At 57.9% G+C, this 114,315-nt stretch carries 104 protein-coding genes, 3 tRNA genes and 2 rRNA genes; 67 read left to right on the forward strand and 42 right to left on the reverse strand.

The features are described from left to right. Both BLV11_RS04825 and rrf read left to right on the forward strand, forming a co-directional pair. Positions 1 to 134: ribosomal RNA gene (locus BLV11_RS04825) — 23S ribosomal RNA — on the forward strand; the annotation flags it as partial. A gap of 78 nt (positions 135 to 212) precedes the next feature. Then, a 5S ribosomal RNA gene (gene rrf / locus BLV11_RS04830) occupies positions 213 to 327 on the forward strand. Positions 328 to 437: 110 nt separating this feature from the next. Here rrf and BLV11_RS04835 read toward each other — a convergent pair. From BLV11_RS04835 to BLV11_RS04875, 9 genes are all read right to left on the reverse strand, one after another. Then, positions 438 to 1,187, reverse strand: a complete 750-nt coding sequence (locus BLV11_RS04835) for a response regulator (RefSeq protein ID WP_091811850.1) — start codon at positions 1,185 to 1,187, stop codon at positions 438 to 440. Between the two features lie 180 nt (positions 1,188 to 1,367). Then, positions 1,368 to 2,051: a sensor histidine kinase gene (locus BLV11_RS04840; RefSeq protein WP_091811851.1), complete on the reverse strand. Its 684-nt coding sequence runs from the start codon at positions 2,049 to 2,051 to the stop codon at positions 1,368 to 1,370. Continuing rightward, positions 2,048 to 3,691, reverse strand: a complete 1,644-nt coding sequence (locus BLV11_RS04845; protein ID WP_091811852.1) for a tetratricopeptide repeat protein — start codon at positions 3,689 to 3,691, stop codon at positions 2,048 to 2,050. Before BLV11_RS04845 ends, BLV11_RS04840 begins: the two co-directional genes overlap by 4 nt. Further along, a complete protein-coding gene (locus BLV11_RS04850; protein WP_091811853.1) occupies positions 3,688 to 7,206 on the reverse strand; it encodes a hybrid sensor histidine kinase/response regulator in 3,519 nt (1,172 codons plus the stop codon). The genes BLV11_RS04845 and BLV11_RS04850 overlap by 4 nt, the downstream gene beginning before the upstream one ends. Positions 7,207 to 7,266: 60 nt before the next feature. Further along, positions 7,267 to 7,770, reverse strand: a complete 504-nt coding sequence (locus tag BLV11_RS04855; protein ID WP_091811854.1) for a hypothetical protein — start codon at positions 7,768 to 7,770, stop codon at positions 7,267 to 7,269. Between the two features lie 98 nt (positions 7,771 to 7,868). After that, positions 7,869 to 9,635, reverse strand: coding sequence for a sodium:solute symporter family protein (locus BLV11_RS04860; RefSeq protein WP_091811855.1), 1,767 nt, complete (start codon positions 9,633 to 9,635; stop codon positions 7,869 to 7,871). A 6-nt stretch (positions 9,636 to 9,641) separates the two neighbouring features. After that, on the reverse strand, positions 9,642 to 9,905 hold the full coding sequence (locus BLV11_RS04865; protein WP_091811856.1) for a DUF4212 domain-containing protein: 264 nt from the start codon (positions 9,903 to 9,905) through the stop codon (positions 9,642 to 9,644). A 183-nt stretch (positions 9,906 to 10,088) separates the two neighbouring features. Then, positions 10,089 to 10,787: a 3'-5' exonuclease gene (locus BLV11_RS04870; RefSeq protein ID WP_091811857.1), complete on the reverse strand. Its 699-nt coding sequence runs from the start codon at positions 10,785 to 10,787 to the stop codon at positions 10,089 to 10,091. Between the two features lie 9 nt (positions 10,788 to 10,796). Then, positions 10,797 to 12,710, reverse strand: coding sequence for a putative nucleotidyltransferase substrate binding domain-containing protein (locus BLV11_RS04875; protein WP_091811858.1), 1,914 nt, complete (start codon positions 12,708 to 12,710; stop codon positions 10,797 to 10,799). A gap of 173 nt (positions 12,711 to 12,883) precedes the next feature. Between BLV11_RS04875 and smrA the strand changes: the two genes are divergently transcribed. From smrA to BLV11_RS04920, 9 genes are all read left to right on the forward strand, one after another. Beyond that, a complete protein-coding gene (gene smrA, locus BLV11_RS04880; protein ID WP_091811859.1) occupies positions 12,884 to 13,465 on the forward strand; it encodes a DNA endonuclease SmrA in 582 nt (193 codons plus the stop codon). Positions 13,466 to 13,521: 56 nt separating this feature from the next. Continuing rightward, positions 13,522 to 13,713 carry a membrane lipoprotein lipid attachment site-containing protein gene (locus BLV11_RS04885; RefSeq protein WP_139173210.1) on the forward strand — a complete coding sequence of 64 codons (192 nt, stop codon included), beginning with the start codon at positions 13,522 to 13,524 and terminating at the stop codon, positions 13,711 to 13,713. A gap of 72 nt (positions 13,714 to 13,785) precedes the next feature. Then, positions 13,786 to 14,253: a (2Fe-2S)-binding protein gene (locus BLV11_RS04890; protein WP_091811861.1), complete on the forward strand. Its 468-nt coding sequence runs from the start codon at positions 13,786 to 13,788 to the stop codon at positions 14,251 to 14,253. A gap of 1 nt (position 14,254) precedes the next feature. Then, positions 14,255 to 16,453, forward strand: a complete 2,199-nt coding sequence (locus tag BLV11_RS04895) for a xanthine dehydrogenase family protein molybdopterin-binding subunit (protein ID WP_091811862.1) — start codon at positions 14,255 to 14,257, stop codon at positions 16,451 to 16,453. 4 nt (positions 16,454 to 16,457) lie between these two features. Continuing rightward, positions 16,458 to 17,432, forward strand: coding sequence for an XdhC family protein (locus BLV11_RS04900; protein ID WP_091811863.1), 975 nt, complete (start codon positions 16,458 to 16,460; stop codon positions 17,430 to 17,432). 52 nt (positions 17,433 to 17,484) lie between these two features. Further along, entirely contained in the window at positions 17,485 to 18,114 is a 630-nt protein-coding gene (locus BLV11_RS04905; RefSeq protein ID WP_091811864.1) for a methylthioribulose 1-phosphate dehydratase, read from the forward strand. Continuing rightward, positions 18,111 to 18,668 (forward strand): 1,2-dihydroxy-3-keto-5-methylthiopentene dioxygenase, encoded by a 558-nt coding sequence (locus BLV11_RS04910; RefSeq protein WP_091811865.1) that lies wholly within the window; start codon positions 18,111 to 18,113, stop codon positions 18,666 to 18,668. The genes BLV11_RS04905 and BLV11_RS04910 overlap by 4 nt, the downstream gene beginning before the upstream one ends. After that, a complete protein-coding gene (mtnC, locus tag BLV11_RS04915; RefSeq protein ID WP_091811866.1) occupies positions 18,668 to 19,369 on the forward strand; it encodes an acireductone synthase in 702 nt (233 codons plus the stop codon). The genes BLV11_RS04910 and mtnC overlap by 1 nt, the downstream gene beginning before the upstream one ends. Positions 19,370 to 19,390: 21 nt before the next feature. Further along, positions 19,391 to 20,452: a DUF3080 family protein gene (locus BLV11_RS04920; protein ID WP_091811867.1), complete on the forward strand. Its 1,062-nt coding sequence runs from the start codon at positions 19,391 to 19,393 to the stop codon at positions 20,450 to 20,452. Between the two features lie 6 nt (positions 20,453 to 20,458). Here BLV11_RS04920 and tfpB read toward each other — a convergent pair whose 3' ends face one another. The 4 genes from tfpB to arsC are packed head-to-tail and all read right to left on the reverse strand — an operon-like array spanning position 20,459 to position 23,612. After that, positions 20,459 to 22,237, reverse strand: a complete 1,779-nt coding sequence (tfpB, locus tag BLV11_RS04925) for a type IV pilus assembly ATPase TfpB (protein WP_091811868.1) — start codon at positions 22,235 to 22,237, stop codon at positions 20,459 to 20,461. A gap of 12 nt (positions 22,238 to 22,249) precedes the next feature. Next, complete coding sequence (locus BLV11_RS04930) at positions 22,250 to 22,627, reverse strand: DUF2069 domain-containing protein (protein ID WP_091811869.1); 378 nt, start codon at positions 22,625 to 22,627, stop codon at positions 22,250 to 22,252. 12 nt (positions 22,628 to 22,639) lie between these two features. Further along, a complete protein-coding gene (gene wrbA, locus BLV11_RS04935) occupies positions 22,640 to 23,242 on the reverse strand; it encodes an NAD(P)H:quinone oxidoreductase (protein WP_091811870.1) in 603 nt (200 codons plus the stop codon). 16 nt (positions 23,243 to 23,258) lie between these two features. Next, complete coding sequence (gene arsC, locus BLV11_RS04940) at positions 23,259 to 23,612, reverse strand: arsenate reductase (glutaredoxin) (RefSeq protein WP_091811871.1); 354 nt, start codon at positions 23,610 to 23,612, stop codon at positions 23,259 to 23,261. A gap of 131 nt (positions 23,613 to 23,743) precedes the next feature. Between arsC and BLV11_RS04945 the strand changes: the two genes are divergently transcribed. From BLV11_RS04945 to BLV11_RS05025, 17 genes are all read left to right on the forward strand, one after another. Then, on the forward strand, positions 23,744 to 24,211 hold the full coding sequence (locus BLV11_RS04945) for a TlpA family protein disulfide reductase (RefSeq protein WP_245725921.1): 468 nt from the start codon (positions 23,744 to 23,746) through the stop codon (positions 24,209 to 24,211). A 48-nt stretch (positions 24,212 to 24,259) separates the two neighbouring features. Beyond that, the gene (gene dnaE, locus BLV11_RS04950) at positions 24,260 to 27,742 is read left to right on the forward strand and encodes a DNA polymerase III subunit alpha (protein ID WP_091811873.1); all 3,483 of its coding nucleotides are present in this window, start codon (positions 24,260 to 24,262) and stop codon (positions 27,740 to 27,742) included. Positions 27,743 to 27,891: 149 nt separating this feature from the next. After that, complete coding sequence (gene accA / locus BLV11_RS04955; RefSeq protein WP_091811874.1) at positions 27,892 to 28,845, forward strand: acetyl-CoA carboxylase carboxyl transferase subunit alpha; 954 nt, start codon at positions 27,892 to 27,894, stop codon at positions 28,843 to 28,845. After that, positions 28,829 to 30,181: a tRNA lysidine(34) synthetase TilS gene (tilS, locus tag BLV11_RS04960; RefSeq protein WP_091811875.1), complete on the forward strand. Its 1,353-nt coding sequence runs from the start codon at positions 28,829 to 28,831 to the stop codon at positions 30,179 to 30,181. Before accA ends, tilS begins: the two co-directional genes overlap by 17 nt. Positions 30,182 to 30,271: 90 nt before the next feature. Beyond that, positions 30,272 to 31,897: a CTP synthase gene (locus BLV11_RS04965; protein ID WP_091811876.1), complete on the forward strand. Its 1,626-nt coding sequence runs from the start codon at positions 30,272 to 30,274 to the stop codon at positions 31,895 to 31,897. A gap of 85 nt (positions 31,898 to 31,982) precedes the next feature. Beyond that, positions 31,983 to 32,828: a 3-deoxy-8-phosphooctulonate synthase gene (kdsA, locus tag BLV11_RS04970; protein ID WP_091811877.1), complete on the forward strand. Its 846-nt coding sequence runs from the start codon at positions 31,983 to 31,985 to the stop codon at positions 32,826 to 32,828. A 67-nt stretch (positions 32,829 to 32,895) separates the two neighbouring features. Beyond that, complete coding sequence (eno, locus tag BLV11_RS04975; protein WP_091811878.1) at positions 32,896 to 34,191, forward strand: phosphopyruvate hydratase; 1,296 nt, start codon at positions 32,896 to 32,898, stop codon at positions 34,189 to 34,191. A 163-nt stretch (positions 34,192 to 34,354) separates the two neighbouring features. Next, positions 34,355 to 34,627, forward strand: a complete 273-nt coding sequence (locus BLV11_RS04980; RefSeq protein ID WP_091811879.1) for a septum formation initiator family protein — start codon at positions 34,355 to 34,357, stop codon at positions 34,625 to 34,627. 47 nt (positions 34,628 to 34,674) lie between these two features. Further along, entirely contained in the window at positions 34,675 to 35,415 is a 741-nt protein-coding gene (gene ispD, locus BLV11_RS04985) for a 2-C-methyl-D-erythritol 4-phosphate cytidylyltransferase (protein WP_091811880.1), read from the forward strand. A gap of 3 nt (positions 35,416 to 35,418) precedes the next feature. Next, positions 35,419 to 35,895, forward strand: a complete 477-nt coding sequence (ispF, locus tag BLV11_RS04990) for a 2-C-methyl-D-erythritol 2,4-cyclodiphosphate synthase (protein ID WP_091811881.1) — start codon at positions 35,419 to 35,421, stop codon at positions 35,893 to 35,895. Then, complete coding sequence (gene truD, locus BLV11_RS04995; protein WP_091811882.1) at positions 35,895 to 36,956, forward strand: tRNA pseudouridine(13) synthase TruD; 1,062 nt, start codon at positions 35,895 to 35,897, stop codon at positions 36,954 to 36,956. Before ispF ends, truD begins: the two co-directional genes overlap by 1 nt. Before the next feature lie 134 nt (positions 36,957 to 37,090). Next, positions 37,091 to 37,840: a 5'/3'-nucleotidase SurE gene (surE, locus tag BLV11_RS05000; RefSeq protein WP_091811883.1), complete on the forward strand. Its 750-nt coding sequence runs from the start codon at positions 37,091 to 37,093 to the stop codon at positions 37,838 to 37,840. Next, positions 37,840 to 38,496, forward strand: coding sequence for a protein-L-isoaspartate(D-aspartate) O-methyltransferase (locus BLV11_RS05005; RefSeq protein ID WP_091812235.1), 657 nt, complete (start codon positions 37,840 to 37,842; stop codon positions 38,494 to 38,496). Before surE ends, BLV11_RS05005 begins: the two co-directional genes overlap by 1 nt. Further along, positions 38,493 to 39,455 (forward strand): polyprenyl-phosphate transporter, encoded by a 963-nt coding sequence (locus BLV11_RS05010; RefSeq protein WP_245725922.1) that lies wholly within the window; start codon positions 38,493 to 38,495, stop codon positions 39,453 to 39,455. The genes BLV11_RS05005 and BLV11_RS05010 overlap by 4 nt, the downstream gene beginning before the upstream one ends. A 321-nt stretch (positions 39,456 to 39,776) precedes the next feature. Beyond that, positions 39,777 to 40,562, forward strand: coding sequence for a peptidoglycan DD-metalloendopeptidase family protein (locus BLV11_RS05015; protein ID WP_217634544.1), 786 nt, complete (start codon positions 39,777 to 39,779; stop codon positions 40,560 to 40,562). Between the two features lie 186 nt (positions 40,563 to 40,748). After that, positions 40,749 to 41,747, forward strand: coding sequence for an RNA polymerase sigma factor RpoS (gene rpoS / locus BLV11_RS05020; protein ID WP_091811884.1), 999 nt, complete (start codon positions 40,749 to 40,751; stop codon positions 41,745 to 41,747). A 221-nt stretch (positions 41,748 to 41,968) separates the two neighbouring features. Beyond that, on the forward strand, positions 41,969 to 42,544 hold the full coding sequence (locus BLV11_RS05025; RefSeq protein ID WP_091811885.1) for a chalcone isomerase family protein: 576 nt from the start codon (positions 41,969 to 41,971) through the stop codon (positions 42,542 to 42,544). A gap of 40 nt (positions 42,545 to 42,584) precedes the next feature. Here BLV11_RS05025 and nth read toward each other — a convergent pair whose 3' ends face one another. From nth to metG, 8 genes are read right to left on the reverse strand one after another with little or no spacing between them, the layout of a single operon-like run. Then, positions 42,585 to 43,226: an endonuclease III gene (gene nth, locus BLV11_RS05030; protein WP_091811886.1), complete on the reverse strand. Its 642-nt coding sequence runs from the start codon at positions 43,224 to 43,226 to the stop codon at positions 42,585 to 42,587. A 13-nt stretch (positions 43,227 to 43,239) separates the two neighbouring features. After that, positions 43,240 to 43,956 carry an electron transport complex subunit E gene (locus BLV11_RS05035; RefSeq protein ID WP_091811887.1) on the reverse strand — a complete coding sequence of 239 codons (717 nt, stop codon included), beginning with the start codon at positions 43,954 to 43,956 and terminating at the stop codon, positions 43,240 to 43,242. A gap of 2 nt (positions 43,957 to 43,958) precedes the next feature. Then, on the reverse strand, positions 43,959 to 44,609 hold the full coding sequence (rsxG, locus tag BLV11_RS05040; protein WP_091811888.1) for an electron transport complex subunit RsxG: 651 nt from the start codon (positions 44,607 to 44,609) through the stop codon (positions 43,959 to 43,961). Positions 44,610 to 44,612: 3 nt separating this feature from the next. Further along, positions 44,613 to 45,665 (reverse strand): electron transport complex subunit RsxD, encoded by a 1,053-nt coding sequence (rsxD, locus tag BLV11_RS05045; RefSeq protein WP_091811889.1) that lies wholly within the window; start codon positions 45,663 to 45,665, stop codon positions 44,613 to 44,615. A 34-nt stretch (positions 45,666 to 45,699) separates the two neighbouring features. Then, a complete protein-coding gene (rsxC, locus tag BLV11_RS05050) occupies positions 45,700 to 47,751 on the reverse strand; it encodes an electron transport complex subunit RsxC (protein WP_091811890.1) in 2,052 nt (683 codons plus the stop codon). Beyond that, positions 47,751 to 48,329, reverse strand: coding sequence for an electron transport complex subunit RsxB (rsxB, locus tag BLV11_RS05055; RefSeq protein WP_091811891.1), 579 nt, complete (start codon positions 48,327 to 48,329; stop codon positions 47,751 to 47,753). Before rsxB ends, rsxC begins: the two co-directional genes overlap by 1 nt. A 17-nt stretch (positions 48,330 to 48,346) precedes the next feature. Continuing rightward, complete coding sequence (gene rsxA, locus BLV11_RS05060) at positions 48,347 to 48,928, reverse strand: electron transport complex subunit RsxA (RefSeq protein ID WP_091811892.1); 582 nt, start codon at positions 48,926 to 48,928, stop codon at positions 48,347 to 48,349. Positions 48,929 to 48,949: 21 nt separating this feature from the next. Beyond that, on the reverse strand, positions 48,950 to 50,983 hold the full coding sequence (metG, locus tag BLV11_RS05065; protein WP_091811893.1) for a methionine--tRNA ligase: 2,034 nt from the start codon (positions 50,981 to 50,983) through the stop codon (positions 48,950 to 48,952). Between the two features lie 185 nt (positions 50,984 to 51,168). Between metG and apbC the strand changes: the two genes are divergently transcribed. From apbC to BLV11_RS05085, 4 genes are all read left to right on the forward strand, one after another. Further along, positions 51,169 to 52,269, forward strand: coding sequence for an iron-sulfur cluster carrier protein ApbC (gene apbC / locus BLV11_RS05070; protein WP_091812238.1), 1,101 nt, complete (start codon positions 51,169 to 51,171; stop codon positions 52,267 to 52,269). Between the two features lie 93 nt (positions 52,270 to 52,362). Then, the gene (gene dcd / locus BLV11_RS05075) at positions 52,363 to 52,929 is read left to right on the forward strand and encodes a dCTP deaminase (protein ID WP_091811894.1); all 567 of its coding nucleotides are present in this window, start codon (positions 52,363 to 52,365) and stop codon (positions 52,927 to 52,929) included. Between the two features lie 34 nt (positions 52,930 to 52,963). Beyond that, positions 52,964 to 53,563 carry a DUF416 family protein gene (locus BLV11_RS05080; RefSeq protein WP_091811895.1) on the forward strand — a complete coding sequence of 200 codons (600 nt, stop codon included), beginning with the start codon at positions 52,964 to 52,966 and terminating at the stop codon, positions 53,561 to 53,563. A 75-nt stretch (positions 53,564 to 53,638) separates the two neighbouring features. Further along, positions 53,639 to 54,907, forward strand: a complete 1,269-nt coding sequence (locus BLV11_RS05085; RefSeq protein ID WP_091811896.1) for a valine--pyruvate transaminase — start codon at positions 53,639 to 53,641, stop codon at positions 54,905 to 54,907. Between the two features lie 28 nt (positions 54,908 to 54,935). Here the strand turns inward: BLV11_RS05085 and BLV11_RS05090 are convergent, their stop codons facing one another. The 3 genes from BLV11_RS05090 to purM form a co-directional block, all read right to left on the reverse strand. Further along, positions 54,936 to 55,709, reverse strand: a complete 774-nt coding sequence (locus tag BLV11_RS05090) for a DUF3108 domain-containing protein (protein WP_091811897.1) — start codon at positions 55,707 to 55,709, stop codon at positions 54,936 to 54,938. Positions 55,710 to 55,872: 163 nt separating this feature from the next. Further along, positions 55,873 to 56,535, reverse strand: a complete 663-nt coding sequence (gene purN / locus BLV11_RS05095) for a phosphoribosylglycinamide formyltransferase (protein WP_091811898.1) — start codon at positions 56,533 to 56,535, stop codon at positions 55,873 to 55,875. Further along, complete coding sequence (gene purM, locus BLV11_RS05100) at positions 56,535 to 57,596, reverse strand: phosphoribosylformylglycinamidine cyclo-ligase (RefSeq protein WP_091811899.1); 1,062 nt, start codon at positions 57,594 to 57,596, stop codon at positions 56,535 to 56,537. The genes purN and purM overlap by 1 nt, the downstream gene beginning before the upstream one ends. A gap of 223 nt (positions 57,597 to 57,819) precedes the next feature. On the opposite strand from purM, the gene BLV11_RS05105 reads away from it, so the two are divergent. From BLV11_RS05105 to BLV11_RS05125, 5 genes are all read left to right on the forward strand, one after another. After that, the gene (locus BLV11_RS05105) at positions 57,820 to 59,100 is read left to right on the forward strand and encodes a DUF2066 domain-containing protein (RefSeq protein ID WP_245725923.1); all 1,281 of its coding nucleotides are present in this window, start codon (positions 57,820 to 57,822) and stop codon (positions 59,098 to 59,100) included. 32 nt (positions 59,101 to 59,132) lie between these two features. Then, a complete protein-coding gene (locus tag BLV11_RS05110; protein ID WP_091811901.1) occupies positions 59,133 to 59,690 on the forward strand; it encodes a CDP-alcohol phosphatidyltransferase family protein in 558 nt (185 codons plus the stop codon). Continuing rightward, positions 59,687 to 60,385 (forward strand): DnaA regulatory inactivator Hda, encoded by a 699-nt coding sequence (hda, locus tag BLV11_RS05115; protein ID WP_091811902.1) that lies wholly within the window; start codon positions 59,687 to 59,689, stop codon positions 60,383 to 60,385. Before BLV11_RS05110 ends, hda begins: the two co-directional genes overlap by 4 nt. A 110-nt stretch (positions 60,386 to 60,495) precedes the next feature. Further along, positions 60,496 to 61,293, forward strand: a complete 798-nt coding sequence (locus BLV11_RS05120) for a ParA family protein (RefSeq protein WP_091811903.1) — start codon at positions 60,496 to 60,498, stop codon at positions 61,291 to 61,293. 12 nt (positions 61,294 to 61,305) lie between these two features. Beyond that, on the forward strand, positions 61,306 to 61,644 hold the full coding sequence (locus tag BLV11_RS05125) for a YqcC family protein (protein WP_091811904.1): 339 nt from the start codon (positions 61,306 to 61,308) through the stop codon (positions 61,642 to 61,644). A 2-nt stretch (positions 61,645 to 61,646) separates the two neighbouring features. Here BLV11_RS05125 and BLV11_RS05130 read toward each other — a convergent pair whose 3' ends face one another. Both BLV11_RS05130 and nadC read right to left on the reverse strand, forming a co-directional pair. Further along, on the reverse strand, positions 61,647 to 64,445 hold the full coding sequence (locus tag BLV11_RS05130) for an EAL domain-containing protein (protein ID WP_091811905.1): 2,799 nt from the start codon (positions 64,443 to 64,445) through the stop codon (positions 61,647 to 61,649). A gap of 189 nt (positions 64,446 to 64,634) precedes the next feature. Continuing rightward, a complete protein-coding gene (nadC, locus tag BLV11_RS05135) occupies positions 64,635 to 65,483 on the reverse strand; it encodes a carboxylating nicotinate-nucleotide diphosphorylase (RefSeq protein ID WP_091811906.1) in 849 nt (282 codons plus the stop codon). Between the two features lie 310 nt (positions 65,484 to 65,793). Between nadC and BLV11_RS05140 the strand changes: the two genes are divergently transcribed. From BLV11_RS05140 to BLV11_RS05155, 4 genes are all read left to right on the forward strand, one after another. After that, on the forward strand, positions 65,794 to 68,073 hold the full coding sequence (locus tag BLV11_RS05140) for a DUF1631 domain-containing protein (protein ID WP_091811907.1): 2,280 nt from the start codon (positions 65,794 to 65,796) through the stop codon (positions 68,071 to 68,073). 164 nt (positions 68,074 to 68,237) lie between these two features. After that, the gene (ampD, locus tag BLV11_RS05145) at positions 68,238 to 68,783 is read left to right on the forward strand and encodes a 1,6-anhydro-N-acetylmuramyl-L-alanine amidase AmpD (protein ID WP_245725945.1); all 546 of its coding nucleotides are present in this window, start codon (positions 68,238 to 68,240) and stop codon (positions 68,781 to 68,783) included. An 18-nt stretch (positions 68,784 to 68,801) separates the two neighbouring features. After that, positions 68,802 to 69,683, forward strand: a complete 882-nt coding sequence (locus tag BLV11_RS05150) for a CobD/CbiB family protein (RefSeq protein ID WP_091811909.1) — start codon at positions 68,802 to 68,804, stop codon at positions 69,681 to 69,683. A gap of 221 nt (positions 69,684 to 69,904) precedes the next feature. Next, positions 69,905 to 71,926 (forward strand): methyl-accepting chemotaxis protein, encoded by a 2,022-nt coding sequence (locus BLV11_RS05155; protein WP_425433819.1) that lies wholly within the window; start codon positions 69,905 to 69,907, stop codon positions 71,924 to 71,926. Between the two features lie 46 nt (positions 71,927 to 71,972). On the opposite strand, the gene BLV11_RS05160 is transcribed toward BLV11_RS05155, so the two are convergent. The 6 genes from BLV11_RS05160 to BLV11_RS05185 all read right to left on the reverse strand — a co-directional run bounded on the left by BLV11_RS05160 (position 71,973) and on the right by BLV11_RS05185 (position 79,358). Next, complete coding sequence (locus tag BLV11_RS05160) at positions 71,973 to 72,539, reverse strand: cob(I)yrinic acid a,c-diamide adenosyltransferase (RefSeq protein WP_091811910.1); 567 nt, start codon at positions 72,537 to 72,539, stop codon at positions 71,973 to 71,975. A gap of 51 nt (positions 72,540 to 72,590) precedes the next feature. Beyond that, positions 72,591 to 73,538 carry a ketopantoate reductase family protein gene (locus BLV11_RS05165; RefSeq protein ID WP_091811911.1) on the reverse strand — a complete coding sequence of 316 codons (948 nt, stop codon included), beginning with the start codon at positions 73,536 to 73,538 and terminating at the stop codon, positions 72,591 to 72,593. A 3-nt stretch (positions 73,539 to 73,541) separates the two neighbouring features. Then, positions 73,542 to 76,394, reverse strand: a complete 2,853-nt coding sequence (locus BLV11_RS05170; protein WP_091811912.1) for a valine--tRNA ligase — start codon at positions 76,392 to 76,394, stop codon at positions 73,542 to 73,544. Between the two features lie 142 nt (positions 76,395 to 76,536). Beyond that, on the reverse strand, positions 76,537 to 77,268 hold the full coding sequence (locus tag BLV11_RS05175; RefSeq protein WP_091811913.1) for a polyamine aminopropyltransferase: 732 nt from the start codon (positions 77,266 to 77,268) through the stop codon (positions 76,537 to 76,539). A 130-nt stretch (positions 77,269 to 77,398) separates the two neighbouring features. Next, positions 77,399 to 77,878, reverse strand: coding sequence for a DNA polymerase III subunit chi (locus BLV11_RS05180; protein ID WP_091811914.1), 480 nt, complete (start codon positions 77,876 to 77,878; stop codon positions 77,399 to 77,401). Beyond that, positions 77,865 to 79,358 carry a leucyl aminopeptidase gene (locus tag BLV11_RS05185; RefSeq protein ID WP_091811915.1) on the reverse strand — a complete coding sequence of 498 codons (1,494 nt, stop codon included), beginning with the start codon at positions 79,356 to 79,358 and terminating at the stop codon, positions 77,865 to 77,867. The genes BLV11_RS05180 and BLV11_RS05185 overlap by 14 nt, the downstream gene beginning before the upstream one ends. Positions 79,359 to 79,555: 197 nt before the next feature. Here BLV11_RS05185 and lptF point away from each other — a divergent pair, with 197 nt between their 5' ends. Further along, positions 79,556 to 80,659: an LPS export ABC transporter permease LptF gene (lptF, locus tag BLV11_RS05190; RefSeq protein ID WP_091811916.1), complete on the forward strand. Its 1,104-nt coding sequence runs from the start codon at positions 79,556 to 79,558 to the stop codon at positions 80,657 to 80,659. Further along, the gene (lptG, locus tag BLV11_RS05195; RefSeq protein ID WP_091811917.1) at positions 80,652 to 81,713 is read left to right on the forward strand and encodes an LPS export ABC transporter permease LptG; all 1,062 of its coding nucleotides are present in this window, start codon (positions 80,652 to 80,654) and stop codon (positions 81,711 to 81,713) included. Before lptF ends, lptG begins: the two co-directional genes overlap by 8 nt. Before the next feature lie 8 nt (positions 81,714 to 81,721). Here the strand turns inward: lptG and BLV11_RS05200 are convergent, their stop codons facing one another. Then, positions 81,722 to 82,264 carry an RDD family protein gene (locus tag BLV11_RS05200; RefSeq protein WP_091811918.1) on the reverse strand — a complete coding sequence of 181 codons (543 nt, stop codon included), beginning with the start codon at positions 82,262 to 82,264 and terminating at the stop codon, positions 81,722 to 81,724. Positions 82,265 to 82,532: 268 nt separating this feature from the next. Here BLV11_RS05200 and alaS point away from each other — a divergent pair, with 268 nt between their 5' ends. From alaS to BLV11_RS05230, 6 genes are all read left to right on the forward strand, one after another. Beyond that, on the forward strand, positions 82,533 to 85,160 hold the full coding sequence (gene alaS / locus BLV11_RS05205) for an alanine--tRNA ligase (RefSeq protein ID WP_091811919.1): 2,628 nt from the start codon (positions 82,533 to 82,535) through the stop codon (positions 85,158 to 85,160). Between the two features lie 115 nt (positions 85,161 to 85,275). Next, positions 85,276 to 86,508: an aspartate kinase gene (locus tag BLV11_RS05210; RefSeq protein WP_091811920.1), complete on the forward strand. Its 1,233-nt coding sequence runs from the start codon at positions 85,276 to 85,278 to the stop codon at positions 86,506 to 86,508. Positions 86,509 to 86,687: 179 nt separating this feature from the next. Continuing rightward, the gene (gene csrA, locus BLV11_RS05215) at positions 86,688 to 86,885 is read left to right on the forward strand and encodes a carbon storage regulator CsrA (protein WP_091811921.1); all 198 of its coding nucleotides are present in this window, start codon (positions 86,688 to 86,690) and stop codon (positions 86,883 to 86,885) included. Between the two features lie 129 nt (positions 86,886 to 87,014). Beyond that, positions 87,015 to 87,104 (forward strand) — tRNA-Ser (locus tag BLV11_RS05220). A 57-nt stretch (positions 87,105 to 87,161) separates the two neighbouring features. Beyond that, positions 87,162 to 87,238 (forward strand) — tRNA-Arg (locus tag BLV11_RS05225). 21 nt (positions 87,239 to 87,259) lie between these two features. Then, a tRNA-Arg gene (locus tag BLV11_RS05230) sits at positions 87,260 to 87,336 on the forward strand. Positions 87,337 to 87,588: 252 nt separating this feature from the next. Here the strand turns inward: BLV11_RS05230 and BLV11_RS05235 are convergent. Then, positions 87,589 to 88,083, reverse strand: a complete 495-nt coding sequence (locus BLV11_RS05235; protein WP_091811922.1) for a CHRD domain-containing protein — start codon at positions 88,081 to 88,083, stop codon at positions 87,589 to 87,591. A 140-nt stretch (positions 88,084 to 88,223) separates the two neighbouring features. Here BLV11_RS05235 and BLV11_RS05240 point away from each other — a divergent pair, with 140 nt between their 5' ends. Beyond that, positions 88,224 to 88,649: a hypothetical protein gene (locus tag BLV11_RS05240; protein WP_091811923.1), complete on the forward strand. Its 426-nt coding sequence runs from the start codon at positions 88,224 to 88,226 to the stop codon at positions 88,647 to 88,649. Then, positions 88,650 to 89,297 (forward strand): hypothetical protein, encoded by a 648-nt coding sequence (locus BLV11_RS05245; RefSeq protein WP_091811924.1) that lies wholly within the window; start codon positions 88,650 to 88,652, stop codon positions 89,295 to 89,297. 1 nt (position 89,298) lies between these two features. On the opposite strand, the gene BLV11_RS05250 is transcribed toward BLV11_RS05245, so the two are convergent. Then, positions 89,299 to 89,838 carry a DUF2058 domain-containing protein gene (locus BLV11_RS05250; protein ID WP_091811925.1) on the reverse strand — a complete coding sequence of 180 codons (540 nt, stop codon included), beginning with the start codon at positions 89,836 to 89,838 and terminating at the stop codon, positions 89,299 to 89,301. A gap of 129 nt (positions 89,839 to 89,967) precedes the next feature. Between BLV11_RS05250 and dbpA the strand changes: the two genes are divergently transcribed. From dbpA to BLV11_RS05275, 5 genes are all read left to right on the forward strand, one after another. Beyond that, complete coding sequence (gene dbpA / locus BLV11_RS05255; RefSeq protein WP_091811926.1) at positions 89,968 to 91,341, forward strand: ATP-dependent RNA helicase DbpA; 1,374 nt, start codon at positions 89,968 to 89,970, stop codon at positions 91,339 to 91,341. Between the two features lie 194 nt (positions 91,342 to 91,535). Then, complete coding sequence (locus BLV11_RS05260) at positions 91,536 to 91,787, forward strand: OadG family protein (protein ID WP_091811927.1); 252 nt, start codon at positions 91,536 to 91,538, stop codon at positions 91,785 to 91,787. Between the two features lie 42 nt (positions 91,788 to 91,829). Continuing rightward, the gene (oadA, locus tag BLV11_RS05265; RefSeq protein WP_091811928.1) at positions 91,830 to 93,614 is read left to right on the forward strand and encodes a sodium-extruding oxaloacetate decarboxylase subunit alpha; all 1,785 of its coding nucleotides are present in this window, start codon (positions 91,830 to 91,832) and stop codon (positions 93,612 to 93,614) included. 13 nt (positions 93,615 to 93,627) lie between these two features. After that, positions 93,628 to 94,950 carry a sodium ion-translocating decarboxylase subunit beta gene (locus BLV11_RS05270; RefSeq protein WP_091811929.1) on the forward strand — a complete coding sequence of 441 codons (1,323 nt, stop codon included), beginning with the start codon at positions 93,628 to 93,630 and terminating at the stop codon, positions 94,948 to 94,950. A gap of 213 nt (positions 94,951 to 95,163) precedes the next feature. Further along, positions 95,164 to 95,367, forward strand: coding sequence for a hypothetical protein (locus tag BLV11_RS05275; protein WP_091811930.1), 204 nt, complete (start codon positions 95,164 to 95,166; stop codon positions 95,365 to 95,367). 19 nt (positions 95,368 to 95,386) lie between these two features. Here BLV11_RS05275 and BLV11_RS05280 read toward each other — a convergent pair whose 3' ends face one another. The 3 genes from BLV11_RS05280 to imuA are packed head-to-tail and all read right to left on the reverse strand — an operon-like array spanning position 95,387 to position 100,649. After that, positions 95,387 to 98,512 (reverse strand): error-prone DNA polymerase, encoded by a 3,126-nt coding sequence (locus tag BLV11_RS05280; RefSeq protein ID WP_245725925.1) that lies wholly within the window; start codon positions 98,510 to 98,512, stop codon positions 95,387 to 95,389. A 9-nt stretch (positions 98,513 to 98,521) separates the two neighbouring features. Then, on the reverse strand, positions 98,522 to 99,943 hold the full coding sequence (locus BLV11_RS05285) for a Y-family DNA polymerase (protein WP_091811932.1): 1,422 nt from the start codon (positions 99,941 to 99,943) through the stop codon (positions 98,522 to 98,524). A 16-nt stretch (positions 99,944 to 99,959) separates the two neighbouring features. Beyond that, complete coding sequence (gene imuA, locus BLV11_RS05290) at positions 99,960 to 100,649, reverse strand: translesion DNA synthesis-associated protein ImuA (protein WP_091811933.1); 690 nt, start codon at positions 100,647 to 100,649, stop codon at positions 99,960 to 99,962. Between the two features lie 194 nt (positions 100,650 to 100,843). Between imuA and BLV11_RS05295 the strand changes: the two genes are divergently transcribed. The 3 genes from BLV11_RS05295 (at position 100,844) to BLV11_RS05305 (ending at position 102,246) form a co-directional block, all read left to right on the forward strand. Further along, positions 100,844 to 101,197: a 4a-hydroxytetrahydrobiopterin dehydratase gene (locus BLV11_RS05295; protein WP_091812240.1), complete on the forward strand. Its 354-nt coding sequence runs from the start codon at positions 100,844 to 100,846 to the stop codon at positions 101,195 to 101,197. Positions 101,198 to 101,391: 194 nt separating this feature from the next. Continuing rightward, positions 101,392 to 101,820: a hypothetical protein gene (locus BLV11_RS05300; RefSeq protein WP_091811934.1), complete on the forward strand. Its 429-nt coding sequence runs from the start codon at positions 101,392 to 101,394 to the stop codon at positions 101,818 to 101,820. A 21-nt stretch (positions 101,821 to 101,841) separates the two neighbouring features. Further along, complete coding sequence (locus tag BLV11_RS05305) at positions 101,842 to 102,246, forward strand: hypothetical protein (RefSeq protein WP_091811935.1); 405 nt, start codon at positions 101,842 to 101,844, stop codon at positions 102,244 to 102,246. Positions 102,247 to 102,257: 11 nt separating this feature from the next. On the opposite strand, the gene BLV11_RS05310 is transcribed toward BLV11_RS05305, so the two are convergent. Further along, positions 102,258 to 103,148: an alpha/beta fold hydrolase gene (locus tag BLV11_RS05310; protein ID WP_091811936.1), complete on the reverse strand. Its 891-nt coding sequence runs from the start codon at positions 103,146 to 103,148 to the stop codon at positions 102,258 to 102,260. A gap of 130 nt (positions 103,149 to 103,278) precedes the next feature. On the opposite strand from BLV11_RS05310, the gene BLV11_RS05315 reads away from it, so the two are divergent. Continuing rightward, positions 103,279 to 103,875 carry a uracil-DNA glycosylase family protein gene (locus BLV11_RS05315; RefSeq protein WP_091811937.1) on the forward strand — a complete coding sequence of 199 codons (597 nt, stop codon included), beginning with the start codon at positions 103,279 to 103,281 and terminating at the stop codon, positions 103,873 to 103,875. Here BLV11_RS05315 and BLV11_RS05320 read toward each other — a convergent pair. Then, positions 103,859 to 104,734 (reverse strand): LysR family transcriptional regulator, encoded by an 876-nt coding sequence (locus tag BLV11_RS05320; RefSeq protein WP_091811938.1) that lies wholly within the window; start codon positions 104,732 to 104,734, stop codon positions 103,859 to 103,861. The two genes, BLV11_RS05315 and BLV11_RS05320, sit on opposite strands and share 17 nt — an antisense overlap. A 161-nt stretch (positions 104,735 to 104,895) precedes the next feature. Here BLV11_RS05320 and BLV11_RS05325 point away from each other — a divergent pair, with 161 nt between their 5' ends. Further along, the gene (locus tag BLV11_RS05325) at positions 104,896 to 106,026 is read left to right on the forward strand and encodes an S-(hydroxymethyl)glutathione dehydrogenase/class III alcohol dehydrogenase (RefSeq protein WP_091811939.1); all 1,131 of its coding nucleotides are present in this window, start codon (positions 104,896 to 104,898) and stop codon (positions 106,024 to 106,026) included. Between the two features lie 24 nt (positions 106,027 to 106,050). Beyond that, positions 106,051 to 106,911 carry an S-formylglutathione hydrolase gene (gene fghA / locus BLV11_RS05330; protein WP_091811940.1) on the forward strand — a complete coding sequence of 287 codons (861 nt, stop codon included), beginning with the start codon at positions 106,051 to 106,053 and terminating at the stop codon, positions 106,909 to 106,911. A 15-nt stretch (positions 106,912 to 106,926) separates the two neighbouring features. Here the strand turns inward: fghA and BLV11_RS05335 are convergent, their stop codons facing one another. After that, positions 106,927 to 108,300 carry a sodium:solute symporter family transporter gene (locus BLV11_RS05335; RefSeq protein WP_091811941.1) on the reverse strand — a complete coding sequence of 458 codons (1,374 nt, stop codon included), beginning with the start codon at positions 108,298 to 108,300 and terminating at the stop codon, positions 106,927 to 106,929. A gap of 99 nt (positions 108,301 to 108,399) precedes the next feature. Then, entirely contained in the window at positions 108,400 to 108,729 is a 330-nt protein-coding gene (locus BLV11_RS05340) for a phasin family protein (RefSeq protein ID WP_091811942.1), read from the reverse strand. A gap of 143 nt (positions 108,730 to 108,872) precedes the next feature. Between BLV11_RS05340 and BLV11_RS05345 the strand changes: the two genes are divergently transcribed. From BLV11_RS05345 to BLV11_RS05365, 5 genes are read left to right on the forward strand one after another with little or no spacing between them, the layout of a single operon-like run. Next, entirely contained in the window at positions 108,873 to 109,196 is a 324-nt protein-coding gene (locus tag BLV11_RS05345; protein WP_091811943.1) for a TraR/DksA family transcriptional regulator, read from the forward strand. A gap of 37 nt (positions 109,197 to 109,233) precedes the next feature. Further along, entirely contained in the window at positions 109,234 to 109,947 is a 714-nt protein-coding gene (locus BLV11_RS05350) for an ABC transporter ATP-binding protein (protein WP_091811944.1), read from the forward strand. 16 nt (positions 109,948 to 109,963) lie between these two features. Beyond that, positions 109,964 to 112,327 (forward strand): ABC transporter permease, encoded by a 2,364-nt coding sequence (locus BLV11_RS05355; protein WP_091811945.1) that lies wholly within the window; start codon positions 109,964 to 109,966, stop codon positions 112,325 to 112,327. Positions 112,328 to 112,336: 9 nt separating this feature from the next. After that, complete coding sequence (locus BLV11_RS05360) at positions 112,337 to 113,533, forward strand: efflux RND transporter periplasmic adaptor subunit (RefSeq protein ID WP_091811946.1); 1,197 nt, start codon at positions 112,337 to 112,339, stop codon at positions 113,531 to 113,533. 22 nt (positions 113,534 to 113,555) lie between these two features. Next, a complete protein-coding gene (locus BLV11_RS05365) occupies positions 113,556 to 114,167 on the forward strand; it encodes a DUF2238 domain-containing protein (RefSeq protein WP_091811947.1) in 612 nt (203 codons plus the stop codon). The last annotated feature ends 148 nt before the right edge of the window (positions 114,168 to 114,315 follow it).

Here is a 114,315-nt window from a genome sequence, read left to right on the forward strand (position 1 = left end):
TTCCAAGATGAGATCTCCCTAAGGCCTCGAGCCTTCTTAAGAGCCGTTCAAGACCAGGACGTTGATAGGCTGGGTGTGTAAGCGCTGTGAGGCGTTGAGCTAACCAGTACTAATTGCTCGTGCGGCTTGACTATATAACACCCAAGACAATTGCGGATAACGACGAAATCGCTTATTTCTTTCTCATCCTTTCCCAGTGATCATCAGTTTTGCCTGACGACCATAGCGGTCTGGAACCACCTGATCCCATCCCGAACTCAGAAGTGAAACAGTCCTGCGCCGATGGTAGTGTGGCGTTGCCCATGTGAGAGTAGGTCATCGTCAGGCTCCTAATACAAAACCCCAGTACCAAACGGTACTGGGGTTTTTTTATGTCGGATTCGAACACCTGCCGTGCGCTACCTCAGCCTTCCCCGATCACAGCACACGAATAGACGTTACTCGCCCTCCATCAGCTCAATAACCCCGCCCACCACTCGTTGTAACTGCGATATCTGTTCATTAATCTGGACTTTCATTTGTTCGATATGGCCAGACTGGGATAGAAACAGAGCGAGTAATAGGACAAAGCCTGCCAAAGAAGAGGCAGCGACGACTCGAAACCTGGTTCTCTGCTTTCCGGTATCCTCATGCAGTTGCTGTTGCAAACGGGTTACTGCCTGCCTCAGGTTTGACAGCTCGTCATCGATCTCCTCATAAGCGACCTCCAGGGTGGACATGCGCCCGGACAGGCTGCGGCTGCTCTGCTGGGAATCGTCGGTAGAAGGTTGAGGAGGCGGTAATGGGCTGGCCTCTGCGGGTGGCTCGGTTATTGGATTTGAATCGAGAATGCCGTCAAGGGTGCGAAGTAACCGGGCACGGTCAATCTGCTTGCCAACCACGCCTGAGGCGCCAAGGGTCTTGGCTTCCTGACGATAACGTTCGGCGTTCTGTGAGGTATACATGAACACCGGAATGTTTTTGGTGTCGGCCTGGCTCTTCAGCTTTCTGAGAGCATCGAAGCCGTTCATTCCGGGGAGGAGATGGTCCAGAAAAATGATGTCGAAAGGTTCTGACTGCAGAACTGGAAACGCTTCTTCGGCTGAGCCGACACTTCGCGTGGTCACATCAGCCCGCTCCAGCAGGCGGGATAACATGATACGAGCTGTGGATGAGTCGTCAATAATCAGGGCGTGACCGCGTGGCACGGCATGTCTCCTTCCGCAATACACGACGACCCCTGAACATCCGTGCTTGCATTGAGTTGATAGGCTGTTAACTCCCGCCCGTTAGATTGCGGAAACAGGCGGCGTTATTTGTGTCAGTCAGGCTATCACCCATCTGGGCTCTTGGCACCTGCTATTGAGTGATAGCATGTGCTTAGCACCCTAAGGCAGCCATATTTCAAAGATCCCGCCGGCCAATTCCCCACCATTGTGCACCCGGATGAAGCCTTCCCGGTCATCATTCCGGTGAAGACTTGCAACCGACGACGCAAAGAACAGCCCCAGGCTGGTACTACCGCTATTGAAGTCCAGTGATTTGAAGCTGACAGGGCCATCCTTTTGCATGTGTTCGGGGTAACCCTGCCCGTTATCTTCCACTCCGATCACCAGATAGCCATCCCGTTCGATGGCCGTCAGCCGGATCCGATCACGGGTGTATCGAATGGCGTTGTTAATGGTGTTGTTGAGTACGCCGGTCAGAAGGTCATCATCAAAGTAGCCGTTGATGTCGTCTGCAACGATATCGTAGGTAATGTTATGGCCACTGAGCAAGGGCTGATGACGGGCGAGATGACTGGCAAGAAAATCCGGAACGAAGTGTTCCTCGATATGGGCTGACAGGGTCTGCTCACCAAGCCGGTAAATACCCAGCAGTTGTACCAGGTCGCTATGGAGACGCTCCGCTTCGTACTGCAATGTATTGAAGCGGGAGCTGTCGGTGAGGCCATCGGGTGGCTCCTGCCGCAGTTCATCCAGCGAATTGAGCAGCATGCCCAGTGAATTCTTCATATCGTGAACGGCGGAGGCGATAACCATGGAAAAATCGATCGGCGAATGGTCACTCATGATCTAAGGGCCTCCAGTTTCTTGTGCAGGGCCTGGTACCGCGCATATTGGCGATGTTGCTGGGGTAGCGTGGACAATGTCGCCAGGAGGTTCTGACAGTCGGTGAGCAGAGCCTTGCGTTGGCGGTCTCCGCTATATTGTTTCATCAGCACCTGAACCAGGTTGAGATTAAGGGCGGTATGGGAAGGAACAATGGCCAGTGCCTCCCGGAATGCCGTAGCAGCGCCATCGAGGTTACCCGCCTCAAAGGCTTTGATTCCATCCTTGTTAAGGTCTCGTGCCTGCATACGCTGACGAAAACCTACGGGCTCATCCAGCAGGTTCTCGATCTTCTGGATTATGTCGCCATCGTTCTCAAAGCGCTGCGCCAGCTTACCCAGCAATGATTTTGCATCCGTGTCTTTGCCCACACGAAACAGGGTGCGGGCATACTCCAGCCCGGTATCGGCAGACAGTGAGTCAACATCTGCCAGCGCGTCGGACAGTGAGTCCAGACAGCTTTGGGCTGCTCCGAGGTCGCCTTGGCCTGCATGCAAACGGGTTTGAAGCAAACGGCTTCTTGTCGTAACGTCGGGTGTATCTGCAAAGCGTTTTTCCATTCTTGCCAGGGTGCTTCTCGCATCTTCTGCGTAGGCTTTTCCGACATCGCTGGTATCGCCGTCGCTGAGCTCACACAGCGTGGTTCCTAGCGACAGGTAGTGATCGGCGTTGTCATGAATGGAATGGGCGCCCAGCTGCACAGTCTTGCGCCAGGCCGAGGAGGCTGTCTCCATATCCTGGTTAGCTTGGGCAACCGTGGCGAGTTGTTTTTGCCGTAGCAGAGCGTTGGGGGACAACTCTGTGGCTTTTTGCAGGGTTTTTTGAGCCGGAATCAGCCGCCCCTGTTGGGCCAGGGCCTCGGCGAGCAGGTCATAACCTTCCATATAGTCCGGGTGATCCGCAACCAGTGCCTTCAATACCGCGACGGCTTCGTCATATCGCTGGTCGGCCAGCAAGACCTTGCCTTTGCCCAGTCGCGCCCAGGAAAGATCCCGTTGTGCCAGAACGTCGGCGTAGATCTTTCCGGCGTGGCTGAGATCGCCAACCCGTTGGTAAAGATCGGCCAGGGTCTTCATCAGCCAGGTTCGGTATCTTGGGAACTTGCCGATGGACTGAAGGCACAGGGTAATGGCCTCCGGATAGTTTTCCAGATCAATGGCCCGGTTGATCGGGAGCAGAGTACGACGCTGTTCGACCAGGCTGCCCAGACGTTTTTCTAGCATCGCCCGGTTAATTGGCTTGGTGAGATAGGCATCTGGCTGGTATTCCCGGGCCCCCATGACCATTTCCTTGGACGTCTCTGCGGTTACCATCAGGAAAAGCGAGGCCCGTTTCAGCAATTTCTTATGCCGCAACTCCTCGAGAATGTGCTGGCCATTCTTGCCTTCGCCAAGATTGTAATCACACAGCACCACATCAAAGTGCTCGTAAGTACACCGCTGGATAGCTGCAGCGCCATTATTGGCTACCTCGATGTGTTCGGCCCCGAACGTACGGAGCATCTGACGCATTGACAGGCGAAAACTCTCGAAGTCATCAATGATCAGGTAACGAAGCTTCCGGAACGGATTGTCGTGGACGTTACTTGAAGGTTCAGTCATGGTCTTCGCTGTTTCAGTAGTTTGTTCACCAAGGCCCGAAGTGCGGCAGGTTTAACCGGCTTATAGAGTATCTGGTAACCACGTGCCAGCGCATCCTCTTTCACTTCAGCTCCGAGGTAGCCAGTGATCAGGATGCCGGGGATATCCGGGTTCAGGGACGAGCGTATGGTATCCATGGCATCCAGACCATTCTTGTCGTTGTCCAGCTGGTAATCGGCAAGAATGATATCGGGTGCGATGCCGTCCAGTTTCACCTGGGCATCTTCGAGACTTTCTGCAGCCGTTACCCGACATTCCCAGTTGTTCAGCAGCGCCTGCATTCCCTGAAGTATCTTGGCATCGTTATCGATACACAGCACATGCAAACCGCGCAGGGTGGAGACACCCCGTGGGCCGGGTTTCGGAACGGGCTCGCTGGATTTTGGACTTCCGCTGGGCGTAAGAGGTACGGTTATAGTGAACACACTTCCCCGGCCCTGGATGGAGTGCACATTGACGGGGTGGTCGAGCATTCCACAGATACGGTCAACAATGGCGAGCCCCAGGCCCAGGCCCTTGCTGTCCTGGCCATGCTGCAGACGTTTGAATTCTTCAAAGATATGCGCCAGCTGGTCTTCCGGAATACCTGGTCCGGTATCCCAGACCTCAATTCGCAGGAAGCCTTTCAGACGCCGGCATCCCAGCAGTATCCGCCCCTTCGGGGTGTAACGAATGGCGTTAGAGAGCAGGTTCTGGATCACCCGTCGAAGTAACTTGGCATCGGAACGAACCCAGGCTCCGCTGTTCACCAGAGTTAGCTCCAGGCCACGGTCGGCCGCAATGGCTGAGAAGTCTGTCGCCAGATTACGCAGCATGTCATTGATCGGAAAGCGGGTGATGTCCGGTTCGAGGGCTCCGGCATCAAGCTTCGAGATATCCAACAGGGTACTGATGATTTCCTCGGCAGCGCCCAGTGAGCTGTCGATATGCTCTACCAGTTCGGTGGTTGCGGGATCATGGGATTTGCCGGATAGCGCCGAGGTAAACAGCCGTGCGGCGTTCAGGGGTTGCAGCAGGTCATGGCTCGCCGACGCCAGGAACCGGGTTTTGCTCTGGTTGGCCTGCTCGGCCACAGATTTGGCTTTCAGCATCTGTTCGTTGATCACCTGCAGTTCCTGGGTGCGTTCCTTGACCCGCTGTTCCAGATAGATATTCGTTTCCTTCAGCGCCAGTTCCGTGCGACGCATGGCGGTGATGTCCTGGAATGTGGTGACGTAGCCGCCGCCGGGAATCGGGCTGCCCTCAATCTTGATGACGGTACCGTCCGGACGCTCGCGTTCGTAAGAGACGCGCTCTCCTTTACGCATGCTTTCACAGCGGTTATCGATGATTTCATCGATTTTCCGTGCCGGCAGGTTGGAGCTGGTGAGGTTGTATCGCATCAGCTCTTCAATCGGGCGTCCTACCCGGACAAAGCCCCGGGGATAGGCAAAGAGCTGCAGATAGCGCTGGTTCCACACCACCACCTGCTGCTGGTGGTTAATAACCGCCACGCCAATACTGATGTTTTCAATGGCAGACTGGAGCAGCTCACGACTGAACGTCATGGCCTGGGAGGCTTCATCGACGATGCTGACCACATCCTCAATCTGCATGTCCCTGCCGGTGAGGGTGGATTCCAGCACCACCCGTGCGGTTGAGGCGCCGATGACGGACGCCAGCTGACGTTCGATGTACTTCATCAGGTGGGTTGAGGCCGGCCGCTGTGGTGACAATCGAATGGCGTTACGGCGTTCATAGTTCCTGAACAGTGAATCCGCTTTTTCCTCCCCCATGAAGCGGTCCGCCAGGGCCTGCAGGTCTGAGGTCAGGATCTCACCTTCCCAGGCCTGGTGATGCGGGGTTTCTGCCCGTGGCTGGGGGTCATGAAAGAAGGAGGCGATCTGGATTTTTTCGCGAACCCGCTGCCGGGTAACCATGGACAACAGCACATAGACGACCGTATTCAGGCCCAGGCTCCAGATGATGCCATGGCTGATCCGGTCCATTTCCAGGCCCATCAGGGCCGTGGGGCGGGTCCACTCAAGCCCCAGGATTCCATGTTCGATGAGATTGACGTTGAGCCAGCCGGTTGATTCAAGTGCAGGAATCAGCATGGTGTAGCACCACATCAGGAAGCCGACGACGAGCCCCCAGAAAGCACCGGTATGATTTCCCTGGCGCCAGGCAATGCCTCCAACCAGGGATGGCCCAAACTGAGCGGCCGCTGCGAACGACAGCAGGCCGAAAGCCGTCAGGCTGTATTCGGCACTTGCCAGGCGATAGAAGCCATAGGCGGTCAGCAGCACTGCAACAATGGCAATGCGGCGGATACTCAGTAACAGATGGCTTAAGTCTTCCCGCTGATTCATCCGCGGCCGGAAAAATTTCAGCAGGGCCGGCATGACAATCTCGTTGCTGACCATGGTCGCAGTGGCTATGGAACAGACGATAACCATGGCGGCCGCTGCAGAAACGCCACCGAGGAAGACCAGGATGGCAAGCCAATGCTCACCCGCGATGACGGGGAGGGTGAGGATCAGGGTGTCGGGGTTGCTGCTGGAAGCGGCTGGGGACAGTAACCCCGCAGCAGCAATGGGAATCACGAACGCACTGGCGATCACCAGATACGCCGGCATCGCCCATCGAGCGACGTTGAAGTCGCGGTGGTCGGCGTTCTCCACGACCATGACATGGAATTGCCGCGGCAGGCAGATAATGGCCAGGCTGGCTACCACGGTCTGAGTAATGAAAGCGGTGGGATCGAACGCGTCAGTGGTTAGTTGACCGGTAAGACCGGCCTGGGCCACTTTCTGGAAAAGATCACCAAAGCCATCGTAAAGACTGAAGCCAACAAACAGGCCGACGGCGATGAAGGCGAGAATCTTGATGAACGATTCAAAGGCAATGGCCTGGATCATGCCCCGGTGATGCTCGGTGGACTCCAGGTGCCGGGTGCCAAAGAGGATGGTAAACGCGCCAAGTACCAGCGTGACGTACCAGGCAGAATCCGCCCAGGGTTGCTGATTCACCGTGACACCGGTGAGATCGGGGCTGGAAAGCACATTGAAGCCCATGGAAATGGCTTTCAGCTGGAGTGATATGTACGGCACGCTGCCAATCAGCGCAACGATGGCGATCAGTGCCGCCAGCGATTGCGACTTGCCGTAGCGGGAGGCGATAAAGTCCGCGATGGAGGTGCTGTTGTTTCGTTTGCTGATGTAGATGATCCGCCGGATCAGCGGCGCACCGAACACGAACACCAGCAACGGGCCCAGGTAAATGGGAAGGAAACCAATGCCTTCCTGAGTGGCCCGTCCTACGGCGCCGTAGAATGTCCACGAGGTGAAATACACCGCCAGGGACAGGGCGTAGATATTGGTTCGTGCCAGGCGTTTGCGATAGAGGCCGGGATGACGGTCACCAGCCCAGGCAATGGCAAACAGCAGAGAGATGTATGTGATCGAAATAAGGCCTAACAGCCAGCCGCTGAGCATATCGGAGCGATCTCGTTACCCTTTCTGAATACGGAAAAGCCGGCCTGGGCCGGCGGTTAGTCAAATGCAGGCTGCGAGGAACAACCTGTCGTCATCTGCGAGCGTGCGAAGCCGTTCTACCTGGGGGGCCCCGCTATCATCCAGCGGAACCAACTCTTTGCTTGCACAGTTCAGCAGATGGATCTGTTTGCTGACGGCATCAGTATAGGACTGTTCAAAGCGATACAGGTAAAACATGTGAATATCGCGATTGTTAGGTGATGATTCGAGGCTGTTGGTGTCCAGCACCGTAAAGCTGGTCACCTGAGGAACCAGATAGGTCCAAGGGCGGAGAGGGTTCTTGAGTTGTTCCTGTCCGACCACCACCGCTTCTGGCGGGAGCTGGGATTTTTTGTGTTCAAACCAGGTGTACTCCCCCTGGATCAGGTAAGCCAGCATGCCGAGCCCGGCAAACACCGGAATGATCCATTTCGGGGCCCGTTTGGCGGTGATGGCGCGAATACCCAGAGCAATACCCGCTGCGCCGAGGCCGGAAAACACCGTTGCCACAAACGTCCAGAACATAATTATGACTTCCTTAAAAAAATGGGCCTCCTCACTGAGGAAGCCCATTTGGGGTCAGCAGCTTACAGAGCGAGCTCTGCATGACACTGCATTATTACTTAGTGGTCGGATGCAGCACCAGCCCCACGTGGGTAACGGACGCTTTCGACCAGATCCTGGATTTCCTGAGGCGGCTCTTTGGTCACTGCGGAGACACCGAAGGCAACCGCGAAGTTGATCATTGCACCAACCGCACCGATGGACAGGGGAGAGATCCCCAGAACCCAGTTGTCTGGAGTATCCGCCAGGTTGTTGGTGCCCGGAATGAACAGCCAGCCCTTGTAGACAAAGATGTAGACCAGGGTGAAGCCCAGACCGGTAAGCATGCCGCTGATGGCGCCAACGTTGTTAACCCGCTTGGAGAAAATACCCATCATCAGGACCGGGAACAGCGAGGCTGCGGCAATACCAAAGGCCAGAGCAACAACCTGAGCGGCGAAGCCTGGAGGGTTGGCACCGAGATAGGTCGCCACCACAATCGCCACCGCCATGGATATCCGGGCAGCCAACAGCTCCTTCTTATCCGAAATGCCTGGATTGATACGGCCCTTGATCAGGTCGTGACTGACCGCCGACGAGATTGCCAGCAGCAAGCCTGCAGCGGTAGACAAGGCGGCTGCCAGACCACCGGCGGCAATCAAACCGATTACCCAGCCAGGCAGGTTGGCAATTTCCGGGTTGGCCAGTACCAGGATGTCGCGGTTTACGTTCAGCTCGTTGCCGGCCCAGCCGCGTGACTCTGCTTCAGACTTGAACGCGTCGGTATCGTTGTACAGCTGGATACGACCGTCGTTGTTCTTGTCCTCGTACTTGATCAGACCGGTGACTTCCCACTCACGAACCCAGTTCGGACGCTCGTCGTACTCGATTGGAGCCGCTGCGGTACCGTCAGGGTAGATGGTTGTCATCAGGTTCAGTCGGGCCATGGACGCAACAGCAGGCGCTGTCAGGTACAGCAGCGCGATGAAGACCAGCGCCCAACCACCGGACCAGCGAGCATCTGATACCTTGGGAACAGTGAAGAAGCGCATGATAACGTGGGGAAGACCTGCAGTACCGATCATCAGCGACAGGGTGAACAGAACCATGTTCAGCTTATTGTCCACATCGGCGGTGTAGGAGTTGAAGCCAAGATCGGTGATGATCAGGTTCAGTTTTTCCAGCAGTGGTACGCCCGAGTCGACATGGGTGGAGAAAAGACCCAGCGGCGGAATCGGGTTGCCGGTCAGTTGCAGGGAGATGAAGACGGCAGGAATGGTGTAGGCAACGATCAGCACGCAGTACTGGGCGACCTGGGTGTAGGTGATGCCCTTCATGCCGCCCAATACGGCGTACATGAATACGACCACTGCTGCGATCATCAGGCCCATGGTGGACTCGACTTCCAGGAAGCGGGAGAAGGCAACACCGGCACCGGCCATCTGGCCGATTACGTAGGTGACCGAAGCCACGATCAGGCAGATAACGGCAACCAGACGCGCGTTGCTGCTGTAGTAACGGTCACCGATAAACTCTGGAACCGTGAACTTGCCGAACTTACGCAGGTAAGGCGCGAGCAGCATCGCCAGCAGAACATAGCCGCCGGTCCAGCCCATCAGGAAGGTTGAGTTGGCATAACCGCCAGCGGCGATCAGGCCGGCCATGGAGATGAAGGATGCAGCGGACATCCAGTCGGCACCGATGGCCATACCGTTGGTGACGGGGTGAACGCCACCACCAGCGACATAGAAGTCCTTGGTGCTGCCGGCCTTCGCCCAGATGGCGATACCGATATAGAGGAGGAACGAGCCCCCGACAAACATGAGATTAATTGCAAATTGGCTCATTCGATCTTACTCCTCGTGCACGCCGAATTTTTCGTCGATCTTGTTCATACGCCAGGCGTAATGGAAGATCAGCACGATGAAGGCAAGAATGGATCCCTGTTGCGCGAACCAGAATCCCAGATCGGTACCACCGATATGAATGCCAGCGAGCATGGGGCGAAGAAGAATGGCAAATCCATAGGATACGAGGGCCCAGATCACCAGACTTCCCACAATGAGGCGAAGATTGGATTTCCAGTATTGTTCGGAATCGTAGCTATGACCAGACATAACAGTACTCCTCTCTTGTTGTTGTAAATACCGTTCTTTTTTTAACGTTGGGCTACAGAGGCTCAGCGGTTTTTGTGTATTGACTTTTTTACCGTTGATACTTTCCGACTTTACCGGTCAACCGCCAGATAGGTATTGGCAAAAGGTCTAAATCTTGCGTTGAGGCAGGTGGATAGGGGCTTTTTAGTACTGCTTCATGTTGTTCAGTTTTCGCCAGTGACGCAGTTTTTCATCAAGCTGGGCGAGGGTGGTAACCCCCTCTTTCAGAGCCTTGTTGATCACGATGAGGGTAAGCTCGGCGGTCACCATGGCATCGGCTGCGGCATGGTGGCGGGTGCTGGCTTGCAGGCCAAAGTACTCAGACCAGTGATCGAGGCCCCGGCCACCGGTTTCCGCCTTGGGGAAGAATAGAGGTAGCAATTCCGCCACATCGAGCCAACTGTGGCCCATGGCGTAACCAAGCTGCTGACGGACGGTTTTTTCGAGAAACTTCTTATCGAAGGCCGAGTGGTAGGCGAGTATCGGGTCACCATCGAGCCATTCCAGCAGGTGTACCAGTGCGTCTTCGGTTTCGTGGCCCTCTGTCAGGGCCTCGGGGCCGATGCCGTGGATCAGCACAGTTTCACTGATATCCAGTTCCGGCCGTCGCAGAATCAGATCGAATTGGTCCCGTAAATCGATGGCATTGCCATGGATCACGACAGCGCCGATCGCGATGACCTGATCCCTGGCTGGATTAAGCCCGGTGGTTTCGAGATCCAGGACCACGAGTCTTGTCTGATCCAGAGGTTGGTCCCGAAGTGGTTTAGGGTGGGGTAATTCGCCTTCCCCTGGATGGGTGTAACGGTGGCGATTGAGCCAGGCTTTGACAGAGTTGAGCATCGGTCCACCCTAGAGTTGGTAGGTAACCTCCAGCTTTTGCTGGAGTCGCTGGGCCTGGCGGAATGATTCTCGCAATATCCGCCGATCCAGGGGGTTCAGGTGGTCGGGGTTGATGAAATTGGAAAGCGGTAGCTGTTTATCGAGCAGGTCCTGGTGGGCACGCATGCGGATCGCCTGGATCAGGCTGTAGGCTTCCTTCCATGCGTTTGCATCCTTCTTGTCGAAGACGCCCTTGTCGGCCAGGCGGTCGATGCGTTCAAGGGTGTTGGCTTCTTCTACGCTATTGGCCAGGGCGAATACACGTACCGACTCGACGAACGGGGCCAGCCCCTGACGCTTCAGGTCCAGGGTGTGGGGGGCGCCATCAGGAGCGTAGCGGAATCCGCGGAACATGGTCAGCGGCGGGCGTCGATTGAGCGCATTTTCCGCCAGCATTTTCTGAAACAGTGCATTCTTCTGGATGCGGGTCAGCACCTTGCTGAGCAGGTCTTCGAGCGGGCCACTGGGGCCGAACACCGCTCGCATGTCGAGGAAGATCGAGGAGTACACGAGGTTCTGCGGCGTGGAGGCATCAATAAAGCGTATGAACCATTCATCCCATTCGCGCCCGCTCAGGCACAGCTTGGGATTGCTGGCCATAATATTGCCCTTGCACAGGGTAAACCCGCACTCGGCCAGATCCCGGTTGACCGACTCGGCAAACGGCAGCAGTTTTTCGCGCACCTGATCTTCGGTCATGCCCTCCGGCACCGAGAACAGGATGCCATTGTCCTGATCGGTCAGCAGTGTCTGCTCCTGACGACCCTCGCTGCCAAAGGTCAGCCAGGTGAAGGAAATTTCAGGGTCATTGCGCTGGCGGTTCAGTTCGAGTACCCGTCGTACGGTCACATCATTCAGCGTGGTAATGATCTTGACGACCTGTCCGGAATCGGCGCCGTGGGCGAGCATGGTGTCGACCAGTCGGGATACATCGGAACGGAGACTCACCAGAGTACGAAGGTGTGTTGCAGTGCCAATGGTTCGCGCGAGGTGAACGAGGTCAACCCGTTGCAGTGAAAACAGGTCCCTTTCCGACACGACGCCAATCAACCGGTGTTCATCGTCCTTGATGCAGACGTGGGCGAAATGGTGCTCCGCCATCTGCATGGCAGCCTCGAACGCATCGGCGTGGGCAGGTAGACACATAGGGTTCCCGGTCATGACCTGAGCAATGGGGATCTCCAGAGAGGCGTCGCCTTCTGCCACGATGGTACGCAGGTCTCGCAAGGTGAAAATACCAACCGCCCGGCGCGCTTCGTCGGTAATCACGATGCTGCCGACATTGTTCTCGTGCATACGGGCAACGGCTTTTCTAACCGGCGTATCGGGGGAGCAGACAATCGGGTTGCGCAGCGCAAAACGTTCGAGGGGGGTATCCAGCGAGTGGCTGGTGCCGATGGATTCCATGGCGCCGCTGCGGATGTGCTGGTTGACCCGGTCCAGCAGGCTGCTGACCCCGCGCAAACAGAAATCCCGGAAGGGATCGCTTTCGGAAAACAGGATGACAAAACTGTCATGGTCCAGGCTTAGACAGAAGGTGTCCCCGCTGGCACGGTGTAGGGTGCGTGTCGGACGCTCACCAATCAGTGCCGCCAGCGGAAAGCACTCGCCCTGACTGATTTCAAATGTGGTTTCGGGCTCACCGGTTTTCTGATTGGTGCGCTCGCCCCGGACCCGACCCTGTTTGACAATCTGGAATTCGGTGACGGCGCCATCGTCCGGAGACAGGACAACGTCGTTGTCGGCGTAAAACCTCAGCACTGCGTGTTCCGCAAAGTGTGCCAGGTGCGCTTCGTCCATGAAGGAGAAAGGGGCATGTTCTCGCAGGAAGCCCATAATGGCGCGGGTATTCTGGGGGGGCTGAGGGTCTGGTGAGCGGGTCATGGTCGGATGGGTTCTTATTATGTTTGAGGAGCCAGGAATCCTCAGTTTAGACCAACGTTTACATCGTCGGTGTTGGCCTTTGGTCGTATTGGTCGGCGCTCGCTCCGACCGCTTTATAGCCCGGCTGGCCGGTGGTAAAGTGCTTGGGATGTAGCGTTTGAGCGGTTATCGTGATGACTACCAAAGAAGAGCGGATGACGTTCCTCCAGGAAATGGAAGGCGTTCGCAAGATCCGCAAGCCGAATCGTGCGGATATCAAAAAGCCAACGGAGTTAACGCCGGGTCACCTCGAACGTCAGCGCGCGGCCCAGGCCCAGCCTCTGGTCGACCGGAATCCCCTGACTGCCGATGTGGTTGAGCCTCTGACCAGCCACGACGTGTTGAGTTGGCAGCGCCCCGGTGTACAGCATGGGGTATTCCGCAAACTCCGTCTTGGCCAGTACCCGATTGAGGCCCGTCTTGACCTGCACCGGCTGACGGTGGAAGAGGCGCGGCGTGAGGTGTACCGGTTTGTTCGGGACTGCGTGCATTATGGCGTGCGTTCGATGCTGATCCTGCATGGCAAGGGTGAACGAAACCCGGATGGTATCGCCCAGCTCAAGAGTTATCTGGCGAAATGGCTGCCAGAGCTCGATGACGTTCTGGCCTTCCATTCGGCTCAGAAACATCATGGTGGTACCGGAGCGGTGTATGTGATGGTTCGCAAAAGCGACCGTCAGAAGACTGAAAATCGAGAGAAAAACCGCAACCGCTAGGCGGGCGTACAGGGAAATATCTGTAATTGACTGAACTGACAGAGATGGAGATACATGTGAAGAAGTTGTTGATTGTTACTGTAGCGTTGATTGCCTTGGCCGGTTGTAAGGATCGGGTATTGTGGAACAGTAACGGAGCCTATGACGGTGTCGGTAATCAGGAAGTCTGGAATTCCAATGGTCAGATCAACAACGGCGAAGGCCGGGTTATCTGGCGTGATACCAGCGGTAAGGATGTGATTCAGTAATCACCCGAACCGTATTGCCGAAACCCGGGTTCGGCAGAGACAACAACAAAGAACAAGCTGAGGGAGATACCCATGGCCATAAGCCTGACGGTAAATGGACAGAAACGATCGGTCGATATTGAAAGTGACACCCCGTTACTCTGGGTGATTCGCGACGAGCTCGGGCTCAAGGGAACCAAGTTCGGTTGTGGGGCTGCACTGTGTGGCGCCTGTACGGTTCACCTGAATGGTACACCCATTCGCTCCTGTTCCACCCCCGTCAGCGCTGTGGATGGTCAGGAAATTACCACCATCGAAGGAATCAGTGGCTCAACCACGCTGCATAAGCTTCAGCAGGCATGGGTTGATCATGGTGTCCCCCAGTGTGGCTACTGCCAGTCCGGCCAGTTGATGACGGCCGCCCACCTGCTGTCTTACAACGCTGCGCCGACGGAAGATGAAATCAAGACCGCGATGAGCGGCAATATCTGCCGTTGCGGTACCTACTCAAACATCGTTGCGGCCATTCAGTCCGTAGCCGGTAGCGAAGGGGAAGCATGACATGAGCATGAATCGACGTGACTTCCTGAAAGTAGCCGCTGGTACCTCCGGTGGTTTGATGCTGTCTCTGAATCTGACAGCCTGTGCTGGCACCCCCACCGGTTACAGCGAGGAGACCGGCAGCTGGACGGCGGACGCCTGGCTGGAGCTGACACCGGATAACCAGGTGTTTTTTACCCTGGCCCGGGTCGAAATGGGGCAGGGAACCTACACCGGGCTCACCACGCTGATTGGCGAGGAGCTGGGTGTGGCGCCGGAGCGGATTCAGGTTCGCTTTGCTCCGGTAGGCAAGGAATACATTAATCCGGCGATCAAGCTGCAGATGACAGGGGGGAGCACCAGTGTGGCGACCAGCTGGCAGCCGCTGCGAGTCGCTGGTGCCAGCGCACGGGAAATGTTGGTTGGAGCAGCGGCCCGGATTTGGGCGGTGTCTGCTGCTGACTGTAAGGTTGATGACGGCCAGGTTCGGCATCCAAATGGTTCCGATGCCCTGAAGTTTGGGCAGTTGGTCGAACTGGCGGCCAAGGAGTCGGTTCCTGATGATCCTGCGCTTACGCCCCGTGATCAGTGGAAGTACATTGGCAAGAGCCGGGGGCGCCTGGATGCGTTGGCGAAGTCTACCGGTACGGCCGAGTACGGAATCGACGTCGAATTGCCGGGAATGGTGTACGCCGTGGTGACCCGCCCGCCAAGATACGGTGCGACAGTGGCGTCGTTTGACGCGAGCGAGGCGCTGGGCATGCCCGGTGTGCTGGATGTGTTCGAGATTGACCGGGGCGTCGCTTTGGTGGCCGACAAGTACTGGCGTGCGCGCAAGGCGCAACGGGCTTTGAAAGTCGAATGGAATACCGAGGACGCGCTGTCTGCATCCAACGCCTCTGTCATGGCGTTCTACCGCAAGTCGGCGGATGAGGATCCGGGCGTCAATGAGCGGGAAGAAGGCGATATCGGTGAGGCCTTTGAGTCCGCCAGCCGAGTGGTGGAAGCGAGCTATGAACAGCCGTACCTGGCGCATGCGACCATGGAGCCGATGAATGCCACCGCGTTGTACCACGGTGATCGTATGGAAATCTGGGCACCGACTCAGGCGCCTGATCTGGGGCGAATTGCGGTTGCCCGAGTCACGGACCTGTCACCGGATGAGGTCGATATTCACACGACGTTCCTTGGCGGTGGCTTTGGTCGTCGGCTGACGCAGGACTTTATTGGAGAAGCGGCGGAGGTCGCTTACAAGGTGAATAAGCCGGTCAAGCTGATCTGGTCGCGGGAAGAAGACACCCGCCACGATTTGTACCGGCCAGCGATGTTGCACCGGATGAAAGCGAGTATCAGCGGTGACCAGGTGACGGGTTGGCATCATCAGATCGTCGGCCCGCAGATCCTGGACTGGTATGTGCGTAATGCGGCACCGGCGCAGTACCCATGGGCGCCCAAGTTCCTCTACGACACCCTGGGTAAAGCTGGCCTCATGGGTGAGGGGTTGATGACACCCAAGGACACCTCGGCCATCGAGGGGGCGGTCGAATACCCCTACCAGGTTGCAAACCTTGAAGTGCGGCATACCCATTGTGACCCCGGTGTGCCCATCACCTGGTGGCGCTCGGTGGGCTATTCCCACAACGCGTTTGCGGTTGAAACCTTTATGGATGAACTGGCCCATGAAACCGGCCAGGACCCCTTCGAGTTCCGTCGCAATCTGCTGCAGCACGAGCCCCGCCATCTGGCGGTTCTGGAGCGCGCCGCAGAACTGGGCGGCTGGGGAACGCCGCTGGCTGAGGGGCGTGCCCGTGGCATCGCTGTCCATCGCAGTTTTGGTACTTATGTGGCCCAGGTGGTCGAGGCCAGTATCGAAAATGGAGCCATTCGTATCCACCGGGTTGCCTGTGCCGTGGACTGTGGTCCGGTAGTCAACCCTGACATCGTAAGGGACCAGATCGAGAGCGGTGTGATCTTTGGTCTGACCGCGGCGCTTTACGGCAACATCACACTGGAGAATGGTGAAGTTAAGGAAAGCAACTTCCACGATTACCAGATGCTGCGTAACCACCAGCGGCCAGATGTTGAAGTGGCCATTATTGACAGTAATGAAGCGCCGACAGGCGTCGGTGAGCCGGGTGTTCCTCCGGTGATCCCGGCCTTGGGCAACGCCTTGTTTGCCCTGACCGGTAAGCGCCAGCGTACGCTTCCGCTGACGGCCTGAACCGATGGTTGCAAGCCTTGGCCAGGCAGTGCTGAAGTCAGTTCGTGAATGGCTCACGGAAGGGCAGCGAGCCTGGTTGTGCACCATTGTCCAGACCTGGGGGTCTTCGCCACGACCCGCAGGTTCCTGGCTGGCCGTCAGTGAATCCGGCGAGTGGAGTGGGTCGGTGTCCGGTGGTTGTCTGGAGGAGCATCTGCTGAGTCAGTGTGTTCAGAACCGGCCGGAATCCCCGCAGTTGCTCGACTACGGGGTGACGGATACCGACAGGGGAACGTTTCAGTTGCCCTGCGGTGGCCGTATCCAGCTGTATGTCGAACCCCTGTTTCCGGATAAGAGCCGGGCGCATATCGAGGCGTTGCTGGCGGCACTTGATGCCCGTCAGCCGGTTGCCCGGCGGATCGACATGGCGTCTGCGAACGCTGAGCTTGTGGTCGGGGAGCGTTGCCAGGCGCCCGCCAGATTGGTGGTATCCGAGGGCGTGTTGGAGCATTGCCTGACTCCTGCCTGCCGCTTGTTGCTGGTTGGTGCCGGGGAAGTGGCCCGTTACGTGGCAGCGTTTGCCGAAGCTGCCGGTTTTGATGTCAGCCTGTGCGAACCGCGGGAGGCGTTTTCTGCTGGCTGGACCGGTGAACGACCGCTGATCAGTGCCTTGCCTGATGATCTGGTGGTTCAGCAATTCAGTGACCGCTGGAGCGGGGTGCTGGCGCTGGCGCACGATCCAAGGGTGGATGACATGGCGCTGTTGGCCGCACTGCGAAGTGAGGCGTTCTATGTTGGCGCCATGGGGTCGGTCAAGACCTCGAGTGCGCGTCGTGAACGGCTCGCCAGTCTGGGGCTCACTGACTCGGAACTTGATCGTCTGCATGCTCCGATCGGCGTTAATATTCCAAGTAAGACGCCAGCGGAAATCGCGATTGCCATCGTTGCCGACCTGATCAAGGCACGTTGGGATATGCTGGCGTCCCTGCCCGATTTATAATGTTCGGACATGTTCCGAATTATCTCCCAGGGGACTCCCATTGCCAGATTTCATGCCATTTGATGTCACCCGTTATGCCCGGGCTGCACAGTCCATTGTCGATGCAGGGCGGTTCCTGTTTGCTCAGGGTTGGTCACCAGCCACCAGCAGTAACTATTCTGAACGGATAGATCCGCAGCATATTGCCATCACCGTGTCCGGTCGTCACAAGGGACAGCTGGAAGCCGGCGATGTGATGGTGGTGGACCTGCAGGGGCAGCCGGTGCAGAGCCAGTGTCGGTCGTCTGCTGAGACACTGTTGCATACCGTGGTCTATGATCTGCTGCCAGATACGGGCGCGGTGCTTCATACTCACTCGGTCAAGGCGACGGTGCTAAGCCGGCTGCTTCCGTTGGGTGAACCGTTGGTGTTGTCCGGTTATGAGCTGCAGAAGGCGTTTCCCGGCTTCGATACCCATGAATCCGAGCTTATCGTGCCGGTCTTCGATAATACCCAGGATATGGATGCGCTGTCGCAGCAGGTGCGGCAATGGCTGAGCGCGAATCCCGGGCAGCCCGGCTACCTCATTCGCGGGCATGGCCTGTATACCTGGGGTGACACCATGGCGGATTGCCTGCGCCATGTGGAAGCCTTTGAGTTTCTTTTTGAATGTGAACTTGAAACCATGAGAATTCGCCGATGACTACCTTGAGTATCTTTAGCCAGAACGAACCTACCACGGCCCATACCGTGACCAGTGATGCGGCCGAAATCCAGCGTCTGCTGGCGGAGCAGGGCATCCGTTTTGAACAATGGCCAACCCGTGCTTTTGCGGCGAACGCTTCAGCGGAAGAGATCCTGGAAGCTTATGCGGACGACGTCGCCCGGCTGAAAGCTGAATGCGGGTTTCAGACGGCGGATGTGGTCAGCCTGACGCCGGATCACCCGGACAAGTTGGCGTTCCGCCAGAAGTTTCTGGACGAACATACCCATGCTGAGGATGAGGTACGCTTCTTTGTCCGTGGTCAGGGGTTGTTCTATCTGCATCTCGGTGAATCAGTCTATGCCGTTCTTTGCCAGCAGAATGACCTGATCAGCGTCCCTGATGGCACCCGTCACTGGTTTGATATGGGGCCAGAGCCTGAATTTACCTGTATCCGACTGTTCTCGAACCCGGAAGGCTGGGTTGCCCAGTTTACTGGTGAGGCCATCGCCAGTGAGTTACCCGGTTACGAGACCCTGACAGGAGCGGTCTGATGATCCGGGTGATTCTTACCGACATTGAAGGCACGACCAGTTCCATCGATTTTGTCCATGACGTGCTGTTTCCCTATTCCTCCGAGCACCTCGCGGACTTTATCCGCGAGCATCATGGCGATGACGTGGACGTTCGCGAGCAGCTGCAGGCGGTGGCGGAGCAAACCGGGCTGGCTGTCGACGATATTGATGGCCTGATCGAGGAGCTGCAGCGGTGGATCCGGGAAGATCGCAAGGAAACCCCGCTCAAGGCTCTGCAGGGGATGTTGTGGGAGCAGGGTTACCAACATGGTCATTTCAAAGGGCATGTTTATCCGGATGCCGCTCACTACCTGAAGGTCTGGAGTGAGCGGGGGCTGCGGCTCTTTGTCTACTCGTCCGGTTCGGTGAAGGCCCAGAAACTGATCTATGGCTTCAGTGAAGAAGGGGATCTGACGCCGTTCTTCAGTGGCTATTTTGACACCAGGATTGGTGCCAAACGGGAGCCCGCATCCTATCAGGCAATTCTGCAAGAGTTGGGGGTAGAGCCGGACACGGTGCTGTTCCTGTCGGATGTGGAAGCGGAACTGGAAGCCGCGGAAACTGCGGGTATGAAAACGGCCTGGCTGGTGCGCGACGGTGACGTGCCCGACGAAGGCCGTCCGGCCATGCGTGATTTTGATGATGTGGACAAACTGCTGAGGGAACATTTCCCGTTGTAGAGCTGTCCGACGGAGGCTTCCATGGGGGCATTCAGGCTGCCGGGGATATGTGTTCTGGTTGTCGGTCTGACCATCCTGACCAGTGGCTGCAACCCGTTTTCCGAGCCCCGTTCAATGCTGGACGAATACGTTGAACGGCTTGCCCGGGTGCTTGAGCTGGAGCCCTCGCTCAGCCCGATTGATCCGGGCGAACGGATACCGCGACGACGCGACCGTCAACTGGCGTTGCCGGAGCTGGACATCAACATGCTGGACTTCCTGTCGCTCTACGGTTGTGAGTTACAGTATGTGGTGGGTGAGCGCAATTCGGTCATGGGGCGGGTGATGCAGCCACTGAACCGCTTGCGTTATGAGCAGCGGTTTATTGTGGAGGCGCGAAACTGTCTGCCTGAGATCCATACTGACGATGCGCTTTATCAGCAGGTCGGGCAGGCCATTGAGAGCAAGATTGCCTCCTTGCCCATCGCCTTCTGGAATGCCACCTGGGGTACCGAGGAGATGGAGTCACTGGCCACCCTGGCCAAAGGTGCCCTGCCGATAACACCTGACCGTGGACGGGTGATTCAGGTAGCGGCCGATCTGGCGTTACTGAACACAACGCTTGAAGTCATGCTGGTGGGAAACTATCACCAACCCCTCGACGATGTCGCCGCCCTTCAGCAACGCTGGCTGAACACTCACACCCTCGGTCAGTTGTTTGTCAGTGCCCATCTGCTAACGGCTCGCCTTGATGATGCCACCCGGTTAATGCAACAACGGCTTGAGGGGCGTCCCTTGTGTTTGCAGGGTAAGCCCGGTCAGCAGGCCCGGCTTGCAGAGGCTGTGCTGTTCAACGTCTACAGCACGAACGTCCAGCCCTACCTGACGCTGGTTCAGCGAACCCGTGATGATATGGTGCCGGTTGCCGCAACGTTGGTGCAGAGGCAGTTGGCGGTCATGCCGGCGGAGTTTGAGCCCTGGTATCGTCGTTACCTGACCGTCACTGACCCGGGCAGCGTCTGGTACCAACTGGATCAGGCGATGGACCGGCATACCCGGAGCTGGCAGGCCTTGATGAAGCAGTGCGGACTGATGCCGGGCTGAACCGGTTCAGCGCTGGCTTTCGGGTGTGACCCGGAGAATTTCCTCAATGGTGGTCTGGCCTGAGGCGACCTTCTGGGCGCCACTCAGGCGCAGGGACTTCATGCCCTCCCGATAGGCGTCGACCCGCAGCTGTTCGAGTTCGCACTGTTCCGTGATCCGGCCAGCCAGCTTGTTATTCAATGGCAGGATTTCATAGACCCCGATCCGTCCCATATACCCGGTGTTGCGACATTCCAGACAGCCCACGGGATGATAGACCTGCTTCGGTGCTGGTGCTTTCCAGGGGCGGGTCAGGGTGTTCCAGGCTTGTTCGTCGAGTGGTCCCGGCTGCTTGCAGTGAGGGCACAGGCTGCGTACCAGGCGCTGGGCCATCACCCCCAGAACAGTGGCGCGGATCAGGTAGGGCGGAATGCCAAGCTCCAGTAACCGGGTAATCGCACTGGGAGCGTCATTGGTGTGCAGCGATGACACTACAAGGTGACCGGTCAGGGCGGCTTGCACGGCCATTTCAGCGGTTTCCAGGTCGCGGATCTCGCCGATCATGATGATGTCCGGATCCTGTCGCAGCAGCGCACGAACGCCTGAAGCGAAGGAAAGCTCGATGTTATGCTGAACCTGCATCTGGTTGAACATGGGCTCAACCATTTCGATGGGGTCTTCAATTGTGCAGATGTTGATTTCCGGCGAGGCCAGCTGCTTCAACGTGGAGTAGAGGGTGGTGGTTTTGCCCGAGCCTGTGGGGCCGGTCACCAGCACAATGCCGTGGGGATGGCTGGTAATGTTCTGCCAGCGATCCTGATCTTCTCTGGAGAAGCCAAGCTGCTCAAAGGATTGCAGCAACACCTCGGGATCAAAAATTCGCAGCACCATCTTCTCGCCAAAGGCCGTAGGCATAGTGGCGAGCCGCAATTCGATCTCGCTGTTATCCGGCTTACGGGTCTTGATGCGGCCATCCTGGGGACGTCGTTTCTCAGCGACATTGAGGCGTCCCAGGATTTTCAGCCGGCTGGTGACAGCAACGCCGACCTGATCGGGAAATTCATAGACGTTATGCAGTACACCGTCGATCCGGAAACGGATCTGGGTAATGCCGCGGCGGGGCTCGATGTGGATATCGCTGGCCCGCTGCTCAAAGGCGTACTGGAGCAGCCAGTCGACAATTTTAACCACATGCTGGTCGTTGGCGTCCGGATTTTCGTTACCGCCGAGATCCAGGAGCTGCTCGAAATTCTGGCTGCCACTGGCTGCCCCCTGTCCTCCACTGGCCTTACTGACCGAGCTGGCCAACTGATAGAACTCAACGGTAAATCGGCGCAGATCTTCCGGGTTGGCGACGACTCGCCGGATGTCCTTCTGCAGAACGTGGCGAAGGTTGCTTTCCCAGTCCTCTTTGAACGGCTCTGCGCTGGCTATCAGCACTTCGGTGGCTCGGATCTCGACCGCCAGGATTTTGTGGCGCTGGGCGAAAGCGTAAGACATGACGCGTGCGATCGACGGTGTGTCGATCTTCAGTGGGTCTATGTGATAGTAAGGCTGCTTAGCCCATTGGGCGAGCCATTCCGTCAGCCGGTCCAGAGTCAGCGATTGGTCGGTTTTCAGACTGGTCAGCCCGGCTATCGCCACCACTTCCAGTGGATGCCGCTCTGAGTGCTCGCCGCTCAAATTGGCTGCCAGAACCCGTTCCACATCATCCTGGCTGACTTCTCCGCTGCTGACCAGGGCGGTACAAACGTCGCGCAGATTCAGCTCGGAGCTGGGCGGTGTGGGCGGGAAGTGATCGGCCATGGTGTCGTCCTGTTACTCGGTAGCGGTCTGGGGCGGGCGGTTCACTTTCAGGTGGTACATGGCGAACGTAAACAGCAGGAATGACTCGATGGTCAGCACGACCGACACCCAGTCACCTTCAGACAGCCAGGCGCTGACCACAAAACGGGTGAAATAGAACAACACCACAAACCCCAGCCAGATGTAACCCCGGTTATTGCCGTTAAACACTGCCACTGAGAGCAGCAGCAATGGCAGCAACTTGACGGTAAGGATCAGCAGGACGGAAACCCCTTCGACCGGGGCCGGGTAGAAGGTAGTGATGGCCAGGGTAATGACCAGTGCCAGGTAACTGGCAATTGTCAGTCCGGCAGTGGTTCGGGCCTTTGGGTTGTTCAACGCTTGCAACATGGTAAGTCCTGTTTAACGGAGTTTCAGTGCCAGTTCGGCGAGACGGTTGCCGAAGCTCTGGCAGATGGTTTTTTCGTGGTCGCTCAGTGGCTGTTGCTCATCATTGCCCGCCCAGTGAGAAGGACCATAGGGGGTTCCCCCGGAGCGGGTTTCGTTCAGCGCGGTCTCGGAATAGGGCACGCCGCAGAGCACCATGCCGTGGTGCAGTAGCGGTATCATCATGGTCAGCAGGGTCGCTTCCTGGCCTCCGTGAAGGCTGCCGGTGGAGGTAAAGGCTCCGGCAGGCTTGCCACTGAGTGCGCCGCTGAGCCAGAGATCACCGGTACCGTCGAGAAAGTATTTCAGCGGTGCGGCCATATTACCGAAACGGGTTGGGCTGCCCAGCGCCAGTCCGGCGCAGTTTTTCAGGTCGTCCCGGGTGGCGTACGGCGCGCCCTGATCCGGAATGGCCGGCAGTGACGACCCTGTGTCCGGCGATACCGGGGGGACGGTGCGAACCCGGGCTTCAATGCCGCTCTGACGGGCGACGCCGCGGGCTACGTGGTTGGCCATCTCGGCAGTCTGGCCGTTACGGCTGTAATAGAGCACCAGGATATACGGTGACGCTTCGGGCATGATTGGGAGCTACCTGTCAGAGGATCTGAAGAACGTTTTCCGGAGGGCGGCCCAGAACAGCCTTGTCGCCACGGATCACAATCGGACGCTCGATCAGCTTTGGGTTGGCAACCATGGCGTGGATCAGCGCTTCATCGCTGAGTTCCGGGTTCGCCAGGTTGAGCTCCTTGTACAGGTCTTCCTTGGTTCGCATCAGTTGCCGCGGCTGCAAACCGAGCAGGTGTAGAATGCCGGTGAGTTCGGCTGCTGTTGGCGGCGTCTCGAGGTAACGGACGACCTCTGGCTGGATGCCCTTTTCTTCCAGTAATGCCAGGGTTTGTCTGGATTTTGAACAACGAGGATTGTGGAAAATTCGGGTCGGTTCTGTCATGGTTCTCTGTCTTTCCTAAGCCGCTTGATTCCCGTCAGCGGGAAGGTCTGTGCGTCATGGTGTCATGACGTGGCTGGATCCTTCCGGGCGGGATGGTATTCAGGGCAGGTAGTCTAACAGGAGGCCCCGTTGTGCAATACCCCGAACCCCGACATCTGACCCGATCGCATGTGTCAGGACTGCTGCTCGCCAGCACGCTGTTGCTGGCCGGTTGCGGCGGCACCCAACTTTCCACGGCTGATGGCGGTACGATTGACTGGGACAGCCTGCGAGGGCAGTGGGTGATGGTGAACTACTGGGCGGAGTGGTGTAAGCCCTGCCGCGAAGAAATTCCAGAGCTGAATGCGCTTGATGGTGACAGCGGCATCACCGTGCTGGCAGTGAACTTCGACGACATCCAGGGCCAGGCACTGACAGAATTGGGGCAGGCCATGGACATCCGTTATGCCATGCTGACCCGTGACCCCGGCCCGGACTTTGGCTGGCAAACGCCGGTTGGGCTGCCGGCGACCTTTATTGTCGATCCGCAGGGGGAATTGCTGGAAGCCCGATTTGGTCCCCAGACCGAAGAACAACTCAAGGCGCTTATTGGCCGTTAAAACGGTAGAATGCAGCCCCGATCAGATTAGCAGGAACATCCCGACGTTATGTCCCAGACTTTTGTACATCTCCGCGTTCACTCTGAATATTCCATGGTCGACGGGCTGGTGCGTGTAAAGCCGCTGATCGGGCGGGTGGCTGAGCTGGGCATGCCGGCGGTCGGGCTGACGGAACAGTCCAACATGTGTTCACTGGTCCGTTTCTACAAGGCGGCCCTGGGAGCAGGGGTCAAACCGATCATCGGGGCGGACCTGTGGCTGGACAACGCGGACGATCCCGAGAGTCCGTTCCGGATTACCTTACTGGCGCGAAACCCGCAGGGCTATCTGCACCTGACCGAAATCATCTCCCGTGGCTTCACTGAAGGGCAGCGCTACGGTAAGCCGATCGTCCAGAAAGAATGGCTGCAGGAAAAAGCAGCAGGGCTGATCGCCCTGTCCGGCGCTAAAATGGGTGACGTCGGCAAGGCGTTGCTGGCAGGCAAACCCGAACTGGCGCGGGAGCGGGCCGAGTTCTGGATGGCGTTGTACCCGGATTCCTACTATCTGGAGCTGCAGCGGACCGGCCGGGCCGGGGACGAAGACTGTCTTCATCTGAGCGTTGAGCTTGCCCAGGCGCTGGGCTGCCCGGTGGTAGCCACCAACGATGTCCACTTCCTCAATGCTGACGATTTCGAGGCCCATGAGGCCCGGGTGTGCATTGGTGAAAGTCGCACCCTGGATGATCCACGACGAGATCGCCGCTTCAGTGAGCAGCAGTATCTGCGCAGTGCGGAGGAAATGATCGAGCTGTTCGCCGATATCCCCGAAGCCATCGAAAACACAGTAGAGATAGCCCGGCGCTGCTCCGTCAAGGTGCGGATGGGCGAATACTTCCTGCCGAACTATCCCGTCCCGGAAGGGATGACCATGGATGAGTATTTCCGCAAGGCGTCCGAAGATGGTCTCGAAGCGCGGCTGGAGACGATTCTCAGCAAGGACGACCCGGAGTATGACAGCAAACGTCAGGCCTATTACGACCGCCTGAACTTTGAGCTGGACATCATTATCCAGATGGGATTCCCGGGTTACTTCCTCATCGTTATGGACTTTATCCAGTGGGCCAAGAATAACGGCGTTCCGGTCGGCCCGGGGCGTGGCTCCGGTGCCGGCTCCCTGGTGGCGTACGTCTTGTTGATCACCGACCTGGATCCGCTGGCATATGACCTGCTGTTCGAGCGATTCCTCAACCCTGAGCGGGTATCGATGCCCGACTTTGACGTCGACTTCTGTATGGAAGGCCGGGACCGGGTTATCGCCTATACGGCCGAAAAGTATGGTCGTGAAGCGGTCTCCCAGATTATTACCTTCGGAACCATGGCCGCGAAGGCGGTTGTGCGGGATGTCGCGCGGGTGCAAGGCAAGTCGTACGGGCTGGCGGACAAACTCTCGAAGCTGATTCCTTTTGAAGTGGGTATGACCCTGAATAGGGCCATTGAGGAAGAGCCCCAGCTCAAGGACTTCCTGGCGCAGGATGAGGAAGCCCAGGAAATCTGGGAGATGGCACTCAAGCTGGAGGGGGTGTGCCGGAATGCGGGTAAGCACGCCGGGGGCGTGGTGATCGCACCCACCAAGATCACCGATTTCTCACCGCTGTATTGCGATGACGAGGGCGGCAGTCTGGTGACCCAGTTCGATAAGGGGGATGTGGAAGAAGCGGGGCTGGTAAAGTTCGACTTCCTGGGATTGCGGACCCTGACCATCATCAAATGGGCGCTGGGAATGATCAACCCGCGGCGGGAGAAACTGGGCAAAGCTCCGCTGGATATCAGTGCGATTCCGCTCGATGATCCTGCTTCCTTTGAAATGTTGAAAAAGGCCGAGACCACGGCGGTGTTCCAGCTGGAATCCCGGGGCATGAAGGACCTGATCCGGCGTCTGCAACCGGACTGCCTGGAAGACATGATTGCACTGGTGGCGCTGTTCCGACCGGGGCCACTGCAGTCAGGGATGGTGGATGACTTTATCGACCGTAAGCACGGTAAGGCACCTCTGTCCTACCCGCACCCCGATTACCAGTACGATGGCCTGCAGCCGGTACTGGAGCCTACCTACGGGGTTATCCTGTATCAGGAACAGGTCATGCAGATCGCCCAGGTGATGGCAGGCTATACCCTCGGTGGGGCTGACATGCTGCGGCGCGCCATGGGTAAGAAAAAACCTGAAGAAATGGCCAAGCAGAAGGCTGGCTTTATTGAGGGCTGTGTCCAGAACAACATCAGTGAGTCGCTGGCGGAAAATATCTTTGACCTGGTGGAGAAGTTTGCTGGCTACGGTTTCAACAAATCTCACTCTGCGGCCTACGCCCTGGTGTCTTACCAGACTCTTTGGCTCAAGGCGCACTACACGGCAGAATTCATGGCGGCGGTACTCACCGCCGATATGCAGAACACCGACAAGGTCGTTACCCTGGTGGAGGAGTGTCGTAACCTGAAGCTGGATCTGGTGTTGCCAGATGTCAGTACTTCAGAATTTACGTTCACGGTTAACGATGACGGCCAGATTGTCTACGGGCTTGGGGCTATCAAGGGATTGGGGGAAGGCCCGATCCAGAGTGTGGTGGAAGGGCGTGCCGAAGGCGGTCCTTACAAGGACCTGTTTGATTTCTGCAACCGTGTTGATTTGAAGAAGGTGAATAAGCGGGCCATCGAGGCGATGATCCGGGCGGGAGCCATGGATAAGCTGGGGCCGGGTCGGGCACAGCTGATGGCCAGCATAGACAAGGCACTGCAACAGGCAAACCAGCAATCCCGTAATGAGTCGGCCGGCATCATCGATATGTTCGGGGAGATGCTGACCGGCGGTGAAGGCGAAGACCTCTACGCTGATGTGGCTAACGTCCGTGAATGGCCAGAAAAGGCGCGCCTCAAAGGGGAAAAGGACACATTGGGGCTTTACCTGACCGGGCACCCCTTTGACGAATATGAACGCGAAGTACGGCGCTTTGTTCGCTGCTCGATTGCTGATCTGAAACCGAACAAGTCGCCGCAGCGGGTGGCTGGCCTGGTCGTGGCCCAGCGGACCATGAAAACCAAGTCCGGGTCTACCATGTGCTTTATCACCCTGGATGACCGCAGTGGCCGTATCGAAGCGACGCTGTTTTCCGAGGCCTTTATTGAGCACCGTGAGCTGCTGGGCTCTGACCAGGTCATCGTGGTCGAGGGGCAGGTCAGTCACGACGATTATTCCGGGCAGATGAAAATGCGCGTCAGCTCGGTGATGGATGTGGCCAGTGCCAGGCAAAAGTTCAGTCGGGGTCTCAAGCTGGCACTGGCGTCCAGTCAGTTGCAAAATGGCATGCTCGACAAACTGGATGGCATTCTGCGTCCCTATCGCTGTGAAGGCAGTCCGGTATGGATCGAATATCGCAGTGATCAGGCGCAAACACGCATTGAACTGGGCGAATCATGGCGAATTCAGCCAAATGATGAGCTGTTACTCGAGCTAAAATACCTGGTAGGCGACCGCGCGGTTGAACTGGTCTATGATTGATGGCGCATTTCATTACGTTTTCATTAAGAAATGCCGGAAATGGGCCGACTTATACCAATGTCCGCTTTAGGGGTGCCGAAGGCGCTGCTATCGTTATCGTAACTTCTGGATTGGGGCGCTTTCCCTCAGCAACATATTGATGGAACATCATGAATCCTAACTACCTGGACTTTGAACAGCCAATTGCCGACCTTGAAGCCAAGATTGAAGAGCTTCGTATGGTTGGTAACGATACCGATATCAACATCAGTGACGAAATCAACCGCTTGAAGAGCAAGAGCGTCAGTCTGACCGAAAATATTTTTTCGGACCTTCAGCCTTGGGACGTCGCTCGTCTGGCTCGCCATCCCCGGCGGCCCTACACGCTCGATTACATTGAGCTGATGTTTGAAGACTTTGATGAACTGCACGGTGACCGCAAATACGCTGACGATCTTTCGATCGTGGGTGGTACTGCCCGCCTTGGCGGTAAGCCGGTAATGGTGATCGGTCATCAGAAAGGCCGCGAAGTGCGGGACAAGGTCAAACGCAACTTTGGTATGCCCCGTCCCGAGGGCTACCGCAAGGCCCTGCGTCTGATGGAAATGGCTGAGCGCTTCAAGTTGCCGATCCTGACCTTCATCGATACGCCAGGAGCCTATCCGGGCATCGGTGCGGAAGAACGGGGCCAGAGTGAGGCGATTGCCTATAACCTGGCGGTGATGTCCCGTCTGAAGACGCCGGTTATTTCGACGGTGATTGGTGAAGGCGGCTCCGGTGGCGCACTGGCCATTGGTGTGTGTGACCATCTGTATATGCTGCAATACTCCACCTATGCGGTCATTTCGCCGGAGGGCTGTGCGTCCATCCTGTGGAAAAGCGCAGAATTTGCCTCCCAGGCCGCGGAAGCTATGGGCGTGACTGCTGATCGGCTGAAGGATCTCGGTCTTGCCGACAAGATTGTTTCGGAGCCTCTGGGTGGGGCCCACCGTAATCCGGAAGAGATGGCAAAATCTCTCAAGGAATCGCTGGCCGCCGGTCTGGACGAGCTGCAGCGGTTGCCGCTTGATGAGCTGGTGGCACGCCGTTACGAGCGTCTGACGCGTTATGACACGGGGCGGTGAACACCGTCCCCGAGACCTGTCCTGGCCTGATGCGCTGACCCGACCGGTTCAGGCGCTTCAGGCCGAAGCTTCTCTTCTTGTGGCGCTCAGCGGTGGCCTCGATTCCACGGTTCTCCTGCATACCGTTGTTCATTGCCTGTCTGGATCATCCGTCCGCCTTCGTGCTGTCCACATCAATCATCAGCTCCAGTCCAACGCTCGTGAAACCGAAGACTTCTGTCGCCAGTTATGCCAACAGCTGGGGGTGGACCTCGTTGTAGAGCGGGTGTCGGTGGCCGCCACCACCGGACCGGCAGCGGGTCTTGAAGCGGGAGCCCGCAATGCTCGCTATGACGTGTTTGAGCGGCTGATGGTGGGTGGCGACACGTTGCTGATGGCCCATCATCAGGATGATCAGGCCGAAACCATGCTGTTTCGTATGATTCGGGGGACCGGGCTGGCCGGGCTGGCCGGGATTCCTGCACGCCGCCGTTTGGGGCGGGGCTGGCTGGTGCGGCCGTTTCTGGCGGTGTCCCGTGAGCAGCTTCATGGCTGGGCCCGTGAACTGGGGCTCGCGTGGCAGGATGATCCGAGCAATGACGATGAGCGTTTTGACCGTAATTTCCTTCGCAAAAGCATCATTCCCTTACTCAAGGAGCGCTGGCCGAACCTGCTGGTGCGGATGGATCGCAGTTCCCAGGCCTGTCGGGAAGGTGCCGAGCTGGCGCAGGCTCTGGCGCAACTTCGTTTGCAAAGCCTGTCTGGCCCCGAGGGCGAGCTGAGTATTGATGGCGTTCGTGCGCTTTCCCTGACGGAGCAGAAAAACCTGCTACGCTGGTGGATAACGCAATCGGGCTTCAGCGTTCCCGAGCGGCGTGACTGGGCCCAGGTGCTCGCAGATTTGCTTGAGGCGGGTGCAGATCGCGAGCCTGAGCTGCCGGGCGACGGTTTTGCCGTCCGGCGCTTTCAGGCTGCGCTTTATCTGGTGCGCGACCCCAAAATGCCGCTGGGCGATACCCGATTGTTGGAGCCTGATCATCCGCTGCTGTGGGGTGACTATCGTATTGTTCTGCAGAAGGCACAGCAGAAGGTTGGGGCAGGTACGCAAATACCGAGAATCCGGGTTGCCGGCAGGCAGGGGGGGGAGCGGATCCGGCCCTGTCCTCAGGGGCCCTCAAAGCCTCTGAAAAAATGGCTTCAGGATAAGGCGGTTCCGCCTTGGGAGCGGGCGCGGTTGCCGCTTTTGTCCATGGACGGTGAACTGATCGGCGTGGGTCAGATCTGGTTGTCGCCCGGGTTTCAGGGGGCTGCACCGGAGAGCGGCTGGCGGATAGTTGTGGAGCGGGAATTTGATTGAGAACGTGAGGCGGTTCTGGTAGTCTGGCGTCCCATCTTGAGATGACAATCTCCCTCCTTCACCGAACCAGATAAATCACACGGAATCTGCATGACGCGTTATATTTTCGTCACCGGCGGTGTTGTGTCCTCCTTGGGGAAAGGTATCGCTTCTGCCTCGCTGGCAGCGATCCTGGAGGCACGCGGCCTAAAGGTCACTATCCTCAAGCTGGACCCGTACATCAACGTCGATCCAGGCACCATGAGTCCTTTCCAGCACGGTGAGGTTTACGTCACCGAAGACGGCGCGGAAACCGACCTGGACCTGGGCCACTACGAGCGTTTTATTCGCACCCCGATGACCCGTCGCAATAACTTCACCAGCGGCCGTGTCTACGAAGAGGTGATCCGCAAGGAGCGTCGTGGTGATTACCTGGGCGGTACGGTTCAGGTGATCCCTCACATTACCGACGAAATCAAGCGTCGGGTTGTCGAAGGCGCAGCAGGTGTGGACGTCGCCCTGGTTGAAATCGGTGGTACCGTGGGTGATATCGAATCCCTGCCGTTCCTCGAGGCCACCCGTCAGCTCAAGGTTGAAGTAGGTTCCCAGCGGGCGCTGTTCATGCACCTTACCCTGGTGCCTTACATCGCCACCGCGGGCGAGATCAAGACCAAGCCGACCCAGCATTCAGTGAAGGAAATGCGTTCGATCGGTCTGCAGCCGGATATTCTGCTGTGCCGTTCCGAGCACGAGGTTGACGCCAGCTCCCGTCGTAAGATTGCTCTGTTCACCAATGTGGAAGAGCGGGCGGTCATCCCGCTGCAGGATGCCAAAACCATTTATGAAATTCCGCGCATGCTTCACCAGCATGGCCTGGATCAGCTCATCATCGAGCGCTTCAATCTGGAAGCCGGTGAAGCCGACCTGAGCGAGTGGGACGCTGTCGTCGAGTCCCAGCTGAATCCTGAACACGAAGTCACCATTGCGATGGTGGGTAAGTACATGGAGCTGCTGGAAGCCTACAAGTCCCTGATTGAATCCCTGCTCCACGCCGGCATCAAGACCCGCACCAAGGTCAAGATCAACTACATCGATTCCGAAGACATCGAACGCGATGGCGTCGGTGTGCTGGAGTCCGCCGATGCGATTCTGGTACCTGGAGGCTTCGGCGAGCGTGGCGTGGAAGGTAAAATCCGTACCGTCCAGTATGCTCGTGAAAACAAGGTGCCTTACCTGGGTATCTGCCTGGGCATGCAGGTTGCGGTTATCGAATACGCTCGTCACGTGGCTGGTCTGGAAGATGCCCACAGCACCGAATTCCGTGAGCACACACCAACCCCGGTCGTTGGTCTGATTACCGAGTGGCTTGATGCCAGCGGCGAGAAGGAAGAGCGTACCAGTGAGTCTGACCTCGGCGGCACCATGCGTCTGGGGGCTCAGGATTGCGTTCTGACTGAAGGCTCGACCATTGCCCAGTGCTATGACAAGAAGGTCATTCGCGAACGTCATCGTCACCGCTACGAGGTCAATAACCACTTCCTGCCCCAACTGGAAGAAGCTGGCCTGCGGATCTCCGGCCGCTCAACGGATGGCGCTCTGGTCGAGGTTGTGGAAGTGCCGGACCATCCCTGGTTCGTGGCCTGCCAGTTCCATCCTGAATTCACCTCAACGCCACGGGACGGCCATCCGCTGTTCCAGGGTTTTGTGGAAGCCGCACTGGCTCGCCGCAAGGGCTGAGTTCTGACAGCGCCGGCACGGGTAACCGTGCCGGCGTTTTGATTAACCGGCTGCTGGCCGGCATCAGACAGGAAAATTGACATCCATGGCGCAGAACCAAGTTACCGTTGCAGATCTCACCATTGCCAACGACAGGCCGTTTGTGCTGTTTGGCGGAATGAACGTACTTGAATCCCGGGAACTCGCTTTCGAGGTTGCCGAGTCCTACGCCGAGGCGACCCGTAAGCTCGGTATTCCGTACGTTTTCAAGGCGTCCTTTGACAAGGCTAATCGCTCGTCCGTTACCTCGTTTCGGGGCCCGGGACTCGATGAAGGTCTGAAGATCCTCGCTGATATCAAAAGCCGCTTTGGTGTACCGATCATCACCGACGTCCATGAGCCTGAGCAGGCAGCGCCTGCGGCGGAAGTCTGCGACATCATCCAGTTACCCGCGTTCCTCAGTCGCCAGACTGACCTGGTCGTGGCGATGGCGAGGACGGGTGCCGTCATCAACATCAAAAAGGCGCAGTTCCTGGCTCCCCAGGAAATGAAGCACATCATCCGCAAGTGTGAGGAAGCCGGTAATGACCGGGTAATCCTCTGTGAGCGTGGCTCCAGTTTTGGCTACAACAACCTGGTGGTGGACATGCTGGGCTTCGGCATCATGAAGCAGATGAACGTGCCGGTGTTTTTTGACGTTACCCATGCCCTGCAAATGCCAGGCGGTCGTGCGGACTCTGCTGGCGGACGCCGGGCCCAGGTTACCGACCTGGCCAGGGCGGGTATGTCTCAGGGGCTGGCAGGACTGTTCCTTGAGGCTCACCCCAACCCTGATCAGGCCATGTGTGACGGCCCATGCGCGCTGCGCTTGAGTCAGCTTGAGCCGTTCCTGGCACAGGTCAAGGCCATTGATGATCTGGTGAAAAGTTTTCCGGCAATTGATACCGCCTGAGGGGTGGGTCAGTTTCCAGGTTTTGAACGTTTTTGACTTGAATAGATAGCGTTGGAGAGTAAACAGCATGACAACGATTGCCAACATTAAAGCCCGTGAAGTCCTGGATTCCCGTGGGAACCCGACGGTCGAGGCGGATGTGATCCTGGAAAATGGCACCCTGGGCCGCGCTTGTGCACCGTCCGGAGCATCGACCGGTTCCCGTGAAGCCCTTGAGCTGCGCGACCAGGACGCCAGCCGTTACCTGGGCAAAGGCGTGACCAAGGCCGTGGCTGCAGTCAACGGGCCGATCCGTGAGGCTCTGTTAGGCAAGGACGCTGCCGATCAGCGTGCCCTGGACAACATCATGCTCGAGCTGGATGGCACTGAAAACAAGGCCAACCTGGGCGCCAATGCGATCCTGGCGGTTTCTCTTGCCGCCGCCAAGGCAGCGGCTATTGCACTGGGCAAGCCGTTGTATGCCCACATCGCTGACATCAACGGTACCTCCGGCAAATACAGCATGCCGGTTCCGATGATGAACATCCTCAACGGCGGTGAGCACGCAGACAACAACGTCGATATTCAGGAGTTTATGGTTCAGCCGGTAGCGGCCACTTCCTTTGCTGAAGCTCTGCGCATTGGTGCCGAAATCTTCCACAGCCTGAAGAAAGTTCTGCAGGCTGATGGTCTGAATACCGCCGTTGGCGACGAAGGCGGTTTCGCACCGAACCTGCCGTCCAACGAAGCGGCATTGGCCGCGATCAAGGTTGCCGTTGAAAAGGCCGGTTACGAGCTGGGTAAGGACGTTACCCTGGCGCTGGATTGTGCCTCTTCTGAATTCTACAAGGACGGCCAGTACCAGCTCTCCGGTGAAGGCAAGTCGTTTGATTCGGCTGGTTTTGCTGATTACCTGGCGGGTCTGTGCGAGCGTTACCCCATCGTCTCCATCGAAGATGGCATGGATGAGAGCGATTGGGATGGCTGGAAAGTGCTGACTGAGAAGTTGGGCGACAAGGTGCAGCTGGTGGGTGACGACCTGTTCGTAACCAACACCAAGATTCTCAAGCAGGGCATCGATACTGGCGTTGCAAACTCTATCCTGATCAAGTTCAACCAGATCGGCAGCCTGAGCGAAACCCTGGACGCCATCAAAATGGCCCAGGATGCCGGCTATACGGCGGTGATCTCCCACCGTTCTGGTGAGACAGAGGACACCACCATTGCTGATCTGGCCGTGGCGACCTGTGCTGGTCAGATCAAGACCGGTTCCCTGTGCCGTTCAGACCGGGTGGCCAAGTACAACCAGCTGCTGCGGATCGAGGGTGAACTGGAAGGCGGAGCGCCTTATCGTGGCTTGAGTGAGATCAAAGGCCAAGGCTAAACATCGCCAAACGTCTTAGTCTACGCTAGACTCTTAGGGCTGCTGATATCCCGGTGGGCGCGACTTGCCGGGATCAGCAGCTTTTTGTTGTTTCTGACTGGTAATACAGACAGGGAAAACGGGTAACAGGGAAGTAAGTAGAAAAGGCACGAAGAGAAACGGGATGAAAGTTCTTTGGTCCGTCATGGTGGTGGTTATCCTCCTCCTGCAGGTGCGTCTGTGGGTGGGTGAGGGTAGCTATGCCCAGGTTTGGGGGCTGCAGGACGCCATTGCCGAGCAACGGGCTGAGAACGCAACTCTGGCCGCCCGTAATGAACGTCTCTATGCCGAGGTCCGAAACCTTCAGAGCGAGCAGGGAGCGATTGAAGAGCGTGCCCGCATGAATCTTGGCCTGATCCGACAGGATGAAACCTTCTACCTGGTGGTGGAGCATTAACCCCCTGATCCAGGCCCCTGGCTGAATCCAACACCTGACAAATCTCTATGAATGACCCGCGCTTCTGGCTGGTGGTGCCCGCCGCTGGCATCGGTCAGCGAATGCAGGCTGACTGCCCCAAGCAATACCTTCGCATCCATAATCGATTTCTTCTCGATATCACCTTGTCCCGAATGCTTGAGCATGACCTGTTTGCAGGTTGTATGGTGCCTCTGCACTCTGAAGATCGCTGGTGGCCAGAGACTGAGGCCAGTACCGATCGCCGGGTGGCGACCTGTGAAGGAGGGCGCGAACGTGCGGACTCCGTGTTGCTGGCGCTCAAAGCCTTGGCTGGACAGGCACGACCCGATGACTGGGTGCTGGTCCATGACGTTGCCAGGCCCTGCTTAAGCTCTGCTGACCTGCTTCGGCTGGCGGAGCAGCTCAAGGATGATCCGGTGGGTGGTCTGCTTGCCGCACCGGTAACGGACACCCTGAAAATTGCCGGCGTCGGCCGAGAGGGTATTGAGGTCCGTGGCACCCAGGATCGAAGCCAGCTGTGGCGGGCGTTGACACCGCAGATGTTTCGTTTCGAACTGCTGCGTAAAGCACTCGAACGGGCAGAGCGGGCGGGACGGGTTGTGACCGATGAGGCGTCGGCGATCGAAATGGCTGGACACACCCCGCGGATTGTTGAGGGGCGGCCTGACAATATTAAAGTGACATTACCTGCAGATCTGAGCATGGCCGCGTTCATTCTTGGGCAGCTTGAGGCAGAGCGTCAGGTGGTAACAAAGGAACGGGAGTGACGGATGCGAATTGGTCAGGGCTTTGATGTTCATGCGTTTTGTGAGGGGAGCGACGTGATCCTGGGTGGGGTCCGAATTCCCCACAGTCAGGCGCTCAAGGCGCACTCTGATGGTGATGTGCTGCTCCACGCCCTTGCCGATGCACTGTTGGGCGCAGTGGCATTGGGGGATATCGGGCATCTGTTTCCGGATACCAGCGCTGAATGGGCGGGGGCCGACAGTCGTGATCTGTTGCGCCGGGTTATGGCTCGTATAACCGAGGCGGGCTATCGGGTAGTTAATGTGGATTCCACCATTATCGCCCAGGCGCCCAGGATGGCGCCCCACGTGGACGCCATGCGGGCCAATATTGCCGCGGATCTCGGGATCGACATTGGCCGGGTCAGCGTCAAGGCGACCACCACCGAGCGTCTGGGTTTTACCGGCCGGGGAGAGGGCATTGCCTGTCAGAGTGTGTGTTTGCTGGAGTCTGAATCCTGATGTCTGATCAAAACCGTTGGCGTCTGGACTGGCCTGTACCTGCACCGGGACGTATTGCCAGGGCGGTATTGAAAGTCTCACCCGCGACCTTCTTTGTCGATGAGGATCTGGGCCTGCCTGGTTTTCCGGGCGACATTGCCACTCTGGATGCAATCCCGCTTGGTGGGGACGGGGAGCACCTGTGCCTGCGGCTCGAAAAGCGTGGCGATAACACCGATTATGTTGCCCGTGAACTGGCTGCGCTGGCCGGCTGTCGCCATCACGATGTCGGCTACTGCGGTCTCAAGGACCGCCATGCCGTCACCCGCCAGTGGTTCAGTCTGTACCGCCCCGGACAGGAGGAGGGCGACCGCGAGCTGATCGAGCGGATCAGTCAGCGTTGGACCGTGCTGGCGGGTCATCGCCATGCCCGCAAACTGCGGCGGGGTGATCATCAGGGCAATGCGTTTGTGATAACCCTGACGGGGATTGAGGGTGACCAGGGCGCCATCGACTCGGCGTTGGCGCAGGTCAGGGCGCTCGGTTGCCCCAATTACTTCGGCCCTCAACGCTTTGGCCATGAGGGCGGCAATCTTGACCGGGCGATAGCCATGGATCCGAGGCGGTCCCGGTCCCGTGGGCGGCGTGGTCAATCTGCTCAAAACCGGGACGGCTTGTATTTCTCTGCGGCCCGCTCCTGGTTGTTTAACGAAGTACTGGCGGCTCGGGTAGAGCAGGGGAGTTGGCTTGACGTTATGGCAGGAGAGCCGGATCCTGATATGGCCACCGGCCCTCTCTGGGGTGACGGTGGTACGGTTGCGACAGAGGCCCAGGAAATACTGGAACGGGAGGTTGTGGCCGGTCATCCGGAGATGGAAAAAGTGTTTGCCAGCACGCGGATGAAACCCGAACGGCGCCCCCTCAAGCTGATGCCGAAGGAACTGAGCTGGCAGTGGAATGATGATGACTCGCTGACGTTACGGTTTGCACTGTTGCCTGGCCAGTTTGCCACGGCGGTTATCGGCAGTGTCTTTCGACTTTATGGTGCCGGTGGGGATTCCGGGGTCGCGGAAGACCGGTAAACAGGGCATATTAGGCAGCTGCAAACAGCTGCCATTGAGTAGCATTCCGACCGCCAGGCAATGACCTGGCGGCGATAATAAAGAACTATAGACCTGAACGGGGTCCTGCCCGTTCGTGGCTAGCGGAGAAAACTGTGCGTATTCTGTTGTCCAATGATGACGGTGTTCATTCACCCGGGCTGCTTGCCCTTTATGACGGGCTGAAAGACCTCGGGGTGCTGGAAGTGGTTGCCCCGGACCGTGACCACAGCGGTGCCAGCAATGCGCTGACACTGAACCGGCCGTTGACGGTTGAGCAGCATCCTAACGGCTTCCGGTCCGTTGATGGCACGCCGACAGACTGTGTTCACCTGGCCGTTAACGGCCTCTTTGAACTGCCGTTCGATCGGGTGATTTCTGGCATCAACACCCACGCAAACCTTGGTGATGATGTTATTTATTCCGGAACGGTCGCCGCTGCGATGGAAGGTCGTCACCTGGGGTTGCCGGCCATTGCGGTATCACTGGTCAATAACGGCCACTATCATTACGAAACGGCTGCCCGGGTCGTTAAGTTGCTGTTGCAGCAGGAGCAGCCGCTGGTTCTGGGGCCCCGGAGTATCCTCAATGTGAACGTTCCCGACGTGCCGTGGAACGAGTTGAAGGGGTTCCGGGTCACACGATTGGGGCATCGGGGAAAAGCCGAAGGCGCGGTTCCGGTCACGTGTCCGCGGGGTAAGGCCCGTTACTGGATCGGGGCAGCCGGCGTTGGAGGTGATGCCGGCGAAGGAACCGATTTTGAAGCGGTTCTGGAGGGCTATGTGTCAATCACCCCGGTTCATGTGGATATGACTCGTCATGAGGCCTTGGGCACTCTGGAAGAATGGTTGGAGGGGGTGCGCTGATGGTTGCAGAACTTCAGGGGATTGGCATGACCTCCCGCCGCACCCGCATGCGACTGATCCAGCGCTTGCGTGACAATGGTATTGCGAATGAACGGGTGCTGGAAGTCATGGCCAACCTGCCGCGTCATATCTTCCTTGATGAGGCTCTGGCTCACCGCGCGTATGAAGATACAGCCTTGCCGATTGGCCACGGGCAGACCCTGTCCCAGCCCTACATTGTGGCAAAAATGACAGAGGAACTGATCCGTACCCAACCGTCCAGGGTTCTCGAGCTGGGTACCGGCTCCGGTTATCAGACGGCGGTGTTGGCTAATCTGGTGGATGAAGTCTACAGCGTTGAGAGAATCAAGCCGTTGCAGGATCGTGCTCGGGAGCGTCTGCGGACCCTGTCGTTGCGCAATGTGTTTCTGCGCCACGCTGATGGCGGTATCGGTTGGCCAGAAAAGGGCCCGTTTGATGCGATCATCGTGACTGCTGCGCCGAAGGTGCTCCCGGATGAGCTCAAGGAACAGCTGGCCGATGGTGGTGTGATCATCGCCCCGATTGGCGAGGAATCGCAGATGCTGATGCGCATAGAACGCAAGGGCGATGAGTTTGTCACAGAAGAAATTGAGCCGGTCAGATTCGTGCCATTGCTTGGGGGCGTGGTGCGATGAACGAATCGGATGAAACCGGGCGGCACCAACGTCTGCCCGGTATCTTTGTGCGCGGTATGGCCATGGGCGCAGCGGATGTTGTGCCTGGGGTGTCCGGCGGGACCATCGCGTTCATCACGGGTATCTACTTTCGCCTGTTGGCTGCGGTGAATGCCGTCCCGGTGGCGATTGTTACAGAGCTGTTCAGAGGGCGACTGAGGGAATTCTGGGATCGCTGTGACGGCACTTTCCTGGTGTGCCTGCTCGCAGGAATCCTGACCAGCGTAGTGACCCTGGCATCGGTTATTACCTACGTGCTGGCGGAATTCCCGGTGCTGATCTGGAGTTTTTTCTTTGGCCTGATCGTTGCGTCGGTCTGGCATGTATTTCGTCAGGTGCGCCAACGTGAATGGTCACTGCTGCTACCTGTGGCAGCGGGCGCGGCATTCGCTTGGTGGATTACCGCTTTGCCGGCGGGCGAGGTGTCCCCGTCGGCACTGGTATTCCTTGCGTCCGGTGCACTTGCGATCTGTGCGATGATCCTGCCGGGTATCTCTGGCAGTTTCATCCTTCTGATCATCGGGATGTATGCGCCGGTGCTGGCGGCGATCAAGGGCGGAGAGATCGGCATGCTGGCCCTGTTCGCTGCAGGCTGTGTCATTGGGTTGCTGTCTATTGCGCGGGTCCTGACCTGGGCTATCCATCACCACCACGACCGGGTTTTGGCGGTCCTGACAGGGTTTATGGTCGGTGCGTTGAACAAGGTGTGGCCATGGAAGGAAACCCTGAGCTGGCGAGTGAACAGTCACGGAGAACAGGTTCCTCTCGTCCAGAACAGCGTTTCTCCGATGCACTACGCTGACCTTACGGGCGTGCCATCACAGCTCATGCTCGCCATTCTCTGTGCTTTTGCGGGCTTTGCCCTGGTGCTGCTGATTGAGTGGCTTGGCCAGCGGGGAAACGCACCCGTAAAGGTCTGAGCGAGGTACCGTGGGGCGAGGTGCCGGTCGCGATCCTGGCGATAAGTGCAAAAGCTAAGTGTTACCGAAAGGCCGTTTGGCTGTTTCCTGAAGTAACAGGAAGGCAAACGGCGTAACTTGGTTTCGCACAAGAAATGTGCAATAAATTAGCAGGTTAGTGCAGAGACTTTAGAAAAGACCGTATTTTTTATACTGATTGGCAATAAACAGGGTGTTTTTATATTTGTGTTGTTGGAGCACCGGTGGGTCCAAGTGGTAATAAACAGGCTGCATGCTCCCTGGCGTAGCGGCGGCGGTTTTTGTTGGTCTTTTGTTCACCGGATATTCCGCCTGTCACGGGCTCTCCCACTGCTGGCATCCCTGATCCTGCTGTCAGCCTGTAATACCTCTGCGATCTATCAGGACAACTCCTACAATCCTCCAGTTTACTGGGGGCAGCACCTGGTCAAACGAGGCGAGACTCTCTACAGCATTGCCTGGCGTTATGGGCGTGATTACCGGGAGCTGGGCAATGCCAATGGCATAGCGCCGCCGTATCATATCCGTGAAGGTCAGGTGTTGAGACTGGATCGTCGCGGAACTGTCACATCCTCCCCCCAAACTGGGTCAGTCGCCAGCCGTCGTGGAACTGCAGGCAGTTCGGCAACCAGACCGGCCACTACTCGTCCGACTCCGCCAGTGACGCGGCCGCCCCAGACGAATTCGTCCCGAGGCAACCAGACCCAGGTGGTATCGAACATCGAATGGCGCTGGCCACACTCTGGCACCGTAATTGCAGGATTCTCAACTGCTGGCAAAGTCAATAAAGGTCTTGATATTGCGGGTAATACCGGTGATCAAATCAGGGCCGCTGCATCCGGTAACGTTGTCTATGCAGGAAGTGGCTTGCTTGGCTACGGTAATCTGATTATCGTGAACCATAATGAGCATTATTTGAGCGCTTATGCGCATAATCGAAATATTCTGGTGCAGGAGGGGCAAAACGTCCAGGCAGGACAGGTCATAGCTGAGTTGGGAAGCAGTGGAGCGGACAGACCCAAGTTGCACTTTGAAATTCGCAAGGATGGCAACCCGGTTGACCCCGCCCGATATCTGCCCCCCCGCTGAGAATGGCTGCCAGGCCTGTTAGAAATACCGCATAAATAAGGATGCTGTTGGCCACAGGGAAGGCATTGTGGCCATCAATGAAAAATGTTCCTGAATCTAACAAAAACGATTACACAGCAGGCGCCTACGATAAAAAATTACACAGGTAGGCGAAAAATACAGGGTCATTGAAAGGCGGGGCTAGTTATGTCAGCAGAACATGAAGAGTTGATTATCGACCGTGAGTCAGAAGTGGAGGACGCCGAAGAGGAAGTGATTGAAGCGTCTGTCGATGAAAAAGACGATAGCAATTCACGCAGCGTCAAGGGGAAGGGGGATTTTCCCACCCAGGGGCGTTATCTCAGCAGCCAGAAACAACTGGATGCCACCCAGCTTTACCTCAATGAAATAGGCTTTTCACCGTTACTCACACCAGAAGAAGAAGTGTATTTTGCACGCCTTGCCCGCAAAGGTGAGGAGTCTGGTCGCAAGCGGATGATTGAAAGCAACCTTCGCCTGGTGGTTAAAATTGCCCGCCGCTATGTAAATCGTGGACTGACCCTTCTGGATCTGATCGAAGAAGGCAATCTTGGCCTGATTCGGGCCGTGGAAAAGTTCGATCCCGAGCGCGGTTTCCGTTTCTCTACCTACGCTACCTGGTGGATTCGTCAGACCATTGAACGGGCGATTATGAATCAGACCCGTACCATTCGCCTGCCAATTCACGTGGTCAAGGAGCTTAACCTCTATCTGCGTGCTGCGCGGGAGCTGACCCAGAAGCTGGACCATGAGCCCTCGGCGGAAGAAATCGCCCGCATGGTGGACAAACCAGTGGCCGATGTTAAGCGGATGCTGGGCCTGAACGAGCGGGTCGCTTCGGTAGATACCCCGATTGGCAGCAGTGGCGAGAAGTCCCTGCTTGATACCGTAGCCGATGAGGCGGCAACCGATCCGGCCGACCTGCTGCAGGACAACAACATGTGTTCCTGCATTGAAAACTGGCTTGACCAGCTGAGTGATAAACAGCAGGAAGTGTTGTCCCGGCGCTTTGGCCTGCGAGGTTATGCCACCAGCACCCTGGAGGAAGTAGGGCAGGAGATTGGCCTGACCCGCGAACGCGTACGCCAGATTCAGGTCGAGGCGCTTCGCAGGTTGCGGGAGATCCTTGAAAAAGAAGGCCTTTCCGGTAACATGCTGTTTAAATAGTTGCGAGCTTTTACCCCTTTCCGACTCGGTAGGGCGCTTTAAAAAGTTATCGGCGACAAATAATAAAAACCGACCCACTGGGTCGGTTTTTTTTGTTGGGCTGCAAATGAGAACCAGGTTACGTCCGGCGCTGAGGGGGGCTTGTTACAATCCGTGTGCCGACCAAGGGTGTATCGGATCGGCAGCACAACGATAACTTTAATAACATAAAGGAATGGACGATGAACAAGGCCTTATCAACACTACTTGCTTCCTGCATGCTGTCCGCTGCTCTGGCGACACCGGTTGCCGCACTGACCGTTGACGGCATCGACGTGCCCGACACCTACGCCGCTCAGGATACTCAGTTGACCCTGAACGGTGCGGGCATTCGCTCCAAATGGTTCCTGGATCTCTACGTGGGCGGACTGTACGTACCGGAGAAAGCCAGCGACGCCGAGGCGATCATTAATGCGGATGAGCCGCAGGCCATCACCCTGCACATCATTTCAGGCATGATCACCAGTGAAAAGATGACCTCAGCAACTCTGGAGGGCTTCGAGAACGCCACCGGTGGGGATCTTTCTGCGATCCGGAATGAGGTCGAAGCATTTCTGAATGTCTTTGCCGAAGAGATCAAGGAAGGTGACGTCTTTGATCTGGTCTACCTGCCAGGTGAAGGTGTTCGTGTGCTGAAGAACGGGGATGTTCACGCCACCATCGGTGACCTGAGTTTCAAAAAGGCTCTGTTTGGTATCTGGCTGTCGGAACAGCCTGCTCAAGAGGACCTGAAAGCCAAAATGCTGGGACAGGGCTGATCGTCAGCTGATCCGGCACTAGCAGGCCCGCCCGGGCCTGCTAGTCGAGGTAATCCCGCTTTTGTTTGAACTCGCAGAGATCTTCGATCGGGCAGATCCCGCATTTGGGCTTGCGAGCTGTGCAGGTGTAGCGGCCATGCAGAATCAGCCAATGGTGGGCGTCCAGCAGAAACTCTTTTGGGATCAGCCTTACCAGACGCTTCTCGACCTCCAGCACGTTCTTGCCCGGTGCAATGCCCGTTCGGTTCGAGACCCGGAAAATATGGGTATCAACGGCCATCGCCGGCTGGCCAAAAGCAGTATTGAGCACCACGTTGGCGGTTTTCCGGCCGACACCGGGTAGCGCTTCAAGGGCTTCCCGAGTGTCCGGTACTTCGCTGCCGTGTTGATCAATCAGCATGCGGCAGGTCTTGATGACGTTTTCAGCTTTGCTGTTAAACAGTCCGATGGTCTTGATGTATTCCTTCAGGCCGTCAACGCCCAGGGCAAAGATGGCTTCCGGAGTGTTGGCAACTGGGTACAGTTTGTCAGTCGCTTTGTTGACCCCCACATCCGTGGCCTGCGCCGATAGAATAACCGCGATCAGCAACTCAAATGGCGAGGAATAGTTCAACTCGGTCGTGGGATTAGGATTCGCATCCCGCAGCCGGGTGAAAATTTCTGTCCGCTTCTGCTTGTTCATGATTTGTTTTGCCTCAAGACACCTGGCCGGTAACTCGTACCCGCTTGCTACCCGTAATGGCAGGTTCTTTTACCTCGCTGACCTGGCGCTGGCTGATCCGGTTATCGATGCCATTCTTGATGGCGATCAGCAGGCCAAGGCCGATGAAGGCGCCCGGAGGCAGGATCATGAAAAGGACATCCGGGTAGTTCTCAAGTGGCCGGATGGCCCAGTCAGCGGCGCCCGGACCAAGCAGAAGCTGCATGTCGGTGAACAGCGTGCCCTGGCCAACGAGTTCCCTGAACCCGCCAAGCACCGCCAGCACAACCAGGAATCCAAGCCCCATCATTGCGCCGTCAAGGAGCGCCAGATGGGGTGGGTTCTTGCAGGCAAAGGCGTCAGCGCGCCCGAGGATGGCGCAGTTGGTGACAATCAAGGGAATGAAAATGCCGAGAATCTGATACAGCTCATAGGTGAACGCCTGCATGAGCAATTCTGCGCAGGTTACGAAAGAGGCAATGATCATCACAAAGGCGGGTAACCGGACCGAATCGCTGACAAAGTTGCGGATCAGCGACACCGCGAGATTGGATCCCATGAGCACCAACAGCGTTGCCAGGCCAAGTCCCAACGCGTTCACCACGGTACTGGTGACGGCGAGCAGAGGGCAGAGTCCCAGCACCTGTACCAGTGCCGGGTTGTTGAGCCAGAGGCCGTCCTTGATGATCTCAAGCGGGGTCTTGTTGGCCATGATCAGGGGGACTCCTGTGCTGTTCGGGTTGCCACGGCAAGGGCGACATCGGACTCATGGGCGCGGAGGTACAGCAGGGCATTCCGCACCGCACCGGTCACCGCTTTTGGCGTAATGGTCGCACCAGTAAACTGGTCGAAGACACCGCCATTCTTGGCGACAGTCCAGCCATCGAGCCCCGGGTTGTCCAGAGAGCGGCCATTGAAATCCAGTACCCAGTTGGACTTTTTCAGTTCAACCTTGTCACCCAGTCCCGGTGTTTCCTTGTGCCCGGTTACCCGTACCCCAAGGACGTCACCGGAGAGCGATACGCCCACCAGGATCTGTATATTTCCGGAGTACCCATCCGGCGCCACCACCGGGAGGATAAGACCAATCGCGCTATCGTCCACCCGGGCGACCCAGGCGTTCACCGGTTGCGGGAACCGGAAACGCTCATCTGCCGGCAACACAACCGTGTCATTGAGCATGTCATTGTTATGGAGACTTTCGGGGATGATCTCATAGAGGGCGCGAGCTTCGGCCCGGGCCACCTGCAGTTGAATCCGATCCGCGGTGAGCGCTTGGGTAATGGCAATGGTACCGCCGGTAAAAACCGCAAACAGGCCGAGACCAATGGCGCTGCGGCGAATAGACTGTCCGAGTGCTGCCATGACTTAACCCTGATTCCTGGTAGGAATGCCCCGACGTGCCTTGTGATGGCCATAGGTGCGCGGAGGCGTGTAGTGGTCAATGAAGGGCACCGCGAAGTTCATCAGCAGTACCGAAAAAGCGATGGCGTCGGGGTAGTTGCCCCAGGTCCTGATCAGATACACCAGGATACCTATGCCGGCACCATAGATCAGTTTGCCCTGATGGCTGGTGGCCGCCGAAACCGGGTCGGTGGCGATAAAGAACGCGCCGAGCATGGTGGCTCCCGCCAGCAGATGCAGGGACAGCGGGGCATATTGATCGGCATCGCTGCCAAAGGCCAGACTCATGATGCTGATGGCTGCCAGCATGGCCAGGGGGATGTGCCAGGTAATGATCCTGAGGGCGAGCAGAAGCAGGCCGCCGACGAGGAAGGCGGCATTGACCCACTCCCAGCCATGGGCAACCCCATCGCCAAAAATTGGGCTCTTCAGCACCTCGCTGGCCGTATGCGTGGCAATCTGGTGTTTGTAACTGTCCAGAGGCGTGGCGCCGGTGAATGCGTCCACCGCGGTTTGCTGAGCCGAGAAGATGGTGCTGAGTGTGTCGCCAAAAGAAGGCGCGCTTTCCCAAAGCAGCCCGGGTTGTGCCCAGTTGGTGGTCATGGCGACCGGGAAAGAGACCAGTACCAAGGCATAACCGACCATCGCAGGATTGAACGGGTTCGACCCCAGGCCGCCGTAGAGCTGCTTGGCTAGAATGACTGCGCTCAGTACGGCCACGGCGGATACCCACCACGGTGCCAGCGGCGGCAGCGAAAGGCCCAGCAACAGGCCAGTCACAGCCGCGGTATTATCTTTCAGGAAGAACGCGATGGGACGCTTGCGGATTGCCAGCATGGCGGACTCCGCCGCCAGCGCTACCGCGACACACAAGATCACGTTGATCAGGTTTCCCCAACCGAAGAACAGGGTCTGGGCCAGCAGACCGGGTAAGGTCGCCAGAATGACCCAGAGCATTACCCTGGAAGTGGATCGGGCCCCGCGGGCATGCGGTGAAGACTGTTGTATTAGCGCCATGAACGTTGTTGCCTGATAGGGGAGATACGGTCAATCATTGATCTGCTGCCTGGGCTTCCAGCTGATGCCTGGCTTCTGCCAGCGCTGACTCGGCACGCTCGACCCGCTGGCGGTTCTTGGCCACCGCCCGTTCCAGTTTCTCAGCATTGTCGGCGCCATTCGCGAGCGCTTCGTCCAGCATGCCCTGCATGGTGGCGAGCTTGTCCCGGGCCTTATCAAGCTGGGCTTCGAGTTCCGCGAGGTCCGGCATGACCTGTGCTGCTTCCTGGGATGGGGGGGACTGTACCGGTGCGACAGGTTCTGGGGTTGGTTGGGGCGCTTCCTGAGCGGCGGCAAGCGCCTCTTCGGCCCGCTGGACCCGTTCCTGATTTTTGGCCACCGCCCGCTCCAGTTTCTCAACCGAATCGGCACCTGCGGCGCGGGCCTCGTCCAGCATGCCTTGCATATTGGCGAGCTTACCGCGGGCTTTGTCGAGTTGTTCGCGCAAGGCGTTTACATCGGCAACTTCAGTGGACGCCGGTGTCGCAACGGCGTCTGCCTTGGCTTTCTTGCGGGCTAAGGCCTCCTGAACCATTGCTGCCTTGGCTGCCCGGTCGTCAGCTGGTTCCGCAGCGGCAGCACTGGCTTCAGCCTGTTTGCGGGCCTGGGCTTCAGCGGCTGCGCGTGCGCGTTCCTTTCGTTTCGCTTCTTTTTCCGCGGCCTCGCGTTCCAGCCTGGCCTGCCTGGCTTCAAACCGCTCGCGCGCCCGGTCGGCTTTCAGCTGCTCAGCCTGCTGCGTGCGGATTTCGCCTTTGGCGAAGCGGTAATACTGAACCAGAGGGATTGAGCTGGGGCAAACATAACTGCAGGCCCCACATTCGATGCAGTCAAACAGGTTGAGGTGCTCAGCCTTGTCGAACTCCTCCGCTTTGGCATGCCAGAACATCTGTTGGGGCAGCAGGTCCATTGGGCAGACCTCGGCGCAACTGCCGCAGCGGATGCACGGCTGTTCCGGCTCCGGATCCGGTAGCTCAGATGCTGTCGCTGCGATAATGCAATTGCTGGTCTTGATCAGCGGAATCTCGGTGCCTTGCAGGGTGTAGCCCATCATGGGCCCGCCCATGACCAGGCGGTTAAGCCGGTTGCTATTGAGCGCCGAACGTTCCAACAGGTAGCTGACCGGGGTGCCCAGTAGCACCTCGAAATTGCCGGGATTCGAGACGGCTTCGCCGGTCACCGTCGTGATCCGGGAAATCAGTGGCTCACCCTGGAATACGGCGCGGCCAACGGCTATAGCGGTAGACACGTTCTGGCACATAACGCCAATATCAGCAGGAATGCCGCCGTGAGGAACCTCCATGCCGGTAAGAATCTGCACCAGCTGCTTTTCGCCACCGGATGGATATTTGGTGGGAATAACCATGACTTCGATCTGGGTGCCGGCACAGGCCGCGCGCACGGACGCAATGGCCTGGGGCTTGTTGTCCTCAATGGCAATCACACAGCGTTCAGGACGAAGAATCCAGGCCATGACCTTGAGCCCGGCGATGATTTCCGGTGCCCGTTCCCGCATCACCATATCGTCTGCGGTGATGTAGGGCTCACATTCCGCGCCGTTGAGGATCAGGGTGCTGACCTTACGATCCCGGGGTGGCCGCAGTTTGATGTTGGTGGGGAAGCCCGCGCCGCCCATACCGGCAATACCCGCGTTGCGAATGGCAGCGAGTACCTCTTCCCGGTCCAGATTGCGGTAGTCCTCCAGGGGGTGGCGTTCGCCCCAGGTGTCTTCGCCGTCTGGGCGGAGCAGGATGCACCAGTCGCTCATGCCTGAAGGGTGCGGCACCGGGTGTTGTATGATGGCTTCGATCTGCCCCGAGGTTGGGGCATGCACCGGAACACCTACCGGACCGTCCACCGCTGCCAGCGGCTGCCCTTTAAGCACCTTGTCGCCGACCGCAACAATCGTTTCTGCCGGCGAGCCAATATGCTGCTGCAATGGCAGGATCAGCTGCTCCGGTATGCCCGCGTTTTCGATGGCGCGTCCAGTGGACAGTTCTTTACGCTCCGGGGGATGGATTCCGCCGGTAAAACTCCACAGTTTGCTCATCAGGCGGAAACCTCCTGACGATCAGTGGCGATGATGTTGCTGGTGGGAGGTGCCCATGTCCATGTACGGATATCGGCCTGAATCGTAACCATGTCAATGCAGTCTACGGGGCAGGGTTCGACGCACAGGTCACAGCCGGTGCATTCACTTTCGATCACGGTGTGCATGTGTTTGGCAGCGCCGAGGATCGCGTCGACAGGGCAGGCCTGGATGCATTTGGTGCAGCCAATACATTCGTCTTCGCGGATGACGGCTACGCGTTTAGCCTGCTCGACGCCATGCTCTGAATCCAGTGGCTGAGGCTCGACATCCAGTAGGTCGGCCAATGCCTTGATGGTGGTTTCGCCACCCGGAGGGCATTTATTGATCGCTTCTCCGCTGGCAATGGCTTCGGCATAAGGGCGGCAACCGGGGAAACCACACTGCCCGCATTGAGTCTGGGGCAGCAGTCCGTCAATCTGGTCGACCAGCGGGTTCCCCTCAACGCGGAAGCGCTCAGCTGCAAATCCCAGCAAACCGCCAAACAGAACTGCCAGCGACAGCAGAACAGCTACAGCAATCAGTACATTGGTTAGCATCTCTTGGCCTCCTGATCCTAAACGATGACCAGGCCGGTAAAGCCCAGAAACGCCAGTGCCATCAGTCCTGCCGTGATCATGCCGATAGCGGCACCGCGAAAGGCGACGGGTACATCAGATACAGCGATACGTTCACGCATGGCCGCGAAAAGTACCAGAACCAGTGAAAACCCGGCAGCGGCACCAAATCCATAAAGCACAGACTCAACGAAGTTGTTTTGCTTGTTTAGATTCAACAGGGCAACACCGAGTACCGCGCAGTTGGTCGTAATGAGCGGCAGGAAAATGCCAAGAACCCGGTACAGCAGCGGGCTGGTTTTACGGACCACCATTTCGGTGAACTGCACGACCACCGCAATCACCAGAATAAAGGTGATGGTCTTGAGAAAGCCCAGGCCCAACGGTGCAAGCAGGTAGGTATAGGCCAGGTAACTGCAGACCGACGCCAGCGTAAGTACAAAGGTGGTGGCCAGTGACATGCCCATAGCGGTTTCCAGCTTCCCGGACACACCCATAAATGGGCATAATCCAAGAAACTGAACCAGAACAAAATTGTTCACCAGTATGGTGCTGACCAAAATCAGCAGGTATTCCGTCATTAACATCAGCTCCGGCGGAATTTACATGATCCGCATGCCGGGCGTAGCCCCGGAATCCGGTGACAGAATGAAGATTTCCTTGCCGCCCGGTCCCGCTGCCAGCACCATGCCTTCGGACAGTCCAAATTTCATTTTCCGGGGCTTCAGGTTGGCAACCATCACGGTAAGCCGACCTTCCAGGTCTTCCGGTTTGTAGGCTGACTTGATCCCTGCGAAGACGTTGCGATCACCGTGGCCGATATCCAGCGTCAGGCGCAGCAACTTGTCGGCACCTTCAACATGCTCAGCTTTGACAATCCGGGCGACGCGGAGGTCGACCTTGGCAAAGTCGCCAAATTCTATCTCATCGGCGACCGGTTCAATATTGGCTGCCGGGGCTGGCTCGGCCGTCTCTGCACTCACCTCTTCTTTCGAAGCTTCCAGCATTTTCTCGATCAGCGGCATCTCAACCCGGTTCATCAGCGGCTTGAACTTGTTGATGCTGTGGTTTTCGAGCAGATTGCCGCGGTTGTTCCAGTCCAGGGCACTGTTGAGAAACTCCGCAGAAGCCTCCGCGGTTTTAGGCAGAACTGGAGCAAGGTAGGTCATCAGCAGGCGGAACATGTTGATGGCATTGCTGCAAATTGCCTGCAGGCGATTATCCTGACCTTCCTGTTTGGCAACGACCCAGGGCTGCTCGTCATTGACGTACTGGTTGGCAATGTCGGCCAGCTCCATCACTTTGCGCATGGCGCGGCCATAGTCACGGGATTCATAGTGCTCGGCGATCTCTTCACCGGCGGCCACGAAGGCATTCAGCTTGTCGGTTTCGGTAACCTGGCCAAGCTGGCCATCAAAACGCTTGGTGATAAAGCCGGCACTGCGGCTGGCAATGTTGACCACTTTACCCACCAGGTCGGAATTGACCCGGGCCGCAAAATCTTCCAGGTTCAGGTCCATGTCATCAACGCCGCTGCCGAGCTTGGCCGCGAAGTAGTAACGCAGGTATTCCGGATTCAGGTGATCCAGATAGGTGCGGGCCATGATAAAGGTGCCACGAGACTTGGACATCTTCTTGCCGTTAACGGTGACAAAGCCGTGGGCCCAGACCGCGCTTGGGGTACGGAAGCCTGCGCTGTGGAGCATCGAAGGCCAGAACAGGGCGTGGAAGTTGATGATGTCTTTGCCAATGAAATGGTACACCTCGGCGTCGGAGTCCGGTCCCCAGAACCGGTTGAAGTCGATACCTTCGCGATCGCACAGGTTCTTGAAGCTGGCCAGGTAACCGATCGGGGCATCCAGCCAGACATAGAAGTACTTGCCCGGTGCATCGGGGATCTCGAATCCGAAATAGGGGGCATCACGGCTGATGTCCCATTCCTGCAGACCAGCGTCCAGCCATTCGGCCAGCTTGTTGGCGATCTGGGGCTGCAGGGTGCCGCTGCGGGTCCAGTTCTGCAGGAAGTCTGAAAATTCCGGCAGACGGAAGAAATAGTGCTCGGATTCTTTCTCGACCGGAGTCGCTCCGGAGACTGCGGATTTCGGGTTGATCAGCTCCGCAGGGGTATAGGTTGCTCCGCAGGCTTCACAGTTGTCGCCGTACTGATCCTCAGTCTTGCACTTCGGGCAGGTACCCTTGATGAAGCGGTCGGCCAGGAACATCTGCTTTTCCGGGTCGTAGGCCTGAGTGATCTTGCGGGTCGCGATATGGTCGTTTTCCTGCAGACGCCGGTAGATGTACTCCGAAAACTCCTTGTTCTCCTCCGAGTGGGTGGAGTGGTAGTTGTCGAAGTGAATGTGAAACCCGGCGAAGTCCGCCTGGTGCTCCTGACGGATACGATCAATCAGGGATTCTGCGGTAATGCCTTCCCGCTCCGCCCGTAGCATAATGGCCGTGCCATGAGCATCGTCGGCGCACACGTAATAACAGTTCTGACCGCGCATTCGCTGGTATCGGGCCCAGATATCCGTCTGGATGTACTCCAACAGGTGGCCCAGGTGAATCGGGCCGTTGGCGTAAGGCAGGGCGCTGGTTACCAGAATGTCGCGCTGTTTCTGTGCACTGGCTTGGGTCATGTTAAAAGTCCGAACCTTGATCAAGAATGGTTGTGGTCAGAAGCGGGCACAGATGATACCTTCCGGGCGGCAATTTTTCATCTGGAACGCCCTAATTTATCGTGTTGAGGGTGTTGCCGGTCAATTTGGTGAGCGCCGGCTACGCCGATTGTGGATTTACCTGGTTTCAAACCCTGGAGAAAGGCATGACTGAGATTTCCCGAGAAGCTCTGGAAGCAGCAATCAGAGAATACAAGGACCCTTATCTGGAGCGGGATCTCTATGACCTTGACGCCGTGAAATCGGTAACGGTGGAGGATAACGGGAACGTTGCCGTTGCCGTTGAGTTGCCCTATGCCAGCGAGGGTATTGCCGGGGCACTTCGGCAGTTGGTGGGTAACGCGGTTGAATTTGTGGATGGCGTTAACGACGTATCGGTCACGGTGACTCAGCGTATTCGTGCTCACCAGGCCCAGCGCGACCTGCAATCCATCGCCGGGGTCAAGAACATCATTGCGGTTGCTTCCGGAAAAGGCGGTGTCGGTAAATCCACCACCGCGGTCAATCTTGCGCTGGCTTTGAGTCAGGAAGGGGCCCGGGTGGGGATTCTCGATGCCGATATCTACGGGCCCAGTATCGGCATGATGCTGGGTATCAAGGAAGGTACCCGCCCGGATACCCGCGAGAACAAGTATTTTCTTCCGGTACAGGCCCATGGCTTGCAAGCCATCTCCATGGCCTTTCTGGTGACCGACAAGACGCCTATGGTTTGGCGTGGGCCAATGGTGAGCGGTGCGGTCCAGCAGCTGTTAACCCAAACCCTGTGGGATGAGCTGGACTACCTTATCGTCGATATGCCGCCGGGAACCGGCGATATCCAGTTGACCCTGGCGCAGAAGGTCCCGGTGACGGGGGCGGTGATTGTGACGACGCCGCAGGACATCGCTCTGCTGGACTGCAAGAAGGGCATTGAAATGTTCCGTAAGGTCGACATTCCTGTACTGGGGGTGGTCGAGAACATGAGCGTGCATATCTGCAGCAATTGTGGGCATGAGGAGCCGCTGTTTGGTCATGGCGGTGGTGAGCGGGTGGCGGAAGAGTACAGCACCCTGCTACTGGGTCAGCTGCCGCTGCACATGACGATTCGTGAGCAGACGGACAGTGGCAACCCATCGGTGGCTGCAGAGCCGGATTCGGAAGTCGCCCGCCGATACCGCGACATTGCCCGTCGGGTCAGCGCGAACCTGTCCCAGCGGGAGGCGAACCTCAGCGCGCCGATCCCCAGCATCTCAATCAGCGATGACTGAGAACTATTGATTTTGGCCATGTCCGGCGCGGGAAGGTAAACTACTGCGCCAGACTTTAGATGACTCCACAGAATTCACCGCGAGACAGAACTGATGAGCATAAAATCCGATAAGTGGATCCGCCGCATGTCCGAAGGGGCCGGCATGATAGAACCGTATGAGCCGGGCCAGGTGCGGGAGTCCGAGAAAGGACGCGTGATCTCTTACGGTACTTCCAGCTATGGCTACGACGTCCGTTGCAGCAATGAGTTCAAGATTTTCACCAACGTCCATTCTGCGACGGTGGATCCAAAGAACTTTGATGACAACAGTTTTGTCGATATCACCAGCGATGTTTGCATTATTCCGCCCAACTCCTTTGCACTGGCCCGCACGGTTGAATACTTCCGTATTCCCCGTAATGTACTGACCGTGTGCCTTGGTAAGTCCACCTATGCCCGTTGCGGTATCATCGTGAACGTCACGCCTCTGGAGCCGGAGTGGGAAGGTCACGTGACCCTTGAGTTTTCCAACACCACCAACTTGCCGGCAAAGATATATGCCAACGAGGGCGTTGCCCAGATGCTGTTCTTTGAATCCGATGAGATCTGCGACACCAGCTACAAAGATCGTGGTGGGAAATACCAAGGCCAGACCGGCGTAACGTTGCCCAAGACATGATGCCCCAACCAGTGTTGCAGCGGAGAGCGTCCCAGTGAATGCCAACCAGTTTTTCAAGGCCGTAGAGCAGTTGCAGGGGTGGCGTGAGACCGCCTTCCTGCTGGCCCTGGCGGAGCGTGGGTTTGTCAACTATGCGTTGTTTGCCGATGCGCTGGCGTTGAAAACCGGTGCCAAAATGCGCCAGTTACTGGACTTGTCCTGGGGGCTCCTGCAAGAAGATACAGAAGAAAGTGCCATCCCTCAGATGCTGACCAAGCTGGAGGCCCTGGCTCCGGACGTGGACGCCTACGATGCCTACGGGGTGTATCCGGCCTACGATTTTTGCCGGTTGCTGGAGGGGGCGCTGCTGAGCCGGCTGAACCCGGGCAAGCATCGCGCCAGCGAAGCAGCCCAGTGGGCGACGGGCACGGTCATGTCCTTTATTGAAGTTTCTGAAGGTGATGACCTTGATGAGGATGATCTCGTCCGTCTGCTGGATCAGCACCCGTTGATGAAAGACGATAAGCAGTTCCAGCGTGAACTGGTGCTGTCGCTCAAGCGTCAACGTGTTCCCACCGAATCCTATGTCGAAGAGCTGAAGGCACTTGCGGAAAACGGCGGCATCAGCAATATCGGTATCTCGCTTCAGGACTGATCTGCCCCTAAACTCAGTTAGGGGCTTTGTGCCAAACCTCCTTCGATGTCCACCTGACAGAAATGGCCCAGAACCATGAAACTTTCTGCATTTGGCCGGAAATTCACCTCCGGCGCTGGCATTACATCATTGATGGAAGACCTCGGTAACGCACTCGCGTCCGGAGATGAGATGGTCATGATGGGGGGTGGTAATCCCGGACACATCCCCCAGGTGCAGGAGAGATTTTCAGAGATCCTTCATGAGCTTGCCATCGACCAGGCGGCCGTTCGCCGGCTGGTGGGCATTTATGATCCCCCGCAGGGTGAAAAGCAGTTCATCAGCGCTCTGACGGACATGCTCAACCAGGAGTATGGCTGGGGACTGAAGCCTGAGAACATTGCCCTGACCAACGGCAGCCAGGCAGCCTTCTTCATGTTATTCAACATGTTCGGCGGTGATTACGGTGACGGTTCCCGTAAGCACATTCTGCTGCCAATGGCACCGGAATACATTGGCTATGCGGATGCCGGTATCGCTCCGGAATTGTTCAAGGCGGTGCGACCGGACATTACGTTTACGGATGCCCATGAGTTCAAGTACCGGGTCGACTTTGACGCGGTTGAGGTGACGGCAGAAACCGGCGCTATCTGTGTGTCCCGGCCGACCAATCCCACCGGTAACGTGGTCACGGATGAGGAGCTGGCGCGGCTTGAAGTACTGGCCCGAGCCCACGATGTACCGTTGATTGTCGACGGCGCCTACGGTACGCCATTCCCCAGTCTGTTGTTCGTCGATGCGACCCCGCACTGGAATGAGCAGATCGTTCTGTGCCTCAGTCTCTCGAAATTAGGGCTGCCGGCAGCCCGGACCGGCATAGTGATTGCTGCTGAGCCGATCATTGAGGCGCTGGCGAGTGTGAATGCAATCATGAACCTGGCCACCGGCAGTTTTGGCGCTATGGTGGCTGAGCCGCTGGTACGCAGTGGCGAGATCCTGTCTCTGAGCCGGGATGTGGTGTGTCCATTCTACAAGGGGAAAATGGAGCGGGCCGTGTCGGAGTTTTCTGCTGCCATGGGAGAGCACTGTCGCTGGTATGTGCATAAACCAGAAGGGGCAATGTTTCTGTGGCTCTGGTTTCCGGGGTTGCCGGTCAGCAGTCTTGAACTCTACCAGCGCCTGAAGGCCCGGGGAGTTCTGGTGGTCTCCGGACATTATTTCTTCCCGGGGCTGCCAGACGATGGCTGGCGCCACCGCAATGAGTGTCTGCGTGTGACCTACTCCCAGGACGATGAGCAGGTGGCGAAAGGGTTGCGGATAATTGCCGACGAAGTGAAAACCATCTGGGCCGAAGCCGGGCACTAGCGAGCCCGGGCCGGCTCTGGGTGTCGGCCTAGGGTGTCAGGTTGGTGTTCTCGATATGTATTTCATAAGTGGTGCCGTCTGGTTCTTTCTGCGTCAGGCGCACCATCATGTGATCCCACTCCGGGGCGAACCACATCAGGGTTTCCCGCTTGCTCGTTTCACTTCGAACCTTCTCAATCTTGACGGTCCGGGCTTCACCAAGGCGGGTCGTCAGGGTTTCTTCTCCAATCACTGAAAACTGATCCTCGTCGAAGCGGCCTTTATCGATCACGTGGTAGCTCATTTCCGTCATGCCGGCGCGAATATCCTGGTGCAGTTGTAACTGGTAGCCGAGCGGATCAAGGCTGCCATCCCGCAGGGGGAGGCTGAAGGTCCGGCCTTCATGATCGCCCCGGGCGATACCGTTTTCCCAGTCAAAGTCGATTGCGCGAGTCCGGTCGCGGATAAAGACGCCGGATAGCTTATAGCGATAACGTAACGGCTGGACCTGAGTGCCCGTCCAGCGGAAGAGTACCGACTCTTCGATATCAGCGATGAATGAGTCGACCTTGAACCGGTAGCTCCAGAGCCCGTCATCTTGCCGTTGCAGGACGCGAGTAGCCTGTCCGTCGATGGCAACCCCTTTGTTGAGGGAAGCGCGGAAGCTGGCGGAGTATGGCACCAGTTCCGGGTAAGGCATGTCCTGTGGCGCGGCATCGCTCATCTGCTCGTCTGCATGGCTGGCGCTTATGGGGGCAAGCAGCAAAAGGCAGGCGATGATCAGGGCGAAAACGCCGTTAAGGTGGTGTTCCACAGCGGGCATTCCAGGACTCCTGGCAGGAAATGCGGATGATTTTAATTATGTGTTGTCCTGATTCTAGCCTGCTATCGCAAAATTGGTGTGACAAAACCGTAAGTTGGGGCGCGGTCAGAGCCGAAAACGAGGCGGGTGCCGCTGCCCCTGATGGGGCAGTGGCCAAGTGTGGTCAGTCCGCAGACAGAACCATGGGGGCTGGCACGGGCTGGCCGTCGAAACATACCTGGTCGTCCACCAGTCGCAGGCGGCCTTCACAGAACCAACGCAGGACGATCGGGTAGAGCAGGTGTTCTTTCTCCTGGACTTTCCGCGCAAGGCTGGCGGCGGAATCGCCGCTTTCAACCGGCACTTCCGCCTGGGCAATGACCGGGCCGCCATCCAGATCTTCGGTCACAAAGTGGATGGACACGCCGTGCTTGCTGTCACCGGCATCGAGCACCCTTTGGTGAGTGTTCAGGCCGGTATAGTGAGGCAGAAGGGAGGGATGAATGTTCAACATGAGGCCGTGGAAGGCGCGGACAAAATCGGCGGTCAGGATGCGCATGAAACCTGCGAGCACGACGACATCCGGACTGTGGCGTACGATTTCCGCCCTCAATGCGGCGTCGAAGCCTTCCCGTGAGTCGAACCTGGTATGGTCGACAGTGAAGGTCTCGATGCCGGCCTGTTTGGCCCGCTCCAGGCCGAATGCGTCGGGGCGGTTGCAACCGACGGCCACAATGTCCCCCGGGAACTCCCGTTCCCGGGTCGCGTCAATCAGTGCCTGCAGGTTCGTTCCGCTGCCAGACACCAATACAACAATGCGTGGCGTGGTGATGTCCTGTGATGTCATCAGGCCAGAAACTCCGGCGCGTAACGCACCACGGGATCGGCAGAGGCGTCGTCCTGGGATTCGATAACACCGACCTGCCAGGCCTGCTCACCCATGCTCGCCAGTGCGTCGAGGGCGAGTTGCTTCTGATTGGCAGGCACGCAAATGATCATGCCGATGCCGCAGTTGAAGGTGCGGTACATTTCGTTGCTCTCGACACCGCCGGCTTCCTGCAGCCACTGAAATACCGGGGGCAGCGTCCAGCTGGCGGTATCGATCACCGCGCAGCTGCCTTTCGGCAGTACCCGGGGAATGTTCTCCGGCAAACCGCCGCCGGTGATGTGGGACATGGCGCGGATATCGACTTCTTTGCGCAGCTGCAGCAGATTCTTGACGTAGATGCGGGTCGGTGCCATCAGGGCATCTGACAGCTTGGCGTCGCCCACCTTCTGGTCGAGATCGGCGTTGCTGACCTCGAGGATCTTGCGGATCAGGGAATAGCCGTTGGAATGTGGGCCGGATGAGCCCAGAGCGATCAGAGCGTCACCGGATTCAACCCGGGTACCGTCGATGATTTCGCTGCGTTCCGCGACACCAACGCAGAAACCGGCCAGGTCATAATCATCACCTTCGTACATGCCAGGCATTTCAGCAGTTTCGCCGCCCACCAGCGCACAGCCGGATTGCTCGCAGCCATCGCCGATACCGGCAACAACCTGCGCGGCCACATCGACGTTGAGCTTGCCAGTGGCGTAGTAGTCGAGGAAAAACAGCGGTTCGGCACCACCGACCACAAGATCGTTGACGCACATGGCGACCAGATCAATGCCGATGGTGTCGTGTTTGGCGAGCTGCATGGCCAGGCGGAGCTTGGTGCCAACACCGTCGGTGCCGGAAACCAGCACCGGCTCCCGATAACCTGCCGGGATGGCGACCGTGGCTCCGAAGCCTCCCAGTCCACCCAGAACCTCAGGACGGCGGGTTCGTGCTGCTGTGTCCTTGATCCGGTTGACGAGTTCATTGCCGGCGTCAATGTCTACGCCAGCATCGCGATAGGTGAGAGAGGGCTTCTTGTCGCTCATGGTATTGGAAACCGTTTTGGTCAGTGAGATAAGCGCGGGATTTTAACAGGTGCGGAGAGGGGCTCCAAATGCAATTGGCCTGTTTGCTACTCAGCTTAATAGGCTTGGTGTATCCTATGCGCCATTAAACGGAACTCCAGGGTGCTTCATGCCAGGAACAGGTCGTTCGATCCAATCATCCAAGTCAGTCTTTTCTCGCTTTTTCCTCGCTGTTTTGTTCGTTATGGCCGGGTACGCTGCACCCGTCGCTGCGGTAACAGTTGATGGCCTCTATTCCGTTGAGGTTGCTGTGGCGGGGTCTGCCCCGGGTCAACTTCAGGACGGTTACGCTGATGGCCTGCGCAAGGTGCTGCTGCGGGTTTCCGGAGGCAGTGATGTACTGACTCTGGAAGGCGTTGACGAGTTGTTGGCCAATGCCGAATCACTTTTGCAGTCATATCAGCTTGTTCGCGGCGGAAGCTCGAATTCCGGTAGTCGCCTGCGAATGACGTTTGGTGCGGTGGGGGTCAATCAGGCGTTATCCGCAATCAATGCGCCGGTCTGGGGTGTGAACCGGCCGCTGACGCTGGCGTGGATTGCGGTGCAGGACAGGGCCGGTCGACGCCTGATCAGTCAAGGCCAGGGACAGGACGATGCCCAGTCGCTGCGCTGGCTGCGGGCATTCCAGGCTGCGTCGGTTGAGCGGGGATTGCCGCTGGCGGTTCCTCCTGCAGACGTGGCCAGTGATCGCACGCTGTTGTCCGAAGTCTGGGGCCAGTTCATGGAGCCGGTACGGCTTCAGTCCGAGGCTTTGGGTTACGATTTGCTGGCAGCTGTACGTATCAGCTTTGAAAGAAACAGCTGGCGCGCGTCGTGGTTGATCGAAGGCCGCGGGCTTGAGGCGACTGAGCAGACGGTTGAAGCCTCTTCGCCGGAATCCCTGGCCCAGCGGGTAGTGGGTGTCTGGGCAGACCAGTTGGCGGCGCGCTACGCCATTGCCGCCGGTGATGTGAGTGGCGCCCCCCAGGTCGATATCGTACTTGATGGGCTTGACTCCATGGCCGATTACGCTGCGGCCAAGCAGGCTCTGAGTGCGCTGGCCCCGGTATTGAGTGCGGGGCCGGTCAAGGTTCGTCGGGATCAGGCGACACTCCGGGTGGCGTTCTCCGGGGAACTGAGCCAGCTTGAAGAGTATATGGCGCTGGATACCCGGTTTGTTCCGGTCGCCAGCGTACCAGAGCTGACGGCTGACCTTGAACCAGACATGGCGGTTGGAGCGGATGAATCTGCAGGCGCCGAGGAACCATCATCTGAGGCCAATGGTGAATTCGAGACTGGCGACAACGAAGGCACTGCCGCCGACACCGTGGGCGAATCTGAGGAGGAAGCCGGGGAATTATTCAGCTATCAGCCGCTGACCCTGAGTGCTCAAGAAAAAGAACAGGCGTTTGAGTCCCTGTATCCGGTTCTCCACTACCGCTGGCAGGCGGAACCCGCAGCTGAGGGTATTGGACAGCGCGAATGATGATACGGCACCGCTGAGGAATAGCGATCAAGATGACCATACAATGGTGGTGGATCCCCAATGCCCTGACCTTTCTCAGGGTGATCCTGATCGCCCCTTTTGCTTTTTTTCTCTGGCATGAAAATTATTGGCCGGCGTTGATCGTTTTTTTGGCCGCAGCGGTGTCTGATGCGTTTGATGGCTATCTGGCTCGCCGATTTAACTGGCGCTCCCGACTCGGGGCTATTGCGGATCCGCTGGCTGACAAGGCCCTTCTGATTACTGCCTACCTGATGCTGTCCCTGACTGGGGTGTTCCCGGTCTGGCTGTTCATTTTGGTATTGGGGCGAGATTTGCTGATTGTGATCGGTGGGCTCGTATACCACTATGGGGTGGGGCGTTTTGACATGCAGCCAAGTGTTCTTGGCAAGCTCAATACACTGGTGCAGATTCTCGTGGTGCTGGCGGTTATCGTCATGCTCAGCGAGTTTCCGGCGCAGGGCTGGATCAGGGAGGCGGGTATCGCTCTGGTGTCGGCGTCAACGGTAGCGAGCGGAATCCATTATGTGGTGGTATGGAGTATTCGTGCGTGGAGGGCAAAGCAACATTGAGTGGGCCCCAGCTGACACTTGGCGTTAAATTGAGGGATGACGCCCGGTTCGATAATTTTCATGGAGACCGCAACGCTGAAGCTGCGGTGCGGTTAAAAAAACTGTGTGGTAACGTCGCTACCGTGCCTGTGACGGTGCTGTGTGGCGCCGCGGATACCGGAAAGAGCCACCTATTACAGGCTGCCTGCCATGAGGCTGAGCGCCTGGGCCTCTATGCAACCTGCGTTAGCGTCGGCGAGTTGCTGCCGTTCGGACCTGGGGCATTGACCGGGCTGGAACGGGCACAACTGGTTGGCCTGGATGATCTGGATCTGATTGCAGGTAACGCGGACTGGGAAGAGGCTGTTTTCCATCTGTATAACCGGGTTCTTGATCAGCGTCACCAGTTGATGGTCAGTCTGTCCGAAGTCCCCGGTAATCTGCCGTTCGGCTTGCGTGATCTGGTGTCCAGGCTTCAACATGGGCTTCTGGTCCAGCTCGGAATCTACCGGGACGAAGACCGCACCACCATTTTGCGTGCCCGCGCCGAGCAGCGAGGCCTGGTTCTGGCGGACGATGTGGCGACCTTTATCCTGAGGAGAGCTCCCAGGAAGCTGGGCGAGTTGTTGGCGATCCTCGACCGGTTGGATGAGAACTCCCTGCAGGCCCAACGCAAGCTGACAATCCCGTTCGTCAAGGCCGTAATGGGCTGGTAACGGCGGCGCAGCAACAAGTAGCACGCGACAAAGACAAGCAATAAACACAACGATAAACAACCAGGCACGTGACCGGCCTGGACACATTTGGGGATGATCCAGAGGGCGATATGAGACGAGTGGTTTTCAATCAAAAGGGTGGCGTGGGTAAATCCAGTATCACCTGTAACCTGGCCGCAATCAGCGCCGCGCGCGGCAAACGTACGCTGGTGGTGGACCTGGACCCACAGGGAAACTCTACCCACTACCTGCTGGACAAGCCCTCCAGCGAGCTCAAGGATACCGTCGCTGATATGCTGGAGCAGACAGTGTCCTTCAGTGTGTTCAATCGGCGGCCGGATGAATTCGTCCACGCATCACCTTTCCATAATCTGTTTGTGATGCCGTCCAGTCCCGAACTGGATTTCCTGGAGCGTAAGCTGGAAGCCAAGCATAAAATCTACAAGCTTCGGGAAGCCCTGAAAAAACTTGGCGAGACTTTTGATGCGATCTACATCGATACGGCGCCGGCGATGAACTTCTATACCCGTTCAGCCCTGATCGCTGCCCAGCGTTGTCTGATTCCTTTCGATTGCGATGATTTTTCCCGTCAGGCGCTCTACAACATCCTCAATGAAATTCGTGATCTGCAGGAAGACCATAACGACGAGCTGGTAGTGGAAGGAATTGTGGCCAACCAGTTCCAGCCCAGGGCAAGCCTGCCCAAACGGCTGGTGTCAGAGCTGCTTGATGAGGGGCTGCCGGTACTTCCGGTTCGACTGTCCAGCTCGGTGAAAATGAAAGAGTCCCACCAGAGTCGCCAGCCGTTGATTCACATGGCTCCAAAACACGCGCTTACCCAGCAGTTCGAGAACCTGTTCAAGGTGTTGCATGGAGAGCAGGTTGAACTGGAGCCCTTGGCGGATTAAGTGAGCAGAACCATGGCTAATCAACCGCAAAATCTGCTTGAAGTCGCAGACTGCCTGCTGCGGATCGAGGTGGAACTCCGCCGTCTCGATTGTTGGTCTGCTGAATATCCGTCCGAGGAGGCGCTGCAGAGTACGCAACCGTTTGCGGTTGATACTCTGGAGTTTACCGAGTGGCTTCAGTTCATCTTCCTAGAGCGCATGAAGGTATTGGTGGAGAACGATCGCCCGCTACCATCGGTGTCAGGCATGGCGCCGATGGCCGAGGAGCATTTCCGCGGCCGGGAAGAGGGCATCGGACGCCAGCTCATCCGGGAGCTGGAACTGATGGACCGTTTACTGTCTGGGGGCTGAGGCTACTCTTTCCCGGTCAGTGAAGGGCGAGTTGTCAGCGGGAAATCGAAGGGGTTTTCCGGCAACAAGGGTTCGCCGCCATTGACCCGATGTAACAGTTCCGGCAATTGAGCGCTGGCCACCGGTTTGCAGTAGCGGTGGCCTTGCAGCAGGTGGCAGCCCGCTGAACGCAGGAATGAATCCTGATCGGCGCTTTCCACACCGGTCGCTGCCACCGTCAGGGACAGCTGTCGTGCCAGGTTCACCAGAGTGTGAATAATCGCCCGGGTGTTTTCATCGTGGGGAGCGTGATGAAGCAGGTGTTGATCGATCTTGACCTGGTCGAATGGAAGATCCCTCAGCAGTTTCAGCGAGGACAGGCCGCTGCCAAAGCGATCCAGCACCAGTCCAACTCCGATTTCTTTGAGCCGCTTGAGTGTGTTGGCGGTATCTGCCTGATGGTCCGACAGGATTCGCTCGTCAATCTCCAGTAACAGTAATGACGGATCCAGTTTTGATTCTCGGATCGTCTGGGCAAACTGGTCGGCCAGCTGGGGATGGTTGTACTGCCTTGAGGACAGGTTAATGCGGACGCTGACGGGCTTTGAGCTCATGGCCTGAATGGCTCGGGCCTGAAGGCAGGCGTTTTGACAGATCCACTCCCCAAGTATCTGCAGCTGCCCGGTCTGCTCTGCTATCTCGAGGAATTCCCTGGGCGACAACAGGCCCCGGCTGGGGTGGCGCCAGCGTAGCAGTGCTTCGAGGCCGTCAATGCGACCGCTGCGGGCATCCAGCACCGGCTGATAGTAAAGATCGAGCTCTCCTCTTGCGATGCCTTCACGTAGCTCCTGTTCCAGGGTTATCTGACGAAGCATCTCCCGGTTCATGTCTTCCGAAAAAAACTGGATGTTGTTACGCCCGGCTTTTTTCGCCCGGTACATAGCCATGTCGGCACATTTCAGCAATTGCTCGTAGTTGTCCGCGTCATCAGGGGCCAGGGCAATGCCGATGCTGGAGGTAACAACGATTTCTCCAGCGGGAATGCTGATGGGCTGAACCAGCACGTCGAGGATGTTTCGGGCGACTTTTTCGCAGCCGTCGGCGCCACTGACCTGGTTGAGCAACACCGCAAATTCATCGCCGCCGAGGCGGCCGATGGTGTCTTCCTGGCGTACACAACTGCGTAGCCGGTTGGCAATTTCCTTCAGCAGCACGTCGCCGGCGTCATGCCCCAGCGTGTCGTTGATGCGTTTGAAATGATCGACATCAAGGCAGATCAGGGCGCAGTTTCGATGGTGGCGGAGTGCGCTGCTGATGGCCTGTTTACAGCGGTCTTCAAACAGCCGTCGATTGGCGGTATCCGTCAGCACGTCATAGTGGGCCAGGTAGTGCAGCTGGCTCTGGGAATGGCGGATCTCGGTAATGTCCTGGCCAATCATTATGACCCTGCGCTGGGACTCGTCGTAACCTGGAAGCAAGCTGAGGTTCCAGAGGATATGGTAGGTATCCCCATTGAATCCCTGCACCTGTGTTTCCAGGGTGTCCTGGCTAACGCCGACGCTGAACAGTTTCAGAATCTTCCAGGCGAGTTCGTCCCGATGTTCAGGTTTGATGAAGGTATTGGCCAGATTCCTGCCGATGGCTTCGTCCCTGCTGTAGCCAAACAGCTTTTCCGATGCGCTGTTCCACTGCCGAACAGTCACCTGCTCATCCACCACCACGATCGGATTGCTCGCGGTTTCAAACAGGGCGCGATAATGCCGGGATGAGCGCTGGAAGGATTTTTCGGCCTGCTGGCGGACAAAGATTTCATCCTTGAGTTCAAAGTTGGTGAGCTGCAGCTCGCGCGTGCGCTGTTCAACAATATCTTCCAGGCTATTCTCGATCATGTCCCTGTCCCAGAGCAGAATCCGAACATAGCAGGAAACCGCGGTGATCATGGCAATCAGGGCCTCGGCAACCAGCAGGCTACTGGCGGATTCGCCACTTTCACCACTCTGAATTGCAAAGAACAAGGCTGTGGCTCCAGCAACCGTAATGCACACCATGGCTTCGGCAACACCAAAGCGGGTAGCTGCCCAGATAGTGATGGGGAAAATGAGGTAGAGGCCCTGCATTGGGCTGTTGCTGGCAATAAGTAATACAAACATCAGGCTGCTCAGCCAGAGGAGCCCTTCAAAAGAGACATGTTTGAAATGCCGGGTGAGGTGCCGGGGGTGGCCACTCATGACGACCGGGGCCACCAGCAGTGTTCCCAGGATGCAGCTGAGCCAGAGATGAAGCAGGGTTGCCTGGGGCGTAAACGCCTGGCTGGCGCTCCATGTCAACAGAATCGTGTAGGGAAGTGCGGTCGCGAAGCTGGCGAGTGTCAGGGCGCCCAGGAACCAGAGAAAATCCCGGTACCGGAGCAGTGGAAGCTGACGCCTCCGTGCCTGACGGTAGGTCAGCCACGTGATCAGGGCGGGGAGGAGAGTGAATACCGTGGCATTAATGAACTGAAGGAGCCCATCACTGACGTTCCCAGCCGAAAGGTACGCCGGAACCAACGCTGCTCCGAGAGAACCGGCCATGACCCCGGGAAGCGCCTTTCGGCCGCGAAGAAGCAGCAATCCAACCGCCAGCCCAGTGGGCAGCCAGGCAAAAGGGTAGGTCTGGTCGTTATTTGCGTAGAGGAGGCTGCACAGCGCCAGCAAAATAAAGCATGCCGTCTCGAGCAGCCATGCAAGTGTGTGATGTTGTGAGTCCAAATCCGTTGGTTTCTGCACGGCTTTCCATACCTGCTCGGCGTTCGACAAAATCCTTTTGTGCCGGGTCATTCGCATATCATGCCCCCACCCGTTTCCCTGATGGGCTCCGCATTGCCATTTGACCACGGTGCTCTCCCTGATTCACGGTCAGGAAGCCCGGTAGATACTGCGCTTAAATAAAGCGCCTGCTGGGAGGAATCTGGTCCCTATGATTCCTTCCGGTCAGGCCGTGTGATTCCGGCGAGGCGGCTTGTTACCCTCAAACTAGCTGATGGCATTAAGCCGCATGGACAGATCCACGGCTTTGATGTCCTTGGTCAGGGCACCAATAGAAATATAGTCAACACCGGTTTCTGCAACCGGCACGAGAGTCTCTGAGTTAATACCCCCGGACGCTTCCAGTTTAGACGCTCCTTCGGCAAGCGCAACCGCCGTTCGCATGTCAGCCAGACTGAACTCGTCCAGCATGATGATGTCGGCGCCAGCCGCCAGGGCCTGGCGCAGTTCGTCGAGGTTTTCGGTTTCGACTTCGACCGGGCGCCCCGGTGCAATCCGGTGGGCGGCGTCGATAGCGTTGGCGATGGAGCCACAGGCGGCGATATGGTTTTCCTTGATCAGAAAGGCATCCCAAAGACCGATTCTGTGGTTAAAACAACCGCCGCAGGTCACCGCGTATTTTTCTGCCAGTCTGAGTCCCGGCAGCGTCTTGCGGGTATCCAGCAGGCGCACGCTGGTGTGGGCTACCAGCTCGGCGTAGCGGTGACAGTTGGTGGCTACCCCGGACAGGGATTGCAGCCAGTTCAGTGCCGAGCGTTCAGCGGTCAGCAGGCTTCTGGCGTTGCCGGAGACGGTGAACAGGACCTGGTTTGCGACCACCTGGTCGCCGTCGCTTACGTGCCAGTCCAGTTGAATCGATGGATCCACCTGGCCAAAAACTTCGTCTACCCATTGAGTACCGGCAATAATGGCCGCTTCCCGTGTAATGACCTGGCCGTTGGTGATTCGGTCAGCGGGAATAAGTGCGGCCGTAATGTCGCCGCTGCCAATGTCCTCACGGAGGCTGTGTGCAACCGTTTCAATGCGGGATTGGCGAAGGGCTTCAGGGGTCAGCATGGTTATCGTGGTCCATCATGGCAAGTTGGGGAGTGGTGGCTGATTTTACTGCCATGCGGGGGTAACAACAAACCTGTGGTGAAGATCGCTGGATTGCAGGGTGACAAAATTCGTCAGTCCAGGTGCTGAGTGTGGTAAAACTAGGGCACAGGGATGCGGCGGTAACTGCCTAACCTGACGCAGGAATGTGACGCAGGTTTGTTCTTCACAAAAGGTGACAAAACCTGACACAAGGTGACGGTGGCAGCATCTATGATGTGCAATGTGCTAATTTTTTCAACTGATCCCGACGGCAGATTGGAGTAGTCCCATGACTCAGGGAAACAAGGTAGTGAATCTGCAAGGCCAGAGAGTGATGGGGCAGGCGAGTCTGCCTACTGTACTGGTGCGCCTGCGGGATGTATCCGGCAAAGGATTGCGCAATGTTCTGACCCAGTTTTTTGACAGCTCTGATGATGCGTTGTTCAACCTTGCCGAGAAGGCGGACTCCAACCAGGATCAGGAAGCGTTCTTTAATGCCATGCGGGAGCTTCGGCTGCGCCGCAAGCACATCATGGTTTCCATTCTCCAGTGGATGAGTCGCTCGTTCAATGAGATCGGTCGGTTTGATCCGGTCATCGGAGCGACGGATCTGGAGGAATATGATCAGGACTCCCTGTCGCTGATGGATGATGCCGATCTTGAGCAAAAGGTCGCCATCGATAATCTCATTACCAAGTTGCGTACCCGAAATAAGGAAGCCCTGGGCTTATTGGCTGAACGGGTTCGTCATCTATTGCCCGGGATTCAGCTGGCAGACCGCCAGATCCCGCTCAGTCCGGAAGTCATCTGCAGTGGCTTGTCTGAGGCCTGTGGAGACCTGGATATTGACATTCGCGCCAGGCTTACGGTGCTCAAACTGTTTGACCAGCTGTTGATCAATACCCTCGAAAAACTTTACAACGGTGCCAACCAGCTGTTGGCGCAGGAAGGCGTGCTTCCTGACCTCAAACGAGCCTCGTCAGGCGCGCGACCGGCCAACAAGGATACCGGCTACCGCAACCCGCCAATGACCGCCCGCAGCCCGTCCGACTCCGCTAGCGCACCGATGGATACTCGTACTGCCGACGCCCTTGCTGCCGCGCGCGGGCAGGCCACTTTTTCCGAACTCAGTGCATTGCTCCATCAGGGCGGACCAGGCTTGCCCGAAGGGGCAGAGGGTAGTGGCGTGGAGCTTGAAACCCCGGCGCTGATGGTGATGCTGGGGAATCTCCAGAAACCTGCAGCAGAGCGGGGGCCCACTCCGGAGGGGTCGCTGTCTGATCAGCTGAACGTCATTTTGCGACCGTTATCCAGTAAAGGGTATTCGGTCAAGCAGGTGGATAACGACGTTATCAACCTGGTGTCGATGTTGTTTGATTTCATCCTTGAAGATCGTCAGTTGGCGCCGACCATGAAGGCGCTGATTTCCCGTTTGCAGATACCGGTATTGAAAGTTGCTCTGATTGACCAGAGCTTTTTTAATCGCGGTGGCCATCCGGCCCGTAAACTGCTCAATGAGCTGGCGCTCGCGGCCATTGGCTGGGCTGAGAAATCTGAGGGCCAGCGCGACCCGTTGAAAGACAAGATTGAGTGGGTGGTTAACAACCTGCTTGATAACTTCACCGATAACGTAGAACTCTTCAGCGAACTGCTGTTGGAGTTCAGTCATTTCATGGACCTGGACCGGCGGCGTCGTGCCCTGGTTGAGCAGCGGCTGAAAGACGCTGAAGAAGGCCGGGCATTGCAAGAGCGGGCTAAGGCCGTCGTTGATGAGGTGTTGTCATCGGTGATTCGTGATCGCGATCTGCCTGCGCCGGTCAGTTCACTGCTGAACGAGCCCTGGCGGAAGTATCTGCAGTGGCTGATTCTGCGCAAAGGTGATGAAAGCCCGGAGTGGGCGGCTGCGGTCGAGCTGAGCCAGCGGTTGGTGTGGAGTGCAGATCCGGTGCCTTATGACGCCAATACCCGTACCGATCTGTTGCGGGCTATTCCGGGTATTGTCGATGGCTTGCGTAAGGGCTTGCAGACCATTTCCTGGGATCCGTTCGCGACTGACAACATCATCCGTGATCTCGAGCTGGCGCATGTGGATGTTTTCCAGCGACTGGTGACCAGCACGGTTGAAACTCGCCCGGCTGAAGCCCGGCCAGCGGAGGATGTTGCGGCTCCGGTTACAGAGGCTGTTGCGGCCGTCGCAGAGCCTGCGCCTGAGCCTGAGCCGGCTCCGATAACGCCTGAGCCGGCCACTGCAGACGTTGCTGCGGTTACCCCGGCCCCGGATGAATCCTTTGAGGCCTGGCTGGCAAAAGCCGATGCCCTGCCGGTGGGGTCCTGGGTTGAGTTGACGAGCGCCGATAATCGCATTCGCTGCAAGCTGGCGGCGTTCATCAAGGCGACGGGCAAGTTTATTTTCGTCAACCGGAATGGGGCCAAGGTGGCTGAACTCCAGCGGGAGGAATTGGCTGGGGCGCTGCAGGCGGGCGAGATTTCAATGTTGGATGATGGCCTGATCTTTGACCGGGCGCTGGAATCCATTATCGACAACCTGAGGCACAGCCGTCGGGATTGAAGCCTAACGCCTGGCCATGCAGGTGGCTGGCAACGCCGTTGGGAATGTGCTTCAATTTGAGGCGTTAACCACATGCGTTGCTGGCAATTTCTCCAACGCTCCGGCTTTGTGGGTACGCATTGACCTCCTCAAATCGAACACCCTCGGATTTACCGGATTCCCGGCTGCGGAATACCGGACTGATTCCTGAAGCACGCTGGTGTCCGTCTCCGAATTTCGGTGAGCGACCAGATGGCGCTACGATCTCCCTGTTGGTTGTCCATAATATCAGTTTGCCTCCGGGCCAGTTCGGTGGCGATCAGATCGAGCGTTTTTTCTGCAATCGGCTGGACCCGGCGGAGCATCCCTATTTTGAGACGATTGCGGACCTGCAGGTGTCTGCCCATGCACTGATCCGGAGGGACGGGTCCATCATCCAGTTCGTAAACCTGAAGGAGCGGGCCTGGCACGCAGGGCGTTCAAGTTTTTGTGGTGAGGATGAGTGTAACGATTTTTCCATCGGGATTGAGCTTGAGGGTACTGATGATATCCCCTATACAGAATCACAGTACCGCTCGCTGGCACGTATCAGCCAGCTGGTAATGGCGGCCTGGCCGGATATCACGATCGATCGTATCGCCGGTCACTGTGACATCGCCCCGGGGCGCAAGACCGATCCCGGGCCTGCGTTCGACTGGAATCAGTTTCGCCAATGCCTCAATGCAGGCTAGTCAGGAGATAAAAAATTCATGCCGCTGCTGATTTTCCTGCTGGCTTATCTGATTCGTCGACGCCTGGATGCCCTGGGGCGTTGGGATATCGCCCCTTTCTTCCGGCTTGTTTTTCACCGTGCGGCGCCGGAGCCGGAGCCTGAGAACAGCACCACCGGGTTGTTTCTGGTTTTTGTTGCTGCGTTGCTCCTGACCGTTATGGACTGGTCCTGGGCCTCCCGTGGCTTGGCTGTAATCGGATACCCGGTGGATCTTTTTCTGCTGTTGGTGTTGATGGGCGCCCCCGGCTGGCACTCTCTGGTCAAGATATACGGCGATGCCTGGCAGCGTGGTGACATGCAGGGTGCCTGGCACCACATCAAAGACAGTCTGCCGGCGCACGAGCGGGGTCAGGCGGGGTCACCGGATTCGATGCATCTGTCTTTCTCCACGCAACTGCTGACAGTGGTGTTTGAGCGCTACTTCCTGATTGTGTTCTGGTACGCCGTTGGCGGTATCGGGCTGGCTGTGTTTGCCCGTGGCGTGGTGGCGCTCCGCGATCTTTGGCCTCAGCCAGCGGCCCGCTACCGGTTCGCGCTGCTTGCCGAGATTGTCTCCTGGTTGCCGGTCCGGTTGCTCTCCTTCAGTTTCGGTCTCGCGGGTGATTTTTCCGGTTGGCTGAAAGAGGGGCGTCGTTATGCCTTAACACCATCGGCAAACGCCCGTACGGTATTGTTTACGGCAGCCAACAGTGCGCTTTCCGGCTACGCCCTGAATCCGAAACGCTTTGCCAGTCTGCATCCCGACGACTGGCTGGATTTTGGCCGTCGTAGCCTGCGGGCCATTCGGGATCTGCTCAACCGAAGTATGCTGGTCTGGGTCTGTTTACTGGCGCTGCTGGTGCTTGCCGGCTGGCTTTAGCAGGGCAGTTGAAGTCAGGAACCATGGGCATGGACGTTGAATAAAAGCGCCTTTCATAAAAAATTACAGTTTTTTGTCCTAAAGATTTGTCAAAATAGTGCGACAACTTAAGTAAGACCCGTGAATTTGCACTGAAAATTCCAAAAAACACATCATTGAAAAGAACAATAATCAGAACATAAGGGTTCCAACTCGTTGTTGCCCATGCTGGGGGAAAATACGTGAATAGTTTTATCTATCCTGCCGTAGCGCTGATGAACCGGCTGCCGATGTTTTACAAGTTCAGCCTTATCAGTATTTTGTTCCTGCTACCGATTGGAGGGTTGTCCTATCTTGTCGTCAGTGCCCTGAACCAGTCAGTGGGCACCTTGACCCGTGAAATCGAAGGTCTGGAACATGTCCGCCAGATTGACCAGTTGCTGGACGCTGCGTATACCTACCGTGATTATCGCGCCAGCGGTAAGATCAAGAACGAGCAGGATCTGATCGCTGAGTCGGAGCAGGCGGCGGCGGCCATCGATGAAACCTTTTCTACCCTGTTGTCAGCAAGTGCGGAATACGATGTTGACGGAAACTGGCGTCAGCAGGCTGAAAATCTTCAGTCCGAATGGGCCCGGCTCCGTACCGAAGACACCTATCTCGGCAACGTTGTACCCCAGTTCAATTACTATCAGGAATTTGTCCAGAAGGCCCGCGCTCTGCTGACGTCTACCCTGGAAATATCCGGGCTTGGCCAGGATGCCTCCCAGGAAAACCTGGTACTGCTTAAGCTCGTCAATAATAACGTTCAGAATGCACGTAGCGTCATGGGGGAGGCCCGCAGCCTGGGTATCTTTGCCTTGTTGGATGGCCAGGTTGGTTATGCCCTCAGCGAAACCCTGAACGAAGTCTACGACCAGATGACGAATGGCTACGCCCAGTTCGGGCCGGCACTGGCAGTAGCGTCCAGCGGGTTTTCGGCCGAGGCTGGTGGGGTGGTTGATGGCGCCGGCGAGAGCCTGATGGTGGTTCGCGATTCCCTGGACGTCAATGTCATCACCCCGATGCGTCCAGATATGCCATGGAGTGAGTTCAACGCTGAGGTGAGTGGTCAGCTCGGGCACTTGGGGGAACTCAACCGGTTGGCGTTGCAGGTAGTTGAGGGGAACATCAATGGCCGCCTCAATGATGAAACCAATCAACGTACGCTGATCTTTGTGGCCCTGACGGTTGTGTTGCTGGTGGTGGTGTACCTCTATGTGGGCTTTTTTGTCTCGGTGCGCACGGCAATCGGTCGTTTCAGCCATGCGGCTCGCACCGTGGCGGCAGGTGATATGACGGTTCGGATTGAGCTCGATAACCGCGACGAACTGGGCAGTCTGACCACCGAGTTCAATGACATGACCAGCAAGATGGCTGAACTGATCCGCTCGGTCAGTTCTACCACGGCGGATGTCGATCAGCAGGCTTCACGGGTCAACGATACGGCCGCGATGAGCAGTGAAGCCTCTGCCCGCCAGATGGACGAAACGAACCAGATCACCGATGCGATGCAGCAGATGGTGGATGCCGTGCAGGAAGTTGCTGAAAGCGCCCTGCGAGTGTCTGACAGCGCCAATGGTGCTGAGAGGGATACCGAAACCGGTCGTGAAGTCGTGGCAGACACGGTCAGTACCATTAACCACCTGGCTGTTGAGATCAACAGTGCCGTTGAGGTGATCAATCGGGTCAGCCAGGACAGCGATAGCATCAGCCAGGTGCTGGTAGAGATCAAGGCCATCGCTGAGCAGACCAACCTGCTTGCCCTCAATGCTGCTATCGAGGCCGCCCGTGCGGGCGAACAGGGGCGTGGCTTTGCGGTCGTGGCGGATGAGGTCCGTTCGCTGTCGCAGCGCACCCACAAGTCGACCGAAGAGATTGAGGGCATGATCTCCCGCTTGCAGAGCGGAGTGAGAGATGCTGTATCAGCAATGACCAACAGCCACCAGGTAACTGAAACCACGGTTGGTAAGTCCACCGAGGTAACGGAAGCCCTCGATAGGATTGCCCGTGGCATCACCACCATTGTCGATATGAGCCATCAGATTGCGCAGGCCGCCGAGGAGCAGGCGGCGGTGGTCAAAAACGTCAACACCAACGTCGAGCAGATTGGTACCCTGGGGCAGCGTACTGCCGCCAACGCCGAGGAAACCCTGGGCGCCTCCCGCGAGATGTCAGACCTTACGGCGTCACTGCAGCGGATGGTGGAAGCCTTCCGGGTCTGATTGCAGACCCATCCTGAATGGCGCTGAAAGAATCCGGTTGCCGGGCTTAACCACCCCGGGGATCGGATTTTTTTTGTTCCCAAAGAATCTCTTCAGCGCCCTTGCGGCGAGCCAGCACTCGCGCAATCACGAACAGCAGGTCGGAGAGCCGGTTGAGATACTGGCGGGCGCCATCGTTGATTGCATCTTCCTGGCCGAGCGCGACGACAATGCGTTCGGCCCGACGGCAGACCGCGCGGGCGAGATGACATTGGGCGGCCGCAGGTGATCCGCCAGGCAGGATGAAGTTCTTCAGAGGGGGCAGGTTGGCATTATGATGATCCAGGGTTTGCTCCAGCCACTGGATGTGGTCTGCACCAATGATGGTGCTCCCGGGGATGGCAAACTCACCGCCCAGATCGAACAGGTGATGCTGGGTTCGGCGCAGCATCTCGATAAATAGGTCGTTTTCCTGCAAATCCTCAATGAGTAGCCCCAGATGGCAATTGAGCTCGTCAACGGTCCCCATCGCCTCGATCCGTAAGGCGTTTTTAGCGATCCGGTTGCCGTCGGCAAGGCCTGTGCTTCCGTCGTCGCCGGTGCGAGTGTAGATTTTTGAGAGTCGGTTGCCCATCGGAAGGGTCCTGTCTGATTGGAAGTGTGTTGGTGTCTTGCCTGCGGCGCGTCAGCAGTGAGTGAGTGCTCTGACACGCTCCGCAAGCATCCGGTTGGTGGCCAGTTCCAGATTGAGCGCTTCGCCCCGGCTGGCAACGTATCCGTTGATGTAATCAATTTCAGTTGGCCGGTTTTTCAGCACATCTGCGCGCATGGACGACGTATTGAGCGCGGTGGCTCGCGCCACCGTTTCGATCGTTTCTCTGAGGGCATCCGCAGACGGTGAGTTCAGGCCCTCTCTGGCCATCAGCTGATGAAGTTCCTGGCACAGGGGGTCAATGTGTTGCAGGTAAAACGGGTGCGCAAGAATGTCCCCATTGACGCAGTTCAGCAACGCTGTAAAGGGATTGATACCCGCATTGACGATAAGCTTTTGCCAGAGCCGTTGATGGATTTCCGGCTCCGGAAAAACGCGAAGGCGGCTGTTCTGAAGGTGGCGGACAACGGTCGGCAGACAGTGTTCAGCATTGGGGGTCAGGCTGCCGATGCTGGTCTGTCCCCGTCCTGCGTGAATGGTCAGGTGTGCTGATGGGTTGTTGGCGCCTTCGGTGGTGACCGCAGCGAGAATCGGGCGTTCCGGCCAGCGGGCGGCGATGCGTTGCTGGCTGCCCATGCCATTCTGAAAAAGCACAACAGGAATGTCCCGGGGCAGTCGCGTGATATGGCGTTCGAGGGCCGGCAGGGCGTCGGCCGCTTTGGTGGTCACCAGCAGGCAGTCGGCCCTCGGCAAGGGCTGAGCTGTTTCACAATACGGAATTGAGGCGGGGTACTGGTTGCCGTCGGCAGCTTGAAGACGATACTCGCAGCAGCGGGCTGCGGGGACGGTATCCCTGGGAATGAAACGAACGCGTTGAGGAGGCAGGCTGGCCGCCCAGAGACGGCCTATGGCACCGGCCCCCAGGATCAGGGTAAATCCCCCCGAGGCAGAGGTTGCCTCCTGGTGGCGCGGTGCGGCCATGGTTTACATCGCCTCGATGGCTTTACGCTGCTCGCTGAGACGGCTCTGACTGCTCTGAGCGTCGCGAAGTTTGTCCTTTTCCTTCTCTACGACGTCGGCCGGCGCTTTGGCGGTGAACTTTTCGTTGCCGAGTTTGCCTTCCAGGCGACCAATTTCCTTGCCCAGACGGTCCAGCTCCTTGTCCAGTCGCGCCAGTTCAGCGGCCTTGTCGATCAGCCCTGCCATCGGCACCAGTACTTCCATTTCACCAACCAGCTGAGTGGCAGACATCGGAGCTTCTCCGCCGTCGAACCAGTCCAGGCTTTCCAGTTTGGCAAGGGAAATGAGGAACTGGCGGTTCTCAGTCATCCGGCGCTGGTCTTCGGTGCGGTCACCGCGCAGCAGCACGGGAATTTGCTTGGCCGGGGAAATGTTCATTTCTCCGCGGATGTTGCGTACGGCAACGATGACGCCTTTCAGCCATTCGATGTCGGCAGTTACGGTGTCATCCTGACGCTCGCCGTCGGCCTGCGGGTAGGGCTGGAGCATAATGCTGTCACCCTGTTTTCCGGCCAGCGGTGCAATACGCTGCCAGATTTCTTCAGTGATGAACGGCATGATCGGGTGCGCCAGGCGCAGCACCGCTTCCAGAACCCGAACCAGAGTGCGGCGGGTGCCACGCTTGGCCTCGTCGCTGGCGGCCTCGTCGTTCAGCACGGGCTTGGACAGTTCCAGGTACCAGTCGCAGTATTCGTTCCAGATGAACTCGTACAGGGCGTGGGCCGCCAGATCGAAGCGGTACTGCTCCAGATGCCGGGTGACCTCCTGCTCGCAGCTTTGCAGCTCGTTAATGATCCAGCGGTCCGCCAGGGACAGCTCAACCGGCTCGTTGTTCACGCCACAGTCTTCGCCTTCGGTGTTCATCAACACATAGCGCGCCGCATTCCACAGCTTGTTGCAGAAATTGCGGTAGCCTTCAAGCCGGCGCATGTCCCAGTTAATGTCACGACCTGTGGAGGCCAGTGCTGCCAGCGTGAAACGCAGGGCATCGGTGCCGTGGGCGGCAATGCCTTCGGGGAATTCCTTCTGCGTACGCTTGCCAATCTTCTCGGCCAGCTGGGGCTGCATCATGTTACCGGTGCGCTTTTCCAGCAGGGTGTCCAGTTCGATACCGTCGATCATGTCCAGTGGGTCGAGTACATTGCCCTTGGACTTCGACATTTTGTGGCCGTGCTCATCACGGATCAGGCCGGTGACGTAGACGGTCTTGAACGGAACCTGCGGACTGCCGTCTTCGTTCTTCATGAAATGCATGGTCATCATGATCATCCTGGCAACCCAGAAGAAGATGATGTCAAAGCCGGTCACCAGCACGTCGGTCGGGTGGAAAGTTTGCAGGCGGTCGGTGTTTTCCGGCCAGCCGAGGGTTCCAAAGGTCCACAGGGCTGAGGAGAACCAGGTGTCGAGTACGTCGTCATCCTGCTTCAGTTCCAACTCAGTGCCCAGGCTGTACTTCTCGCGCACCGCGGCTTCGTCATGGCCGACATAGATATTGCCGTCAGCATCGTACCAGGCCGGGATACGGTGGCCCCACCACAGTTGGCGGGAAATACACCAGTCCTGGATGTCCCGCATCCAGGAGAAGTACATGTTTTCGTATTGCTTGGGCACGAACTGGATGCGACCGTCTTCTACCGCTTCGATGGCGGGCTTGGCGAGGGTCTTGGCATCAGCAAACCACTGATCGGTCAGCATTGGCTCAATGATCAGGCCGGAGCGGTCACCGCGGGGAACGCTCAGCACATGATCTTCGACCTGCTGCAGCAGTCCGGCAGTGTCCAGATCGGCCACGATCAGCTTGCGGGCGTCTTCGCGGGATTTGCCGGCGTAGGCTGCAGGAAGGGTGCCGTCGATGTCACCGTTGGCGCTGCCGTCGGAATTGAATACTTCGGCAAGCTCACGGATGTTGGCATCCTGGGTCATGACGTTGATCATCGGCAGGCTGTTGCGTTTGCCGACGGCGTAGTCGTTGAAATCGTGGGCCGGGGTGATCTTGACGCAACCGCTGCCTTTTTCCGGGTCGGCATGGTGGTCGCCGACAATCGGAATTTCACGGTTCACCAGCGGCAGCAGAACTTTCTGGCCAATCAGGTGCTGGTAGCGCTCATCGTCCGGATGTACCGCTACCGCGGTGTCGCCCAGCATGGTTTCCGGACGTGTGGTGGCGACCACCAGATAATCCTTGCCATCTTTGGTGGTGGCGCCATTGGCCAGCGGATAGCGTAAGTGCCAGAAGTAGCCCTTTTCTTCCTTGTTCTCCACCTCCAGGTCGGAGATGGCTGTGTGCAGTTTGGGGTCCCAGTTCACCAGACGCTTGCCGCGGTAGATCAGGCCATCGTCGTACAGGCGGATAAACACTTCCTGCACGGCCTTGTAGAAGCCTTCGTCCATGGTGAAGCGTTCATGATCCCAGTCTACGGAATTACCCAGGCGACGCATCTGGCGGGTGATGGTGCCACCGGAGTGCTCTTTCCAGTCCCAGATGCGCTTGATGAATTCCTCCCGGCCCAGATCGTGACGGGTTTTTTCTTCTTCAACGGCCAGCTTGCGTTCAACCACCATTTGGGTGGCGATGCCGGCATGGTCGGTGCCGACCTGCCAGAGCGTGTTGTTACCCTGCATACGCTTATAGCGGGTGAGGGTGTCCATGATGGTGTGCTGGAACGCATGACCCATGTGCAGGCTGCCGGTGACGTTGGGCGGCGGAATCATGATGCTGTAGGGCTGTCCCTCGCCGGAAGGACGGAAGTACCCTTTGGATTCCCAGTTTTCGTACCACTGGCGCTCAATGTTTTCTGGCTGGTAGGTTTTTTCCATGGGTTTTGCTGGTGACCGGTCTGGTTAATGAAATTCAGAATTTGAAGATCGGCAATTATACATGCTCGAAGTGGGCGCGGCGAACCCCCGAATCTGCAGGTTCGTCCGCTGCGCTGGGGCTCATCATTACCGTTACGATGGATCAGTCCTGTTTTCGGGCCACGTAGACGGTATTGAACGATTCCCGGTTCTGGAACGGGTTAAAAAAGGTGATCACGTGACAGGCGACGTCGGTAAACACCGCTCGCAGACTGGCCATGAACTCCGCGTCTTCGGCTTCGTTGGACCACATGGCAAAAATACCGCGGGGCTTGAGCTGATGAGCCATCAGGCCAAGGTTGGTTGGGGTATAGAAGCTGGCGCTGGAATCGTGCAGCAGGGCCCGTGGTGAGTGGTCGATGTCGAGCAGGATGGCATCGAACTGGCGTCCGGGTGCCGCGGGGTCGAAGCCACCGGCGTCCGGGGAGGCGACAGCCAGCTCGAAAAAGTTGCCGTGGATGAATCGGTTGCGTGGATCGGCATTCAGTTCTTTGCCCAGGGGGACGTTTTCCTGCTGATGCCAGCGGATGACCGGTTCGAGATACTCAACGATGAGCAGCTCGCTGACCCGCTTGTGTTTGAGGGCTGCAACACCGGTATAGCCGAGGCCCAGTCCGCCGACAACGACACTCAGGCTATCGCCTTCGGCGGCATTGAGTCCGATGTCTGAAAGGGCAACTTCGGCGTCCACAAACATGCTGGACATCAGGAACTCGTCGCCAAGCTTGACCTCGTATATGTCGCGCTCCCCCAGGGCAGGGATCCGGCGACGGCGCAGCGAGATGTCGCCAATGGCGGATGGTTGCATGTCGATTTCTTCAAATAGCAGTCCCAAACTGGTTCCCCTCTGAATCGGCTTATGGTTGCCTGGCGGTTGGTGAACGATGATCTGTTCCGGCTCAGGATACGGGTGATGGCTTGGCTGTAGGCCACGAGGTATTCCTGCTTGCGGCAGGCTCCCCGGGTTATTGCTTGCGAAAATCATGGACCCGAGGCTCAATGCCCATGGCCCGCAATTGTTTGTAGTGGGAGCGGGCCTGATTGAGGGTGGCCGGGTCGTTATGAGCCACCAGGGCCAGGCGTTTAAAACGGCTGGCGTCGGCGGGCAGGGTGGTGGCCAGCATGACTACGGTATCCCACTGCTCCGCAACAGGTGGGCAAAGCAAGAGGGCTACTGGTTCGCTGCAGGTGGTGTTGATATCCGACACCACTCGGTGAGGAATGAAAGCATCGGGACTAAACTGCCATAGCAGATCGTCCAGCTCCTGGGCCTGTTGGTCGTTGTCGCACACCACGCAAACCCGGTCACCCTGTTGCCACGCTTTGTCCACCAGCCGCACCGCATGGAGGTTGCGGGCAGCTGGGGTGTTCTGGGCCAGGATGTGGAACCAGTAGGACTGATCCCCGGACGCCTGGCTTGAGGGTTCGGATTTACTGCTGTGCATGAGACATCAGATAGTCAACCAGCAGGGGGACCGGACGGCCGGAAGACCCTTTGGCTTTGCCAGAGTGCCAAGCAGTACCGGCGATGTCCAGGTGAGCCCAGCGGTATTCCTTGGTGAAACGGGAGAGGAAGCAGGCGGCAGTAATCGTGCCTGCCGGGCGACCACCAATGTTTTGCATATCGGCAAAGTTGCTGTCGAGCTGGGACTGGTATTCGTCCCACAGCGGCAGGCGCCAGGCGCGGTCGCAGGCCCGCTCACCGGATGCCAGCAGCTCAGAGGCCAGTTGGTCATCGTTGCTCAGCAGGCCACTGGCATGATGACCCAGGGCAATGATGCAGGCGCCAGTCAGGGTCGCGAGGTCGATAACGACTTCCGGATCAAAGCGTTTGACGTAGGTGAGGGCGTCACACAGTACCAGTCGCCCTTCGGCATCGGTATTGAGGATCTCAACAGTCTGGCCAGACATGGAGGTAACGATATCTCCGGGGCGGGTGGCATCGCCGCTCGGCATGTTTTCTGCGGCAGCAATGACGGCAACCACGTTAATCTTTGGCTGGGTCTCAGCGAGCACTTTCATGGCCCCGAACACAGAGGCAGAGCCGCCCATGTCATACTTCATCTCGTCCATGCCTTCGCCCGGCTTGAGGCTGATGCCACCGGTATCGAAGGTGATCCCTTTACCGACCAGCACGTAAGGCTTGTCTTTCGGTTTGCCACCACGGTATTCCATGATGATCAGTCGAGCGGGCTGTGCGCTGCCTGCGGATACCGCCAGCAGGGTGTTCATACCCAGCGCCTTCATCTGCTCTTCATCAAGGATTTCGGTCTTGAGGCCGTCGTAGTCCTTGGCCATTTGCTCGGCCTGCTCGGCCAGCCAGGTCGGGTGACAGATGTTGGGCGGGGTGTTGCCAAGGTCGCGGGTAAAGTTCATGCCCTTGCCGGTGGCAAGGCCAAGCTCAAAGGCGCTCTTGAGTGGCTTGCTGGCTGCGGAGGCCGCAACGGTGACTTTCTTGAGTTTGCGGGCGGCTGGCTTTTCCGACTTGTAGTCGGTAAAGGTATAAAGCTGTTCTTCAAGAGCGCGGCCAATCAGATTTAGGCGGTTTGATTCACTGCTTGCCTGTTCGTCGCCGGTGGTCGAGGTGTCGGCCAGCGCAATCAGTGCGTGCGGGGCAATGCCGTCCTTGATCTGGCCAATGGCAGCGGTAATGACCTTGCGGAAGTTGGTTGGGGTGCGGTCCTTGTCCGCTCCGGTGCCGACCACCAGTACTCGTGACCAGGGCTGTCCGGTCAGGGGAATCAGCTGGCAGCTGCCGCGTTTGCCGGAGATGTCGCCACTCTTTTCCAGTTGACCCAGCAGTCCGCCCAATGCCTCATCCACCTGTTGGGTGGTGGCTGGCCATTCGCCCTTTTCGGGCAACGCAACGACAATGCTATCTGCTTTGATGCTGCTGATGGGTTTACTGCTCAGAGTGAAATTCATGGCAACTCCCGAAATTTTAATGTGTTTGTGGCCCTACCATGGGGGCCCGGGCGGAATAGTTCAAGCGCCCGTCCGGAAATAGGCAGGTCAGGCAAAAGCGTCTGGGTGGTCTGTCATTCGCCGGTCAGGTTACATAGAATACCCCACATTCAGAATGTTGCACCTAACCTACAACATCCCGGTCAGAAGAGACGTCCTTGAGCATAGTTTTCCGTTACCTCACCCGACAAGTCATGGTCAGCATGCTGGCGGTGTCCGGCGTGCTGCTCATGGTGTTCATGAGTGGCCGCTTTATCAAATACCTGGCGGATGCCGCTGCAGGCAAGATTTCCGGCGATGTGCTCTTCCTGATCATGGCCTATCGTTTTCCCGGATTTCTTGAGCTGATCCTGCCGCTGGGCTTCTTTATCGGCATCCTGCTGGCCTATGGTCGCATGTACCTCGAGAGCGAGATGACCGTGCTGTATGCCTGCGGGGTCAGCGACCGACAGGTACTGTCGCAGACCCTGATTGGCAGCCTGCTGGTGATGCTGGTCGTTGGCTTTATGAGCCTTTACCTGACGCCCTGGGGGATGAAGCAGGTTGAAAATATCTTCAATGAACAGCGGAACGCTACGGAGTTCGAGTTGCTGGCGCCCGGGCGATTCCAGGCGTTGTCTTCCGGCGGACGTGTGACCTACACGGAAAGCCTGAGTGACGACAAGCGCAAGCTGTTCGGGGTCTTTATCGCCGAATTCAATCGCGGTGAACCGGGGTTGACCGTGATCGCAGCCGATTCAGGTTCCCAGTTGGTGGATGAAAATACCGGCAGTCGTTTCCTGGTGCTTGAGGGTGGTTCCCGTTATGAGGGGGCGCCGGGAAGCCTGGAATACCAGGTAACCACGTTTGATGCCTATGGACTGAAAGTGGAGGGTGGCGATACCCGGGAACGCCAGGATGAAGAGGCTATCAGCACCATGGAGTTGCTGGCATCCGACGACCCGAAAGCGCGGGCGATGTTGCACTGGCGTCTGTCGTTGCCGCTGATTGTGCCCATTGTGACCCTGCTGGCCGTCAGGCTCAGCCGGGTCAATCCGCGGCAGGGTCGATTCTTCCATTTGCTGCCGGCTATGCTGGTTTACATCCTGTATCTCGGGCTGTTGATTGTGGCTCGGGATGCCCTGGAAGATGGCAAGGTGCCGGAATGGATCGGCATGCTTTGGGTTCATGCGCTGTTCCTGTTATTTGCGCTCTGGCTTCAGTTCGGGCCGCCCTGGCTCTACCGCCGCCGGATGATCCGGGAGGGCCGCACCCATGCGTAAGCTTGATGGGTACGTGATGCGGACCGTAGGTGGGGCCATGTTCCTGGTGATGGTGGTCGTGCTGTCACTGGACCTGATCTTTGCCTTTATTGCCGAGCTCGACGACACGCGCGGCGACTATCAGACACTGCAGGCACTGATGCATGTGTTTCTTACGCTGCCTCGCCGAATCTACGACTACCTCCCTCTGGGGGCGTTCATGGGCTGCCTGGTGGGGCTGGGCGCAATGGCGAGTTCTTCTGAGCTGACGGTTATCCGGGCGGCAGGGGTCTCGATTCGCCGCATTGTCTGGTCGGCAATGAAGCCTACGCTGGTGGTCGTTCTCATCGGGCTGCTGATTGGTGAATACGTTGCACCTCCCAGTGAGCGGCTGGCTCAGAGTCAGAAGGCGGTGGCGCGGGGAGCCAGCCAGAACATTGCCTCGTCAGGGGGTATCTGGCACCGGGAAGGCGACACCTTCATCCATCTCAACGCGGTTGAACCGAATGGGGTTCTGCACGGTGTCAGCCTGTTCCGGTTTTCAGAGCGCCGGTCCATGATGACTGCCACGTTTGCTCCACGAGCCATCTATCAGGGCGACCATTGGCTGCTCCAAAATGTTCGAACCACTGTGTTCTCTGATCTGTCCACCGAGCGGGAGCGGCATCAGCAGCTGCGATGGGAAACGGGGTTGTCGCCCTCGGTGCTCAGTGTGCTGATTGTAAAGCCGGAAAATCTGTCGGTCCGGGGACTCTATACCTACGCCAGTTACCTGGACGATCAGGGGCTGAGCGCGGCCAGTTACTGGCTGGCGTTCTGGAAGAAAGTGCTGATGCCTGTGGGTACCGGGGTGATGGTACTGGTGGCAATCTCCTTTATCTTCGGTCCACTGCGTTCGGTGACGATGGGCTTTCGGGTGTTTACCGGGCTCATTGTCGGCCTGCTGTTCAAGTACATGCAGGATCTGCTGGGACCTATGAGCCTGGTGTTCGGTTTTAACCCGGTGATAGCCATCCTGGCGCCTATAGCGATCAATGCCCTGGTCGGGGCGTTACTGATGCGGAGGGCAGGCTGACCTTCTTGTCAGCTTGCGGTCTGTTTCGGGTTGGGCAGGCGCACCAGTTGGCTGCTGGAGAGGCGGTCGGTCAGTGACTCCCCGTTGATGGGCCAGAACGCCGCGAACAGCCCGGGAAGAACAATGATCAGGCTCCAGCTTCCCCAGTTATAAAGTCCGAGCAAGGCCAGGAACAGGGCAAACGAAGCGACCATGAAGCGTTTCAGAGCCTGGCTCCAGCTGATCGACACGCCATTGATATTCTGCACCCGGATACGCCATACCTGCATGCCCAGGGTTTGCCCGTTACGGGTCCAGAAGTAGCCAAAGAACAGATAGAGCACGATGAACAGCACACTGCTGAGCAATGGGTCGGCTTTCATCTGGCCAGTGGTCATCATTTCCTCGTAGCGATCGAAGCCAATCGCGAACGCCGCCAACATGGTGTAGATCCAGGATGTCACCAGAAGCACCGCGATACAGATCAAACCGTCGTAAATCATTGCCAGGCTGCGTCTGAGCATCGGTGCGGGTGGTAGTAACTGGTCTTCGTCATGAAATCTGCGGGGCATGAAATTCTCCTGGCGCCGGCTGAAAATGGATCATGGCAATCGGGGGAAGGCGAGTATAACCGGATTGACTGCCCTGTGCAGGTCTCCATAAGCCCGCAGTGGCGGTAGCTGTTGAGAAGTAATCCGTTTTTCCTGTAGGCGGCGTATGCTAGAGTAGCGGATTTGCCGTCGGGCCACTTTGTTGACAGCCGGTTAACAATCTTAGGGGTGGCCAGGGCACTATCCTATTTCTTACTGAACAGCTGATATTTGGATCAGGGCAGGGTTTATGAAAACCGCAGATTTGCGACAGGCATTTTTCGATTATTTCCAACACCAGGGCCACACCGTTGTACCGAGCAGTTCGCTGGTGCCTGCAGACGACCCTACTTTGCTGTTCACCAATGCTGGCATGAACCAGTTCAAGGATGTCTTCCTGGGACGTGAACAACGTGACTACAGTCGTGCCACCACGGCCCAGAAGTGTGTTCGTGCTGGCGGTAAGCACAACGACCTGGAAAACGTTGGCTACACGGCCCGTCACCACACCTTTTTTGAAATGCTGGGTAACTTCAGCTTCGGCGACTACTTCAAGGCCGACGCCATCCGGTTTGCCTGGACTTTCCTGACCGGCGATGACTGGCTTGGGCTGCCCAAGGAGAAACTCTGGGTCACGGTTTACGCATCCGACGATGAAGCCTACAACATCTGGGTCAACGACATGGGTGTGCCGGAAGAGCGTATGGTTCGTATCGGCGACAACAAGGGCGCTCCTTACGCCTCGGATAACTTCTGGCAGATGGGAGATACGGGTCCCTGTGGTCCCTGTACCGAGATTTTCTTCGATCATGGGCCTGATGTCGCGGGCGGTCCTCCCGGTAGCCCGGAAGAAGATGGCGATCGCTATATCGAAATCTGGAACGTTGTCTTCATGCAGTACAACCGCACCGCAGAGGGCGACATGCTGCCGCTGCCCAAGCCTTCGGTCGATACCGGCATGGGGCTGGAGCGGATCGCTGCGGTGTTGCAGGGCGTTCATAGCAACTACGAAATTGATTTGTTTGAAAACCTGCTCAAGGCCGCTTCGGAGGTATTGGGTGGTGTGGCCACAACTGAAGCATCCCTGCGAGTGGTGGCGGATCACATTCGTTCTTGTGCGTTCCTGATTGCCGATGGGGTTATGCCGTCCAATGAGGGGCGTGGTTTCGTTCTGCGCCGGATTATCCGACGTGCTGCCCGGCATGGTAACAAGCTTGGTGCCCAAGGGCCGTTCTTCCATAAGCTCGTCGGCGCTCTGGTGAACCTGATGGGCGAGGCCTATCCCGAACTCGCACGTACCCAGGCTCAGATTGAAAAAGTCCTGCTGCAGGAAGAAGAGCAGTTTGCCAAGACTCTCGACAAGGGCCTGCGACTGTTGGAGCAGGATATTGCCGAGCTGGAAGGTACAACCATCCCCGGTGAAACCATCTTCACGCTTTACGATACCTATGGCTTCCCTGTGGACCTGACCAATGATATCGCCCGTGAGCGTGGTCTGACCCTGGATTATGAGGGTTACGAAAAGGCGATGAATGATCAGCGCGAGCGCGCCCGTGCCGCAAGCAAGTTCGGCATTGACTATAACGCTGGCCTGAAGCTGGAAGGTAAGACCGAATTTACCGGTTACGAGAACGTTGATGGGCGCGAATCCGTGCGGACGGTTATCGTCGGTGGTGAAGAGCGCACGGCCACCGCCGGTGAAGAGGCGATGGTGGTGCTGGAGAAAACACCGTTTTACGCCGAGTCAGGTGGTCAGGTGGGTGACACCGGCCTGCTGACCTGGGAAGGCGGACGCTTTGAAGTGACTGATACCCGTAAAGAAGGGGATAACCATCTTCATATCGGTAAAGTGCTGGAAGGTGCGCTTGCCGTTGGTGAGGTTGTTGAAGCAAGGGTTGATCACGCTCGTCGTCAGGCAACGGCCCTGAACCACTCGGCGACACACTTGCTGCATGCTGCGTTACGCAAGGTGCTGGGCGAGCATGTCAGTCAGAAAGGCTCCCTGGTGGATCCGGACAAGCTGCGATTCGATTTCTCCCATTTCGAGGCTGTGACGGCGGATGAGCTGAAGGAGATCGAGCATCAGGTCAATCAGCAGATTCTGGCCAATACTCCGGTTGAGACGGAAATCACCGATATGGAGCGTGCTCAGCAGAAGGGTGCAATGGCCCTGTTTGGTGAGAAATACGGCGACAGCGTGCGTGTCCTGAGCATGGGCACCGATGCCTACTCGGTCGAGCTGTGTGGCGGTACCCACGTTTCCCGCACCGGAGATATCGGCTTGCTGAAGGTGATCTCGGAAGGTGGTATTTCTTCCGGTGTACGCCGGATTGAAGCAGTGACCGGATTCAACGCCCTGGCCTGGGTTGACGAGAGTGACCGTAAGCTGCGTGAGGCGGCCCAGCTGGTCAAGGGAACCCGTGATAGTCTGCTCGAAAAAGTGCAGTCGACCCTGGAGCGCAATCGCCAACTCGAGAAGGAGATGGAGCAGCTTAAGGCCAAGTTGGCCAGTTCCGCAGGTTCCGATCTGGCGGCCTCAGCCGTTGAGGTGAAGGGGTTCAAGGTGGTTGCCGCTGAGCTTGAAGGTGCCGACCGCAAGACGCTGATGGACACTGCAGACCAGCTGAAGAACAAGCTGGGCGAAGGCGTTGTTGTGTTGGCCAGCATTGAAGACGGCAAGGTTACCCTGGTGGCCGGTGTCACCAAGTCTGCGACGAGTAAGGTTAAGGCTGGAGACCTTATGAAGCACCTGACGGCCCAGGTTGGCGGTAAAGGTGGTGGCCGTCCTGATATGGCGCAGGGCGGCGGTACCGAACCTGAAAAGCTGCCGGCAGCGCTTCAGGGTGTGGCTGGTTGGGTTGATGAAAACCTGTCTTAAGACCTGTCGGCTATTACCTGAATGGCGGTGTATGTATATAATTCCGCCGGTTTGACTGATGACTGACGGCGCCAGTGGTGCCGTTGTGGGTCCCTGACTGAATATTGGGCATAAAATGGCGCTTTTGGTTCAGAAATTTGGTGGCACCTCGGTAGGCACCACCGAAAGAATAGAGGCGGTGGCAGATAAAGTCTGTCGTTTCCGCAATGAAGGGCATGATGTCGTGGTGGTGGTGTCCGCCATGAGTGGCGAAACCAATCGTCTGATTGGCTTGGCCAGCGCGATTATGGAAGAGCCGACGCCCAGGGAAATGGACGTGTTGGTGTCCACCGGCGAACAGGTCACCATAGCGCTGCTGTCGATGGCGCTGCAGAAGCGTGGCTGTGATGCCCGTTCCTACACTGGTAGTCAGGTGCGTATCCTGACCGACAGTACCCACACCAAGGCGCGTATTCGTCAGATTGATGAGCAGCGTATGCGCGAAGATCTCGATGCGGGCCGGGTTGTTGTGGTTGCCGGTTTCCAGGGTATCGATGAGAGCGGCAACATTACCACGCTCGGTCGTGGTGGTTCCGATACCACCGCTGTTGCGCTCGCGGCAGCGCTGAAAGCGGATGAATGCCAGATTTACACCGATGTGGATGGGGTCTACACCACCGATCCCCGTGTCGTGGACAGCGCCCGTCGGCTGGATCGCATCACGTTTGAAGAAATGATTGAGATGGCGAGCCTGGGGTCTAAAGTGCTTCAGATTCGTTCCGTCGAGTTTGCAGGAAAATACAACGTACCGCTTCGTGTTCTGTCGAGCTTTCAGGACGGTGGCGGCACCCTGATTACATTTGAGGATGACGAGGCCATGGAACAACCGGTTGTTTCCGGCATTGCTTTTAACCGAGACGAAGCCAAACTGACGATTGCCGGTGTGCCGGACACTCCGGGCAGTGCCTTGAGTATTCTGAAGCCCATCAGCGAAGCCAATATTGAAGTGGACATGATCGTCCAGAACGTGGGTGCCGATAACCGGACCGATTTCACCTTCACGGTTCATCGCAACGATTTTAATCGTGCCCGTGACGTTCTGACCAAAGTGTCCAATGATCTGGGCGCCCGAGAAGTCAGCGGCGACAACAAGATCGCCAAAGTCAGTATTGTTGGCGTTGGCATGCGCTCTCACGCTGGTGTTGCGACGACCATGTTTGAAGCGCTGTCCCACGAAGGTATCAATATTCAGATGATTTCGACTTCTGAAATCAAGATTTCCGTCGTGATCGATGAAAAGTATCTTGAGCTTGCGGTCAGGGCGCTTCATAGTGCTTTTGATCTGGATAAGGCGGAAGGAGAGGCCTGATCAGCGAACGTGCTGGCTAGAGGTCCAAACCCTTGAGATAAGGGTGTGATTCGTGGTTTGAGGGCGTTGGAAATCCCTTATAAGGAATTGTTCGCCTTTCAAACCATGAGTTTACCCACTATAACGTTATATAAAGATAAATTGTCGGAACTTGTAGCTCTGAAAAGGGAGTATTGGACATGTTGATTTTGACTCGCCGTGTGGGCGAAACCTTGATGGTCGGTGATGACGTAACCGTGACCGTACTCGGGGTAAAGGGGAATCAGGTACGCATTGGTGTGAATGCACCAAAAGAAGTAGCGGTTCACCGGGAAGAAATTTATCAGCGGATTCAGAGTGAAAAAGACTCTGACGAGCCGGAGCCCGGCAACTGCTGAAGGTTATCAAAAAGCCGCTCAAGGGAAACCCGGGCGGCTTTTTTGGTGGTCCTGAAAACCCGCAGAAAAAAATGTTGTGTCAACCCTATGAAAATTGAAATTTTCTGGTAGTATACGCGGCGTTCTCAAGGAGAGGTGGGTGAGTGGCTGAAACCAGTTCCCTGCTAAGGAACCGTACGAGCAATCGTACCGAGGGTTCGAATCCCTCCCTCTCCGCCATTTGCCTTTCAGGAAATAGGGAACCGTTGAGATAGCGCTCAACAGATTTTGATACACGCGGCTGTAGCTCAGCTGGATAGAGTACCTGGCTACGAACCAGGCGGTCGGAGGTTCGAATCCTCCCAGCCGCGCCATCAAAATCAACCAAGTTTTAAGCGGCTGTAGCTCAGCTGGATAGAGTACCTGGCTACGAACCAGGCGGTCGGAGGTTCGAATCCTCCCAGCCGCGCCATATCAAACAAAAAACCCTGCCTAGTGCAGGGTTTTTTGTTTGTATGCTTCAGAGTCTGAAAGGATTTGAACCGACAGAGGTTCGACCGGAGCATGCTGTGCATGCGGAGGAACGTCGGAGCGTTGCGACGACGGCCCCGAAAGGGGAGGGCGCAGCCCGAATAATCCTCCCAGCCGCGCCATATCAAACAAAGAACCCTGCCTAGTGCAGGGTTTTTTGTTTGTATGCTTCAGCGTTTAACTCCACGCCTTATTACATTCCTTGATGCGGCCCCATCAGTTGCCCGCGAATCGCGCCCGCCGGATATTCAGGGTTGTGGATGTTGATGTAGAAGTCAGACGGGTTCTCAAGTATCCGCTTAACAATGCCGGCTTCACCGGTGGGGAATTTACCTTCCTCTCCTTCGGTCAGGCAGTCGGCAGCATCGCCATCCTCGGGGCCGGCCAGCATGGCAATCGGGTCACCATTGCCGGTTGCGCCTGCTTCATGGATGTGGGCCGCCATTCCTTCGCCAACTGGCACCATGGCGATGTTCTCGACCTGAATGACATAGCACAACGTCGTTGGGTCACCGTCTACACCAAACACATGGGCATGCCCCTTGCCATCTGGATCACCGTCGGTTCCCACCAGGTTGTCTGCTGACAGGTGGGTGGACAGCACGTGGTTGGTATGGCCGGCGTGAGCGGTCAGGGAAAGGCCCAGTGCGGTGGTGAGAGCGAGAGTCTTGAGTGTCAGTTGTTTCATGTGTATCTCCAATGGTTTTAGTGATCATTGGGTAATGCGTTTCAGGGGCGGGTATAGATGCATCCAGTGGCGAAAAAAATTGGGGGGCTGGTCTAAGCTGTAGGTAAGGAGGCGCAATTCAGGCCTTCGGGGAGGGGGGTATGAGTCTATCAATCGTTCCTTTAAGCGTCGTTTCGCTGGTGTCCTTGTTGAGTTGGTCCGCCGTCTCGCTGGGTCAGCCTGTTGATGACGCTCTTGAAGGTATGAGGTTTGATGGGGTGCTTCGGCAAGCGGATGCTTCCAGCGGTGGCGACAAGGATCAGCTGGTGTTCGAGCAGGGGCTGTTTCTGTCTCGTGCCTGTGAGGCATACGGCTTTGGTCGGGCTGCTTATGAGGTCTATGAAGTAGAGGAAAGTGGGGGACAGGTGTACTTTGCCGCGACGGTGACCAGCCCGACCCATGGCCAGATGGAGTGGCGTGGGGTGGTTGGTAATAACCGGGTTGAGGCTGAGGTTGTCTGGACCAAGGAGCGCTGGTATTGGGATACTCGGCGTGAGTATCGGTTTACCGGAGTGGCGACCCCATAGATGCCCACTTGGCATCGCTGTTTCCGCTTACTCCTTTTAATCGGCGGTGCGCTGGGCCTTAACCTGCTCGGTCATTCTCTGGTGGCGTGGCTCGATTTTCAGGTTTTTCCCCGTCATGAGCTGGTGCTGCATGCCATGGTGCTGGGTGCGTCGGCGCTCTACATTGTACTGATGGCGGTTCCGTTCATGCCCGGGATCGAGGTTGGCCTGGCGTTGCTTGTGCTTCTTGGTGGTAGTGGCGCCTTGCTGGTCTACCTTTGCACCGTTCTGGCCTTATCTGTGAGCTTCTGCTGTGGTCGCTTTATGCCACGCCGCACGTTAAGTCGCTTGCTGTCCTGGTTGTATTTCGAACGGGCTGCCAGGCTGGTGGCCTATCTTGAATCCTTGCCACCGGAAGAGCGGTTGAACGGGCTGTATGAGAGTGTGCCTTCGGGGGTCGTGCCTTTTATTCTGAGGCATCGGTATCTGGCCGTTGTTGTAATGCTGAACGTGCCGGGAAATGCCCTGGTCGGCGGTGGCGGGGGGATAGCCATGTTACTGGGGATCAGTCGTCTGATGCCGTTTTATCTGTTCCTGCCAACAGTGGCACTGGCGGTTGCGCCTGTGCCACTGGCGTTTTACATCAGCGGCGTGATGTCGGCTGGATGATCTACCACATCAGGTCATCCGGGATTTCGTAACCTGCATAGGGATCGTCTTCTTCAGGCTCAGACTGCTGGGGCTTGTCATGTAAGACAACCACGGCAGTTTCCTCGCGTTCCATGATTTTTCGAGCAACGGCTTCGGCAACCACTTCATACTGGTCATTGATGCATACAATGGCCAGTCGTCCGCGGGATAGCTGGTCCACCATGGCCGGCTCAACAAGCAGTTTCTTGATCTTCTTGTTGTGCACGAACTGATAGGACTCGGTGCCGCGGCTGCGGTCGAGGCGGTTAGTTTCTATCAGCTGGCGTATTTGTGCGTGGATGGCTTTCTGCTCAGCCTCTTTCTGGCGTTCCAGGTTCAGCTGGCGATCCCGTTCGGCTTTTTCCTGGCGGGCTTGCTGAGCGCGGATCTGGCTTTCACTGACTTCTGTTGCGCCCTTGGGTTGCTGCTTCCGCTTCTTGCGCTTTTCCTGGCGGACGGCCTTAGCTTTCTTTTCATCGGCAAGGCCCGCCTTTAAAAGTTGCTCCTGTAATGATGCCATTTACGGCTCCGTAGCGTTGTTTCCAGACTCATGAAGGATGATCCGGTAGTATACGCCTACTGGAATCATTCCCGTAAGCATTCAGCGTGGGGGAGTGATTGGAAGGCTTTTGTCTATTGGATCCCATATATGTCCTCTTTTAATGAGCTGCCGTTGTCGCGGTCTATGCAGAGCAACCTGTCGCAGCTTGGCTATAGTGAACCCACTCAGGTGCAGGCTAAAACCATTCCTCTTGCCATCAAGGGAAAGGATGTCATCGCCATGGCCAAAACCGGGAGTGGTAAGACGGCTGCGTTTGGTATAGGTCTGGTTGAGGGGCTCAATGCTCGGCATTTTGCCTGTCAGGGCCTGGTGCTATGCCCCACCCGGGAGCTGGCGGACCAGGTGGCGAAATCTCTGCGTCAGCTGGCGCGGGCGAAACAAAACGTCAAGGTGCTCACGCTTTGTGGTGGTGTGGCAATTGGCCCGCAGATAGGTTCGCTGAGTCATGGCGCGCATCTGATTGTGGGCACGCCCGGGCGAATTCAGGATCACCTGCGCAAAGGCACGCTAAACCTCGATCATCTCCGCACCGTTGTGCTGGATGAGGCGGACCGGATGCTCGACATGGGATTTCGTGAGGTGATCACGGATATTCTGGAACAGGCGCCGGCGTCTCGTCAGACGCTGATGTTCTCAGCCACCTGGCCGGACGCCATTCGCCAGATGAGCTCCAACTATCAACGTGAGCCTGTGGATGTCCGGGTCGTCGACCAGGAAGAGGCTCCTGACATAGATGAGCAGTTTTACCGGATTGCCCCGGGCGAGCAGGGTAACGCTCTGATGGCGGTGCTATCCCGTTGGCAGCCGTCTTCCTGCATCGCATTCTGCACGACCAAACAACAGTGTGACGACATTGCCGAAGAGCTAAATAGCAATGGATTCAGCGCTCTGGCAATCCATGGAGACCTTGAGCAGAGAGATCGGGATGAGGCGCTGGTCCGGTTTGCGAATGGCAGTGTCAATATTCTGGTGGCCACGGATGTCGCTGCCCGAGGCCTCGATATCAAAGCGTTGCCACTGGTGGTCAATGTTGAGCCGGCAAGGGACAGTGAAGTGCATACGCACCGGGTTGGTCGTACCGGTCGGGCGGGTGAGTCCGGTCATGCCGTTACTCTGTGCACGCCACCTCAGGAACACCGGGTTGAGCGGATGGGGCACGAGCGGGAGATGGCGCTGACGTGGGGCGATACTGAGCGCCTGCTGGCGGTTTCCCGGGTACCGGTCGCGAGCTCGATGAGTACCCTGTGTATCGCCGGTGGCCGTAAGGACAAGGTTCGCCCCGGCGACATTCTTGGGGCTCTGACAGGCGAGGGCGGGTTGCCCGGAGCGGCGATCGGCAAGATCGATCTGTTTGATTTCCAGAGCTTTGTCGCGGTGGAGCAGCGATTGGCCCGCAAGGCCCTGTGGGCCTTGGAAAACGGGAAAATCAAAGGGCGCAGGTTTCGGGTCCGGCTGGTCTGAGAGCCACTACTGATCGTCCCATTTTGTCAGGTTTTTGGCCTGCGGCCCCGGCTCATTTTGGTTGCGCCTCAGGGCGGAAGTCGGTAAATTACGCGGGATTTTGCCCCCCGAAAGTTGGCCTGGCGGCCCGCTTCTGCGGAGAGGAGGCGTTTTCGGGGAAAATCAACCAATGAATCTACAGGTAGCTATTCATCATGGATAACCTGATGTCTCAAGCCGTTGACCTGATGATTGCGGGTATGGGTTTCGTTTTTGCGTTCCTGGTTGTGCTGGTGTTCGCAACAATGTTCATGTCCAAAATCATTACCCGGTTGACACCGCCCGAGCCGGCGACCCCGGCACGTACATCCCGTGCACCGTCCTCAGCACCCGCGTCAGTAGACCCTGACACTGCTGAGGCAATCAAGAAGGCGGTTGCACAGTTCCGGGCACGCCACAAGAAGTGACTCGGACGACGAATTAGAACCTTTAAACAGAAGGCTGACACGATGACAGACACAAAGAAACCCCTGGGGATTACGGACGTTATTCTGCGTGACGCCCACCAGTCCCTGCTGGCAACCCGCATGCGTCTTGACGACATGCTGCCCATTGCCGAGAAGCTCGACAAGGTTGGCTTCTGGTCCCTGGAATCCTGGGGCGGCGCGACATTCGATTCCTGCATCCGTTACCTGGGCGAAGATCCCTGGGAACGCATTCGCGAACTGAAGAAGGTCATGCCCAATACGCCTCAGCAGATGCTGCTGCGTGGCCAGAACCTGCTGGGTTACCGTCATTATGCGGATGATGTGGTAGAGCGCTTTGTGGATCGTGCCGCCGAGAACGGCGTCGACGTATTCCGTATCTTTGATGCGATGAACGACCCCCGTAACCTGGACACTGCTATCAAGGCCGTGCGCAAAACCGGCAAGCATGCCCAGGGCACCATTTCCTACACTGTCAGCCCGGTTCATACCGTTGACATGTGGGTTGAACTGGCGAAAGAAATCGAGTCCATGGGCGCCGATTCCATCGCTATCAAGGACATGGCTGGCCTGCTCAAGCCTTACGTGGCCTTTGACCTGGTTACCCGCCTGAAGAAGGAACTGAGCGTTCCGATTCATATGCAGTGCCACGCCACCACTGGCATGTCTACGGCGACTGCCCTCAAGGCGGCGGAAGCAGGCATTGATAACGTCGATACTGCGATTTCTTCCATGTCGATGACCTACGGTCACTCGCCCACGGAAGCCGTGGTAGCGATTCTTGAAGGTACCGACCGTGATACCGGCCTGGACATCAACCTGCTTGAAGAAATTGCCGGTTATTTCCGTGAAGTCCGCAAGAAGTACGCAAAGTTTGAAGGCAGCCTGAGAGGCGTGGATTCCCGCATCCTGACCGCGCAGGTTCCTGGTGGCATGCTGACCAATATGGAAAGCCAGCTGCGCGAGCAGAACGCCACCAACAAGTTTGACGAAGTGCTGGCGGAGATTCCCCGTGTTCGTGAAGATCTGGGCTTTATCCCGCTGGTAACCCCGACTTCCCAGATTGTTGGCACCCAGGCGGTACTTAATGTACTGACCGGTGAGCGTTACAAGTCCATTTCGAAGGAAACCGCTGCGGTTCTGAAGGGCGAGTACGGTGCTGCTCCGTCTGAGTTCAACAAGGAACTCCAGGCGCGCGTCCTTGATGGTAAAGAGCCTGTAACCTGCCGCCCGGCTGATCTGCTGGAGCCGGAAATGGACAAGCTGACTGCCGAGCTGAAGCAGCTCGCAGGTGATAAGGGCATCAAGCTGGCCGATCAGGAAGTCGACGACGTTCTGACCTACGCCCTGTTCCCGCAGATCGGTCTCAAGTTCCTTGAGAATCGTGGTAACCCGGATGCGTTTGAGCCGGTTCCATCTGCTGACGACGTTGCACCAGCCAAGAAAGCCTCTGGTCCGGAAACCTACACCGTCAATGTGAACGGTAAAGAGTATGTGGTTGCTGTTGCTGAAGGTGGCGAGATCACTCAGATTCAGGGCCAGGGCGGCGCTGCCGCTGCCGCAGCAGCACCTGCAGCCGCTGCACCTGTTGGTGGTGGTGATCCGGTACCAGCCCCTCTGGGCGGTAACATTTTCAAGGTTCTGGTGTCTCCGGGCGATTCCGTTCAGGAAGGTGATGTCCTGATCATCCTTGAAGCCATGAAAATGGAGACCGAGATCCGCGCTCCGAAAGCCGGTACCATCGGCGAAGTCTTCATCAAGGTCGGTGATGCCGTCGCTGTTGATGATGAAATGCTGACAATCGCATAAGGGCCAGCATTCCATGGATAAGTTGCTTACGTTGTGGACAGGCAGTGGCCTGTTCAATATGACCGGCGGACAGTTCTTCATGATCTGTATCGGCCTGGTTCTGCTGTTCCTTGCGATCCGCAAGGGTTTTGAGCCTCTGCTGCTGGTGCCAATTGGCTTCGGTGGCATTCTGGCGAATATTCCGGAAGCGGGTCTTGCGTTTTCGGCGGCGGAAAATGCCATCCACTTCGCCAAGCCGGAAGCCCTTGCGGCGCTGGCTAGCGTACTGGACGTTAATTTCCAGGTAGGGCAGGCGGTGACTCCGGAAGTTCTGGAGGCACTCAAACACGCCTATAAGGAAGCGAACAGTGGGGTTTATCAGCAGGCTGGTATCGTCGCCCAGTCCATGGGTTACACCAATGGCATGCTGTATAACTTCTACAGTGTGGCGATTGCCAGTGGTGTTGCACCGCTGCTGATCTTCATGGGTGTTGGCGCCATGACCGACTTCGGTCCTCTGCTGGCCAACCCGAAGACCCTGCTTCTGGGTGCTGCCGCACAGTTTGGTATCTTCGGTACGGTCATTGGTGCAGCCTTGCTGACCATGTCAGGCACGATGGATTTCACCATCTTTGAAGCGGCCGCGATTGGTATCATTGGCGGAGCGGATGGTCCGACGTCCATCTACGTGTCCAGCATCCTGGCGCCGCACCTGTTGGGTGCGATCGCGGTGGCTGCATACTCCTACATGGCTCTGGTACCGATGATTCAGCCGCCGATCATGAAGGCACTGACCTCCGAGAAAGAGCGGGCTATCAAAATGTCCCAGCTGCGTGCGGTCAGCAAGAAGGAAAAGATTGTTTTCCCGATTGTGGTGCTGATTGCCACTGCGCTGTTCCTGCCGGACGCGGCTCCGCTGCTCGGTATGTTCTGCTTTGGTAACCTGATGCGCGAGTGTGGTGTGGTCGATCGTCTGAGTGATACTGCCCAGAACGCACTGATCAACATTGTGACCATCATCCTGGGTCTGTCTGTGGGCTCCAAGCTGAGTGCTGACAAGTTTCTGGACCTGCAGACCCTGGGTATTCTGCTGCTGGGTATGGCTGCCTTCTGTGTGGGCACCGCCAGTGGGGTACTGATGGCGAAGCTGATGAACGCACTTAGCAAGGATAAGATCAATCCGTTGATTGGATCCGCCGGTGTGTCTGCGGTACCGATGGCTGCCCGTGTTTCCAACAAGGTCGGTCTGGAAGCGAACCCGCAGAACTTCCTGCTGATGCATGCCATGGGCCCGAACGTAGCCGGTGTTATCGGTTCTGCTGTCGCGGCCGGTGTGATGATCAAGCTGCTCAGCTGATCGTTGCCCGTTGGCAAAAAACCCGCCAGGCGTAAGCCTCGCGGGTTTTTTATTGGTTGTTCACCATGGCGCCAGAAGGAGCGAGAGCTCTTTCGGCAGGTGCTTTCACGTTGAAGATTCGATTGTCTGGAATAAGCTAGGCGTTAGTGGTGCTTATTCGAGTCGGCCTGCTGCGTGGTGTTGGCCATGGGGCATTCAGGGGATTAGGGGGTTATGGATATCTATCATCTGTTCTTTGTTGTGATATTCGGTTCGATCGGTTTGGGGTATTTTGTCTATGGTGCCAGGCAATCAAGCCCGGGCTTCCGGCTGACGGGAGTCGCCTTGATGATCTATCCGTATTTCTTTGACAGTGCCTGGACACTTCTGGCGATCGGGCTAGGCCTGCTGTTCTTGCCGAGATTCATTGATCTTTAAATCTGCTTTTCTGCTGCAATCATTGAAAATCCCGTGAGCGGACATTGAGGTGTTCGATCAGGTGGCTCAGGTCTGTCAGTCTGCCAGCCATCACGTGGATGGTATTGCCCTCACGCTCAATAACGCCCTTGACCTGTAGCAGGCGGGCGGTCAGCAACGGCTTGCGTTGACGGCGGGCTGTTTCAAGCCAGACCACCACATTGACGTTGCCGCTTTCATCCTCCAGGGTGACAAAGGTGACGCCCGCGGCTGAACCGGGCCGCTGGCGGCCGGTGACCAGACCGGCAACCTGAACCGGCCGGCCGGGTTCCTGATCCAGTAGTTGCTCCGCATTCAGGCAATGCTTCAGATGGCCCTGTTCCTTTAACAATGCCAGTGGATGACGCTGCAGCGAGAGCCCGAGGCTGGTGTAGTCTGACAGCATGTTTTGGCCTTCGCTGGGGGTGGGCAGTGCAATGTCTGGCCCTGAGCCGTAACCGGGACAAGCTTCCCCCAACAGCCAGCCCGGTTCATGTTCATGCCCTAGCAGCTGCCAGTAGGCCTGGTGCCGGTTGTTGCTGATACTGGCGAAGGCGCCTGCTCCGGCTAGCAGCTCAAGGTCCCGTTGCTGAAGCGTGGCCCGCTGTCGTAACTCTGACGCGGACTGATAGCCGCTTCCCGGGCGTTGCTCACAGATTCGCCGGCCAGCTTCAGTAGAAAGCCCCTTGATTAGTCTCAAGCCCAGCCGCAGGTGCTCATCCCGGGCTTGCAGGGTGTGATCCCACTGACTGTGATTGATGTCTACGGGCAGTACCGTGACCTTATGACGACGGGCATCCTGGACCAGTTGGGAAGGAGAGTAGAAGCCCATCGGCTGGCTGTTCAGCAAACCGCAATAGAAGGCGGCCGGGTGGTGGCACTTCAGCCAGGCCGACACGTAGACCAGCAGGGCGAAGCTGGCGGCATGGGATTCCGGAAAACCATAGCCTCCGAAACCGCAGATCTGCCGGTATAGTCGTTCGGCAAACTCTTCGTCGTGGCCTCGCTCGAGCATGCCCCGGATCAGCTTGTCCCGGAACGGTGTCAAGTCTCCGTCCGATTTCCAGGCCGCCATGGCGCGCCGCAGCCGGTCGGCTTCGCCAGCACTGAAGCCGGCGGCGACCATCGCGAGCTTGATCACCTGCTCCTGGAAAATCGGCACGCCCAGGGTTCGCTCCAGTACCCCTTGAACCCCGGTGTTGGGGTAAACAACAGGCTCGGTACTGGCCCGGCGTTGCAGGTAAGGGTGAACCATGTCGCCCTGAATGGGGCCGGGGCGGACAATGGCTACCTGAATGACAAGGTCGTAATAACAGCGGGGGCGCAGCCGCGGCAGCATGTTCATCTGCGCACGGGACTCCACCTGGAAAACGCCGATGCTGTCACCCTCGCAGAGCATGTCATAGACCTCCCGGTTTTCCCGTTCGATGTCCTGAAGGCGAAAGGGGTGGCCGAGTTTCCGGCTGACCAGTGACAGGGCCTTGCGGATCGCTGAAAGCATACCCAGAGCGAGCACATCCACCTTCATCAGCCCCAGACTTTCCAGATCATCCTTGTCCCACTGAATGACGGTTCGGTCAGCCATGGTGGCATTTTCCACCGGTACCAGCTCCGATAACGGGCCGGCACTGATGACAAAACCACCCACATGCTGGGACAAATGACGCGGAAACCCCAGGATCCGGTTGACCAGCGTAAAAAACTGATCGGCGATAGCCGGATTCCGGGTCAGGTGCTTGTCGAGAATCTGCTGACGCCAGTTGGACGCCTGGTCCCGCCAGTCAATGCCGCTCAGAAACTGCTCCACCTGCGCCGGATCAAATCCCAGGGCCTTACCCACGTCACGTACAGCGCTGCGGGGGCGGTAGCGGATCACTGTGGCGGCCAGTGCGGCCCGGTCCCGGCCATAGCGCCGGTAAATGTACTGGATCACCTCTTCCCGCCGCTCGTGCTCAAAGTCCACATCGATATCTGGCGGTTCATCCCGGTCTTTGGAGATAAAACGCTCAAACAACAGCTCCACCTGGGTCGGATCCACCTCGGTGATGCCCAGGCAATAGCAGACCGCGGAGTTGGCGGCGGAGCCCCGGCCCTGACACAGAATGCCCTGGCTGCGGGCGAAGGTGACGATGTCATGGAGGGTGAGGAAGTAATGCTCGTAGCGCAACTCGCCGATCAGTGTCAGCTCCTTGCGGATCAGGGCCTGGATGGTTATGGGGGTACCTTGTGGGAAACGGCGGCGTTCGCCATCCCGGGTCAGCTGCTGCAGGTAGCTTGCGGGTGTCTGATGACTGGGTACCAGATCTGATGGGTATTCGTAGCGCAATTCTCCAGGGTCGAAGGTGCACAGCTGTGCGATGCGCAGGGTTTCCTGAAGCCAGCTGTCGGGAAACAGCCTTTTCAGTACGCTCAGCGGGCGAAGGTAGCGCTCGCCATTCTGGAACAGGTGATGGCCGGCCTGCTCCACCGGGGTGTTGTGACGCAGAGCGGTCAGCACATCCTGCAGGGGCTGGCAGTCGCGGGCGTGCATGTGAACCTGGCCACTGGCAACGATGGCGCAACCGAGCTGGCTGGACAGGAAACGGGCCCGTTCAAGCTGGCGTTCTTCATTGGGTTCCAGCGTACGGGTGACGGTGATCCAGACGCTGCCGGAGAAACGGGCCTGCAGCCAGCGGCCGGTGTCCGCCAGGGAATCGGACGGCTCCTGCTCATTGCCGGACAGAGGGTGCCAGAGGCAAAGGCAGCGGTTGAGGCAGTGCCTGTCCAGGTCCTCCCGTTCCAGCCGGTAGCGGCCCTTGTCAGCCCGGCGCCGTGCGGTGGTGATCAGTTGGCAGAGCTGGCTGTAGCCGGTTCGGTCCCGGGCGAGCAGGGTAAACGTCAGTGGTGCTCCTTCGGAGGCTTCCACTTCAAAGTAACTGCCGGTGATCAGCTTCACCGGGGAGCCCCGAAGGGCGGCCCAGGCACGGGGAATACCGGCCACCGAGCAGGCATCGGTGATGGCCAGTGCCTGATACCCCAGGGCTATTGCCCGTTCCGCCAGCTCGTGGGGGTGGGAGGCTCCGGTAAGGAAGGTGAAGTTGCTGAAGCAGGTCAGCTCGGCGTAACCCATGTCGGTGTCCCTGATCATGACTTGTGGTCAGCCAAACCAGCCATGGATGAACCAGCCGTCACGGACGTCCCGGAAGATCCAGGCGACCTGGCCATCGGGCAATTGCGCGGTGTAGTAGTCACGCTGCACCTGACGGCCGTCCCACCAGCCGCTGCAGATACGCTCGGGGCCGGCCAGCCAGTGCTCGGGGGATTGCTGCAAGGGCTCTGGCGCTGGCAGCAGCCAGAGCGGTCGTGCCGGTGGATGGCTCCAGGAGCGCTCTGCGCCGGGTTTGCGGGGACGTTGAAGTGGGGTCGTCACCCAGGCCCGTTCCGGCCGGTGGTCCGCGTGGGGGGCAAGTTGCTGCAGGGCCTGTTCTCCGAGTCGCGCCTGCAGTCGGCTGGTCAGCGTTTGCCAGGCCTCGCGAAGATCGAAGGTTTCTCCGAGCAGGTCAGTGCCGGAGGGGGTGTCACGGGGGAGAAAGCGAGTCACCGTGAGGGCCATGGCGCAGACGGGAGCGTTTAGCGGGTGCGATTCCAGCCGCAGGCGGATCAGCTCAAGAAAGGCGCTGGCGCGGTGTTCCGGGCCAGACCGGCAAACCGACAATGTCTGGGTGTCGCCATCCCGGTGGTGCAAGGTCAGCTGCAGGCGGTCGGTGTCGACCTGACGCCACTGAAGGTCCTCCTCCAGTTCGCTGAGCATGGGGTGCAGGGGGAATAACAGTCCCTGGGTCTGTTCGACGTCGCAGATGAAGTCGATGTGCTGATGGAAGCGGTGAGGTGGCTGCCAGAAAGCCTGAGGATCGGGCCGGCTTCCCTGGATGCGCTGCAGGAAAGCGAGTGTGTCCGGATCGAGGCGCCTGGCCAGCTCTTTCGGTGGGAGCTGGAAGACTTCGCCGAGATGCGTCAGCCCAAGGCGGCGGAGCCTGGTCAGGGTTCCGGGCTCCAGCTCGGTGTCAGCCAGTGGTAACTGGTTGAGGGTCCGGGTCAGGGTAGCGGTGTCCTGAGTGCATTGCCCCCGATCCGCACGGGCCAGCAGGCGGGTAGCCTTGGGGGTGAGTCCGGTTGCCAGCCGGAGGGTTAGCTGACGCCGGGAGGCCGCCTGTATCAGTGCCTGCCATAGGCTGTCCAGGTTGCCGTACAGGCGTAACAGGCTGCTGGCTTCCAGCAGCAGGCCGTCGGGCGGGTACAGTACAAGCTGTGCCGCATAGCGGTAAAGCCAGCGCGCCTGCTGCTCCAGAATGACGTGTTCTTGAGAGGGTTTCAGTTGGGCAATGGCGAGATCCGGTACCAGGGACAAGGCCGTCTTCAGTCGCATGCCAGGGCTCACTCCCTGCTGTTGTGCCAGAGGGCAAGCCTGCCTTACCTGTGGCGGAGACCCTTCTACAATGGCCGTGGCAACGGGGTTCTCACGGCTCCGCCGGACGTGATCCAGCAGCAGGTGGGGGAAGTGGAGATAGAGCCACAACATGCCGGCAGACCTCGGGTTACGCGGATGCGTCCGACCAGGGGCCGGCAATGATCCGTGAAGTGTCTGTGCTGGCGAGTCCGGTACGGTCTCCGAGGGCAAGCTGGCAGGATTGTCCGGGCCAGCCGCCACGCCGCTTCAGCACCCGAATCTGCAAGCCTTGCCGAGGCGCGGGGGTCAGATCCAGTCGCAGTGCTGCCGGGGAACTGTGCTGCCCGGCCTGGCGGGGCCGGAATACGATGCAGCTGGTATTTCCGGCCTCGGCGGCCAGTTGCAGGCGCCGGGTGTCCCGGTTAGCCAGGTGTCCGGGCCAGGCCAGAACCAGCCCGGTGACCGGAGATCGGAGGCAGTTCTCCAGCGTCCATAGAGTGTCGCTTTTCGAGGATGTGCGGATAACCACGACCTGTGATAACGCCACCCCGGCCTGGGACAGTGCCGGCACGTAGGGTGTGTAGGGCGGGTTGACCCAGAAGACGGTACGCCCAGCGGCAGACACCCGTTTCATCAGTGGCAGAACCAGATGCAGCTCTCCAATACCGGCACCATCCAGCAGGCACTCGCTCAGGGCGCCAACGGGCCAGCCGGTGGCTCCGAGTTGCCGGTCGAGTTCGTGGTAGCCGGTGCTCTCTGTGGTCTGGCGGGTGGGGGTCTGCCGGTGCCCCTGCCAGATGCGTGCGTCGTGGATGAGATTGTTCAGCAGTTCACTCATGGGTATTCCTGAAATACTGTTTAAATATACAGTATTCTGAATGGGTATGGATTTCAACAGGAGTTTGAAGGCAACCGATCCGGTGGCTGCTCTGCGGTTCTGTGAATGGATGCCCGCTCAGCCTTGATCTCCTGATGGTCAGGAGCCACGCTTACAGGAGTGGAACGGGCATGAAGGTAAACGGGAGAGGTAAAGTGGTGAAATTAACTGAACAAAGCTGTGAGGCCTGCCAGGCCGGTGCGCCAAAGGTCAGTGCCGACGAACAGCAGGCTCTGTTGCCAGAACTTCCCGGCTGGGAAGTCATAGAGTTGGGGGGCGAACAGCAGTTGCAACGAGAGTATCGCTTCCGCAACTTCGCCGAGGCTCAGGTCTTTACCAACCAGGTCGCTGACCTTGCGGAGTCTGAGAACCATCACCCGGCCATCCTGCTGGAATGGGGGAGGGTCACCGTGCGCTGGTGGACCCACAAGATTGGCGGACTGCATCGTAACGACTTCATTATGGCTGCGCGGACCGACAGCCTGTTTGAGTCGTGCCAGGCGGACTGACTGTTGCTGGAAAAACGCCTGAGAAGGTGAGTGGTTGTCGCGACGGCTTCGGGGATGCGGTTCTGGCGCAATCGGATTTGAATGCGCTCCCTCAACGGCATAGCATGGGGGGATATACTTATTAATAACAAGAGTTTCAAGACAGAAGCTCAATTCGTCGGAAACAGGGATGTTTACGACTAAGGGATCCTCGGGTGAAAGAAATTACGTTGGAACTGAGCTCGGATTTCAGGCAAATCCAGGTCTTTGACGGAGAGTTTGATCCGCTGGACAGTGATGATGACCTTGAATGGGATGCCGAAGCGGTCAAGCGCTTTGGCTGCTATTGCCCACAGGTGGTGGCGCTCGGGGTCATTGAGAATCAGGATCATATTCTGCCGGTTCGTATTCATGCGGCAAGCTGTGATCCTGAGCTGAGCCAGTGGGACCATGTGGTGGAGTTCCCCTTCGAGTGTCTGTCAGGCCTGGTTGATATCGGGTCTGAAATGGTGCGGTTGCCGGCCGGAAAATACCAGTTGCGCTGGTCGGTGCGAAAAATCTCTCCCCATGCCGGTGATTACCGGATTGACTTCATTCGTTCTGATCAACAGACCCAGCGGGTTTTGAAACAGCTGTCAGCCTAGTGCCCCGGATGAGGAAACGGCATGATTGAAGTGGTGACCGCCATTTCCCTCTGGGAACTGGTGAAACATGCGGGTAGCTGGGTGGTGAATCTGCAGCGGGCGCGCCGTTCCCGCAAGGAAGAATCTGTCGATGCGCTGCGGAAAGTGGTGATTGCTGCCCGTCATACCGCCGTCTACATGCGGCAGTTACAGGATACCGGCCAGCGATCCCATCAGAGGGAAGATGAACTGGCCACCTTGTGGACCGAGCTGAGCTTTGCCCTGGAAGACCTGGGTATGGATAAGCTTGCCAAGCGCTGCCGCATCAAGGGTAAGGAATGGGCCGCCCCGCAAAGCATGGATGAGACCTATCTGGAAAAGGCCGATGCCGGCCTGGAGCGGATGGAACAGCTGGCCAATGCCCTGTTGCAGGAACTCCGTGATTAGGCGATAGCCGTTCAGACGTTGGCACGAAAGCCAAGATAACTTTCCACCACTTCCTGAGGCGCTTCGACCTGCGGGTAATGCCCGATGCCTGGCAGCAGGGTTATGTCCGGATTGAGCACCAGCTGCCGGTAGCGTGTTGCCATGTGTTCGCCGGAAATCGGATCCAGCGGGCCGTTGATCAGCTTGACCGGGTAGCTGGCATCCAGCAGGGCACCCACCCAGCGTTCCCGGAACTGTTTCCGCTGGGGCATGTAGTGAATCACCTTATGCATCACGCCCACGCCATCGTTGTTGGTGATCAGCTCCCAGAACGCGTCGACTTCGTCGTCGCTGGGTGGAGTCTCGGGGCCAAAGATATGGGTCAGGTTATTGGCCAGTTTCTGTTTGCTGGTTAATCGCGCAATCAGAAAGCCAGCCGGGGACAGCAGCAGCTTCTGGATCAATACCGGTTGGTGGGTTTCCGGGAACAGACCGCCATTGAGCAGACAGACGCTGGCGATGCGCAGGGGGGAACCGTCCTGGCGGGTGCCGGACTGGCGTTCCAGATCCCGGGCCATGAGTTCCTGGGCAACAGTATCACCATAATCATGGGCCAGGATGTGGTATTCCGTCAGTCCCTGTTCCTGCAGCCAGCGCTCGATCAGGGTGGCCTGGTCATGGATCCGGTAGGCAAAGTCCCGGGGTTTGGCCGAGTCTCCAAAACCAATCATGTCCAGGGCATACAGGGCGTAGTGTTCTTCCAGTAGCGGCCAGATTTTACACCAGTCCCAGGATGAGGTCGGGAAACCATGGATCAGCACCAGTGCCGGGCCCTGAGGATTACCGCCCGTGCGGGTAAAGATGGGCATATTATCAAACTGATAGGTGGCGCCTGTTTGACGCCATTGCTCCAAAGCAATCATAAGCCGAACCGGTAGACTGGGTTTGTTATGCTACTAAGCTAAGCCCGCCCGGGCGCGACGTCAATGTTCCCTGCACCTGCCATTGACCATCAGGGCCGGGTGGTCAGGGATAGGTGATGGAGAAGTCACGGTGAGTCACGAAGAGTCTTTTGATGCCCTGTTGGCAAGGGTCCGGCGTTGTACGTTGTGCGCTGCCAGCCTTGATCATGAGCCGCGACCGGTGGTGCAGGCCAGCCCGGAGGCGAAAATTCTGGTCGTCGGCCAGGCCCCTGGCCGGAAGGTGCATGAAACCGGTTTACCGTTCAATGACCCCAGCGGTGACCGGCTGCGGGACTGGATGGGCATCACCCGGGATACCTTTTACGATGAACAGCAACTGGCCATTCTTCCGATGGGCTTCTGCTACCCGGGAACCGGAAAATCCGGTGATCTGCCACCCCGGCGGGAATGTGCCCCCGCCTGGCGCGAATTGCTGCTCAGCCGACTGGAGAAGGTCCGGTTCACTCTGGCAATTGGCCAGTACGCCCAGGCCTATCACATTCCGGGGCCCAGACGTTCAGTCACTGATACCGTCAGCCGCTGGCGTGAGTACTGGCCGGATCTGGTGCCGCTGCCTCATCCCAGTCCGAGAAACCTGATCTGGCTGCGCCGTAACCCCTGGTTTGAGGAAGAGGTGGTGCCGGCGATCCGGCAACGGGTGGCAGAGGTACTCAAGCCGGAGCTGTAGCCGCGACCAGGTGATCCACCAGCATGCGGATCTTGGGCGACAGGTGGCGATTGTGGGGAAGCACCGCCCAGATGCCTTCCTCCGGTTCCTGGAAGCTTTCCAGCATCGGCAGTAACGAGCCCTCGTCCAGGTAGTGCTGAACGTAATAATCAGGTAGCTGGACCAGTCCAATCCCTTTCAGAGCAGCATCAGCGAGACTCTTCCCGGAGTTGCAGCGAAGGTTGCCCTGAACCCGCAGCAGCCGTTCCCGGCCATGTTCGCGGAAGCGCCAGAAATCGTTGGAACCGAGCAGACAGTTGTGTTGGTCCAGCTCGTTGAGCGTATGAGGCGCACCGTGACGATGGATGTAGTCGCGTGAGGCACACACGTGCAGGGTGCGTGATGCCAGTTTGCGGGCAACCATAGATGAATTCTTCAGCCGCCCGAGTCGGATGGCCAGATCAAAGCCACCATCGACCAGATCGACGGTCTGGTTAGTGAGATGAACGGTGATCTCCAGTCGTGGATAGCGGGCCAGGAAATCGTTGATCAGTGGCACAACCACATCCTCGCCATAGGTCACCGGCGCAGTCAGCCGGATCTTGCCCTGGGGGGAGCTTTGCAGGTTGGTGACGGCCTGTTCTGCAGCTTCCAGTCCATCCAGAACACTTCGACTATGCTGGTAATACAGCCGGCCAGCTTCCGTCAGCGAAACTTTCCGGGTTGTCCGGTACAGCAGGCGGGTGGCCAGGCGGTCTTCCAGATTGCGGACCTGGCGGCTGACCTGGGCGGTGGAAACGCCCAGGCGCCTGGCAGCCTGGGTAAAGCTGCCGCAGTCGGCCACCGCGACAAATTCGCTCACGCCTTCCCAAGGGTACATTGTTACATCCTGGTAAAAGTGAATTTAGAATTCGGCAGATTATCACCTTGTGGTAAGTAAATATAATGGCGTAACTCGCTGGTTTGCTGCGGTACGTTGCGCGAACCCGGAAATTTTGGAATCAAGCGCCCGTTTCAGGGCATCAATCAGGGGAAAATGACATGTCAGACCAGTTCATCAAGTCCAGAGCCGCCGTCGCCTGGGGGCCCAACCAGCCGCTGACCATTGAAGAAGTGGATGTCATGCTGCCCAAGGCTGGCGAAGTCCTGGTGCGTATTGTGGCGTCTGGTGTCTGCCATACCGACGCATTCACCTTGTCCGGGGAAGATCCGGAAGGCATTTTCCCGACCATTCTCGGTCACGAGGGTGGCGGTATTGTTGAGCAGGTGGGCGAGGGCGTGACCAGCGTCAAGCCGGGTGACCATGTGATTCCCCTGTACACGCCGGAGTGTGGTGAATGTAAATTCTGCACCTCGGGCAAGACCAACCTGTGTCAGAAAATCCGTGCCACTCAGGGCCAGGGACTGATGCCGGACGGCACCACCCGTTTCTACAAGGATGGCCAGCCGATCTACCATTACATGGGCTGCTCTACTTTCTCCGAGTACACGGTGTTGCCTGAGATTTCCCTGGCCAAGGTCAATCCGGAAGCGCCGCTGGAGGAAGTGTGCCTGCTGGGCTGTGGTGTGACTACCGGTATGGGCGCGGTGATGAACACCGCCAAGGTGGAAGAGGGTGCCACGGTGGCAATCTTCGGGCTGGGGGGCATAGGCCTGTCCGCGGTGATTGGTGCCGTCATGGCCAAGGCCAGCCGCATCATCGGTATTGACGTCAATGAAAGCAAATTCGACCTGGCCCGCAAGCTGGGCGCGACCGATTGCATCAACCCCAAGGATTACGACAAGCCGATTCAGGAAGTCATCGTTGAACTGACAGACGGTGGTGTCGATTACTCCTTCGAATGTATCGGCAACGTGAATGTTATGCGTTCAGCGCTGGAATGCTGTCACAAGGGCTGGGGCGAGTCAGTCATTATTGGTGTGGCTGGCGCTGGCCAGGAAATCAGCACCCGCCCATTCCAGCTGGTCACCGGCCGGGTCTGGCGCGGCACCGCGTTTGGCGGTGTGAAAGGTCGCTCGGAATTGCCGGATTACGTCGAGCGTTACCTGGCCGGTGAGTTCCGTCTGGATGACTTCATCACCCACACCATGGGGCTGGAAGACATCAATGATGCGTTTGACCTGATGCACGAAGGCAAGAGCATTCGCAGCGTTGTCCATTTCGACAAATAAACCGGCACGGGTGGACTACAGACCATGAGCGAGCTAGCCAATGAGCTGGAAAATGTCAGCGCCAACAAGTGTTTTGGTGGCTGGCACAAACAGTACCGGCATTTCTCCAGAACCCTCGGGTGCACCATGCGGTTTGCCGTGTACCTGCCGCCCCAGGCGATGGTGGGGGAAAACGTGCCGGTCCTGTACTGGCTGTCGGGACTGACCTGCACCGATGAGAACTTCATGCAGAAGGCCGGTGCCCAACGGATGGCGGCGGAACTGGGGCTGGCGATTGTTGCCCCGGACACAAGCCCCCGTGGTGATGAGGTGCCCGATGACCCGGCCCAGGCCTATGACCTGGGCCTGGGGGCCGGGTTTTACGTCAACGCCAGCGAAGCGCCGTGGTCCCGTCATTACCAGATGTATGACTATGTGGTGAAGGAGTTGCCGGAGTTGATCGAAGCTCACTTCCCGGTGAGTGACCGACGGGCGATCAGTGGCCATTCCATGGGGGGGCATGGTGCGCTGACCATCGCCCTGCGTAACCCCGAGCGTTACCGGTCAGTCTCTGCCTTCAGTCCGATCAGTCATCCGGTGGACTGCCCGTGGGGGCAGAAAGCGTTCCGGGCGTACCTGGGGGACGATCAGGCACTCTGGCGTGAATACGATGCGTCACTGCTGATGGCCGATACGCGGGCGACGTTACCGGCGCTGGTGGATCAGGGTATGGACGATGCCTTCCTGGAACGGGAGCTGAAGCCGGAAACCCTGGAGGCAGCAGCCAGGGCCAGTGGCTATCCGCTGACCTTGCGACGCCATGAGGGCTATGACCACAGCTACTACTTCATCGCCAGCTTTATTGGCGATCACCTGCAGTTTCACAGCCGTCAGCTGGCTCAGTAAACCCTTCAGTTCCGGTTAGCGGCTGGCGGGCCTGCAGATCAGGGCAACCAGTACGCTGACCACTACCGAAGCGGCCAGGGCACCGACAAACGGCGACAGGGTAGGGATAGCCCCCGGGAAACTGGCGGCTTCAATACCGGCCATCAGGCTCCCGGTGCTGTACCAGCCCGGGAGAATGGCGCCGGCCAGTCCGGCCAGGCAACCGGCGACGGCTGCCGGAGTGATCATCCGCGACCACAAGCCCATCAGCACCGGCACCACGGCGGTGGCACAGAGCAGATCGGCGATCAGGAACAGCCGCAGCACGGATATTCCCTGCAATGCGACCAGAACCACCGGCACCATCAGCGCAACTGTGATCCAGCGGGCGGCGGTCAGTGACAGTCCCTGTTTCTCCGTTACTGCCAGCGACGCCAGGGCATTCTGCAGGGTATCGACCGAAGACGCCACCAGGGTGAGTGCCAGCACCAGAGCGGCTAAGGTCAGCCACTGTGGGGCACCGGACAACAGCGCGAAGAAGGGAATAGGAGGCGAACCGATGTCGACTCCGCTGGTGGCCGCAAGAATACCAAGGGCGCCCACAACCGCCACCACGATGACGGTAACAAGTCCGCCCAGTAAGGCGCCGCGGCCGAGTGCTTTGGCGTCCTGGGCGGCCCATAACCGTTGCCAATAGCCCTGGTGGAACAGGTTGGCAGCGGTCACCGCGATGATCAGGGTCAGCGCCACGCTGAAGGCTGTTGCTGTGGGAACCGCGGGCATCGGAGCAGCCTGACCCAGTGACGGCAGTTGATTCAGTGCAAATCCGCCGACAATCAGCAGCAGCCCGGTCAGCAACACGGCTTGCCAGCGATCAGTCACCAGGCTTGCTCGCAGACCGCCCCAGGCGGTGTAGATCAAGGTTGCGATCGCCACGCCCAGCACAGCAATGTTGCCATTGATACCTGACAGCAAATGGGTGATGGCACCGATGGCGGTCAGTTCTGCGGTCAGGAAGCAAAGCATATAAAGCACTGAGATCAGTGCGACATAGCGGCGGATACCCGTTCCATAGCAGTTCTGAGCAAACTCACCGATACTCCTGCCTTCGGGCAGCACACGGCGAATAGCCGGTCCAAACCAGGCAAACACCAGAAATGGAAGTGCTGCGCCAACGGCGTAGCCTGCCAAGGCGACAGGCCCCAACAGGGAGCCTACTTCCGGGGGGGCAAACAGGATCCAGCCACCCATGCCCGAGGCGAGGAAGGACAGCCCAATGGCGCTGGCACCCTGACTGTTGCGCGCAGTGACGTAGTCATCAAGGCTGCCATCGGCCAGCCGTGCCCGTAACCCGAGCCAGGTAAACAGGATCAGCGATACGGCAATGGCCGCGAGGGTGGCGTACAGCAAGGGTGTTTCCTCCAGCAGGGAACCAGCCGACGGGCCGGCAAAAACGATGGAGGAATACTGACATATTCTGCCAATCCCTGCGACAGAGGCTGGGGCTTCCTAGTGCTCTTCATCGAAGAGGTGATGCATCTGCTCTCGGGCCTTAAAAAAATACTCCTGCCATGCTTCCCAGTCGGCACAGAACTGGTCACTCATCGCTTTGAAATCCCGGGCCTGTTCTTCAGAAAGCTCCTTGAGGTCGTCCAGACTCTTGACGTCACCGACCTTGCGGGCCTGCTCAACCGCTGCATCAGCGTAGCGGCGAAAGGTCAGCACCTGAAGCTCGGTGGCCTTGGTAAACTGCTCAAACAGGGTTTCATTGAAACGGGTGGCCCGTTCCACCAATTCCCGGGATTTTTCGTGGACACTGTCGATCAAATCATTATCCATGGTCGCTGCTCCGTCGTCCCGCTGCATGTGAGACATTGTGTGTTGTCATTCTTGCCCAGACAGAGTTGCATCGTTTTGACAAGCATCAATCCCGGATCAGGCTTATGCTTTATAAAAAAGGAATGTGAACCGAGGAGACATTCATGACTGACCGCAAGACTGAACTCCAGACCCTGCGTGCCGACCTGCAGGCACGACTGAAACGCCTCCACGCCCACCAGCGTCGCGAAGACGGTGCCATTAACCGGGATTTCGAGGAGCAGGCGGTTGAGACCCAGAATGATGAGGTGGTTGATGGACTGGAGGCCGAATCCCGGGCGGAACTGATCCAGGTGGAGCGGGCGCTGGAGCGCATCGATGCGGGCGAAGGTGATGACTGCGAACGTTGTGGCCAACCCATCGATCCCCGCAGGCTGCAGATACTGCCTTACACCACGCTGTGCGTGAAGTGTGCGGATTCTGTCTGAGGCAATCCCTCTCCCAACCTGATCGGGCCAGGACGGCATGTCTGACAACAAGGTTGTATTCCGCACACAAGGGCTGACCAAAACCTATCAGCAGGGTGATGTGGAGGTTCATGCCCTTCGTGGTGTGGATCTCGAACTCTACGATGAGGAAATGGTGGTGCTGCTTGGGGCGTCCGGTTCCGGGAAATCTACCCTGCTGAATATCCTTGGCGGGCTGGACGTGGCCACGTCGGGGGTGGTGGAGTACTGCGACATGACCCTGAGTCAGGCCAGTGACCGTGAACTGACCCGGTACCGTCGCGACTTTGTGGGCTTTGTATTCCAGTTCTACAACCTGATTCCAAGCCTGACGGCCCGGGAGAATGTCGCCGCGGTCACGGAAATTGCCAGGGAACCCATGTCGCCGGAAGAGGCCTTGGGCCTGGTGGGGTTGTCTGATCGTATGGACCATTTTCCGGCCCAGCTGTCCGGCGGTGAACAGCAGCGGGTTGCGATTGCCCGTGCCATCGCCAAGCGTCCGCAGGTGTTGTTGTGCGACGAGCCCACCGGTGCGCTGGATTCTGCCACCGGGGTGTTGGTGCTGGCGGCGCTGGACAAGGCAAACCGGGAAACCGGGACAACGACTGTCATCATTACCCACAATGCGGCCATCGCTGCCATGGCGGATCGGGTGATTACCCTGTCTGATGGCATGATCAGCGGCGAGTACCGCAATGCAGAGCGCCAGGAACCGGCGTCCCTGAGCTGGTAGCCGGAGCCACCGCGCCATGACCGCATTGAACACCAAGCTTTTCCGGGAACTCTGGCAGTTGCGCGGTCAGGTGCTGGCCATTGCCCTGGTCATTGCTGGTGGCGTCGCCGTATGCTTGATGTCGATCGTCAATTACTCCTCCCTGGAGCTCACCCGGGCGCAATACTACGCCGAGAACCAGTTTGCCGATGTCTTTGCCTCACTCAAACGGGCCCCCCGTCACGTTACTCAGCGAATCGCCGCAATACCCGGCGTGCTCAGGGTCAGTGACCGGGTAGAGGGGGCGGCCAAACTGCAGATGCCGGGGTTCACCGACCCGGTATCAGCACAGATCGTCTCGTTGCCGGGTAATGAGCAGCCGTTGCTCAATCGCCTCTACCTGCGGCAGGGGCGGTTACCGGATGCCCGTCATACCGACGAAGTGGCTATCATCGGCAGCTTCGCCAAGGCTCATAACCTGCAACCCGGCGATACCATCAAGGCGATCATAAATGGTCGCTGGCAGCCTTTACGGGTGGTGGGTATTGTCGAATCGCCGGAGTTTATCTTTGTACTGCCGCCGGGTGGTTTGCTGCCGGATTACCAGCGTTATGGGGTGTTGTGGATGGCCCGTGATGCGCTCGCTGCGGCTATGGATATGGAAGGGGCTTTCAACAGCGTATTACTGCAGGTGGATCGGGGGTTCGCTGTAGCCGATGTGATTGACCACCTTGACCGCCTGCTGGCGCGCTATGGTGGAACCGGCGGCCTGGAAAGACACGACCAGATATCCCATCGCTACCTCAATGACGAACTGGCGCAGCTGCGTACCATGGCAACGGTGTTTCCACTGATCTTCATGTCAGTGGCGATGTTCCTGCTGAACGTTGTGATTGGCCGTTTGATTGCCACCCAGCGGGACATCATTGCTGTGCTCAAGGCTTATGGCTACGGCAACTGGGCAATTGCCAGGCACTACCTCCAGCTCACCATGGTAATCGCGGTACTGGGGCTGGTGCTGGGCTGCGTCATCGGCTTATGGCTCGGTCGGGGGCTGGGGGAAATGTATATCGAGTATTATCGTTTCCCCCGGCTGCTGTTCATTATCCACCCCGGCTGGTTTGTCCTGTTGACGGTGATCACCTTGTTGTTTGCCTTCCTGGGGAGCTTGCGTTCTATCTACCGGGCGGCCTCGCTGCCACCGGCAGAAGCCATGCAGCCGGAGGGGCCTGTGCGCTTTCGCATTACGCTGCTGGAGCGGGTGTTGTCCGGTGTTCGGTTCAGCCAGCCGTCGCGGATGATTGTCCGGCAACTGGCGCGGCGCCCGGGGCGCACCGGGTTGTCAGTGCTTGGTGTGGCCCTTGCCACGGCAATCATCATGGTGGGCAACTTCCAGTTTGACTCGGTGTCCCTGATGGTCCATGCCCAGTTTGCCCGGGTACAGCAACAGGATGTTGCCGTGACCCTGACCGATCCGGTGAATTCGGCGGCCCTGTTCGGGCTGGTCCGGGATCCCGGCATCCGCTATGCCGAAGGCCGTCGAAGTCTGGCGGTTGAATTGATTCATGGCCACCGCCGTTGGCGTACCGCGCTGTCGGGAATACCTGAGCCGGCCTATCTGCAGTTTGTCATTGATGAATCGATGGCCCCGGTGGCGATACCGGAAGCGGGCGTGCTGCTCACAGATTTCCTGGCCGCCGGTCTGGACATCCGCGCCGGGGAGACCCTGACAGTGCAGGTGCTTGAGGGTGAACGCCGGCGGTTGGAGGTGCCGGTCGCGGGAACCACCAGTGAATTCCTTGGCGTGGCGGCCTACATGCGGCTGTCTTCCGTCAATCGCCTGCTGGGGGAAGGGCCGGTGGTCAATCAGGTGCTGCTCAATACTGACCCGCAGCAGAGCACCGTGGTCTATGAACGGCTGCGGTTGATGCCTGGGGTGTTGGCGGTGAATATCCGTGAGGCCATGCTGGCGAGCTTCTATGACACCCTGGCCAAGACCTTCCTGACCTTCACGTTTTTCAACAGTCTTTTGGGGGGCGTGATCGCCTTTGGGGTGATCTACAACACCGTGCGGATCTCGCTGGCGGAAAAGGGGCGGGAGCTGGCCAGTATGCGGGTACTGGGCTACAGCACACCCGAGGTCGGTCATATCCTGCTTGGTGAACTGGCGATCATCCTGCTGCTGGGAGTGCCGGTTGGGTGGCTGATTGGGCAAGGCCTGGCCGCAGCGCTGGTGTGGTCGTTGCAGACTGAACTTTATCGTGTACCGTTAACCTTGACCGTTCAGACCCTGGCGATGTCGGCCTCGGTGGTCCTTGTGTCGGCTATTGGCTCGGGGCTGATTGCCTGGCGGCGTCTGGCGGGGCTGGATCTTGTGGCGGTCCTCAAGACCAGGGAGTAAGGAGAGGGAATGAAATCCATTGGTCGTTGGCTGTTCTGGAGCGGATTTATTCTGCTGGTTGTTGTTGCCCTGGTGTTCACGTTCCGGCCAGATCCGGTCTGGGTGGATCTCACCCGGGCTCAGCGAGACACACTCAGTGTCGCTATCGTGGAGGAGGGCAAGACCCGGGTTAAGGACCGTTATGTGGTGTCCTCGCCGGTCGCCGGATATTTGCATCGACTGGAACTGGACGTGGGAGATACCGTGACACGAGACCAGCTGGTCACCGTGCTGGACCCCATGCCGGTCAGCGTTCTTGATGCGCGAAGCCGTGCCGAAGCCGAAGCCCGGGTAGAGGCGGCGAGAGCATCCCTGGAATCCGCCAGGCAGAATGTCAGTGCCGCCCGCGCTGACGCCGAGCTTGCCCGCAACGACTACCAGCGTTTATTGCGCCTGGATGAATCCAATTTTGTCTCGGGTGAGCGTTTGCAACAGGCGCAGGCCGCAACGTCCCGTGCGGATGCGATCCTGCGCTCGGCGAGCTTCACGCAGGAGGTGGCTGCCCACGAACTTGCGGCGGCCCGCATCCGGCTTGAAGTGTCGGCGGTGAATGCAGGCGATCAATCCGGTCTGGAACAGGTGCCCATACGTTCGCCGGTAGAGGGGCGGGTACTGGGGTTGTTGCGGGAGAATGAGGGCGTCGTACAGGCCGGTACGCCAATTCTGGAAGTGGGCGACCCCGCTGCTCTGGAAGTGGTGGTGGATGTGCTCAGTTTCGATGCGGTCAAACTGAGGGCCGATATGCCGGTAATCTTGACCGGGTGGGGCGGCCCTGAGTTGGCGGCCCGGGTACGGCGGGTGGAGCCTGTTGGCTTTGAGGATGTCTCTGCGCTTGGCGTGGAAGAGCAGCGTGTTCAGGTGGTTGTCGATCTGATTGCGCCCAGAGAAGCGTGGGAGAGCCTTGGCGACGGTTACCGGGTGGACGCAGCGTTTATCCTCTGGCAGGGCGAGGATGTACTTCAGATTCCGGCCTCTGCGGTGTTCCGTCGCGACGGTAAGGAGTGGCTGTTTGTGGTCAGCGAGGCTATTGCCCGGTTACGGCAGGTCACAACGGGCCATAGCAACGGGCTGATGGTGGTACTTGAATCCGGGCTAGAGGAAGGGGAATGGGTCGTACGCCATCCCGACCGTCAGCTGGCGGATGGACAGTCGGTCAGGGTACGCTGACCGTGACTTCTTGTCGGGAGTAATGGGTATCAAAACATTGTGGGTAGTGACGTTTCTTGGTGTTCTGGTGTGGTCGGGAATTGATCCCAAGGATCAGGTGACCTGGCTGCTCGAAGTCTTGCCGGCATTGATTGGTGGCGTCATTCTCGCGCTGACCATCAAGCGTTTCCCGTTCACCCCCTTGCTCTATTTGCTGATCCTGATCCATGCCGTCATTCTTATGGTCGGCGGCCATTACACTTACGCTGAGGTTCCCCTGTTCGACTGGTTGGGTGACTGGTTCGGGGCCACCCGTAACAACTACGACAAGCTCGGGCATTTCGCCCAGGGTTTTGTTCCGGTGATGGTGGCCCGGGAAATCGTGGTTCGCCTCGAGGTCTTCCGCAGCAGGGCCTGGTCGAACTTTTTTCTGGTCTGCTTCTGTCTCGCGGTCAGTGCTTTTTATGAGCTGATTGAATGGTGGGTAGCGCTGGCAAGCGACGAAGCTGCTGAAGCTTTTCTGGGCACCCAGGGCTATGTTTGGGATACCCAGTCCGATATGGCATTTGCTTTGGTCGGGGCAATTTCAGCGCTGCTGGTCCTGACCCGTCTGCACGATTATCAGCTGCGGCGACAGGGCTATATCCGCCACTGATTTTTACCTCCCTCTACTGGTCTTGAACCAGTTCTCATATTCCGCCGTTGCGGCCTCTTCTGCACGGGTAGATTTGAGGCACAGTTATCTTTCGGCCCTGTGTTATTCCGGTATCGTAGCGTAACAAGATGTAACGGCGTCTGACCCG

The organism is Marinobacter mobilis (assembly GCF_900106945.1).
In the GTDB taxonomy this organism is placed as follows: Bacteria; Pseudomonadota; Gammaproteobacteria; order Pseudomonadales; family Oleiphilaceae; genus Marinobacter; species Marinobacter mobilis.

Excerpts from the sequence above, each read along its gene's own strand:
- BLV11_RS04840 (WP_091811851.1), bottom strand. The coding sequence starts at position 2,051 with ATGAGTGACCATTCGCCGATCGATTTTTCCATGGTTATCGCCTCCGCC.
- BLV11_RS04845 (WP_091811852.1), bottom strand. The coding sequence starts at position 3,691 with ATGACTGAACCTTCAAGTAACGTCCACGACAATCCGTTCCGGAAGCTT.
- BLV11_RS04850 (WP_091811853.1), bottom strand. The coding sequence starts at position 7,206 with ATGCTCAGCGGCTGGCTGTTAGGCCTTATTTCGATCACATACATCTCT.
- BLV11_RS04855 (WP_091811854.1), bottom strand. The coding sequence starts at position 7,770 with ATGTTCTGGACGTTTGTGGCAACGGTGTTTTCCGGCCTCGGCGCAGCG.
- BLV11_RS04860 (WP_091811855.1), bottom strand. The coding sequence starts at position 9,635 with ATGAGCCAATTTGCAATTAATCTCATGTTTGTCGGGGGCTCGTTCCTC.
- BLV11_RS04865 (WP_091811856.1), bottom strand. The coding sequence starts at position 9,905 with ATGTCTGGTCATAGCTACGATTCCGAACAATACTGGAAATCCAATCTT.
- BLV11_RS04870 (WP_091811857.1), bottom strand. The coding sequence starts at position 10,787 with ATGCTCAACTCTGTCAAAGCCTGGCTCAATCGCCACCGTTACACCCAT.
- BLV11_RS04875 (WP_091811858.1), bottom strand. The coding sequence starts at position 12,710 with ATGACCCGCTCACCAGACCCTCAGCCCCCCCAGAATACCCGCGCCATT.
- smrA (WP_091811859.1), top strand. The coding sequence starts at position 12,884 with ATGACTACCAAAGAAGAGCGGATGACGTTCCTCCAGGAAATGGAAGGC.
- BLV11_RS04890 (WP_091811861.1), top strand. The coding sequence starts at position 13,786 with ATGGCCATAAGCCTGACGGTAAATGGACAGAAACGATCGGTCGATATT.
- BLV11_RS04895 (WP_091811862.1), top strand. The coding sequence starts at position 14,255 with ATGAGCATGAATCGACGTGACTTCCTGAAAGTAGCCGCTGGTACCTCC.
- BLV11_RS04900 (WP_091811863.1), top strand. The coding sequence starts at position 16,458 with ATGGTTGCAAGCCTTGGCCAGGCAGTGCTGAAGTCAGTTCGTGAATGG.
- BLV11_RS04905 (WP_091811864.1), top strand. The coding sequence starts at position 17,485 with ATGCCATTTGATGTCACCCGTTATGCCCGGGCTGCACAGTCCATTGTC.
- BLV11_RS04910 (WP_091811865.1), top strand. The coding sequence starts at position 18,111 with ATGACTACCTTGAGTATCTTTAGCCAGAACGAACCTACCACGGCCCAT.
- mtnC (WP_091811866.1), top strand. The coding sequence starts at position 18,668 with ATGATCCGGGTGATTCTTACCGACATTGAAGGCACGACCAGTTCCATC.
- BLV11_RS04920 (WP_091811867.1), top strand. The coding sequence starts at position 19,391 with ATGGGGGCATTCAGGCTGCCGGGGATATGTGTTCTGGTTGTCGGTCTG.
- tfpB (WP_091811868.1), bottom strand. The coding sequence starts at position 22,237 with ATGGCCGATCACTTCCCGCCCACACCGCCCAGCTCCGAGCTGAATCTG.
- BLV11_RS04930 (WP_091811869.1), bottom strand. The coding sequence starts at position 22,627 with ATGTTGCAAGCGTTGAACAACCCAAAGGCCCGAACCACTGCCGGACTG.
- wrbA (WP_091811870.1), bottom strand. The coding sequence starts at position 23,242 with ATGCCCGAAGCGTCACCGTATATCCTGGTGCTCTATTACAGCCGTAAC.
- arsC (WP_091811871.1), bottom strand. The coding sequence starts at position 23,612 with ATGACAGAACCGACCCGAATTTTCCACAATCCTCGTTGTTCAAAATCC.
- dnaE (WP_091811873.1), top strand. The coding sequence starts at position 24,260 with ATGTCCCAGACTTTTGTACATCTCCGCGTTCACTCTGAATATTCCATG.
- accA (WP_091811874.1), top strand. The coding sequence starts at position 27,892 with ATGAATCCTAACTACCTGGACTTTGAACAGCCAATTGCCGACCTTGAA.
- tilS (WP_091811875.1), top strand. The coding sequence starts at position 28,829 with ATGACACGGGGCGGTGAACACCGTCCCCGAGACCTGTCCTGGCCTGAT.
- BLV11_RS04965 (WP_091811876.1), top strand. The coding sequence starts at position 30,272 with ATGACGCGTTATATTTTCGTCACCGGCGGTGTTGTGTCCTCCTTGGGG.
- kdsA (WP_091811877.1), top strand. The coding sequence starts at position 31,983 with ATGGCGCAGAACCAAGTTACCGTTGCAGATCTCACCATTGCCAACGAC.
- eno (WP_091811878.1), top strand. The coding sequence starts at position 32,896 with ATGACAACGATTGCCAACATTAAAGCCCGTGAAGTCCTGGATTCCCGT.
- BLV11_RS04980 (WP_091811879.1), top strand. The coding sequence starts at position 34,355 with ATGAAAGTTCTTTGGTCCGTCATGGTGGTGGTTATCCTCCTCCTGCAG.
- ispD (WP_091811880.1), top strand. The coding sequence starts at position 34,675 with ATGAATGACCCGCGCTTCTGGCTGGTGGTGCCCGCCGCTGGCATCGGT.
- ispF (WP_091811881.1), top strand. The coding sequence starts at position 35,419 with ATGCGAATTGGTCAGGGCTTTGATGTTCATGCGTTTTGTGAGGGGAGC.
- truD (WP_091811882.1), top strand. The coding sequence starts at position 35,895 with ATGTCTGATCAAAACCGTTGGCGTCTGGACTGGCCTGTACCTGCACCG.
- BLV11_RS05005 (WP_091812235.1), top strand. The coding sequence starts at position 37,840 with ATGGTTGCAGAACTTCAGGGGATTGGCATGACCTCCCGCCGCACCCGC.
- BLV11_RS05010 (WP_245725922.1), top strand. The coding sequence starts at position 38,493 with ATGAACGAATCGGATGAAACCGGGCGGCACCAACGTCTGCCCGGTATC.
- rpoS (WP_091811884.1), top strand. The coding sequence starts at position 40,749 with ATGTCAGCAGAACATGAAGAGTTGATTATCGACCGTGAGTCAGAAGTG.
- BLV11_RS05025 (WP_091811885.1), top strand. The coding sequence starts at position 41,969 with ATGAACAAGGCCTTATCAACACTACTTGCTTCCTGCATGCTGTCCGCT.
- nth (WP_091811886.1), bottom strand. The coding sequence starts at position 43,226 with ATGAACAAGCAGAAGCGGACAGAAATTTTCACCCGGCTGCGGGATGCG.
- BLV11_RS05035 (WP_091811887.1), bottom strand. The coding sequence starts at position 43,956 with ATGGCCAACAAGACCCCGCTTGAGATCATCAAGGACGGCCTCTGGCTC.
- rsxG (WP_091811888.1), bottom strand. The coding sequence starts at position 44,609 with ATGGCAGCACTCGGACAGTCTATTCGCCGCAGCGCCATTGGTCTCGGC.
- rsxD (WP_091811889.1), bottom strand. The coding sequence starts at position 45,665 with ATGGCGCTAATACAACAGTCTTCACCGCATGCCCGCGGGGCCCGATCC.
- rsxC (WP_091811890.1), bottom strand. The coding sequence starts at position 47,751 with ATGAGCAAACTGTGGAGTTTTACCGGCGGAATCCATCCCCCGGAGCGT.
- rsxB (WP_091811891.1), bottom strand. The coding sequence starts at position 48,329 with ATGCTAACCAATGTACTGATTGCTGTAGCTGTTCTGCTGTCGCTGGCA.
- rsxA (WP_091811892.1), bottom strand. The coding sequence starts at position 48,928 with ATGACGGAATACCTGCTGATTTTGGTCAGCACCATACTGGTGAACAAT.
- metG (WP_091811893.1), bottom strand. The coding sequence starts at position 50,983 with ATGACCCAAGCCAGTGCACAGAAACAGCGCGACATTCTGGTAACCAGC.
- apbC (WP_091812238.1), top strand. The coding sequence starts at position 51,169 with ATGACTGAGATTTCCCGAGAAGCTCTGGAAGCAGCAATCAGAGAATAC.
- dcd (WP_091811894.1), top strand. The coding sequence starts at position 52,363 with ATGAGCATAAAATCCGATAAGTGGATCCGCCGCATGTCCGAAGGGGCC.
- BLV11_RS05085 (WP_091811896.1), top strand. The coding sequence starts at position 53,639 with ATGAAACTTTCTGCATTTGGCCGGAAATTCACCTCCGGCGCTGGCATT.
- BLV11_RS05090 (WP_091811897.1), bottom strand. The coding sequence starts at position 55,709 with ATGCCCGCTGTGGAACACCACCTTAACGGCGTTTTCGCCCTGATCATC.
- purN (WP_091811898.1), bottom strand. The coding sequence starts at position 56,535 with ATGACATCACAGGACATCACCACGCCACGCATTGTTGTATTGGTGTCT.
- purM (WP_091811899.1), bottom strand. The coding sequence starts at position 57,596 with ATGAGCGACAAGAAGCCCTCTCTCACCTATCGCGATGCTGGCGTAGAC.
- BLV11_RS05105 (WP_245725923.1), top strand. The coding sequence starts at position 57,820 with ATGGCCGGGTACGCTGCACCCGTCGCTGCGGTAACAGTTGATGGCCTC.
- BLV11_RS05110 (WP_091811901.1), top strand. The coding sequence starts at position 59,133 with ATGACCATACAATGGTGGTGGATCCCCAATGCCCTGACCTTTCTCAGG.
- BLV11_RS05120 (WP_091811903.1), top strand. The coding sequence starts at position 60,496 with ATGAGACGAGTGGTTTTCAATCAAAAGGGTGGCGTGGGTAAATCCAGT.
- BLV11_RS05125 (WP_091811904.1), top strand. The coding sequence starts at position 61,306 with ATGGCTAATCAACCGCAAAATCTGCTTGAAGTCGCAGACTGCCTGCTG.
- BLV11_RS05130 (WP_091811905.1), bottom strand. The coding sequence starts at position 64,445 with ATGCGAATGACCCGGCACAAAAGGATTTTGTCGAACGCCGAGCAGGTA.
- nadC (WP_091811906.1), bottom strand. The coding sequence starts at position 65,483 with ATGCTGACCCCTGAAGCCCTTCGCCAATCCCGCATTGAAACGGTTGCA.
- BLV11_RS05140 (WP_091811907.1), top strand. The coding sequence starts at position 65,794 with ATGACTCAGGGAAACAAGGTAGTGAATCTGCAAGGCCAGAGAGTGATG.
- BLV11_RS05150 (WP_091811909.1), top strand. The coding sequence starts at position 68,802 with ATGCCGCTGCTGATTTTCCTGCTGGCTTATCTGATTCGTCGACGCCTG.
- BLV11_RS05160 (WP_091811910.1), bottom strand. The coding sequence starts at position 72,539 with ATGGGCAACCGACTCTCAAAAATCTACACTCGCACCGGCGACGACGGA.
- BLV11_RS05165 (WP_091811911.1), bottom strand. The coding sequence starts at position 73,538 with ATGGCCGCACCGCGCCACCAGGAGGCAACCTCTGCCTCGGGGGGATTT.
- BLV11_RS05170 (WP_091811912.1), bottom strand. The coding sequence starts at position 76,394 with ATGGAAAAAACCTACCAGCCAGAAAACATTGAGCGCCAGTGGTACGAA.
- BLV11_RS05180 (WP_091811914.1), bottom strand. The coding sequence starts at position 77,878 with ATGCACAGCAGTAAATCCGAACCCTCAAGCCAGGCGTCCGGGGATCAG.
- BLV11_RS05185 (WP_091811915.1), bottom strand. The coding sequence starts at position 79,358 with ATGAATTTCACTCTGAGCAGTAAACCCATCAGCAGCATCAAAGCAGAT.
- lptG (WP_091811917.1), top strand. The coding sequence starts at position 80,652 with ATGCGTAAGCTTGATGGGTACGTGATGCGGACCGTAGGTGGGGCCATG.
- BLV11_RS05200 (WP_091811918.1), bottom strand. The coding sequence starts at position 82,264 with ATGCCCCGCAGATTTCATGACGAAGACCAGTTACTACCACCCGCACCG.
- alaS (WP_091811919.1), top strand. The coding sequence starts at position 82,533 with ATGAAAACCGCAGATTTGCGACAGGCATTTTTCGATTATTTCCAACAC.
- BLV11_RS05210 (WP_091811920.1), top strand. The coding sequence starts at position 85,276 with ATGGCGCTTTTGGTTCAGAAATTTGGTGGCACCTCGGTAGGCACCACC.
- csrA (WP_091811921.1), top strand. The coding sequence starts at position 86,688 with ATGTTGATTTTGACTCGCCGTGTGGGCGAAACCTTGATGGTCGGTGAT.
- BLV11_RS05235 (WP_091811922.1), bottom strand. The coding sequence starts at position 88,083 with ATGAAACAACTGACACTCAAGACTCTCGCTCTCACCACCGCACTGGGC.
- BLV11_RS05240 (WP_091811923.1), top strand. The coding sequence starts at position 88,224 with ATGAGTCTATCAATCGTTCCTTTAAGCGTCGTTTCGCTGGTGTCCTTG.
- BLV11_RS05245 (WP_091811924.1), top strand. The coding sequence starts at position 88,650 with ATGCCCACTTGGCATCGCTGTTTCCGCTTACTCCTTTTAATCGGCGGT.
- BLV11_RS05250 (WP_091811925.1), bottom strand. The coding sequence starts at position 89,838 with ATGGCATCATTACAGGAGCAACTTTTAAAGGCGGGCCTTGCCGATGAA.
- dbpA (WP_091811926.1), top strand. The coding sequence starts at position 89,968 with ATGTCCTCTTTTAATGAGCTGCCGTTGTCGCGGTCTATGCAGAGCAAC.
- BLV11_RS05260 (WP_091811927.1), top strand. The coding sequence starts at position 91,536 with ATGGATAACCTGATGTCTCAAGCCGTTGACCTGATGATTGCGGGTATG.
- oadA (WP_091811928.1), top strand. The coding sequence starts at position 91,830 with ATGACAGACACAAAGAAACCCCTGGGGATTACGGACGTTATTCTGCGT.
- BLV11_RS05270 (WP_091811929.1), top strand. The coding sequence starts at position 93,628 with ATGGATAAGTTGCTTACGTTGTGGACAGGCAGTGGCCTGTTCAATATG.
- BLV11_RS05275 (WP_091811930.1), top strand. The coding sequence starts at position 95,164 with ATGGATATCTATCATCTGTTCTTTGTTGTGATATTCGGTTCGATCGGT.
- BLV11_RS05280 (WP_245725925.1), bottom strand. The coding sequence starts at position 98,512 with ATGATCAGGGACACCGACATGGGTTACGCCGAGCTGACCTGCTTCAGC.
- BLV11_RS05285 (WP_091811932.1), bottom strand. The coding sequence starts at position 99,943 with ATGTTGTGGCTCTATCTCCACTTCCCCCACCTGCTGCTGGATCACGTC.
- imuA (WP_091811933.1), bottom strand. The coding sequence starts at position 100,649 with ATGAGTGAACTGCTGAACAATCTCATCCACGACGCACGCATCTGGCAG.
- BLV11_RS05305 (WP_091811935.1), top strand. The coding sequence starts at position 101,842 with ATGATTGAAGTGGTGACCGCCATTTCCCTCTGGGAACTGGTGAAACAT.
- BLV11_RS05310 (WP_091811936.1), bottom strand. The coding sequence starts at position 103,148 with ATGATTGCTTTGGAGCAATGGCGTCAAACAGGCGCCACCTATCAGTTT.
- BLV11_RS05320 (WP_091811938.1), bottom strand. The coding sequence starts at position 104,734 with ATGTACCCTTGGGAAGGCGTGAGCGAATTTGTCGCGGTGGCCGACTGC.
- BLV11_RS05325 (WP_091811939.1), top strand. The coding sequence starts at position 104,896 with ATGTCAGACCAGTTCATCAAGTCCAGAGCCGCCGTCGCCTGGGGGCCC.
- fghA (WP_091811940.1), top strand. The coding sequence starts at position 106,051 with ATGAGCGAGCTAGCCAATGAGCTGGAAAATGTCAGCGCCAACAAGTGT.
- BLV11_RS05340 (WP_091811942.1), bottom strand. The coding sequence starts at position 108,729 with ATGGATAATGATTTGATCGACAGTGTCCACGAAAAATCCCGGGAATTG.
- BLV11_RS05345 (WP_091811943.1), top strand. The coding sequence starts at position 108,873 with ATGACTGACCGCAAGACTGAACTCCAGACCCTGCGTGCCGACCTGCAG.
- BLV11_RS05350 (WP_091811944.1), top strand. The coding sequence starts at position 109,234 with ATGTCTGACAACAAGGTTGTATTCCGCACACAAGGGCTGACCAAAACC.
- BLV11_RS05355 (WP_091811945.1), top strand. The coding sequence starts at position 109,964 with ATGACCGCATTGAACACCAAGCTTTTCCGGGAACTCTGGCAGTTGCGC.
- BLV11_RS05360 (WP_091811946.1), top strand. The coding sequence starts at position 112,337 with ATGAAATCCATTGGTCGTTGGCTGTTCTGGAGCGGATTTATTCTGCTG.
- BLV11_RS05365 (WP_091811947.1), top strand. The coding sequence starts at position 113,556 with ATGGGTATCAAAACATTGTGGGTAGTGACGTTTCTTGGTGTTCTGGTG.